Source organism: Lapidilactobacillus gannanensis (assembly GCF_003946675.1).
Classification (GTDB): domain Bacteria; phylum Bacillota; class Bacilli; order Lactobacillales; family Lactobacillaceae; genus Lapidilactobacillus; species Lapidilactobacillus gannanensis.
Genome location: NZ_RHOT01000005.1, coordinates 1 through 96,844, shown reverse-complemented (window position 1 = coordinate 96,844; position 96,844 = coordinate 1). Strand labels below are relative to the sequence as shown.

The following is a 96,844-nucleotide window of genomic DNA, read 5'->3' as shown; positions in this document are numbered from 1 at the left end:
AAGGCCGCTCAATGCGCCAATTGACCTTAACAGGGATTCAAGCAATCCAAAACGCTCTGAACCAAAGACCACGAAAGATTCTCAACTATCAATCGGCAATCGCAGTCCTGCCAGACTTCGATTAACTAGACCAATAACTAAGAATAGGTCGAAAGTGTTGCACTTGATTTGACAATTCGGGAAATAAATTAATTAGAACTATACTGGATTTATTAAAACAATCATAGATTTCAAAATTATTCTGGGGAGAATGATTATATATGAATACGAAAGTTCGGTTTAAGCTTTATAAAGCCGGCAAGCGTTGGATGGTAATGGGGATTGCCACGGCTTCGTTTGTTTTGGTGCAAGGTGGCTTAGTTCAAGCAGCCACCAATGTGACGCCCAATGTAAATTCAACCACCCAAGTTAAGCAAACAGCACCAGTGGCTAGAGCAGCGACAATTTTAGAGTCAGGACAACTAGGTACAGCTAGTGATGCTGCTAAATGGGACATTGACAGTCAAGGCGTTTTGACAATCCATGCCGGCATGTTTTATGCCGAAGGTTCCCGGCCAGCAGCTTGGACCTATTTAGGTTCAATGATTAAAAAATTGTTATTGAACCCAATGTTAAAGTAGCTGCTGGTGCTGGTAATTTAACCCAATATTTTTCATTATTGCCGCATTTAACGACCGTCGTTGGTGGTAATAATCTTGATGTCACGAATGCCACGAGTATGTATCGTTTATTTTGGACTGATCCATCATTACAATCAGTTGATGTGGCAAATTGGGATGTTGGCCAAGTAACGGCAATGCGCAACATGTTTTATGGTGATAGCAAATTAGCAACACTTGATGTAACTAACTGGGATGTGAGCCAGGTAACTACCTTATCGGGTGCATTTGAAAGTACTGGGATTCAAAAATTAAATGTGGCAAATTGGCAAACTAGCAATATGGTTGATTTGGATAATGCTTTTCGTGATATGCCAGTGACGACCCTTGATGTTTCCAAGTGGAATACTAGCAAGGTGACCGATTTTGGCTGGCTGTTTGCAGAAGACTACGAGTTAGCGCAACTGGATGTTAGTCACTTTGATACTAGTAAAGGTACTTATTTCTGGGATATGTTTCGTAATGATGAATCTTTGACAAGCCTTGATTTAAGTAGTTTTGATACTTCAAATGCCACTGATTGGAATAGCGATGCTTTAGCCGGCTTGACTAGTCTTGAAAAAATTACGATTGGGCCTGAAGTGGTTGACTTTTCAACTGCTAGTTTAGGAAATCCGGCAGTCGATACTAGCAATCCTAATAATATGAATACTGGTAAGTGGCAACAAGTTGATCCAATACTTGGTGGCACTGAAACCGATCCTAAGGGTACCACGATGACTGGTGCGCAGATTATTAGTACACAAGTAGCCAAACCAACAATTTATGTGGCACAAAAGAAAGTAGCGGCAACAATTCATTTTGTTGACGCCAATGGTGTGGATCTGTTTCCTGCACAAACAGTCACTGGTGAATCTGGTAATAAATTACCAAATATCACGATTCCGGCTAAGACTAATTACCATGTGGTCAGCGATGGGACAGTCAATGCCCAATTTATTGCTGGTCAAGCAAATAATTATCAGGTTGTTTATGGCGATGATCTCACCACTGCAACCGAAAGTGAGCAAGCAACACGTACGATTGATTATGTTTTGCAAGGTGGGCTTGGCCAAGCTCCCAGTCCTCAAAAACAAGTCGTTAATTTCACTCGTAATAAAACAACCGATTTAGTTACTGGCGCTGTTTCATATGATGATTGGCAAGCTGATGGTACCTTTGCTGCAGTTACTAGCCCGATATTGGCCGATTATCAAGCTGATCAAACCAATATTGGCGCGGTAACACCTGAGGCTACTGATGGTGATCAAACAATTACCGTTACTTATCAATATATTGGTAGCCAAACGACCGCACCAATTGATTCAGAAAATCAAACAACTGATAGTCAGACAACCCAAGAAGGTTTCAGTAGTGATGACCAAATCATGTTACCGAAGACAGGCAGTTCAATGACTGCCGCACCTATTTCGGCAGTCATTACCACCAAGCGGGTCACGACACCAACCGCGGCTGATACTAAGCCAATACTTACCAAATCAACTGCTGGCGTTATGTTGCCAAAGACTAGCGAAAAGAAACAGGGAACGTTCCTAACAATTGCCGGATTAGCATTAGTTGGCTTTTTGGCCATTGGCTTATGGCCCAAGAAGAAACAACTTTAATTTCTAAAGATGCGCTGTTAGATTTAATGAGTTATCTGCTGATTAGCCAAGTCAATAATCATTAGGATAATTAGTCCTGATTTAAGCGTCAATTAAGGACTATCTAAAGTGGCAGTATCAGCATAGTCTTTTACGAAAAATAAAATAATTTTAACTGCTGAAACGTGTGCTCAAAGAGCAACCGATTCCGCTTAACGTAAAACACCGAGCAATCCTGGATTGTTCGGTGTTTTACGTTAAGGCTCACCAACTAACTGCTTGGGTCCCACACTGTTGTTAAAAATGATGCGAGTTAAGAGAATGGGTCCGTTAGAGAAACCACTCTACTTAAGCTCTTAGCAGCGAAGTAGAGAAGTGCTTAGACCTAATGCGCATTACTAGTCGCTGATCAGTAAAATATTGTATTTGCTTGGTCGCTTTGCTAAAATGAGTGAGTGGTTACTCACTAAAGTGAAAGAGGTGAACCTGATTGACAGAGAAGATTGTGACTGACTTGGAGCATTGGTATGATGTTGCTCAAATGCCTTTAAGTCAGCGCAAAGTTTTATCGGCGGCAATTCGATTATTTGCTCGTGACGGCTTCTCACGGACAAGTACCAAAGCCGTTGCCGAAGAGGCAGGGGTGAGTCAGGCCGTGCTGTTTAAATATTTTCATAGTAAGGATGAATTATTGCATCAAATCACATCGCCAATTGCTGAAAACTTAATTCCCAATTATGCCACTGAATTTTTACGTCATTTGGATCAACAGCAGTTTGCAACTGATCAATTGCAACAAACCTTAAATGAGGTTGCTCAGGAAAGATTTCAGTTTATGTATCAGAATAAAGAAGTCATGCTGATTCTTTTTTCAGAATTTTTAGCCGATGTTGAATTTAAACAACAAGTTTTACAAGCCTTTCAATTGCAACAGAACCAATTAGTTAAGCGGGTTTGGCGGCGGCTTAAACCTGAGGCGCAAGGTCGTGCTTGGCGGTTTTTACGAAATGTTGTGCAGTCATTTGTGAGTCAATTACTAGGTTATTTTATTTTAGTGACTAATATTGCGCCGCAGCGACATTATGATTTTAAAGCTGATTTGGCCCAGATTGCTGAAAATGTTTATCGTAGCATTGCCTACCCAACTGAAAAACAGGCTTAAAAATGACAGCTAAAAAAACAGTTTACTATTATCAGACATTTCAAGATGATTTTGTGACTAGTCCCCACCAAGCGGTGCAATTACCTGCTGATTTTGACTATCAACGTGTTCGCTGGGGACCAAAACTTCGTAGTTGGTTATTACGGCCATGGTTGCGACTTTTTTCCTATGGCTATCAACACTTAGTTTTGCATCTTCACGTCGAGAATCGGCAAGTGCTGCGACAAGCCCAACAGCAAGGTATCTATTTATATAGTAATCATACACAGACGATGGGTGACGCTTTTTTGGCTTTTATGGTGTTGGGTCGGCGGCGACCTTGGATTATTGCCAGTCCAGCAAACTGGGGTTTACCAGGATTACGCCGAATTTTGGCGGCTGGTGGGGCAGTTCCGCTGCCTCAGGGTCGGCAACAATTTATTAATTTTCAAAAAGGTTTGGCGGTGGCTATCCAACAGGGGAAAGCCGTCTTGATTTATCCTGAGGCTCATGTTTGGCCATACTACACCAAAATTCGGCCACTGCCAATTGCGGCGTTTCATTATCCGACGACAACCCCAGCGCCCGTCTTCGCGATGACGGTAACTTATCAACAGCGGCATTGGCGACAGAAGCCGAAAAGAACAGTCTATTTAGACGGCCCTTTTAGTGCTGATCAAACGTTAACTCGGGTTGAACAACAGCGGCAATTACGAGATCAGGTGGCACAAGCGATGGTCAAGCGCAGTCAGACTAACAATTATCATTATTATCACTATCAACCGGCGTCAACTGAAAAGGAGGACTGATGATGAATATTCTATATTGTGGCGATGACAAAATGGCTGCTGGGTTAACATTATCAGTCTTATCACTTATGGACCAGACTCAGGAGCCCTTGCATATTTACGTTTTAACGGCCGCGATTACAACCGAACAACAGCAATTTCAACCGTTAGCAGACGCAACCCTTATCAAGTTAAATCAACAATTACAGCGACGAGCCGATACAAGTTCAATTATCAAGATTGATATTAGTGATTTATTTGCTGCGATGCCACCAACAGCCAACTTATTAACGTCTTTTACGCCTAACTGCATGTTACGGCTATATGCTGATCAAGTGGCAGCTCTACCAGCGCGTTTATTATATTTAGATACAGATGTGCTTTGTTGTCGCGATTTTAGTGAATTTTATCATCAGGATTTCGCCGGCAGTGATTTGGTAGGGGTGTTGGATCATTATGGTCGTTGGTTCTTTCATCAAAGCTGGACTCATTTAGATTATTTAAATTCTGGGGTATTGTTATTGAATTTACAACAAATTCGTCAAGATGGTTTGTTTGCAGCTTGTCGGCAACGTTGTGCAAAACAGCGAATGTTTATGCCGGATCAATCAGCTTTGAATAAGTTGACGAAACATAAAAAAATTGCACCTGTGATTTTTAACGAACAACATCAACGTCAGGAAGAAACGGTTTTTCAACATTTTACAACAAGTTTTCGCTTTTTTCCCTGGTTCCATACGGTGACAATTAAGCCTTGGCAGATCACGAAGGTTCAGCAACAGTTAGGGTTGCACGACTATGATGATTTGTTTCAATGTTTTCTGACCTTAACGGCGGCGACTAAGAAATAAAGCTAGATTGGTTTAATCTAGTAAATTAATAGGAGGTATCTGATGAAGCAAGCAGCAGTTATTCCCATTTTTTACGGTATTAATGATCAATATGCCCCTTATTTAGCAGTTTCTTTGCAGTCCTTGATTAAATCAACAAACCCGCAACAACAATATCAAGTGATTGTCTTATATCAAAAACTAACGACTGCCAATCAAAAACGTTTAGGCGCGCTTGCGATTGATAATTGCCCGATTACCTTTTACCAATTAACACCAGATTTATTAACAAAATTTGGTGGTGATGATAACACGTTACGAGCTGACTATTTCACATTGACAATTTATTATCGGTTATTTATTGCGGATTTATTTCCAGAATATGATCAAGGCATTTATTTAGACGCCGATACGATTGTGACCACGGATATTGCCAAATTAGCACAATTTGATTTAGGAACGAATCTAATCGGCGCAGTTCCAGATGCATTTATTTGCAGTGATCCGCGGACACGACGCTATGCTGAACTGGCGGTGGGTGTTGATCCGGACCATTATATTAATTCCGGGGTATTATTATTAAACTTAAAAGCATTGCGGCAGGAAAAATTTAGTCAACATTTCTTGAAATTATTAAATCAGTATCATTTTCAGTTAATTGCTCCTGATCAAGATTATCTGAATGGGATTTGTTATGGTCGGACTGCTTATTTAGCGCCAAAGTGGAATTTGCAAACGGAACATGCATTGCCAATTAGCGGACAACCCGCAATTGTCCATTACAATTTATTTGGCAAGCCTTGGTGCTATGCAGAGGTACCTTATGCTGATTTGTTCTGGCAAGCGGCAGCTGACACAGATTATCAACCTGAACTACAACAGCAGTTAGCACAATATTCAGCAACGCAAACAGCAGCAGATGCAGAACATAAGGCATTATTAATGCAACGAATTATTGCCTTTCCTGATGAAACTTTGACGTTTAAACAAGCAATTGCGCAAGGCGAACAGGTGCAACTATGATTATTGGTGGTAGTAAAAAGGCTGTCGTGGCAAATATTGAGCAGTCAGTGGCAACCAAACAATTTAATGCTAAGGTTGAAGTTGGTGATCCTGAATTATCGCCACGCGAAGAGCAGACTTTATTACAAGACCACTTAGTGGCGACGACGCATTTAAACTATCGTTTTAAAAATGTTTTGGCGCGTAGTTTGATGCGCCTGTCGACTGATTATTTAAATCGACATACGAAAATAGTTGGCGCTGAAAATCTACGGCATTTTAAGGGCGGTGCGATTGTCACCAGTAATCATTTCAATCCCCTAGAGAACACCGCAATTCGAAAAATGGTCCAAAAAGTGCGTCATCGGCGCTTGTACATTGTCAGTCAGCCGACTAATCTTAAAATGACTGGTTTTATTGGGTTCATGATGAATTACGATGATATCTTGCCAATTGGTCATGGCATGAATTACATGGGGAAAACTTTTCCCAATCTACTGGCTAGTAAATTACAACAAGGCAATTTTGTGTTAATTTATCCAGAACAAGAAATGTGGTTTAATTATCGGAAACCCCGACCGCCTAAACGTGGGGCCTATTATTATGCAGCTAAATTGCAGCAACCAATTTTATCTTGCTTTGTGACCATGACCACCGAGCCTAAAATGGATAATGACGAATTTCAACAAGTTCAGTATACCGTTCATATTCTGCCATTAATTTATCCTGACCCAGCTAAAAGTGTGGCTGCAAATAGTGAGGCGATGATGGCCCAGGATTATCGGCAGAAAGTTGCCGCTTATGAGCAAGCTTATGGTGTTAAAATGAATCCCGAGTTTCAACCAGGTGATATTGCTGGTTGGCGTGGCTAGTTGCGTCACCAGAAACAACTAATAAAATATTAGCACTGCTTGAGAAAAGCAGTCTGTTGTAAACTACCAAGTCTGTGTGACAATTTTCTGGTGTTAAACCAGAGTTGATCACATAGGCTATTTTAGTTTCACAATTTGATCTTTAGTATTCAAAAATTAATTGAGCAAAAATGGTGTTGATATTGGCAACACTTTTTTTGAATCCGATTGACTAAATGGCTAATCATTAGCGGATTGTGCTGGAAGTGGTCCTGAATTATCGGCTTAATTATGGTAAAATTAATTGATTATGGAAAGAGGAAAATTATGCGGGTTATTTTTATTGGCGACGTCATGGGTGAAATCGGTCAAACGATGCTCACCACTTATTTACCAAAGTTAAAATCAAAATATCGACCACAATTGACCATTGTTAACGGTGAAAATATTGCTAGTGGTAAAGGCATCACGCGGCCATTATACAAATTGATTTTGCAAGCCGGGGCTGATGTGGTGACCATGGGCAATCACACTTTTGATAAACAGGAAATCTTTGAGTTTATTGATGAAGCTAAGAAATTAGTGCGGCCAGCGAATTATCCGGCGGCAACAACACCAGGTCAGGGCTATACCCTCGTTAAAATTAACCAGGTAGTTGTTGGTGTGATCAATTTACAAGGACGCGTATTCATTAATCCAATTGATGATCCCTTTGCGAAGGCTGACGAATTAGTCAAGCAGCTGCAAGACAAATGCGATTTAATTTTTGTCGATTTTCATGCTGAAACGACTAGCGAGAAATTGGCGATGGCGTGGTATTTGGATGGTAGAGTAGCTGCTGTTATTGGAACGCACACCCATGTTCAAACTAATGATGCTCGGATTTTGCCGAAGGGTACGGCTTATTTAACCGATGCAGGGATGACTGGTCCTTATAATGAAATCTTAGGCATGAATAAAGACCGCGTCATTGAAAAATTCCGCACCAATTTACCGGTGCGCTTTGAGACGCCTAAAAGTGGTCCCGGACAATTAAATGGTTGTTATTTTGAATTAGATGAAAAAACCGGTCGGGCGCGTAAACTACAACCATTTAGTATTAATCCTGATCGGCCGTTTTTAGAATAGTAGGAGAGTTAAATGCCACAGAAAACTAAAGATACACCGATGATGCAACAATATTTAGCGATTAAAAAGGATTATCAAGACACCTTTCTTTTTTATCGGATCGGTGATTTTTATGAACTTTTTTATGACGATGCCATTAAGGGTTCCCAATTATTGGAATTGACTTTAACAGCACGGAATAAAAGTGCAACTGATCCGATTCCAATGTGTGGGGTGCCACACCATGCGGCCCAGAATTACATTGATATTTTAGTGGATAAGGGTTATAAAGTCGCGATTTGCGAACAAATGGAAGATCCTAAATTAGCTCAAGGAATGGTCAAACGAGAAGTGATTCAGTTGATCACACCTGGAACGATGATGGATCAAGATCCGAGTGCGGCCAAACAAAATAATTATTTAACGGCCTTACAAGTGGCTAAGCAGAATTATGCCTTGGCTTATGCAGATTTAACCACTGGTGAAGTTAAGGTGACGTCACTACATTCATTTAGTGAGGTTATGAATGAGTTACTGAATTTAAATACTAAAGAAGTTGTGATTACCAATGATTTAGCTAAGGATCAACAGCAAACACTCATTAAATTAGGGTTAATGTTATCCAAGAATAAACAACTTGAGGAGTCGAGCGAGTTTAGCTTTACTGCCCAACGAATTAAGGATCCCAATCAGCGACAAGCTTTACAAATCTTGATTAGCTATTTACTGGCAACGCAGAAGCGCTCCTTAGGGCATTTGCAATTGGCGGAAGCTTATCAGATTGACCAGTATTTGCGGATGGATCATACCGTTAAGGCAAACTTAGAAATTTTTAATTCGTTACGGACTGGCAAGCGTGATGGCACATTGTTGTGGTTATTGGATAAAACTAAAACCGCGATGGGTGGTCGTTTACTGAAGCAGTGGTTAGACCGACCATTGCTGGATTATGATGAATTGGAACGTCGTCAAGATGTGGTGGCCACATTGATTGCGCATTATTTCGAACGATTAGATTTGCAGAAATCTTTGCAAAAAGTTTATGATTTGGAACGATTAGCAGGTCGAATCGCATTTGGTAGTGCGAATGGCCGTGATCTGATTCAATTACTCAATTCATTAAATCAAGTGCCTTTAATTAAAGCTACCCTAGCCAAAATGAGTGGCAGTGCTTTAGATAGTTTCTATCAGCAGCTTGATGAATTAACCGATGTACGGGCTCTAATTAGTGCAGCTATTTCAGAAGATGCGCCAATTTCAATCACAGAAGGTCATGTCATCAAGCCACATTACAATCAACAGTTAGATCAATATCGTGATGCCATGGAAAATGGTAAGGGTTGGTTAGCCGCCTTGGAAGCTAAGGAAAGAAAGCTTACCGGAATCAGCACGCTCAAAGTTGGTTACACCCGTGTTTTTGGCTATTACATCGAAGTTACCAATGCCAATAAAGCTTTGGTGCCAGAGGATCGATACTCGCGTAAGCAGACCCTGACGAATGCTGAACGTTATATTACGCCGGAACTAAAAGAGCATGAGACCCTCATTCTTCAGGCCCAAGACCGTTCCACTGAATTGGAGTATCAAATTTTCGTTCAAGTTCGTGATCAAGTTAAAGCCGAAACTAAACGGATTCAACAATTGGCTAAAGTTATTTCTGCTTTAGACGTTTTGCAGAGTTTTGCGGTAGTCAGTGAGCAAGAACATTATGTCCGGCCTGAATTAAGTACCACAAGTCAAGATATTAAGATTGTTAAAGGGCGACATCCTGTCGTTGAGCGGGTGCTAGGTGCCAATGAATTTATTCCTAATTCTATCCAAATGGATGAGCACACGAATATTTTATTGATTACCGGGCCGAATATGTCTGGTAAAAGTACTTACATGCGCCAGTTAGGGCTGATTGTGATTCTAGCGCAAATTGGTTGTTTTATTCCGGCTGAGTCAGCTGAATTACCGATTTTTGATCAAATTTTTACGCGAATTGGTGCTGCTGATGATTTGATTTCTGGAGAAAGTACCTTTATGGTGGAAATGAAAGAGGCTAATCAAGCACTAACTCAAGCAACTTCCCGAAGCTTGTTATTGTTTGATGAATTAGGTCGCGGGACAGCTACTTATGATGGGATTGCTTTAGCTGATGCCATCATTGAGTATATTCATGATCATCTTGGTGCCAAAACACTTTTTTCAACGCACTATCATGAGTTAACGCAGTTGTCAGAACGCTTGCCTAAATTACGTAATGTCCACGTTGGCGCTACTGAAGAAAACGGCCATTTGATTTTTCTGCATCAAGTGTTACCTGGTGCTGCTGACAAGTCTTACGGGATTCACGTGGCTCAGTTAGCGGGTTTGCCTAGTCCAGTGATTAAGCGGGCGGGTAAAGTTCTCCGCGTGCTGGAAGCTGAGGGCAATGATTTGGCTGACGGTGATGCTGAAATTTCCGAACAAATTCCATTATTTAATTTGACAACCGAACCTGAACCTTTGCCGACGGTAGCTGAAGATCAGCCTGATCCAGTCTTACAAAACTTAGCCGAGGAAGTTAAGGCAACTGATTTAAATCAAATGACACCGATGCAAGCTTTAAATTTAATTCAACATTGGCAATCGTTATTACAAGATAGTTAGGAGTGACAGACCATGGGCAAGATTCATCAATTATCAACTTTATTAAGTAATCAGATTGCCGCTGGGGAAGTGATTGAACGACCAGCCTCAGTCGTGAAAGAATTGGTGGAGAATGCCGTTGATGCTGGGGCCACTAAGGTTCAAGTTTTCTTAACTGACGCCGGATTGAAACAAGTTCAAGTGATCGATAACGGTTCTGGTTTTGCACCCGATGATTTAGAGATTGCCTTCCTGCGCCATACGACTAGTAAAATTAATTCTCGTGAGGATTTATTTCGCGTTCATTCACTAGGCTTTCGTGGTGAGGCCTTAGCCAGTATTGCTTCAGTGGCAAAAGTTCAATTGAAAACTAGCACTGGTGGTGTGAATACTGGTCGTGAAATGACCATCACGGCCGACGAAACGCCTCAGATTAAATTAGCAAGTCATCCCCAAGGAACCACAATCACAGTTGATGATTTGTTTTATAATACGCCGGCGCGCTTAAAGTATTTGAAATCTCAGACGACGGAACTGCGCCATAGCGCGGATTTTATGAATCGGGTTGTTTTAAGCTACCCTCAAGTGGCGTTTACTTTGATCAATAATGGCCATCAGTTAGTTAATTCAGCGGGCAATGGTAATTTGCAACAAGCAATCGCGGGGATGTATGGTGCCAGTGTGGCCCAAGAATTATTGCCTATTCAGAATGATGATCTTGATTTTAAGGTGAATGGTTTTATTTCACGGCCAGCAGTGACTCGTGCTAGTAACAACTATATTTCGTTTCTGATCAATGGTCGCTATATTAAAAATTATGCTTTAACGAAGGCGCTGATTCAGGGTTATGGCACCAAATTAATGGTCGGCCGTTATCCTGTTGCAATTATTCAGCTCACAATGGATCCATTACTAGTTGATGTGAATGTCCATCCAACTAAGAAAGAGGTTCGACTTAGTAAGGAACCAGAATTAACAGAATTAGTTGAGACGACTGTACGTCAAGCCTTAGCTACTAAAAATTTAATTCCCGATGCCCTAACGAATTTAGCGAGTCATCAATCAAAAGTGGATTTTAACAAATTATCGACCGACTTAGCGCAAGCAAGTCAGCAAGCCCAGAGTTCCACCAAGACGTCGGAAGACACTAATACTGAGCAAACAGCTTCGTCGGAAAAGTCAACCGCAACTGACCAAACAGTTGCTAACTATGTGAAGACTGACCCTGAAGAATCTGTGTCTACAGCAGATCAGATTGCCGAGAACAGTCCAGAGCTTGCTGTAACTGCAAAGCCATCCGAGTTAGCACCACTTAATAATTCGTTAACTGCTTTAACAGAAGCGCCACTAGTTGAAAATCCGTTCGCAGATCCGGCGACGCTCAGTGCTTGGGATAATTGGTTAGCACAAGATAGCAAGCCGCGGCCGTTTAGTCAGCCTAAACCCCAGCAGCAACCAGTTACTGAACCAACCGTAACGCAAAAAGCAGAGCAGACTGGCCTGTTTTCAACGGCAGCGACTCCTGATACTGCACCAGTGCGCTTTCCGGAGTTACGTTATTTAGGTCAAATTCATGGCACTTATTTAATTGCTGAAAGTGATGATGGTTTTTATCTGTTGGACCAGCATGCTGTCCAAGAACGGGTTAAGTACGAACAGTTACGGGTAACAATTGGCCAAGTAACACCAGATCAACAGAATCTTTTAGTACCTTTGATTTTGACTTATTCAGCAAGTGATTATATGGCCATTCAGGCACATCTTTCATTATTAGCCGATGTGGGATTACAGCTAGAAGAGTTTGGTGATAACACGTTTATTTTACACAGTCACCCAACTTGGTTTAAAGCTGGCCAAGAAGAAGCAATGATTCGTGAAATGATTGATTACTTCTTGGCTGATGGTAAAATTTCTGTGGCTAAGTTCCGCGAAAAAACAGCAATTATGGCCGCATGTAAGGGCTCAATTAAAGCTAATCATCATCTAGAACCAGCACAGGCTAAACAGCTCCTTCGTGACTTAGCACAAACGGAAAACCCCTTCAACTGTCCGCATGGTCGCCCAGTTTTAGTGCATTATAGTAATCAAGACCTAGAGCGAATGTTTAAACGAATTCAAGATTCCCATCAATCTTGGCAAGGGGAATCTTATCAATAAAGTAAAGTGAGGCCGCTATGTTTGAATTTTTGACTGGAACCGTAACTGCAATTTATCCTGATTATTTAGTGTTGGCGGTTGGACCAATTGGTTTTCGCTTGCTATTAGGTAATCCCTATCAATATCATGAAGGGGCAACTGCAACCATTTATGTGGAGCAGATTATTCGCGAAACCGAACAAGTTTTATATGGCTTTCGTGATCAGGCAGAGAAGGCGTTGTTTGATCAATTAACAAGTGTTTCTGGAATTGGTCCCAAGAGTGCGCTAGCAATTTTGGCGACTGATGATCATCAAGGTTTATTAACGGCGATTCGCACAGAAGATGTGCGCTTTTTGACCAAGTTTCCTGGTGTTGGTAAAAAAACGGCCCAACAAATTATTCTTGACTTGAAGGATAAGGTAGGGCAAGGTCAGGCCGCTACTTTGTTTACTCCCGAGACAGTTGGACCAGCTTCAGACAACCCAATTCTCGCCGACGGACTGGCTGCCTTAGCCGCTTTAGGGTATAGTCAACGTGAACTTGATAAAATTGAACCGAAATTAGCTGTGTTGGATTTAAGTAGCGCTGACGCATACGTTCGTGCTGGTTTGAAGCAGCTCAGTCATTAATTTCTAAAAATGAATCATGAAGGAAGGTGGCAAGATGGCAACGGATCGTATCATTAATAGTGAATCAGAAAATCAACAAGAAGCTGACAATGAAAAATCATTACGGCCGAAATTTCTCCGTGAATATATTGGTCAGGAGGCATTGAAGCAAGAATTGTCGGTCTATATTAAGGCGGCCAAGCAACGTGAGGAAGCCTTGGATCATGTCTTGCTCTATGGTCCTCCTGGTCTAGGTAAAACGACCTTAGCTTTTGTGATTGCGAATGAATTACAAGTTAATATTCGGACCACCTCAGGACCAGCAATCGAAAAATCTGGGGACTTATTATCTGTTCTAAATGATTTGCAGCCTGGTGATGTGCTGTTTATTGATGAGATTCATCGGTTACCGCGAGCAGTTGAGGAGACCTTATATTCCGCAATGGAAGACTTTTTTGTGGATATCATCGTTGGTCAAGGGCCAACTGCCCACCCTATTCATTTCCCATTACCACCGTTTACTTTGATTGGCGCGACCACTAGAGCCGGGTTATTATCTGCGCCATTGCGGGATCGCTTTGGAATTTTGGCACCATTAAATTACTACCAAAAAAACGATTTACAAGATATTGTGCAACGCTCAGCAACAGTCTTAAATACCAAAGTAACTGAAGCAGCAGCCCAAGAAATTGCCTTACGTTCACGGGGAACACCGCGAGTTGCTAATCGTTTGTTAAAACGGGTCCGTGATTTTGCTGAAGTTGCACAGCAGACCACGATTGATTGTGATTTAGCTAAGCAGGCGCTTGATCAATTGCAAGTCGATCAGGCTGGTCTTGATCAAGTTGATCGACGTCTTTTAACCATGATGATTGATTTATACGAAGGTGGGCCAGTAGGTTTAAAGACAATTGCGGCAAATATCGGTGAAGATGTGGAAACAGTTGAAACAATGTATGAACCATTTCTATTGCAGCAAGGTTTCTTGAAGCGAACGAGTCGCGGACGGATGGTCACCAAAAAAGCTTATCAACATTTACAGCGACCACTACCAGCTGCTGATTAAAGTAGTAAAATATGAATCAGATTTTGAAAAAATATTAGAGGCGAAATTATGTTAACAACTGAAGATTTTGATTATGATTTACCCCATGAATTAATTGCTCAAACACCAATCGAAAAGCGTGATACCTCGCGATTATTAGTACTTGATCATCAAACTGGGGCAATGGCAGATAAGCATTTCTACGATATTATTGATCAATTAAACCCAGGCGATGCGGTTGTCATGAATGATAGTCGGGTAATGCCGGCGCGTTTGTATGGTGTTAAGCCAGAAACTGGTGGTCACGAAGAAGTTTTGTTACTGCGGAATACAACCGGTGATGAGTGGGAAACGCTCATGAAGCCAGCTCGCCGGGCAACTGTCGGAACGAAGGTTGTTTTTGGTGATGGTGAATTAACGGCAACTGTTACTAAAGAATTGGAACATGGTGGCCGGATGATCAAGTTTGATTATGATGGTATTTTCCTAGAAATTTTAGAGAAATTAGGCGAAATGCCTTTACCACCTTATATCAAGGAGAAACTTGAAGATCCTGAACGCTATCAAACAGTTTATGCAAAGGAATTAGGTTCCGCAGCAGCACCAACTGCTGGACTCCATTGGACTAAGGAATTACTGGAAAAGGTCCAAGCTAAAGGTGTCAAGCTAGTTTATATTACGTTGCATGTTGGTTTAGGCACTTTCCGACCTGTTTCAGAAGATAATATTGAAGATCACAAAATGCATAGCGAATTTTACCAATTGTCAGAAGCAGCTGCTGCCACTTTGAATGAAGTAAAAGCTAATGGTGGTCGCATTATTGCCACCGGAACAACCTCAATTCGAACTTTGGAAACAGTCGCAACTAAGTTTAATGGTGAAATCAAGGCCGATAGTGGTTGGACTGATATTTTCATCAAACCAGGATATCAATGGAAAGCCGTTGATGCTTTCATTACTAATTTCCATTTACCTAAGTCAACTTTGGTAATGTTAGTGGCTTCATTTACAGGCCGTGATCTAATCCTGAATGCTTACAAACATGCAGTTGCTGAAAAGTACCGCTTCTTTAGTTTTGGCGATGCCATGTTTATCAAATAACTTAATCAAGCTAATTCTTAAAAAGCACTTAACCGCCGCTGACTGCTGGTTAAGTGCTTTTTTCAAGGCAGGCCATTGTGGCGATTTTTTTTATGCTATATAATGGTAAAGTTGACGTTGATTTATTTGGCGGCATGGATGTTTTTATGAGACTAACCCGTTTTTTGCGGGCAGCTGTTGTTAAAAAAAGGAGTAATTATGACTGCACCGATTCGTTACCATTTAATTAAAAAAGAAAAACATACTGGGGCTCGCTTAGGCGAAATTATTACACCGCATGGCACTTTTCCGACACCAATGTTCATGCCTGTCGGGACTCAGGCTTCCGTTAAATCATTGGCACCAGAGGAGTTAGATGAAATGGGTGCTGGCGTGATTTTAGCCAACACTTATCATTTATGGTTGCGTCCAGGTCGCGAAATTGTTCGCGAGGCTGGTGGATTGCACAAATTTATGAATTGGCACAAGGGTATTCTAACAGATTCTGGCGGTTTCCAAGTGTTCTCGCTCGCCAATATTCGTGACATCACTGAGGAAGGGGTGCATTTTCGCAGTCACCTTAATGGTGAGAAACTGTTTCTTTCTCCAGAAAAAGCGATTGGGATTGAAAATGATTTGGGCCCAGATATTATGATGAGTTTGGATGAGTGTCCACCATTCTACGAGAGCCACGACTATGTTAAAAAGTCAATTGAACGGACAACACGTTGGGCTGAGCGCGGGTTAAAAGCTCATCGTAATCCAGATACTCAAGGCTTGTTTGGGATTGTTCAAGGAGCAGGCTTTAAAGACTTACGCCAACAAAGTGCAGCTGATTTAACTGCAATGGATTTTGCAGGCTATTCCATTGGTGGTTTGTCAGTTGGTGAATCTAAACCAGAAATGAATGAAATGTTGGAATTTACGACACCATTGTTACCCGAGAATAAACCTCGTTATTTAATGGGAGTTGGTTCACCCGATTCCTTAATTGATGGCGTGATTCGTGGGGTTGATATGTTTGATTGTGTCTTGCCCACCAGAATTGCTCGTAATGGGACCTGCATGACATCTCACGGTCGTTTAGTCGTCAAAAATGCTGCCTATGCCCATGATTTCCGGCCAATTGATGAAGAATGTCAATGTTATACTTGCCGTAATTTTACTCGGGCATATGTTCGCCATCTGATTAAAGCAGATGAAACTTTTGGGTTACGACTAACGTCTTATCATAATCTTTACTTCTTGTTACATTTGATGCGGCAAGTTCGGCAAGCCATCCAAGATGATAACTTGCTTGATTTCCGAGCTGAATTATTTGAGAAGTATGGCTTTAATGAAGCGAATGCGCGCAACTTTTAGCATTTGGCTCATACTTGAGACTGAATTAACGTAAATTTTGAATTTTAGTGATGAAAGCGCTGGAACTTATGGAATAGCTTTGGTACAGTATATAGTAGATTTAAAAAAATGAGGTGTAAATTTGAGTAACTTAATTTTAGCAGCACAAACTAACGCAGGTATGGGCGGCAACTTTTCTTTCTTAATCATCATTATCTTGATGTTTGTCGTTATGTACTTTACAATGATTCGTCCAGGTAAGAAACAACAGAATCAACGAAAGACAATGTTAGATGGCATGAAGAAGGGCGATCGCATTGTCACAATTGGCGGTTTACATGGTGTCATCGATTCAATTGATACGGCAGCTGGTACAGTCGTGATTGATGCTGATGGTATTTTCTTAACCTTCAATCGGACAGCTATTCGTGACGTTCATCCTACTGAAGCAGCACCAGTAGCCACTGATGACCAAACAGCAGCACCTAAAGAAGAAACGCATGACGCTTCTTCTGAAACAACTGTTGGTCAAGAACCAACTGCTGATGATAAGAAGTCTGACGATGCTGATGACAAAGCTGATCAAAAATAATTTTTGAGTGCAATAATAGTATTGTTCCGTTTCTGAGGAATGATGCTATTATTTTTTTACAATTATTCGGTGATCGAGCAGCAGTCACTGGGGGACTATTTGAGTTTAGGCACCAAGTATTTAAAAAATGACAGTCTTCCCACTGGTTATTTGCGATGATTATTTAATTATCACAGCAATTTAATTGTTGTGGGATTAAGCAGTTGCTGCACACGTCATGGTAAGCATAAAAATAATTTTGCTAATGGAGGCTAGTAATAATGAATATTGCTGTTGATATTGATGATACACTGACAAATTCTTTCACCTATTTTCAATCTTATGTTGCCGAATTCTTTGGAACGAGTTTACAGGAACTAACGGATAAAAATATCTCCTACAGTAATTTGCCGGCATCATGGCAAGCTGAGGAGTTAGCTTTTTGTCGAAAATATTATGATCGGATTGTGCCGAAAACACCGTTTAAACCAGATGCCGCTTGGGGTATTGCTCAGCTTCGTCAGCGTGGTCATCGAATCATCATTATTACTGGCCGGACGACTGCGTTTTACACTGATCCGGTGGCGACAACTCAGACCGAATTGGCCAATGGTCAAATTCAGTATGACCAATTAATTTGTACTTTAAACAAGGCTCAAGCTTGTCAACAAGAAGAAATTACGATTTTCTTGGATGATCTTGTTAAAAATTGTCAAGCTGTGGCTCAAGTACAGGTTCAGCCAATTTTATTCAATAGCCCAGAGAATACGCAACAAAGTAGTCAGTGGCCGCGGGTAAATGATTGGCATCAGGCAGTCGGGCTGATAGAAAGTATGACTGATTAAACTTAAACTAAGGCAGTTAATCTTGTGTGGTGTTTTCTTAAAAGCGGTTGCTCAGTGGCAACGGCTTTTTTTAGCACTTAATAAAAGCGCTTGCTAGTTAGCTTACTTTGTGTACATATCATCACTAAAACCGCTTTATTTATCTTTGTTCATATGCTAAATAATATTATTTTTAATCTAACAATTGCCTATTTAGCAGGGATATAATTGTGAAGATAAGGCAATTTTAAAATCGGTGAATGGATTCACAGAAAAGTGTTTACATTCGCAGATAAATGCGGTATGATATTTTTGTGAAAGAGATAACGGAATATTGCTAAATAAACTTAGGAGGCATTCCCCATGTTAAAAACAGAAACAAAACCCAATGAAGTAGAAGAAATGGTTACTGGCCTAGTTGATGAAGCCAATAAAGCCCTTAAAATTTTAAAAACCTTTGATCAAGAAAAAATCGATCACATTGTCCACCAAATGGCCATTGCTGGTTTAAATGATCATATGAAATTAGCTAAAATGGCCGTTGAAGAAACTGGCCGTGGTGTTTACGAAGATAAAGCTATCAAGAACATGTACGCAACCGAAGAAATTTGGCATGCGATTCAAAACGATAAAACAGTTGGTATTATTGAACGTGACGAAGAACATTCATTAGTTAAAATTGCCGAACCACTTGGTGTGATTGCTGGTGTGACACCAGTAACTAACCCAACTTCAACAGCCATGTTCAAATCTTTAATTGCGATTAAGACTCGTAACCCAATCGTCTTTGCTTTCCACCCTGGTGCTCAAAAGAGTTCTGCTGCAGCTTTAGATTGTATCAAGAAAGCAGCCGTTGAAGCAGGCTTGCCAGCTGGTGCTTTAAGTTATATTCCTAAGCCAAGTATTGAAGCTACTCAAACCTTAATGAATCATCCTGGTGTTGCTTCTGTTTTAGCAACAGGTGGTCCTGGCATGGTTAAGGCAGCTTACTCAACGGGTAAACCAGCTTTAGGTGTTGGTTCTGGTAATGTGCCTTCATACATTGAAAAGTCAGCTAACATTAAGCAAGCCGTTAACGACGTTTTACTTTCTAAAGCTTTTGATAATGGGATGATTTGTGCTTCTGAACAAGCCATTATTGTTGATAAAGAAATTTACAATGATGTTGTTAAGGAATTGAAAGCACAACATGCTTATGTCGCAACACCTGCAGAAGTCAATCGCTTAAGTGATGTTGTCATCGACAAAGAAAAGCATGCGGTTAATGGTAAAATTGTTGGTCATTCAGCTATCGAAATCGCTGGCTTAGCTAAGATCAAAGTCCCAGATTACACGACAGTTTTGGTTGCCCCAATTGATGGTGTCGGTGATGAATATCCATTATCACGTGAGAAGTTGTCACCAGTCTTGGCCTTATTGAAAGCTAACGACCATGAAAATGGTTTCGCTTTAGCTGAAGCAATGCTTGATTTAGGTGGTAGTGGTCACTCTGCTGCAATTCATACAGCGGATGAAGATTTGGCCGTTGACTACGGTGTTGCAATGGAAGCTTGCCGGATCTTAGTTAACCAACCAACTTCTGTCGGTGGCTTAGGTGACCTTTACAATAATATGATTCCTTCATTGACATTAGGTTGTGGTTCTTACGGTCATAACTCAATTTCTCATAACGTTGGGACTTTCGATTTATTAAATATCAAAACAGTGGCGATGCGCCGGAATAACTTACAATGGGTAAAGTTGCCTCCCAAAATCTATTTTGAAAAAAACTCCATCAACTATCTAGAAAAGATGCAGGGTTTGAAACGGGTTTTTATCGTCGGTGACCAAGGCATGGACAAATTAGGCTACGTTGATATCGTGGCTAATGCCCTTGCTAACCGTCCAGAACCTGTCACTGTTCAACGCTTCGTTGATGTTGAACCAGATCCTTCAACAAACACTGTTTATAAGGGTACTGAAATGATGCGCTCATTCAAGCCTGACACAATCATTGCCGTTGGTGGTGGTTCAGTCATGGATGCTGCTAAAGGGATGTGGTTATTCTACACGGCACCTGATGCTTCATTCTGGGGTGCAAAACAAAAATTCTTGGATATCCGGAAACGGACTTACAAGTTCCCTAACTTAGATAAAGTTAAATTGGTTTGTGTGCCAACAACTTCTGGGACTGGTTCAGAAGTAACACCATTTGCTGTTATTACTGATAGCGAAACAAACATCAAGTACCCATTAGCTGACTATGCTTTAACACCTGATGTGGCAATTGTTGATAGCCAATTTATCGAAAGTGTACCGCAACGAGTTGTTGCTGACTCTGGTCTTGACGTTTTATGCCATGCGCTTGAAAGTTATGTTTCAACGATGGCTTCACACTATACTCGTGGGTTAAGCTTACAAGCTGCTAAATTGGTCTTCGATAACTTAAAGAAGAGCTACGATGGTGATAAACAAGCTCGGGCTAACATGCATGATGCTTCAACAATGGCGGGGATGGCCTTTGCTAATGCCCTGTTAGGAATCAACCATTCAATCGCTCATAAACTTGGTGGCGAATTCCATTTGCCTCACGGACGCGTGATCACTTTGACTATGCCTCATGTGATTCGTTACAACTCTTTAGTACCTACTAAACGAGCACTTTGGGCTAAATACAGCTACTTCCGCGCTGATGAAGACTATGCTGAAGTTGCACGTTATGTTGGTTTGAAAGGGAACACAACTGCAGAATTAGTTGATGCTTTGATCCAAGGCATTATCGACTTAGCTGAAAGTGTTGGTGTGAAGATGTCCTTGAAAGAACAAGGCATTTCTAAGAAACAAGTGACAGATTCAGTTGATCGTTTAGCAGAATTGGCTTACGAAGATAACTGTACCATCACCAACCCTAAGGAACCTTTAATTGCTGATATGAAGCAAATCATCTTAGATGAATATGAAGGACCTAAATCAAGTTTTGATCCTAAGAAAAAATAATTATTAACCTAACTAGTTTTGCTTAACTGCTAGTCCGAAAATATCGCCGAGAGCTTTCAATCTGAAAGTCATCAGGCGATATTTTTTGTGGTGTAAAACAGTGTTATTTTGGCAGCGATTAAGAATAGCCGCTGCAAATCTAAAATGGTTTTTGGCGGGATGGTGGACAACTCCGTTGCGGCCGGCGGGTTGTGGAACGCTGCCGACGCTGATTTGAGCTTATTGCTTTGCAACAATCTCAAATGCAGGTCTTCTTCTAACCGCTAAAGGGGCAAGAAGAATTTGGCGGCTGACAACCCGGCGGCCTCCACTGCGTTTTGAGTTAATTCAATCCACTTTAGGATTGACAGATATTAAGGCAATATAAGTGAAGTTAAATATCATTTGCACAGCAACCAGCAGGGTAAACTAACAAAACTGAACACCACTATTCGGAAAAATGGATTGATGCAAACTACTCGACCTGTTTGGCAAGATTTCTGAATAAAACCAGAGAAGTATCAAACAAGTTTTTGGGGTACTACTGTTCAATTGTGACAACAATCTAAATCAAGGTGATTAATCCCGCTACAATTGCCTTAAGCACTAACAAAGATGAAATGAACTACTTAAACTCCAGACGGAATGGAGGGCGTGGTTGTCAGCCGCCAAATTTGTCTTACTGCTTTAGCGGTTAGACAAAGGCTCGTATTGATGACAATTTGGTCTGTAATTGGCATCAATCGATGCCGGCAGCGTTCCACAACCAGCAAGCCCGCAATGGAGTCAGACACAATTCTGTTTCACCACCTTTATCAAGTTCTTATATTTTTGAACCTTGTATGATAATTGATTCAAATATCCTCTAAATGATTCTGTTACCGCTATCAAATTTTGCCGACTGACCTGGCAATTAAGCAAACTTAGGCGGTTTATTAAGTCGGCGAACCCTTGTTAAATCGTGCTTAACTCGGCACGGGGATAGAGAATAGCCGTTAAGCCATTGTTAAAATAGTACTGGTTTTTTCAGGGGATATGACATTGACACTGTTTTTTGACCGTGATAGGCTTCTGTAAGTAAACGTTACCAGGACGTTAATTCTAGGTAATAGTTTTAATTTAAGAGGAGTTTTAACCAAAATGACAAATAAACGTTTGGATTATCAAATTAATGATCAGACCGTGGTTGTTCGTTATCAGCAAGGATTGCTACAATTAACGGTGCTAACTTCTGAAATTGTGCGTGTATTGAAAAATACGACTGTTGGTGATTATTCTTATGCTATTGAAGGCAACAAACAACAAGCCACTGATTTTTCTGTTGACGAACAAGATCAGCAATTAATCTTGACGACTGCTGCATTACGAATTGAGATTAATGATGACCAGTTGATTGATGTTTTTAATGATGCGGGCCAGCCGCTGGTTTTGGATTATCGTGGTCAGCGAACGCCCTTAGATCGCGACATGGATGAAGCTCAGGCGAAACTTGCTAGCGCTGAAGGTCATGAAACGGATGCCAATGCTAATGCTGGTGTTGGTTATCAGGAAGTTGTCAAGGATTTGGCCGCTGATGAAGTGTTTTATGGTTTAGGTGACAAGAGTGGCTTTATCAATAAGCGTGGCTACGAATATGATAATTGGAATACAGACGATCCTGCGCCACAAATGGAAAATTTCAAGAGTTTGTACAAGTCGGTGCCATTTTTGCTGGGACTAAAAGATGGTGTGCCTTATGGGTTATTCTTTGACAATACTTACCGTAGTCATTTTGACTTAGGTAAAGAGAATCAACATTATTATTTCTATTCTGTTGTTAATGGCTGTTTGGATTATTACATTATTGGTGGCAAAACTTTACGTGAAGTGATTAAGAACTACACTTACCTGACTGGGCGCACACCATTACCACAGAAATGGACGTTAGGTTACCAACAGTCACGTTGGGGTTACAAGAATGCTCAGCAAATTGGTGAGATTGCTGCTAAAATGCGTCAATACCAATTGCCGTGCGACGTGATTCATCTGGATATTGATTACATGGATGATTTCCGGGTCTTCACTTGGGACCAAAAGAAGTATCCGCAAATGAAGCAATTTTTGGCTGACTTAAAAGCCCAAGGAATTAAAATTGTCACGATTATTGATCCTGGGGTTAAACAAGACCCTGGTTATGATATTTATGATGCTGGTGTTCGCAACAACTTCTTCGCGAAGACACCTGAGGATTATAATTATGTTAATCGAGTATGGCCAGGCGATTCGGTTTATCCTGACTTTGGCAAGACGCGGGTTCAAAAATGGTGGGCTGAAAATCATCAAAGTTTGACGGATATTGGCGTTTCCGGAATTTGGAATGATATGAATGAACCCGCATCATTTATTGGTGAAATTCCTGATGAAATTATTTTCTCCGACCATGATCAACCAGCTACTCATGGCAAGATGCATAATGTGTATGGTCACAATATGTCTAAGGCTACTTATACAGGTTTGAAAGACCAACAGCAGCGGCGCCCATTTGTGATTACGCGGGCGGCTTTTGCGGGCACGCAGAAATATTCAACGGTTTGGACTGGTGATAATCATTCTTTATGGGCACACTTACAAATGATGATTCCCCAGTTATGTAACTTAGGTATGAGTGGCTTTGCTTTTGCTGGAACTGATATTGGTGGTTTCGGTTCTGATGCAACTCCAGAATTATTGACGCGCTGGATTGAAGCGGCGATTTTTAGTCCGCTATTACGTAATCATAGTGCCATGGGTACCCGCCATCAGGAACCTTGGTCCTTTGGCGAACCAACTTTAAGCACGTATCGGAAATATTTGCAGTTACGGTATCACTTATTGCCATATTTGTATGACTTGTTTGCTGAAGGTGAGCAGACTGGCTTGCCAATTTTACGGGCAATGGTCCTTGATGATGAACAAGATCCACGCTTGCGCAATCTTAATGACCAGTTTATGGTTGGTGACCGTTTATTGGTGGCGCCAATTGTCACTGTTGGTCAAACGAAGCGCTTAGTTTATTTGCCAGCCGGTGAATGGCTTGATTTTTGGACAGGGGCAACCTATCAAGGTCAACAAGATATTGTGGTAACAGCACCATTAGATTATTTACCATTATTTGTTCGTAAGAATTCGTTGTTACCATGGCATGCTGAAAATCGGACTTCAGTTCAGGCGGCTCCGGAAACAAAAATCACTTTCCGACTGTTTGGTGATCATGGCAGTTACCAACACTATCAAGATAATGGGCTGGATTTTGCTTATCAGCAAGGTGAATACAATCTTTATCAAGTTGAAGTTGATGGTCGGCAACAACGAATTGAATTATTGCAGCACGGTTATCAACCGGTTTATCAGGAAATCACTTTGGAAACGGCAAATGGCCAGCAAGTTTTCAACTTTGATACTGAGTCAGGCCAGTATATTTTGCGTTAGGTGAGCAGTTATGTCATTGAATTGTTAGATAAAAACCCGTGTGATCAGCTCTGATTTATTTGGAAGGCAGAGTAATGGTCAGACGGGTTTTGTCATTGACTAAAATAATGTTGGCCATTGGGGCATCAGTTTGCCAACTGCCTTGATTTAAAGTTTGGCTAAACTATTCTTATAGAATAAAAAAGTGGAAACATTTAAGCTTTAGGTTGACATAGTGTAGAATAGAGTTACTAAGTAATCGATAAAAGAGGTTAGTGGCCAGTTATGAAGGAAGAAAATCCAGTCTTATTTGTTATTTTTGGTGGGTCAGGTGATTTGGCACATCGAAAACTTTATCCGGCACTTTTTCAATTGTTTCAAAAAGGACAGCTAGATCAACACTTTGCAGTTATTGGCACTGCTCGGCGGCCGTGGACTCATGAGTATTTTCGAGAAACTGTTCAGTCTAATTTACATGAAGGTACCGCTGAACAACAGGCAGCATTTGCAGCGCATTTTTATTATCAATCGCATGATGTTCAGGATGCAGCTCATTACGTTATTTTAAAGAAATTAATTGATACGTTAGATCAAAAATACCAACTCCAAGGAAATCGTATTTTTTACATGGCAATGGCGCCAGCTTTGTTTGGCACGATCGCCCAGTATTTGCGGAGTGAAGATTTATTAAGTCACGATGGTTTCAGTCGCTTGATCATTGAAAAGCCATTTGGTCATGACTATGCGTCGGCTAAGGAGTTAAATGACGCCATTGTCAGTACTTTCGATCGTGATCAAGTTTTTCGAATTGACCATTATTTGGGTAAAGAAATGGTGCAAGCTTTACCGTATTTGCGATTTGCTAATCAAATGATCAATGCTAGCTGGAATCACGAATATATTGATAATGTTCAGATTACTTTGGCAGAATCGTTAGGTGTTGAGGAGCGTGGTGGCTATTACGAAACCGCCGGTGCTTTACGGGATATGGTCCAGAACCATATTATGCAAGTGATTGCGATGTTAACTTTTCCTGAGCCAGAAACTTTATGTGATCAAACAATTGAAGCAGCGCGGGAACAAGTCTTTACTCATTTGCATCAATTAAGTGAAGACGAGGTCAAGGCGAAATTTGTTCGTGGACAATATGGTCCTAGTGCTGATGGCCAACAAATCGGTTATCGGCAAGAAGAAAAGATTAACCCACAATCTAACGTGGAAACTTTTGTTGCTGGCGAGTTGGAATTGGATTTGCCACAATGGCAGGGCGTTCCTTTCTATGTTCGAACTGGGAAACGGCTACTTGAGAAGAAAACCCGAATTGATATTGTTTTCAAAAAAGCTACTTCTAATTTGTTTGGTGGCGAGAGTCTAGCGGCACCTGTTTTAACAATTGAAGTAGAGCCGGAATCAGGTTTTATTTTCTCAATCAATGGGAAACAGGTTGGTACTGGTACCCAAGCAGTTTTGCATAGTTTAAAGTATCAATTAACTGACGCTGACCAGCAATTGGTGCCCGATGCCTATGAACGGTTGCTGCTGGAGGTCGTTCGTGGCCACCAAAGTAATTTTGTCCAATGGCAAGATATGGCCGGTGCTTGGCATTTTGTTGATAAAATCCGCCAAGCTTGGGAAGAGTGTGATTGTCCTGACTTTCCTAACTATACTTCTGGTTCAATGGGCCCTAAGGCTGCTGACGATTTGTTGGCTAAGACGGGACGTCATTGGATTTATCAAGGTTAATTTAAGTTGGTAAATTAGCCAGCTGAGCTATCTAGACTTTTAGTTGGATAAATACGTCTGTGACTACATTAAAAGGTGGCCTCAGACGTATTTCATTTATTGCCAGACCAATAATTAGTTGTGATGATCATAACTGATTTTACAGGAGGTGAGATTGTGGCTGGTTGGTTAGAGATTCCATTGCAATATCACGTTCAACGACGCATTATTCATGTGGATATGGATGCTTTTTATGCCTCGGTGGAGATTCATGATCAGCCGCATTTGCGGGATAAGGCAGTGGTTGTTGCGCCTGATCCTCGACAAACTCACGGACATGGTGTTGTCACAACCGCTAATTACGTTGCTCGCAAATATGGGGTCCATTCGGCAATGCCAGCAGCTCAAGCTTTGAAATTAATTCCGGCAAACGAACTTGTTTTTGTGCCGCCACGGTTTAATCGCTACCGAGAAGTTTCTGGCCAAGTGCATCAACTTTTTCATGAATTGACTGATGTGATTGAACCAATTTCTTTAGATGAGGCATTTCTTGATGTGACCGTGAATAAATGGCAAGAGCCCAACACGATTAAAATGGCAAGTTGGTTGCAACAACAAATTTTAATTAAAACAGGATTAACTTGTTCTGTGGGGATTTCCTATAATAAATTTTTGGCTAAAGTTGCCTCAGATCACAACAAACCAATGGGGCGAACGATTGTGCGGCCAGAGATGGCTCAGGCCTTCCTCAGCGGACTCTCAATTGCCAAATTTTTTGGTGTTGGTAAGAAAATGCAAGCTAGTTTGCATGAATTAGGTATTTTTACTGGGGCCGATTTATTGAAAATTTCGCAAGATGAGTTGATTCGTCGTTATAAAAAAATGGGTTATGTGCTTTATCGTCATGCGCGGGGAGTGGATGATAGTCCAGTTTCTGAACAGCGCGATCGTAAATCCATCGGTAAGGAAACGACTTTCAATCAAACAATTACGACTAATGAACGGGTGTGGCGCGAGTTAACGGAATTAAGTGCCAGTGTTGCCCAAGCACTAGCTAAAAAACAAGTTCATGGTAAAGTACTGGTTTTAAAAATGCGCGATCGTGATTTCAAAACCACCACGAAACGACATTCCTTGGATAGTTATTTGGCAACGGCACCAGAAATTTTTGCGGAGGCTTGGCAACTCTGGCAAAAATATGGTCAGTTAGATGATGGCATTCGTCTGTTAGGGATTACGCTGACTGATTTGTATCCGCTAGATTATGAAAATATCACTTTACCGTTACTTTTTTAAAAAGACAATAGCTTTTTTAACGGAGGAATTGTATACTTAGTGTATAATATCTAGAACATATCATTAGAAAAAAGAAATAACTGACATGGACAGCGACCTTGTGACAGTGGAAGACAAGGCATGGCAATTTCTGGCGCACTAATGATTAAAAGTGAACACTTACTAAAAAGTGGCCATCATTGGCAAACAGAGTGGTACCGCGGATTTTCCGTCTCTAATCCTTAGGGGCGGTTTTTCTTTGGTTGAAAATATAGGAGGATTTCAATGAACGCAAAAGAAAATGTGATTGCCAGTTTAGCAGCTGCTTTGGGAACCGAATTACCCGCAGCCCAAATTGCGGAATTACTGGAAGTACCAAAGTCATCAACACTAGGGGACTACGCGTTCCCAACATTTAGTTTGGCTAAAATTCGCCGGCAAGCGCCACCTTTAATTGCTCAAAGCTTAGTTGATGTTATTGATCAAACTGGCTATGAGAAAGTAGTTGCTACTGGTGCTTACGTTAACTTTTTCTTGGATAAGTCGACCTTTGCGCAAGATATTTTGGCAACAATTCTAACTGAAGGCCAGCATTATGGCGACAGTGATTTAGGCGCCGGTGGCAATGTGCCAATTGATATGTCCTCACCTAATATTGCTAAACCTATGTCGATGGGGCATTTACGTTCGACAGTAATTGGTAATTCTTTAGCTAAAATTTACAGTAAAATTGGTTATCATCCTTACAAAATTAATTATCTTGGTGATTGGGGCACTCAGTTTGGTAAGTTAATCGTGGCTTATCATAAGTGGGGTAGCGAAGCCGAAATTAAAGCTGATCCCATCGGTAATTTGCTGAAGTATTATGTTCGTTTCCATAAAGAGGCTGAAACTGATCCAAAATTGGATGATGAAGGTCGCTTGTGGTTCAAAAAGCTAGAAGATGGCGATCCAGAAGCTACCCATTTGTGGGAATGGTTCCGTGGGCTCTCACTTGCTGAGTTCAACAAGATTTATCAGCGATTGGGTGTTGAGTTTGATTCTGATAATGGTGAGGCCTACTACAATGATAAAATGGACCCCGTGGTGCAAGAATTAACAGATAAACATCTTCTCCAAGCTAGTCAAGGTGCTCAAATTGTTGATTTAACTGATGAAGGCCTAACGCCAGCTTTGATCAAGCGCTCCGATGGTGCTACTTTATACATTACCCGTGATTTAGCGGCGGCCATTGATCGTTATCATAAATTTCATTTTGCTAAATCACTTTATGTTGTTGGGAGTGAGCAAACGGAGCACTTCAAACAATTAAAGGCAGTTTTAGAAAAAATGGGTCATACTTGGGCTCAAGACATTGTTCACGTTCCTTTTGGCTTAATTACAAAAGATGGTAAGAAGTTATCAACGCGTAAAGGAAATGTCGTTTTACTTGATCAAGTATTAGACGAGGCGGTTGATTTGGCTAAAGCTCAAATTGCGAGCAAGAATCCTGATTTAAAGAATGCTGATCAGGTGGCCCATCAAGTTGGGGTTGGCGCTGTGATTTTTCACGACCTCAAAAATGATCGCTTAGATAGTTTTGACTTCAGCTTACAAGAAGTTGTTCGTTTTGAGGGTGAAACAGGGCCTTATGTGCAATATACTAATGCGCGGGCGCAAAGTATCCTTCGTAAAGCAGCTACTAATGTGGATTTAACCACTGACAAGTTAGTGTTAACCGATCCAAAAGCTTGGGATGTCTTGAAATATCTAGCCGATTTTCCTAATATGATTACTAGAGCTGCAACTGAGTATGAACCATCAGTCATTGCTAAGTTTGCCTTGCGGTTAGCTAAAGCTTTCAATAAATATTACGCTAATTCCAAAATTTTAGTTGCAGATGATGAGTTAAACGCTCGCTTAGCTTTAGTGAGTGCAGTTAGTCAAGTTTTACAGGCAGCCTTAGATTTATTAGGTGTGCAAGCACCAGCAGAAATGTAGAAGTAGGAGCGAATTTTTGATGAAGAAAAAAGAACGGCAAGCTATTTTACAGAAAATTGTTCACGAACATTTGGTGCATACCCAAGAGGAGTTACAGGATTATTTGCATGAATATGGTGTCCGTACAACTCAGGCAACATTGTCCCGCGATTTACGCGAGTTAAAAGTGACAAAGATGCGTGATGAATATGGTAAGTCACGTTATATTAAGCTAACGACGGAGACCCAGGGAGATGCTGAACAACGGTTGCAATCAGCGCTAAAAACAGTCACTAAATCAGTTGATGTTGTTGACTTTCTAGTTATTATTCATACGAGTCCTAGTTATGGGAATTTCTTAGCAGCGGCGTTAGATGAATTGCGTGACACACCACCAGCCGATATTTTAGGGACGATTGCTGGACATGATACCGTCGTCGCTTTTTGCAAAGATGGTGAACAGGCTCAAGTTGTTTCTGATTATTTATCAACGCATATTTAATGTGTTTGATTTAATGTCATAGAAAGTTGAAGGATACTTATGTTTCAATTATTCCACCATCAATCGACCGCTAAAGTCAACCATCAGATTTATGCACCAGTGGATGGTGAAGTGATCGATTTGATCAAGGTGAAAGATCCAGTTTTTTCCCAACATACGTTAGGCCAGGGCTTCGCGGTGTTGCCGAGTGATGGCATCATTTTCGCACCTGTTAGTGGTCAGGTTACTTTAGTTGCCAGTACGAGGCATGCCATTTATTTGCGGATGGCTAATGGCTTGGATGTGTTACTTCATCTTGGTTTGAACACTGCTGACTTACATGGCCGTCCTTTTAAAATCCATGTCACTGACGGTCAGCAAGTTAAGGGTGGCCAACGGATTGCCAGCATGAATCGCCTGCAAATCAAAGCTGCTGGCATGTCTGATACAGTTGTTGTGGTGATAACGAATTCGGCCGAACGTTTAGCTCAATTGCAAGTTAATTATGGACCAATTTTTGGCGGTCATCGCCTTGGCTGGGCCACAGTCAAAGATTAATCTGATCAGACTTGGACTAGAGCAAAAAAATGGTCGTTGCAGTGATGCTGCTATGGTTGCCATAGTGGCGTCAGGATTGCTGGCGATTAATATTGTGAGCACTTAAATTTTAATTGTGGGCTAAAGACAATCAAAATTGGCTCGTTAAACCAAATAGCCTGAGTAACAATCACGATGACATTGAGATTGTTACTCAGGCTCTGTTGTTAATTCAATTTTATTTCCAAAATGGTGAGCCTCAATACTGGATAATAACATTAAAAAAATAATTTAGCTTCAAGGACAAGAACTGCCTCTGACAAAAACTCGAGCGTGTGCCCAAAGGTGGTCAGCCGATGAGCATTAACGTAAAGTGTCGAACAATTCGTTAGAATTGTTAGGCATTTTTGCGTTAAGCGGAACCAGTTGCCTTTTGAGAACACGTTTCAGCAACGAAAGTTCGTATTATTTTTTGAAAAATAGACTGATGTCCCAGACTCATTACCAAAAAATATTTTTTGTGGTAAAGGACTACTGGTATCGTTACTTTTTTTAGTAGTTTAATCGTTAAAAAAGTTATTGTAGCTCAAATGCTCTCCTTTACATTATAATGATTACAAATTATAATGTAATCGTTGTTACAAAATTAAATTATTGGGAGGTAATATCATGTCATTAGTTGGTAAAGAGATTGGTACTTTTCAAGCAAAAGCTTATCGTCAGGGGAAATTTATTGACGTTTCTGATCAAGATTTAAAAGGTCACTGGAGTGTCGTGATGTTCTATCCAGCCGATTTTTCATTTGTTTGTCCAACGGAATTACAAGATCTACAAGAACAGTATGCAACGTTGCAAACTTTAGGAACGGAAGTATATTCTGTTTCAACAGATACTCATTTTGTTCATAAGGCGTGGCATGATCATTCTGAAGCAGTTGGTACCATCGAATATACAATGATTGGTGATCCATCACAGCAGATTTCACGTTTGTTTGATGTTTTAGATGAAGCCCAGGGTTTAGCACAACGTGGGACCTTTATTATTGATCCCGAAGGTGTCGTCCAATCAATCGAAGTGAATGCCGACGGAATCGGCCGCAATGCGAGTGAATACATTGACCGCATCAAGGCGGGTCAATATGTTGCCGCTCATCCTGGCGAAGTTTGTCCTGCTAAGTGGAAAGAGGGTAGCGCGACGCTTACACCAGGGCTGGATTTAGTTGGCAAAATTTAAGGAGGGTCAGATGGTTCTCAATCAAACTTTGCAGACACAATTGTCGCAGTATTTACAGTTGCTTGAACAGCCAGTTATTTTCACTGCCAGTTTAGGTGGTGATGAAGTTTCAGATCAAGTCCGTGATTTTCTCCAAGAGGTCGTGGCGTTATCAGCTAAATTAAGCCTAGTAACAGCGGCTTTACCACGCACGCCAAGTTTTACCTTGAAGACTGAAAAACAAGCTGAGGGGCGAATTACGTTCGCTGGTGTGCCCCTTGGTCATGAGTTTGAATCTTTTGCGCTTGCTTTGCTACAAGTGTCCGGTCACGCACCAAAAGTTCCGGCGGCAGTTAAACAGCAAATATTGGCGATTGATCAGGATTTACATTTTGAAACCTATGCCAGTTTAACTTGCACTAATTGCCCTGATGTGGTGCAGGCGTTAAATATTATGAGTGTGTTAAATCCTAAAATCACGCATACAATGATTGAAGGAGGCTTGTATCAGAATGAAGTCGCTGCTAAAAATATTTTAGCAGTGCCCACTATATATTTAAACGGTGCCGATTGGGCTAGTGGTCGGATGACGATTACAGAAATCATTCAAAAATTAGCAAGTAAAGACTTAATTTTCCACGTGGCAAAAGCCGATGCAATTAACTATGATGTTTTGGTTGTTGGCGGTGGTCCGGCGGCGGCAACCGCAGCAATTTATGCAGCTAGAAAGGGTTTGACAGTGGGGCTAGTGGCGGAACGATTTGGTGGTCAGCCGTTAGAAACGTTAGGCGTTGAGAATTTCATTGGTACACCATATATTGAAGGTGAGCAACTGATGAAGAATATTCGGGCCCATGTTGAAAAATACCCGATTCATTTAATGACAGGTTTTCGGGCAACGGGATTAAGCAAAGTCGCGGCTAAACAATTTGAGGTGACGCTTAATTCAGGCGACCAATTGCAAAGCCAGAGTGTGATTGTTGCAACGGGGGCTCATTGGCGTGAACTGGGAATTCCTGGTGAGGCAGCGTTGAAAACAAAAGGGGTTGCCTATTGCCCACATTGTGACGGCCCATTATATCGTGGCAAAGATGTGGCCGTAATTGGTGGTGGCAACTCGGGTGTCGAAGCAGCAATTGATTTAGCAGGGACCAGTCGCCAAGTGACCTTGATTGAGTTTATGCCAACTTTAGCCGCTGATCAGGTATTACAAGAAAAACTTGCGTCCCTAAAAAACGTTACCGTCGTGACTAACGCTGCAACTCAGCAAATAATCGGGACTGATCAGGTTACTGGCTTGATTTATCAGAATCGGACTAGTGGTGAAGACCAAACAATTGCGTTGGCGGGTGTGTTCATTCAAGTAGGATTATTACCCAACACTGATTGGCTTGGAGATAAGATTACGTTGACAAATCGCCATGAGATAGAAATTGATTCGCACAATGCGACGAATATTTCGGGGCTTTTTGCCGCTGGGGATTGCACGTCAGTACCCTTCAAGCAAATCGCTATTGCAATTGGTGCTGGTGCGACTGCGAGTTTGAGTGCTTTTGATTATTTGATTCGCCATTAACTGATGCCAGATAGATAATAGCAGATGTGACCACGACCGATTGGCTAGCATCAAACGTTCATTTAATTTGAAGTGTTTTCGTGAAAGTATTTAATAATGACACAAGTGAATAAAAGCAATGAGTTCAAATAGCCTGGGTGGGTAGTCTCTGATTTTATAGAGACCACCATCCGGGCCTTGTTGTTTACTGCGTGCAATAAATAGGGGGTGCTGAATTCAATTCCTTAGGCTAGTGACTGATACGACCAATTAAAGACCAACTAGCAACTTTATTCGGCGGATGATGTTGTATCAGCATGACGATGAAAAGAATGCTAAGTTTATTTGCAAAAGTGTCATGGCGTTCCTTATCTGATAAATTATTTCTAAAATATCCCATATTTAAAGGGCTTTCAGTAAAGTCATGGTGATGCTAAAGATGATTTATTAGTGAAATGAGGTCTTAAGTGGACTAACTTTTAAGTGAAGAGTTTACAATTTAGTAAATCGGCAAGTTTACTTTAAAGAAAAGTTAGTCAAATAATGCCAAGTTAATATCGTAAAAAAGACTGATTCTGAGGCCATCAGATAAGTGTCATTAACAAAGATAAAACGAACTTTCGTTGCTGAAACGTGTTCTCAAAAGGCAACCGGTTCCGCTTAACGCAAAAATGCCGAGCAATTCTAATGAATTGTTCGACATTTTACGTTAATGCTCACCGGCTGACCGCCTTTTGTCACACTCTCTATTTACGATAACGCTCATCGTTTGAGCGCATTTATTACACGTTGAGCTCACTCATCTTTGCTGAACGATTGCTGATTGATTAAGGATTGACCGTTTTTGGTCTGACGTTCAATTATTTATACAATAAGACAGCGTCACAACTGAGGTTAGACGCTGCCAAGTCAAGATTAGACGAATGATGGATAATTGACGGAAAAACCTTGACATCTACTTTATACCACATTTGAGCAAGTTTTTGTTACTTTTTTTTCATTATTTTTAGAATAAAAGTTCGAAATTGTAAACTGCATAAAAGTGATTACACTAGAAAGCGCTTTATAAAATAGCGATTACATTTTTAATAACGAAAAAATTTTTCATTTTTTTTGACGATAGCCTGACAATTGGCTCGCTTTTAGCCTGAAAAACAACCATTAAATCGATTGTCAGTGAAAATTTAATGGTAAGTAAAAAAAACAGCCGCAAATAATGCGACTGTTTTTGCAAGGTTACTTTTACTTAGAGCTTGAGCTTGAAGTGCTAACATAGCTTGAAAGAACGTTCTGTAAATCTTTGTCCTTGATGCTGACGTTGGCCTTCTTGATAACCTTAGCCAAGACTTTTTGCATAACGCTAGAGTCTTGTAACCATGAATCATAAAGTTGTTTCGTTAATTCTTTCTTATGATCAGCCATCTTACGCTTACCAGGGTTCTTGATCATCTTGATGATGTGATAGCCATAAGTTGTCTTAACAGGGGTCTTTGTATATTCGCCTTGCTTTAACTTGAATGCGGCTGTTTTAAAATCTGAATCTAATCTAGTATCAGTATTGTCAAAGGCTGATAATTTACCACCGTTTGATTTAGTAGCAGTATCAGTTGAATACTTCTTAGCTAACTTAGTAAAGTCGCCACCTTCATCCAATTGCTTGATGATATCTTTAGCAGTATCTTCTTTAGCAACTAAGATGTGAGCAACAGTAACTTTAGGTTGGTAGCTCTTCCATTGTGTTTCAAGGTTCTTTTCGGTCACTTTCTTGTTAGCCTTTAAAGCAGCTTCTGTTAAGTAGTTAGTCCGAATATTTTCTTTCAAGTCTGCTTTAGTCATGCCATTGCTTGATAAAACAGATGAGAGAGAGGAACCGTAAGTCTTCTTGAACTTGTTGAATTTCGCATCAACTTTCTTGCTAGAAACTTTGCTACCATATTGGTCTTCAAGGGCCTTAGTGATAATCATTGTTTGCAAGGTTGATTGACCAGAAGTGGTTTTCTTCATCTTCTCGTAATACTCGTTCTCAGTGATTTTGCCACCCTTCATTGAGACAACGGTCTTACTATTGCTACATCCGGCTAGTGCTAGAACAGCGACAACGCTTGCTGCAGCTAAAACCAGCTTCTTAATCGATTTCTTCATAATTCTGAATCCACATCCTATTCAAATTCCGATTTAAAACGCGACACTTCTTGTAATATACCATATTTACCAGACAAATAAAATAAACAGACAAAATTTAACGGAATGTTCATTTCTTGAGAGTTAAAAATTCGCAACTGTCACAGAAAATTCATAAACTAGTGATCTTAATTTTGTGAATCATCGGGTTGTAAGGTATTTAACTTATCTTGTAGTTTGGTAGCATCATCAGTTAGTTGCTCAACGCGAGGTTGCATTTGAAATTGATAATCCTCAATATCTTGTTGTAATGCAGCAATTGTTGGGGCAGCAGTGGTTTTGACCTCATGTTGCAAGTGCCCGAGGGCCTTTTTAAAACGCTGCACACTTTGCGTTAAATGTTGTGTTGAGGTTGTTAGATCGTCAAAATATTGGCGTAAATGATGTTGCCGTTGTAAGCCGGTCTTTTTGGTAGTCAGTAGAATATAAGCTGTGCCAGCAATTGCACCAGTCATTAATCCCTTACGAAAAGAATGTTTCATGAGTTAAGCCTCCTTGATTTGTGCCTTAATTTGTTCAGCAATTTTGGCTAATTTCTCCGGCGTGTATTGATCAGCATTATTGGCCCACTTCATTGAGAAACCATCAGCGGTCGTATAACGTGGGACAAAATGAATGTGAGAATGAAAAACAGATTGATAAGCCAACTCACCATTGTTGTTACAGATATTCAGGCCCTGAGCTTCTGGAAAGGCAGCTTTAATGGCACGGGCAATCTGAGGCACGTGTTGGAAGACGCGAGTTGCTAAGTCAGTGTCGTAGGCGTAAATGTCAGGGACATGTTTTTTAGGAACCAACAGTGTGTGACCAGGTGTTACCTGAGAGATGTCCAGAAAAGCTAGGACATCATCGTCTTCATAAACCTTTACACTTGGAATTTCACCGCGAATAATTTTGCAAAAAATACAATCATCCATTTGTTTCACCTTCAATTAATTTATCGATACTCATTACTAGCTCTTTCATGCTATCATATTAATGATTACCATGACTAGTTGTTCAAGCTCCATTATGACACGAAAGACCAATTGGATGCTAGCCAACTGCAATGATTATTTAGCATTATGTTGATGATTAAAGCTAATTTGAAATTTGAGTTGAGTTGCTTCGAGCCGGAATCGAGGCTGCACTAAGGAAGGAAAAGATTGCAATGTTAACAGTAGAACATCTGAGTGGGGGCTATCAGCACTTACAAATTCTAAAAGATGTCAGTTTTAAAGTAAACGATGGTGAGGTTGTTGGCCTGATTGGCTTAAATGGGGCTGGTAAATCAACAACGATTAAACACATTTTAGGTTTATTGCCAGCTACATCAGGTACGATTAAAATCGATGAGGTGAGTTTAAAGTCTGATTTGCAAGCTTATCGCCAACAGATTGCCTTCGTACCAGAAACACCAATTTTATACCCAGAACTTACTTTACGAGAGCATTTGGAAATGACAATCATGGCCTACCAATTAGATTCGGACGCGACTTGGTCAGTTGCTGAGAAATTGTTGAAGCTATTTCGACTAGATCAAATGCTAGATTGGTTTCCAACTCATTTCTCTAAAGGGATGCAACAAAAAGTGATGATCGTTAATGCTTTCATGACGTCGGCCAATCTATTGGTTATTGATGAACCTTTTACTGGCCTGGATCCTTTAGCGGTTCATAACTTACTTGATCTAATCGCAACTAAAAAAGCTGCGGGCAAGTCAGTTTTGATGACAACGCATATTTTAGCGACGGCCAAAGCACAAGCTGATCGGTTTATTTTGCTTAATCAAGGGACGATTCGCGCCAGTGGGACTGTTACTGAATTAGCAACAGAATTCAACGTTGCGCCTAATCAATTAGATGATATCTACTTACAGATGGCAAAGGAGAATGGTGATGTTTGATTTTCAGACTTTGTGGCGCCACCGTTTAAAACAGCATCTACGCCAACAAAATAAGTATTTACGGTATGTCTTTAATGACCACTTGATTTTGGCGGCGGTTTTTGTAGTCGGGGCTCTGGCGTTCTGGTATAGTAATGCCCTTCAAAAAATCAGCCAGCCTTTATGGTGGGCCCAACCAATAGTAATCATTATTTTGGCGCTTGTTTTGCTAATTGGGCGACTTGCAACGCTTTTGGTGAAAGCTGATCAAATTTTCTTACTACCAAAAGAGGCTCAATTAGGCCGCTACCTTAAGCAAGCCCAGCACTATAGTCTGGCATTACCCGCTTTTGTCATGGTTTTTGCCGGATTAGTGCTAACGCCCTTTGTATTGCGGGCAACCACAATTTCACCGTGGCAGTGGTTGGGACTGATGTTGTCATTGTTTGTGTTCAAAGACTTGGATTTAAGATTACTGATGAGCCAGTTATTACGAGATCAAGCTGATCGGCAACTGCCAATCAAGCGGATTTGGTTGGTTCTTGGTGCCGTGGTCAGTTGGGTACTTGGTTTTTATGTATATGGTGGCTTAGCACTTATTTTAGCTATCTTAGCTAATCTTTGGTGGCGTTGGACACAAACTAAGATTTTACCAACGACGCGGCTTAATTGGCGCTTAGTCATTGAACAAGAGGCCAGTCGGCAATTTCGCATATTGCGTTTTTATAATCTTTTTGTTGATGTACCTGAAGTTGGTGGGCATGTGGTCAGCAATCGCTTGATTGATCGTTGTTTAAAATGGTGGCAACAGCGGCAGCCTGGGACCTTTAGTTATTTATATCAGCGTGCTTTCTTACGACGGACGGACTATTTAAATATTTGGTTGCGATTTTTAGTAATTGGAATGGTTTTACTAGCACTGATTCAGCAGCCTGTGGTCGTGGCACTGTTGTTTTTACTGTTTATTTATTTAGCCGGTTATCAGCTGTTGCCTTTATTCCATCATTTTGACCATAATCCACTGACGCAACTTTATCCCACCACGTTGGCAGAAAGACAACGTGATTTTGAACGGTTGCTACGCATACTGCTCTTGGGACAATGGTTAGGTTATAGCTTAATGCTATTACTGAATGGTCAGCAATTAGGGTGGTTAGTTGTCAGCGGTTTGATTGTTGCCGGATTAGTGCTAATTATTGTATTTTTACGATTTTATTTACCAAGTAGGCTAGCAAAGAAGAGGAGTTAATGATAAATTATGCGTTTACGAAATAAACCTTGGGTGCCAGATCTAATTGCGGCTAATCCTGATTTGATTGTAACTGCGGCCACGGACAAAGATCTAGCAGGTCAATGGCGTGATCGTTTTGCCAATCCTAATTTACCGATTCAGTTAGAAATAGGTTCAGGGAAGGGCCAATTTATTATTGGCATGGCCCAGAAATATCCAGAATTGAATTTTATTGGCATGGAATTACAATCCTCTGCTATTGGCATGATTTTGCAGAAACAATGTGAATTGCGGTTGCCTAATTTACAGCTATTTTTAGGCGATGGTGCTGCTTTAACTGAATTTTTTGCACCAGCCGAAGTTGCTAATATTTATCTGAATTTCTCCGATCCTTGGCCAAAAACGAAACACGCAAAAAGACGATTGACTTACGCGAGTTTCCTTGCCCAATATCAAATCGTCTTAGCAAAAAATGGTCAATTAAAATTAAAAACAGATAATAGCGGATTATTCGAATATTCAATTATGAGTCTCAATCAAGCCGGTTGGTTGTTTGATTTTTTATCAGTCGATTTGCACCAGACTGAACGTCAAGCTGAAAATGTTGAGACAGAATATGAACAAAAATTTGCAGCCCGTGGTCAAGTTATCTATGCACTTGACGCGATGCCACCAGTGACAAAATAAATATCAGCGATATAAAATATCATTACGAAGCTTGGTAAACTAATCTAGTTGCCCAGCTTCTTTTTTTAAATCCAAAAGTTCCCGAGTTCGCGCATCAAACATAAATTGATATTGGGTTAGACCAGCTTGTTCCTCACGCGTAATACCACCAAAATAAACCTGATGACGTTGGTTATGCCAAACAGTTGTCCGTGGTCGTGATTCGATCCAAGCACCAGCAATTGGGCCTTCCTTTAGAAATAGACTTTTAATTTCTGCTAACAGACTATCAGGCAGTTCACGTGCTTGTAACTGCCAGGCCACAGCACCAACTAAACCAGCCATCACACCATTAGCAAAGCCATAGAGTGCGTACTTGAGTAACTTCTTTTCGTCTTCTGTCATTTTGAGCCCCTTCTTCATGACGATAATTAGGTACTATGTCATTAGAATACCCTGTTTCGCTAAGTGGGGCAAGTCCAGACGCTTACTTTAGTGGAAATGAAATTCATTTGTTGTGGTGCGACCGTTTTTATGCCTGGTGAGCGTTGTTAGCAGCGAATATTTTGTAGAAAATAGGGACTCAGTTTTCAGAACAACTTTTTTGTAATTTTGTTCTGAACCAGTATAATATAAAACGATTGTTTGACTGATTAACTGGCACAATTTATTTAAAATAATGACAGATTATTTGCAGCTAGCACTGTCACTAATTAAGAAGGAGTGTTTTAAATGGAAACTTTAACCGAGTATTTTACTTTGTCTGATACAGCCTGCCATGATCAGGCAAGTTTACAAAAACTGCTGACTTTGTTTGCTGATGAGGCAATTGTCACTGACAATCGTGGGTATGTCTATCGCGGGCGAGAACAGGTAGATCAATTTTTTAAAAACTTCTTTACAGAGAATATCAAGTTAAAGCATATTTTTGAGGTCTATAAGCAGGACAATCGGGTTGAAGTAAATTGGGGTGTTGTTGGCCAAAAGGAAAAGAGCCGCAAGATTTTTGCTTTAACTGGAACTGACTTAGCTACGTTAGATGATCGTGGCAAAATAATTAATTTGCGGGTCACGACAAACCATTAAGTGCGGATTTAGCTATAATTAATTTTAGTTGACACTTACTAAAAGATAGCTTATTCTTAGTACAGTACTAAGATGGAGGTTTTTAAATCATGAAAGCTTTAAGTGAAATACCATCAAAAGATTTAAAGTCAATTACGGCTAAGGGGAAGACGATGCTCTTCTTTACGGCAACTTGGTGTGGTGATTGCCGCTTTATCAAGCCAAGCATGCCAGCAATCGATGCCGAATATCCGGATTTGAATTTCGTTGAAGTTGATCGTGATCAATTTATGGATTTAGCCCAAGAATTAGGCATCATGGGAATTCCTAGTTTTGTTGCTTTTGAAGATGGCCAAGAAGTTGGTCGTTTTGTGAGTGCTGACCGCAAAACTCGTGCGGAAATTGAAAATTTCATTAATAATTTAGCTTTTACTAACTAGGACTTTAAAAACAATTAAATCTAGCTTACAATAATAAGCGTGCAATCAGAGCTATTTCTTGCTGCCGACAAAATCGCAGCAAGATAGCTTTTGAGAGCGACACGCTTTTTTTGTACAAATAAAATTTAAAAATTGAGTTGTGCTCAAGAATACTTCGGGGCAACTTTCTGAAAATATCACTATTTTATTTTAAGATAATATAAAAATCCCCATGGGGCACACTTAGAAAAAATATAAAATGATGGGAAGTTTTTCGATTGCTGATTTCAAGCTATAACAAAGACGCTTTAGGCGATGTATTGATTGTCACAACAGGTCAGGCCACGGCAAGCGAACAAGCTGTTACTCAAGCTGGCGATGTGGTCGCAATTTTCCGTCAGGATAATCAAGAATTAGTGGGTGTTAACTTATTCCACGCCCAAGATAATTTGCCGGATTTAACTGGTGCCGGTCAAGTATTTTTAAATGAAAATCAAGTAGATGAATTTAATGGCCTATTACAAAAGGCTGGTGTTAAATCCGAACTTGTGGCTGATTTGACGCCTAAGTTTGTTGTTGGTCAAGTACTGTCGCTGAAAGAACATCCTAATTCAGATCACTTACACATTGCGCAAGTTGACGTTGGCGCGGCAGAACCATTACAAATTGTCTGTGGGGCACCTAATATTGGTGAGAATCAAAAAGTCGTTGTGGCTTTAGTTGGGGCCATGATGCCAGACGGCAAAATTATTTGGCCTGGTGAGTTGCGGGGTATCAAGAGTTTAGGAATGATTTGTAGTGCCCGGGAATTAGGACTAAAAAATGCACCAGCTAAGCGCGGTATTTTGGTTTTAGACCATCAAGCGGAAGTTGGTTCAGCGTTTGATTTCGACTATCAACTATAATTTTTACGAGTAGCAAAAGACTGAATAAGTTAACGAGGATGAATAATGACAACGAAGAAATATTTTTTTATTGGGATTAAGGGTTCAGGAATGAGTGCACTTGCTTTGGTGGTCCATGATTTAGGCTATCAAGTGGCAGGCTCCGATATTGATCAATACACTTTCACTCAGCAAGGTTTGGAAGCAGCTGGGATTCCAATTTATGCATTTGATGCAACTAATGTTCAACCAGATTGGATTTATATTGCTGGTAATGCCTTTACGGATGATCATCCAGAAATTAAGGCAGCTCATGATCAGGGCTATCAGGTTATTCGCTATCATGATTTCTTAGGCCAATTGATGCAAGATTACACAAGTATTGGTGTTGCTGGCACTCACGGCAAAACAAGTACGACTGGTTTATTGGCTCATGTGCTTAGTGGTGTTGCTAAAACGTCCTACTTAATTGGTGACGGTAGTGGTAAAGGCGTTGCCGATGCCAATTTCTTTGTTTTCGAAGCTGATGAATATCGGCGTCATTTTGTGGCTTATCATCCTGATTATGTCATTATGACCAATGTTGATTTTGATCATCCTGATTATTACCATGACCTAGAAGATGTTTTTAGTGCCTTTGAGCAAGAGGCTAAGCAAACGAAAAAGGGTATTTTTGCCTGGGGCGATGATCCTAACTTACGGCGGCTGCAAACTGACACGCCAATTTATTACTATGGTTTAAAAGATACTGATGATTTTCAGGCGGTTAATGTTCAACGGACGGCTACTGGTTCATCCTTTGATGTGTTACATCACGGTGAAAAGCTTGGCCATTTTGTGATTCATTTATTTGGTGAACACAATATTCTGAATAGTTTAGCAGTTATTGGGGTCAGCTATCTTGAAGGCTTGTCCATGAATGAAGTGGCTGCTGAATTATTGACTTTCAACGGGGTTAAACGGCGGTTCAGCGAACAGAAATTTGGCGATTTAACCGTGATCGATGACTATGCTCATCATCCCTCTGAAATCAAGGCGACGATTGATGCAGCACGTCAGAAATATCCCAATCAAGAATTAGTGGTGGTTTTCCAACCACACACATATACGCGAACAAAGGCATTAATGCCGCAATTTGCTGCTGCGCTAGATCGCGCTGATCAAGTTTATTTGACGAACATTTTCGGCTCGGTTCGTGAACAACAAGGCACTGTTTCAAGTGCTGACTTAGGCGCAGAAATTAAACATGGTGGTGAAGTGTTAACTTTAGCTAATATGACACCGTTAACTAAATATCAGCAGGCGGTAGTGATTTTTATGGGCGCTGGTGATATTCAAAAATATGAGAAGGCTTTTGAAGATTTATTGAATAAATAAGGTTAATAATGGCGTACCAATTCGCTTGATTCTGCGGTGACGTCATGATGCTTGTTTTAGTCGCAATACCTAATTGCCAGAGGAATTGTGACAACTTGGTAGTCTAGCAAATTTCGATGGAGGTTTATATGGCAGCAGTTGCAGATGTAAAGCAAGATAAATTACTTTTATTAGATGGCAATAGTTTAGCCTTTCGTGCTTTTTTTGCCTTGCATAATTCGCTTGACCGTTTTACAAACAGTGAAGGTCTGCATACTAATGCGTTGTATACCTTCAGTAATATGCTGGAAACTATTTTGGCGGCGGAACAGCCAACTCATATGTTAGTGGCTTTTGATGCTGGCAAAACAACTTTTCGGACCCAAATGTTTGATGATTACAAGGGTAATCGTTCTAAAACACCGTCTGAGTTATCCGAGCAATTACCATACTTTGGTGAGTATTTAGATGCTTTGGGTATTGCTCATTATCAGTTAGTTGATTATGAGGCCGATGATATTATTGGCACTCTAGCTAAAGAAGCCCAAGGACAGATGCCGGTGACAATCATTACTGGCGATCGAGATCTGACCCAGCTGACAACGGCTAATACAACTGTGAAAGTAACCGTGAAAGGTGTTAATGAGTTAGAGACTTATACACCGGCCCACGTGCAGGAGAAGTTGGGGATTACACCTAAGCAAATCATTGATATGAAGGGATTAATGGGTGACACCTCTGATAACTATCCTGGTGTAACTAAAGTCGGCGAAAAAACGGCCCTCAAGTTAGTTAAAGAATATGGCAGTATTGAAACACTCTATCAACATGTTGCCGAAATGAAAAAAAGCAAGTTGAAAGAGAATCTGGAAAACGATCATGAGCAAGCTGTGCTGTCTAAAAAATTGGCCACCATTAATACGGCGGCTCCTTTAACGATTAGTTTAGCTGATATCAAGCGTCAGGCAGAAAATCAAGAAAAGTTGATTGCTTTTTATGAAGCGATGGACTTTAAATCAAAACTAGCAAAATTACAAATTAGTAAATCAACGACTTCAGCCGATGCTGATGCGGCCCAGAAGATTAATGCTCAAGAATTAGTGGCAGCTGATTTACCCCAAATTTTGAAGTCGCCGCAACCTCAGGCCTTTGAAATTGATATTCTTGGGGATAATTATCATCTGGAAATGCCAATTGGCTTTGCCATTGGTGCTGCTGATCACTGGTATTACAGTCAAGATTTAAGCTTATTAACTACGCCAGAATTTAAGGCTTGGTTAGCTAATCGAGATCATGAAAAATATGTTTTTGATAGTAAAAAAACTGAGGTCCTGTTGACTCGTTTAGGCGCACCAATTGCTGGGATGACTTTTGATTTATTGTTAGTTTCGTACTTGCTTAATACATTTGATAACAGTAATGATCTTGGTGTTTTGGCCCACTTACATGGGTATCAAGCGGTTCAGACTGACTTAGAAGTTTATGGTAAAGGTACTAAACGTGCAGTCCCAATGGATCCAGAAGTTCTAGGTCATCATTTAGCCTGTAAAGCGCAGGCAATTTATCGCTTGAAGACACCGCTATTGACCCAGCTTAAGGATAATGACCAAGATCAGCTTTATGATGAAATAGAAGCGCCTTTAGCTTTAGTCTTAGCACAAATGGAACTAAACGGCATTACTGTTGATAGTCAACGACTGCAAACGATGCGGCTTGATTTTGAAAAACGGTTAAATGATATTCAAGCGTTAATTTATGAAGACGCGGGTCATGAATTTAATATCAACTCACCCAAGCAATTAGGAACGGTCTTATTTGATGAATTGAAATTACCAGTGATCAAGAAGAACAAGACCGGTTATTCAACGTCGGTTGAAGTCCTTGAACAGCTGCAAGGTGATAATCCCATTATTGATCGTATTTTGACTTATCGCCAAATTTCAAAGTTACAGTCAACGTACATTACGGGGTTGTTGAAGGTCATTCATCCTGATCATAAAGTGCATACGCGATATTTACAGACATTGACTCAAACTGGACGACTTTCTTCAGTCGATCCTAATCTTCAAAATATTCCAGTACGTTTGCCAGAAGGTCGTAAGATTCGTCAGGCTTTTGTGCCAAGTCATCCTGATTGGGAAATCTTCTCCAGTGATTACTCACAAGTTGAACTACGAGTCTTAGCCCATGTTTCTGGGGATGCAAATATGCAAGCAGCCTTCAAAAATAAAATTGATATTCATGCGAATACGGCAATGAAAATTTTCCATCTTGCTGATCCTAGTGAGGTTACGCCAGATATGCGTCGCCAGGCGAAAGCAACTAACTTTGGGATTGTTTACGGGATCAGTGATTACGGGTTAGCTCGTAATATTGGTATTTCCCGGACCCAAGCGGCTAATTTTATTGCGGCTTATTTTGAACAATACCCTGATGTTGAAAGGTATGTCAAAGATATTGTTGAAGTGGCTCGCCAGCAAGGTTATGTGGAGACAATCATGCATCGGCGTCGTTATTTGCCAGATATTCATGCTAAAAATTATAATCTGCGTTCCTTTGCTGAACGAACAGCTATGAACACCCCAATTCAAGGCAGTGCCGCCGATATTATTAAAGTGGCAATGATCAATATGCAGCAACGTTTAGCTGAAGAAAACTTACAAGCTAAAATGTTATTGCAGGTTCATGACGAATTGATTTTTGAAGCGCCTGCTACTGAAATTCCTATTTTGGAAAAATTAGTGCCTAGTGTCATGGATTCAGCGGTGAAATTAGATGTGCCATTAGTTGTGGATAGTGCTCATGGTCCAACATGGTATGATGCTAAAGGTTAATAAGTAAAGGGGGGAGACCAATTTGCCTGAATTACCAGAAGTTGAAACCGTTCGTCGTTCCCTGATACCATTGATTACCGGAAAGAAAATTGCCCGAGTCAGTCTCTATTATCCTAAAATTATTAATGGGGATAGCAAACTTTTTCAAGCATTATTAGTTGGGCGGACTTTCGAAACAATCGATCGGCGCGGCAAGTATTTGTTATTTCGGTTTGATGAGCATTTAACGATGATCAGTCACTTGCGCATGGAGGGTAAGTACTACTTAGAGCCTACAGTGCAACCACATAATAAACATGTTCATGTCGTGTTTGAATTAACTGATGGTACTAGTTTGCAGTATCAAGATGTTCGTAAATTTGGCCGGATGCAGCTGGTTGATACAGGTACGGAAGCACAAGTTTCTGGCATTAAATTGTTAGGTCCCGAGCCCTTGAGTTCTGATTTTACAGTTTCCGCATTTCAACAAGGCTTACAGCGTCATCACAAGGCCATCAAGCCAGTGCTATTAGATCAAAAAGTCGTCACTGGTTTAGGTAATATTTACGTTGATGAAGTTTTGTGGCTAAGCCAGATTAATCCGTTGACGCCAGCTAATCAGCTTACCTTAGCGCAAGTAAAGGAACTGCATCAGCAAATTATTGCCGAACTAACTAAAGCAGTGGCTGCTGGTGGCACAACGATTCGTAGTTATGTAGATGCTAGTGGTCACAGTGGCCATTTTCAATTTGACTTAAATGTTTATGGTGAGGAAGGTAAACCTTGTCCCCGTTGTCAAACGACAATTGTTAAAATTAAGGTCGGTGGTCGGGGAACCCATTTTTGTCCTCACTGCCAACCACTGCCACTTGGCTGGCACTTAAATGAAACTGAGGATGCGGTTGTTGGTGGCGCTCATGAATAGAACGCCAGTTTTAGGCTTAACTGGTGGGATTGCTTCAGGCAAGTCTGCAGTGGCTCAGTTATTCAGACAACAAGGTGCCACATTAATTGACGCAGATCAAATTGCGCATCGCTTAATGTTACCTGGACAAGTCGGCGCCCAACGAATAAAAAAAGTTTTTGGCGCAGCTTATTTTCACGCTGATGGTCAGCTTAATCGCCAAAAATTGGGACAGCTAGTTTTCAATGATCAGGCGGCATTAGATAAGCTGAATACGTTATTGCAGATCTTGATTCGCACTGAGATTATTCAGGCTATTGCTGCAGCTCAACTACAAGTTCAGCCGCTTATTGTGATAGAAATTCCTTTGTTATTTGAACAGCACTATCAGCCGCTGTGTGACCGGATTCTGGTGGTAACAATTTCTCCAGAAATACAAGTACAACGATTACAGCAACGTAACCACTTAACTGCAGTTGACGCAAAAGCTAGGATTGCTGCCCAGGTCGCGCCAGAAGTACGACTAGCAGGTGCGGATTTTTTAATTTCTGGTGACCGTGATTTACAATCACTGCAAAAAAGTTTTACACAGTTATGGCAATCGCCATCATTTCAACGTTTTCTAGGGCAGCCTGTTGGCAAATGATTTTCCAAACTTAGTTGGTATCTTAAAAGCAGGTTTCTTGAAGCATAAAAATAACATTTTAAATAATGACAATCATAATATCATGTTGAGTTAGGCTCTGCTAACATGATATTTTTTGTTCTTAAAAAACATTTGAGTAGCTGAATGCTAATTGGAAAGTCGGACAGATTTGTTGGCCTTTTTTCTGAATAGTTTGAGACAGGCAGGTTGGGCTGTGACTATTTAAGCGTAAAATTGTCGCAGGATTGGTTGAGATGGCATTTTGGCCTGCTTGTTGTCGCACCTGAATTTAGGTTATAATATAAACAATTAAAAGTATTATTTGGATAGAAATCTAGGAGACTGAGGTAACAATATGCAATGTCCGCGTTGTCATCATAATTCATTAAAAGTTGTTGATAGTCGACCAGCTGATGAAGGGCGCGCAATTCGCCGTCGTCGTGAATGCGAGAATTGTGGTTATCGTTTTACCACCTTCGAACGGATTGAACAGACACCATTGTTAGTCATCAAAAAAAATGGTACTCGTGAAGAATTTAATCGTGAGAAAATTATGCGTGGTTTAGTTCGGGCCGCAGAAAAACGGCCAATCACGATGGATCAAATGACTGATGTTGTCGATAAAGTTGAACGGGATATTCGCCAAAGTGGTGAAAACGAAATTCAATCAAATGATATCGGTGAATTGGTCATGAAATATTTGGCTAAACTGGATGATGTGGCCTATATTCGGTTTGCCAGTGTTTATCGTCAATTTAAAGATATGAACGTGTTTATGCAAGAAGTGCAAGAGCTGATTGCCAAGGAGAAGAAATCTTATCAAGATGACAGCAAACGAGAACAAGATCACTAGTGCAAATTTAGACCCACAGTTAGGCTATTTTTTAGTGCGGGCTAGTTTGTGGGATGATCAGGACCAAGTTGTTTTGACTAAATTGTATCAGCCATTGTTAAGTACTGCTGCTTATACGATGTATCTAACCTTATGGAGTGAAGTTGATGATCGGCAGTTGATTTCGCAAAGGGCCCATCATTTTCAGTTGTTTGATTTGCTTGATTTAGATGCAAAAATGTTTTTGGCGGCCCGTCAGCAATTAGAGGCGCTTGGTTTATTGCGAACTTATCAGAAACATGACCAGTTAGGCACTTATTTAACTTATCAATTATTTGCACCATTAGCGCCAGATAAATTCTTCCAAGAAGAACTGCTGGCGACTTTTTTATTGGAACAAGTTTCACGGCCGCGCTTTATGGCCTTACAGAAATTTTTTGCGTTACCGCAAGTTGATCTCACTGAGTCGCAGGAGTTAACAGCGGGCTTTTTAGATGTTTTTCATGTGGCGAGCACAAGTTTGTTAGTGCCACCGACAGAAGTTAAGGCTAGTGCTAATTATTTTAAAAATGCGCAGCAACAGCGGGCACTTGGAGAAATTAGTCCAGCTGAGTTAGCCAGCTTTGATTGGGAAACGTTAATTGCACTAGTCGGCCGTCAACAAATTGAGTCGTCGGAAATCAATCAGCATCAAAGTGAGATTTATGGGCTGAAGGCTTTTTATGATTTTACGCTGACGGATATTGCGCGCTTGATTTCTAGAAGTATTGATCGACAAACGAATAAAATCAATTTTAATTTACTTGAGCAAAAGGCCTTAGCAGCGTACCAACAGCTACATCCTAATTCAAGTGAACAACAAGCTAAAACTGCCAGCGCGAACCCAACCACTACAGCGATAAATTCAAGTCGACTAACACCAGAACAACAGCAATTAGTTGACCAGGCACAAAAGCTGATGCCATTGGATTTCCTTCATTGGGAGAAAGAGCGCGTTCACTCTTATGTGGGCGAGCAGGAAATTCGTAATTTGAAGAAGTTGCAACAACGGGGTGTGTTTGATAATCCGACCTTGAACATTTTAATTCATACTATTTTGCAGGATAGCACCACTTTAACAGTAGCACTATTGGATAAAGTCGCTCAGGATTGGCTGAAGCACGGGGTTCATAGTCCGTCAGCAGCTTTGGCATACCTACAGCAGCAACAAGCCAAGCCACAACGCCAATATAATCGTCGCGGAAAAGCAACGACTAACCGGACTAAGGGGCCAGTCCCCAGTTGGCTTAATGATGCCGAAAGTAAAAAGTCTAGTCCGGCCAAGCCGTCAGCGGTTACTTCCAATGATATTCGTAAAAAATTAGCCAGATTAGAGAAAACACGTCAGGAAAGAGATGGTCGCAATGCATAGTATCAATGAATATTTAAAGAAGTATTTAGATAATCGTGGATTAAATGATAATTATCGTCAATTAATTTCGTCAGCTTTGCAGGACAGTGATGTGCGGTCTTTTCTATCGGCTAATCAAGATGAAATCGATAATACAAGTATTGAAAAATCGGCGGCAGCAATCTATGAGTTTTATCAGACTAAGCAAGGCTTGAATCCAAACCAGCCCTTACTGCAGGCGGGTTATGAACCTTATCTGCGGGTGGATAATGGTCTGATTGAGGTTGCTTATCGGTTGAGCCAACAGGGCGTTGCTCTGGCTAAGACGAAAAGTGAAAAAAATAAAATTACAGTTTTAAATCTACCTGATAATTTAAAGGACATCACTTTTGCTGATTATCGTGACATTGATGGTCGTAATGCTGCTTATGGCGCTACAATTGATTTACTGAATCAGTTTATTGCGAAATCCCCTAACCAATACATTCGGGGTTTATATTTAAGTGGGCCTTTTGGCATCGGCAAAACGTACTTGATGGGCGCACTAGCCAATGAGTTAGCACAAAATAATGTGGCTAGCACTTTGGTTCATTTCCCAACATTTGCCGTACAAATGAAACAGGCCATTAATGATCACAAAGTCTGGGACCGCCTGCAAAAAATTGAGAAGACACCGGTCTTGATTCTTGATGATATTGGTGCGGATGCGCTGAGCCCCTGGGTCCGTGATGAAGTGCTTGGGGTGATTTTACAATATCGAATGCAAGAACAGTTGACCACTTGTTTTACATCTAATTTCAATATGGCCGAGCTGGAGCAGTACTTAAGTGAGACCACGCAAGGAACAGAAGTTGTTAAAGCTCAACGAATTATGGAACGGGTTCGGTTCTTAGCCCAAGAATACGAAATGACTGGACCCAATATTCGCCAAGAAGCGTTTAAATAGCTGAATCAGAAAGTGTCTAAAAACATGTTTTGGACAGAATAGCGGACAACGCCGTTGCGGCCGGCCGCGTTTCACAACCAGCAAGCCGCAATGGCGTCAGCGTCATTCTGATTTAACATCTTGATCGAGTTAATGATTTGAAAGCTTGTTTTGTAATTTATCTATCATCACTAAGTTATTTTCATAAATTTTCTAACAATACTTGTATCTTTTTCATTTTTATGTTTTAATAACGCATGAAGATACCACAAATAATTAGTGAACCGTCAGAGAGAAAAAATCATTGTCTGTAAGTTTTTTCCGGTTTCAGTATTTGCGACCACTTCGAATGGACTTGGGTGATTCCAATAAAGATCATTTTGAGCGGAGATAAGTGCACTTATCTCAATTCGGGTGGAACCGCGTTAAATAACGTCCCCAATAATCTTAACGGATTATTGGGGATTTTTTTTGTGGCAGTTCAAGGAGGAAGAATTATGGCAAAAATTTCATTAACATTTCCAGATCAAAGTCAACACGAATTTGATGCTGGGGTAACCACTTTAGCTGTTGCGAAAAGTATTGCTAGTAGCTTAGCCAAAAAGGCAGTTGCCGGTAATTTAAATGGCACTTTAGTTGATTTGGACCAACCTTTAAACCAAGATGGCGATTTGCAAATTATCACTAACGCTGATCCTGAAGGTGTTTTGGTTTTACGTGATACGGCTGCATTTGTTCTCGGTGCTGCCTTAAAGCAATTGCATCCTGATTTACATTTCGGTGAACACAAGGCTGATGACGATGGTTTCTATTTAGATACTGATCGCGCTGATGGCCAAGTTGCTGTTAGCGAATTACCTGATATTAAAAAAGCAATGCAAAAAATCATTTCCGCTAACCAACCAGTTGAACGCAAAGTTGTTGATAAGACCGATTTGTTGAAAGAATTCGCTGACGATCCTTATCAAACTTTATTGTTGAATGCCATGGATGCTGTCCAAGTTCATGTTTATCAATTAGGTGACTACACGAGCTTTGGTAGTCGCGCTTTGTTAAAGAGTTTAGCACCATTAAAGCATCTTGAATTATTATCGGTTGCTGGTGCTTATTGGCAAGGCAAGTCAAGTAATCCAATGCTCCAACGGATTTACGGGACGGCTTTCTTCAAGGCTGATGAATTAGCTGCTGATTTGAAGCGTCGGGCTGAAATCAAAGAACGTGATCATCGGACAATTGGCCGTGACTTGGATATCTTCTTCGTTGATCCTGAAGTTGGTGCCGGCTTACCATACTGGATGCCAAATGGTGCCACGATTCGGCGCGTGATCGAACGTTATATCATTGACAAAGAAGTTGCCGATGGTTACGAACATGTTTACACACCGGTTTTGGCTAACTTGAATTTATACAAAACTTCTGGTCACTGGGCTCATTACCGTGAAGATATGTTCCCACCAATGGATATGGGCGATGGTGAGTTCTTGGAATTACGGCCAATGAACTGCCCATCACATATTCAAATTTATAACCATCACAACCGGTCATATCGTGAATTACCAGTGCGGATTGCCGAATTAGGGATGATGCATCGTTACGAAAAATCTGGTGCCTTGTCAGGTTTACAACGTGTTCGGGAAATGACTTTAAATGATGGTCATACTTTCTTAGCACCAGAACAAATCCAAAGCGAATTCAAACGGGTGTTACGCTTGATGATGGATGTTTATGATGACTTCAATATTACTGACTATACTTTCCGTTTAAGTTATCGTGATCCAGCTAATACTGAAAAGTACTTCGATGATGATGAGATGTGGAACAAGTCGCAAGCAATGTTAAAGGGTGCCATGGATGATCTTGGCCTTGACTACTATGAAGCTGAAGGCGAAGCTGCTTTCTATGGTCCTAAGTTGGATGTTCAGACGAAGACAGCCTTAGGCAATGATGAAACAATGTCAACGATTCAGTTAGATTTCATGATGCCAGAGAAATTCCAGTTAACTTATGTTGGTGCTGATGGTAAGGATCATCGTCCAGTCATGATGCATCGGGGAATTGTTGGTACGATGGAACGTTTCATTGCTTACTTAATGGAAATTTACAAGGGTGCATTCCCAACTTGGTTAGCACCTGTCCAAGTTGAAATCATCCCAGTTAACCTTGATTTGCATACCGAATATGCCCAACAATTGCAAAAGCAATTAGCTAGCCAAGGCATTCGAGTTAAGGTTGATTTACGTAATGAAAAGATGGGTTACAAGATCCGTGAAGCACAAACCCAAAAAGTACCTTATACGTTAGTTGTCGGTGATGAAGAATTACGTGATCAAACTGTTTCTGTTCGTCGTTATGGTGAAAAAGATGCCAATGATGAAGCTATCAAGCTGTTTACTGACATGATTTTGGATGATATCCATAACTACAGTCGGACAGGTTCTGAGAAAGTTAACAGTAACGTCGAAACAAAACTTGACAAGTAATCAGTCAGCCGGTATACTAGAAAAGTTGAATTAAGCAGAAGTTCCCGCTTCTCACCCATGTTTTCAGACCTCTGGGTATAAAACGTTTTGTTTGCCGAAAGAATTATTAATTTCGCTGCGGGTGCTTTTGCATCCCGCAGCTTTTTTGCGTGGGTCTGGCGAGAAGTACTCGTCGACAATTTATTTGGAGGTGACTTCCCATAGCAAAAGATTTATTTATCAATGAAAGTATTCGAGCCCGTGAAGTTCGTTTAATTGCTGGCGATGGTGAGCAGTTAGGTGTGAAATCAAGAATGGATGCCTTAAAGTTGGCCGAACAAGCTAACATGGATTTAGTTCTAGTTTCACCAAATGCAAAACCACCAGTTGCCAAAATTATGGACTACGGCAAGTATCGCTTCGAACTGCAGAAGAAAGATCGTGAAGCACGGAAGAAGCAAAAGATTGTTAATGTCAAGGAAGTACGCTTAAGCCCAGGTATTGGTGAGAACGACTTCAATACAAAGCTTAACAATGCTCGTAAGTTCCTAGGCAAAGGCGACAAAGTTAAAGTGTCAATTCGCTTTAAAGGTCGGGCAATCACTCATAAGGAAGTTGGACGTAAGGTTCTTGAGCAATTAGCTGAACAAGCTGGCGATATTGCGACAGTTGAATCACATCCACGGATGGATGGGCGAAGCATGTTTCTCATGCTAGCACCAAAAGCGGAAAAATAAGTCTTAATCGACATTTTTAAATTACTTTAGGAGGATATTATCATGCCAAAGCAAAAAACACATCGCGCTTCAGCAAAGCGTTTCAAAAAGACCGCTAGTGGTAAATTAAAGCGGGGTCATGCTTATACAAGTCACCGTTTCCACGGTAAGACTAAGAAACAACGCCGTCAATTAAGCAAGCCAGGTTTGGTTTCTAATAGTGATATGCGTCGAATCCGGCAAATGCTTTCTCAAGTTCGTTAATTCTTTAAGCAGAGCCCAGTTCCCAGAAATTTTTAAGTGAAAGTTATTTCTCAAGGAGGAAATTAATATGCCACGTGTAAAAGGCGGTACAGTTACGCGCAAACGTCGTAAGAAAGTTTTAAAATTAGCTAAAGGATATCGCGGTGCTAAGCATTTACTCTTCAAATCAGCAAATACTCAGGTCATGGTTTCTTATCGCTATGCTTTCCGCGATCGTCGTCAAGTTAAACGCGAATTCCGGAAGTTATGGATTGCCCGGATCAACGCAGCAGCTCGTATGAACGACATCAACTACAGTCAATTAATGCACGGTTTGAAGTTATCTAACGTTGACATCAACCGTAAAATGTTAGCTGATCTTGCATACAATGATGCTGATGCATTTAAAGCAATTGCTGACCAAGCAAAAGCTGCTTTGGCTAAGTAATTTTAAAAAAGTCAGATAGAACACAGTCATTTATGGCTGTGTTTTTTTGTTTCCGTTACTTCCTATTCTCGGAACGGCATGGCCCAGCGATTTGACGACCTGATACTAAAATTGTGCCAAGACTTCCCAAATAGGGTTTGGTGGCGGCTGGGCGATTAAGAGGGCGTGGAACGACGTGGCCGTCGATTTGAGCTTTTCTGCGAAAATCTTAAATTCGAGGCTTATTGTAAGTGCTAAAGCACCAACAATAATTTCACATCTGACGCCAATCGCCCAGCCACCACCAGGTGAAACTAACAGAATTGATTACCACTGTTTGGAAAAGCAGATTGAGATGAACTAATAGTCTGATTGACAAGTTTTCTGTAGCTGAAGAAATCAGCGTGCTGCAGAAGTTAAACATTATCAATCAAACTATTTTGGTTTAACTATTCAAAATTTAACTACTGTCTAACAGAGTTGAGTGACTCCGCAATGTTTGCCTTATCCACTAACAACAGTGAAGTGCTCCATCTCAACTCCAGACGCAATTCTGTTTCAAAACTTCACCATGGTTTTAGTGGCATTGATCCAAGAATTGTAAATCAGCGTTTCGTCAACAGAATTTGATAGGACAGTTTCTAAGTATTTAGATCAAAATTGCTGCTATCGCGCAGCTAAAAAATGATTTATGATTAACTAAAAGGAGTGCTGATTAATGGTCGTCTTTCAACTACGTGCTTACCAAAGTAGCGATTTATCAGAAATCGCCCAACTTTTTTATCAAACTGTCCATACGATTAATCGCCAAGATTATAGCCAAGCTGAAGTTGATGCGTGGGCTGATGGGCAACTTGACTTGGCTGCTTGGCAACAATCGCTTCAAGCTCATCAAACAATCATTGCTGTCTTAAACGGTGGGGGAATAGTTGGCTTTGGTGATTTGAGTAAGGCTGGCTATTTTGATCGTCTGTATGTGGCCGCAAATTATGAGCATCAAGGCATTGCGACTGCGATTTGTGATCAGATTGAAGGCCAGTTTGCGGGCCATCAGATCACAACTCAGGCATCAATTACTGCGCGGCCTTTTTTTACCCAACGCGGTTATCAAGTTCTTCAGGAACAGCAGGTGCAACGTCATGGTGTAAGTTTGACTAACTTTGTGATGAGCAAGAATTTATCTGGGAGGTTGACGAATGAAAGTAGTAGCAGCAATTGATTCCTTCAAAGGGAGCGCGACTTCAGCGCAAATGAATCAAGCTTTCTTTCAGAAAATAGCAGCGTCAGAGTTAACCACTGTTTCTGTACCAATTGCTGACGGTGGTGAAGGAACCATGGCGGCAATCCAAGCCGCTTGTGGTGGTTCTTATCAAAAGATTACTACAATTGATTTATTAGGCCGACCACTGACGACTGAATATTTATTAACTAAGATCAACGGCCAGCCGACGGCAATTATTGAGTCAGCTAAAGTCATTGGCTTAAATTTGATTACGCCGAGTAGCACGACAATTCAGCAAGCTTCCAGTTATGGCCTCGGCCTTGTTTTGCGTCAAGTGATTAAAACTGGCTGCCAGCGGATTTATTTGACTTTAGGTGGTAGTGGCACGTCTGACGGTGGTCTAGGTCTGCTGGCAGGGTTGGGCGCTAAACTAACCGGTCAGTCGCTAAATCAGCTCAATCCTTTGAATAATTTTCAGGGAATTGATTTAGCACCAATTAAGGCGCTGTTAGCAACAGTAGATTTAACGGCTTTAGTTGATGTCACGAATCCTTACGCCGGGCCGACTGGTTTTGCTCATGTTTTTGGTATTCAAAAAGGCGGTAATCTGCCAATTTTGAAGCAACAGGACCAGCAAGCTAAAAAAGTTGTGACCGTGGTAAAAAAGCAATATCAACTTGATTTAAATCAGTTAGCAGGTGCAGGTGCTGCCGGGGGATTAGGTGGTGCATTGGCCTTAATTGGGGCCAAGTTAGCACCTGGTTTTGCAACAATTAGTCAATTAGTTCAGTTACCGCGGGCTTGTCAGGATGCAGATCTGCTCATTACTGGTGAAGGTCAGATCGATGCTCAGACTGATGGTGGTAAAGTGCCACTAGGGGTTGCTGAATTGGGCCGAAAAATGAAAATTCCCGTTTTAGCGATTTGTGGCAAACGAAATGCGCAGGTTGGCTGTTTGTCAAAGTTAACGTTAGGCATTTATTGTATTCAGACCGGGCCAGTTAGTTTGTCAGTAGCGCTGGAGCATGAACGGACGCTAAGCAATGTCAGTGAACTAGGTCTAAATTTGCTCCAAACTTTTTTCCACCAGCATTTTTAGCATGTCCGCTAGTTGATAAGTAAATAGCTAAAACAATCATCCGGATGACAGGCGCTGATTTTTTCAGAGAACTTGTCATACGGATGATTAATTTACCGAGATTTTATTACCTAATCGTCTAGTGAATTGATTCTTAGCTCTGAAAATTGCTGAATTGCTCAGAATATGGCATAATAATTTGTAAGCGCTTTTAAATGTTTTTAATGTTTACGAGGAGATGGGCTTGTGCTTGAACTTTCTGTTTTGATCTCAGTTTATAATCGGAATAAGTTATTGGCGGAAACATTAACGTCATTAACACAGCAAACTTTGGCAGCTGATCAATTCGAAGTCGTCATTGGTGATGATGGTTCTAGTAGTGATACTTTAGCAGTTGTTCGGCAGTTTGAAAATCAGCTTAACTTGAAATATTTATATCAACCTGACGTCGGTTTTCGAGCGGGAACCATTCGTAATTTAAGTGCAAAAATTGCGCAGGGCAAGTTTTTAGTGATTTTGGATGCAGGAATTCTTTTAAGTGAAGATGCCTTACAACAACATCTGCACCGGCAAAAAGAAACGCTTCAGCCAACAGCCTTATTAGGCAATATTTATGGTTTTGATCGGCTTAATGAGAATCGACCAGTTTTGGACTCTTTAGAAATTCATGGGCAACACGTGAATCGGGAAATTGGTAAACTTCAAACCTTAGCCATTCATGATGCCCGGCAGCCAATTTTTGAACGATACGGTACTGACTTAACGACTTGGCAAGCGCCTTGGTTGATATTCTGGGTGGGACATTCCTCAATGCCGCGGACAGCGTTTCTTGAATTAGGTGGGTTTGATGAATCATTTAACGGCTGGGGTTATGAGGACATAGATCTAGGCATTCGCTGGTTTAAGGCGGGCTATCTCATTCAGTTTGCTGCAGAAATTGGCAGTATCCATTTACCACATGAAAAATTTAAAGAACAGTTAGCAGTCAACGAACGAATCCATTATAGTTGCCAGCGTAAACAAAAATTGTTGGACAAATATCAACTTGCGGAGATTAAGAACTGGCTGACCATGTCGACGATTGAAATTGATCAGCATCAAAAGAAAAAATAGTCGTAAAATATTTGCGGATAAGACCAAGAAATAACGTAGAAGATCAAAAATAGTTTAGGTGATCAAGCAATTAGTGAGCTGATTGTTTGATTCTTTTATCTAAAGTATCTTTACATTAACGTAATATGATAGAATATTATAAAATGTGAATTATAAATTAAAAATAAGCTCATAAATTAAGTCGGTGATGGTGTGTTACAAGTCAATCATTTAAAAAAGCAATATGGGGATTTTAAAGCCGTTAATGATATTTCGTTTACAATCAATCAGGGCGAAATACTAGCTTTTCTGGGACCAAATGGGGCTGGAACAACAACAACAATAAAAATGATTTTAAATTTGATTGTACCAACTGCAGGAAAAGTTGTTTGGGACAATCAAGTACTGAATAGTCAATATCAAAAGATATTAGCAAACATCGGGGCTGTTTTGGAGGGGAGTCGTAATTTATATTGGCGTTTATCACCGGTTGAAAATTTTGAATATTGGGGTGGCATTCGCGGGATTCGCCGGAAGGTTGCTATTAAACAAGGCCTTGAATATTTAGAAATGTTTGATTTACTGGCAAAAAAAGACACGCCGGTCCGTGAACTTAGTCGCGGGATGCAACAAATTGTCGCAATATGCACCTCATTGATCCACCAGCCTAAATTATTATTACTTGATGAGCCCACCTTAGGTTTGGATGTGGCGGCCAGTGAACGAATTCAAAAAATTGTCCGACAATTAGCGCAGCAGCAAAACATGGCTGTGCTGCTGACGACTCACGAGATGGCGGTGGCCCAAAATTTATCTGATCGGGTCGTGATGATTAATCACGGGAAAATTGTTTTTGAAGATCAAACTAAGATTGCCTTGCAGAGTTTTCAACGCGAAATCTATCAACTAACTTTCAGTCATTCGCTACCCACTGAGTCATTGCAACAATTAGCGCAGTATGGGCAACTTGATCAGCTCGGCGAATCTAGCTATCAACTTATTTTGGCTTCCCCAACCAACTTGCCGGCAATTTTGCGGGTACTGGCCGAGTTGCCATTATTGTCTTTAAAAAAGGTTGATTTGAATTTGGAGACTTTATTTAAATCCGTTATTAATGAATCGAGGGTGGGCCAATGAAATCTGTTTTTAGCGCTGAAATTCGCCGGATTCTGTTAACTTATCGCCGCTATCCAACGGAGACGATTGCTCAAATCTTGATTGCAGCTGGTAGCTTTTTTGCCCTTATATTTGGGAGTCAGTATATTGTCGGGATGCCAATTTTAGGTAATCATCTTAGCGATTTGGTGGTGAGCTATGTGCTGTGGATGCTCATTCTAAATACGGTTGGCGATAATGGTTTTGCGATTGCTGAAGAAGCTGAAAGTGGCACTCTGGAACAATTGTATTTATCACGATATTCACCGGTAAAAATCTTTCTGGTACGCAGTGCGGTCAACATTATTTTTTCCCTATTATTTGTGTTGGTGGTTTTGATTTTATTGTTGCTACTGATTGATTTTCAAATCAAATTAAGTCCGGCAATTATTTTGCGAGTTTTGCTAGCCTTACTTGTGGCCATGGGTGTTGGTTTATTAGTCGTTAGTTTGGCGATTGTCTTTAAACGGGTCAGTCAATTATTAACTATTATTCAATTCGGCTTTCTGTTCTTAATTGTTTATCCATTTGCCAAGCAAGGTATTTTCGGTAAGATTCTCGGCTCGGTTTTACCAATGACGCCGATTTACCATTGGCTGAGTTTGATTGTCCAGGGCCAAAGTTTTTGGATTCAAAATGGACAACTTTTTTTAATTAGCATGCTTAATGCTATTGGGTGGTTTGCAATAGGCATTTTAGTTTATCGGCGAGCGTCAAATCGTGCTCAGGAGCAAGGTACGTCGGGGCATTATTAGCGGTAATAAGATTTATCAAAATGTTAGTTTATTTTTTCCTAACTAAATGTGAGTTAGAACTCTTTTTCTAATTTTAGTTGCAAAAGTAATTTTTGTGTGGTAAATTTGTAAACGTTAACAATATGATTTTATGTGACTAGATAATACTAGGCATGGAAAGACTGCTAAAGTGATGAACTTTAGTAGACTTTTCCATGCCCTTTTTGGTATTATGTAGCAACGCAAATAACACATCTGCAGATGAGGGTTAATAGCATGAAAATCAAAAAAGTTTTAAATCAAAATGCCGTCCTAGTACTTGATGACGATCAGGAAAAGGTGGCAATTGGTAAGGGCATTGGTTTCAATAAAAAGAGAAATGATCGGATTTTTCGGCGTCAAATTGAACGGCTGTTTATTTTAGAGCCAGAAGGTCAGATCAAGTTGCAAGACTTACTGAATCAAATTGATGAAAAGTATCTTTTTGCAGCTGAACATATTATTGATCACGCCGAAACAGTTTTAATGGAACACTTGAATGAACATCTGTTAATTGCTTTAACAGATCACTTGGCTTTCTCAGCAAGCAACATTCAGAACGGGATTTTTATTCGGAATAAGCTTTTACGTGAAATTGAAGTTCTTTATGATGAAGAATTTGCAATTGCACAATGGGCGGTGGATTATTTAAACAAGTCACTGGGTATTCCCTATAGTTATGACGAGGCCGGCTACATTGCTATTCACTTACATAGTGGGCGCAATAATCAGTCAACTCGCAGTCGGAGTATCCGCGAGGTCACGATTGTTTCTGATGTGATTCATTTGATTGAGCAAGAACTGGATATTGATATTCATTCTGACGCGATGGCGTTGAACTATTCACGCTTAGCTAATCATTTACGACAGCTGTTACAGCGCTATCATAATCAGCAATATGCTGTGTTAGATAGCGAAATAGTTGATTTGGTGAAACAGAAGTATCCAGAAAGTTATTTAATCGCGAAGAAAATTCGAGTGCTTTTAACGAAAAGTTATCAAATGTCGACCACCACAGAAGAGTTAGGCTATATTGCGATTCATATTGAACGCTTGCGTATGGCCAAAGAAAGTATGAAAGCGGAGGAAAAGAAATGAAAGCATATATGCAACGAATGGGACGGTCTTTAATGTTACCAGTGGCCGTATTACCCGCTGCATCATTACTAGTTGGGATTGCTAACTGGATTGTCGGGACAGCAGGAGCCAACTCACTGACGACCTTCTTAATGAATGCTGGTTTAGCAATTCTAAATCATTTGGCATTATTATTTGCCGTTGGTTTGGCTTTAGGAATGTCGAAAGATAAAGATGGCGCGGCTGCGTTATCTGGGTTAGTGGCTTATTTAGTGCCAATGACAGTTTTAGCACCGAAATCAGTTCAAGGTTTATTAGGTTTAAAGAAATTAACTGATGTTAACCCAGCTTTTAGTACCATGGGTAATAACGTCTTTGTCGGGATTGTTGCTGGTTTAATTGCCGCAGCAATGTATAATCGTTTCAGCCATGTGCAATTACCAATGGCGTTGTCCTTCTTTAGTGGGAAACGTTTAGTACCAATCATGTCGGCGATTGCCATGTTAGTTGTTTCTGGGGCTTTGCTCTTTATCTGGCCTGGCGTATACTCTGTTTTAGTTGGCTTTGGTAAGATGATTTCTAATTTAGGCTTCATCGGTGCTGGCCTTTACGGGTTCTTTAACCGATTATTGATTCCAACTGGCTTACATCACGCCTTGAACTCAGTATTCTGGTTTGATGTTGCTGGCATTAACGATATTGGTAACTTCTTAGCTGGTCAGAGTGCCATTGACAAGGGCTTAGCAATTGTTGGTAAAACAGGTATGTATCAAGCTGGGTTCTTCCCAATTATGATGTTTGGTTTGCCAGCCGGCGCTTTAGCAATTTATCAAGCAGCCCGGCCTGAAAAACGTAAGGTGACTGCATCCTTGATGCTAGCTGGTGCGTTTGCTTCATTCTTTACCGGTGTTTCAGAACCACTTGAATTCTCCTTCATGTTTGTTGCTTGGCCACTTTATGTTTTACATGCAATCTTCACTGGTTTATCCTTAGCCGTTAGTGCATTCTTCCATTGGACCTCTGGCTTTGCGTTTAGTGCTGGGTTTGTTGATTACATTCTCTCACTTAAGAATCCAGTTGCACATCAGCCATTGATGTTGTTAGTGCAAGGCTTGGCTTTTGCCGCAATTTACTACTTCGGGTTCCGCTTTGCCATTAAGAAGTTCAATTTAATGACACCAGGTCGTGAAAAAGGTGAAGATGAAGCTTCTGAAAGTATCGATCCATTCACCAAGGGTAGTGACAAATATGCTGTTTTAGCAGACGAAATCTACAACGCTTTAGGTGGCGCTGCTAACGTCACTTCAATTGATAACTGTACCACTCGTTTACGTTTACAAGTTGCTGATACTGGTACAGTTGATCAAGCCAAAATCAAGGCGACCGGTGTTCCCGGGGTTAAAGTCATTGATGGTAAAAATATTCAAGTTATCGTTGGGACTGACGTTCAGTTTGTTGCTGATGAAATGACTAAACTGCATCAAGGTGGTCCACGGCCAACCGCGGCTGCAAAAGAAACTGCTGCAACACCAGCAACCGAGACGACGACACCAGTGTCTGAAGAAGCAACCGCTGAAGAACCAGTTGCTAAAACGTCAGAACTTTACGCAGTTGCAACTGGTAAGTTAATTCCAATTACTGAAGTTTCTGATGATGTCTTCTCAACCAAAATGATGGGTGATGGCTTCGCTGTAATTCCAGAAAATGGTGAAATCTTTGCACCAATTGCTGGGACGATCAGCAGTATTTTCCCAACCAAACACGCTTTAGGAATTAAAACTGCTTCTGGCTTGGAAGTTTTGCTGCACATGGGCTTAGATACAGTTAGCCTTAAGGGTGAACCATTTACGATTATGGTGACTGAAGGGCAACAAATTAATCGCGGTCAATTGATTGCTAATGTTGACTTAGCAGCTATTAAAACTGCTGGTTTGAAAACTGATATGATCGTTGCTGTCACAAATGGTGATCACATGTCGTCAATCACAGTTGAACCTAGTCAGGCAGTTAACGTCAATGACGAAATTGGATCAGTTGAAAGTAAATAACTAAATTCCCCCAAATTTAGTGCTGATCAATGAATCGGCTGAACAATTTGTGTTGACTATGCAACAAAATATATCACTGAGTGTTGTCGTTAAAAAGACGAATACTCAGCCACGATGAATATCACATTGACAATTTTTAAAGTCAATGTGATATTTTTTGTTTTTCTAGCAATGGCGCTGATGAAGTGATTAGATATTTTCTGACTGGTACTGGTAACCTTGTGTATTAACGAGTAAGATGATGTTAAAACTGTATAAGGAGCTAGTAACTATGAAACAGGCCGTGATTGTATTTAACAGTGAACCCATCTTAGGAAATTTAATGCCTTCTCAGTTTAGACTTGATGGCAATATTAAACATTATCGTCGAACTCTCCTTCAGGAAATTGGTCGACTAGATTTACCTTGGCAAGTTTCTTTAGACCAAACATTTGGCGATATTGCCTCTTTGATTGCAGCTCATAATCAATTATTAATTTGTGCGCCGGGATTAGAACATCAGCTTTTCTTTGATAAAGCCGACCAGAATAAGTTAATCTTCTTGACGAGTTTGGAATTTCGAGTAAATGATGTTCAACGTGTGATTAAGCAGATGCAGCTTATTTCCGGGAAAAACCTTTAATTTTGATAACAAAACTTTTAAAATAAAATTAACTGGGCTGTGGCATAAGTGATTTTAGGCGTCTTGTTTGAAAGCTAGTCTGACCGCAGTCATTGGTTGTTCTGAACATGTTATTTTAGGAGGTTATTTTGATGACACCAATTTTAAAACAAGTTGTACTAAGCGATCTAACGACCCTTCAACAAATTAGCCGAGAAACTTTCGCGGATACTTTTGCAAATGAGAATTCGGCTGCTGATTTAGCTGAGTATCTTGATCAGGCTTACAGTACTCAGCAATTAACCAGTGAATTAACTAATCAAGAGTCGGCCTTTTATTTTGTTTTATTGGCTGATCAAGTGGCTGGCTATTTGAAAGTTAATTGGGGGCAAGCTCAGTCAGAGGCGTTAGGGGCAACTGGCTTTGAAATCGAACGGATATATATTCGCCCACAATATAAGCGTCAAGGCCTAGGTCGTTTTCTTTATCAGAGCGCTGTTCAACAAGCTGAACAATCAGGTAAGGCATTTATTTGGTTAGGAGTTTGGGAGCGGAATTATCCTGCTCAGGCTTTTTATAAAAAGTTAGGCTTCTATCAAGTAGGTCAACATACTTTCCAGCTAGGAGCGGACCCACAGACGGATCTATTAATGCGGCGTGATTTAACAGCTAAATAACCAGCAAAAAAAGGTTTCCAAGTCAGCAAAATGCCGTGACGTGGAAACCTTTTTTGATGATGGTAGCAATGAAATTTTTATTTCTTTTTAGGGGGAACGGTATTCTTTAGGGTAATTGCCACAATGAACCCAATAACTGCGACGATTAAGAAAGTTACAAAGACAGCATGGTAGCCTGCTAAGTCGGCAGCCGCTCGGCCGAGGGATTGATGCCGTTTGGTGCTCAACGCCAAGACTAAGGTAGCAATGGCCACGCCAGCAGAACCTAAAATCTGCCGCACTGTAGTAATAACTGCAGTACCATGAGCAATTAATTGATCAGGCAATGAATTAGCCCCTAATGTAACTGCCGGCATCATCACAAAGGCATTGCCACCTTCAATTAGCGCCGCAATGATGATCATGGCAGTGAGCGTTTGTTGGCCGGGAATAAAGGCTAATAAAGACCAGCCTGTAACGATCATGGCCATCCCAGTTAGCATCGTTGCCTTAAAACCGATTTTATCGGCTAGCCGACCGGTTACTGGGTTCAAGATGCTTAACACCACTGCCCCAGGAACTAAAGCCATGCCAGAAATAAAGGGAGATAAGCCTAAAATGTTTTGATAATAGAGGGGAAAAATAATCGTGACAACGATTAAGGCAATATATGACACGCCGGTTAATAAAACTGCCAAGTCAAAATTGAAGTTTTGTAAGACGTGCAGGTCTAATAAAGGTTGCGTCAAATGGAATTGGCGCCAGACAAAGTAGCCAATCGCTAAAAGACTAATGATTAGGAGCAATGTCAGAAGTCCCCAGTTGGCCGTTGGCTGACCAATTTGATTCACAACGTATAAAATACCAATAAAGCCTAAACTGCCAAAAACAGATTGATAATCCAGCGGTGATTTCTTTTGAGGCATCACATCTTTGATAGTTTTAAATGATAATAATAGCACCAAAGTGATAATAATCATAAAGACAACAAAGAGTCCTTGCCAAGTTGTGTATTTTAAAACAATGCCAGAAATAATTGGGCCGATTGCCAAAGCTGAACCCATGACTAGCCCTGCAAATCCCATGATGGATCCACGCTTAGCCTCTGGCGTGATGCGCAACATAACTGTTTGATATGACGGGAACATAATACCAACAGCCATCGCTTCAAGTACTCGACCCAACATCATCAACGGAAAGGTCGGCGCAAAAAAGATGATTAAAGTGCCAATATCAAATAAGGCTAACATACTAATGAATAAGGCTGGAAATCGTAAATTATTTAGTAGCCAGGGACTTACTGGCATCATGACCACCATCACCAACATAAAACCAGTGGTTAACCATTGAATGGTTGAAGCGGGAACATGAAAGTAGGCCATCAAAGTGGGGTAGGCGGTTGATAGTGATGACTGACTAATTGACATGGTAAAAGTGCCAGCTACTAGTGTCCAAATAAATGCCATGCGATAATAAGTATTTCCTTGTCGATCTTTTGCTTGACTTGCCATAATCCTTCGACTCCTAGTTAATATTTACTCTAATTATAAAGTGGCTCATTAAAACGCAGAAAATCACGTCTGTTAAAAGTATAGTTCTTAGGAACTCCTAATTCAAATTTTAGCTTTCAAAAATGATGAACCGATTTAGGTGTATTCGCCCGTTCTTTTGGTGAACTAAGACTAGATACTAGCTAATTTGGCCGAGTTTTATACAGGGATCAGGGCAGTTATGCTATACTTATTTTGGATTGGAGTGAGATGAATGACAATCGCTACATTTACAATACGTTCAACAAGTTTAAATAAACAAACGCAGGTCCAGCTACTTTTACCCGCTAAACGAATTGAAAATCAGCCAGTGCTGTTTTTATTGCATGGCTTATCCGATGATGCCTCGGCCTGGTTAACCATGAGTTCCTTAGCACGCTATGCAGAAGAATTACCTTTTGCCATTGTGATGCCTGATGGTGGTCGGAGTTTCTATCATGATTTACCATCTGGGGAACGTTACTGGCAATATTTAACCACAGAATTACCACAATTTTTGCGAACCTGGTTTAATTGGCCCTTGACCCGCAACACGACATTTGCGTCCGGCTTATCAATGGGTGGTTATGGTGCCTTTAAGTTGGCGCTAACTTATCCAGAGCGTTATGGTGCTGCTGTTAGTCTGTCTGGTTGCTTGGATTTAAATCAGTCTTGGCAAGAAGAGGGCCCTTTATTGAATCAAATTTTTGGTAGTCAAACTAAGTTCCAAAATAGCTCGGCTAACTTATTAAATTTATTAGCTAATCAGAAAGTGGCCCATTTGCCGTTGTTACAATTCATTGGCACCAATGATAGTTTATTGACGGATAATCGCACTTTCCATACTTTTGGCCGGCAATATTTAAACAAACTTGATTATCGTGAACAAACAGGTACCCACAATTGGGAATTTTGGGATACTTATTTGCCGGTTAGTCTACAATGGTTAAATGAACGCTATCAGCAATTAAATCAGACTAAATAGGGAAATAAAATTTAGACGAAAATAAAAAGTCTTGAGGCAGCTCTTGTGAGTGTCCAAGACTTTTTATTCAAATCTGTGCAATTACCAAGTGAGGACTTGCTTACCAAAATGATGCTGGGCCAGTGTTGCTTGAGCATCACGAAGATTGGTCAGTGTGGCTGGTCGAACTTGGTCAATAATTATTTGTAGACTTCGTTCAGTTAAATAATTTGTCCAAAATTCAAATGCTGCTTGATCAGTTAAGTCGCGTCGATAAGCAACAGTAATCTTTTCAACGTCAGGTGTTGTTAGCTGAACTGCAGTGTCATTGAGACTGATCAATTGGCTATGTGGTGCTAGTAATTTGTCGGCTAAACCGTGATCGTTGCCACCAAGTAGCGTATTAAAAACAATCGTTTGCTGATGTTGCCATTGAGAAGTTGGCGGTAATTGATCATAAGCTAGGAAATTCTGAATGCCAAACTCACGAGCCACTTTTTCGTGGCGATGGTTGGCAATCCCGGTAATAGGCTGATGAGCAGCAAGGGCAATTTGCGCTAACAATGAACCCACGGCGCCCGTCACGCCTAAAATCGCGACTTGGTCACTAGGTTTAACACTGTCAAAGTGATACCAAGCATTATAGGCAGCAATCCCGGGGGAAGGCAAACTGGCCGCAATCGGCACCGGTAAGGTCAAAGGTCGCAACATAATTTTGTTTGTGCTCGCCGTGACGTATTGACTGTAACCACTTTTGGCGCGACGGTTAATAACCCAATCGCCAACTTGATAGTCGGTGACATTGGCGTCCCGGGCCACAATTTGGCCAACTAAATCAGTTCCTTGATAATAAGGTGTAGTTAGCGGTTGCCCCTGACTGAATTTTCCTTGGCGTAGCGAAATATCATAGGGATTGATTGCAAAAGCGGCCACTTTAATTAAAACTTGATTGGCTTTGGGGGTGGGAATCTCGCGCTCGAATTCTTGGAGTACTTCGGGACCACCATAATTAGTAAAACCAAAACTTTTCACGATAACAACAATCCTTTCTTTGTTTGATCACGATTTATTAACGACGATGTCTTAGCTGTATTATAAGCGACCGGCGCTTAAAAAGCTGATTTGAATACTTCTCGCAGGTTGGCACTAGTTTTGAATTGTGTTCGGGGCAGTAACTTACTAGGCCTCACTTGAATAATGCTTTGATTTGGTTAGTAGCGGCTCAAATCATTTACGCTACGCGAGTTACCCATTGCCCCTCACACTTTGATTGAAACGTGTTCGGGGTGGTAAATGGCTATGCCTAACTTAAATAATGCTTCGATCTGGTTTGTACCAGCTCAAATCATTATTTGAAGTTACGCTACGCCAAAAGACCACCAGCCCTCACACTTTGATTGAAACGTGTTCGGAGCGACAAATGGCTATGCCTAATTTGATAATTTGCTCGGTCACTTGCAGTGCCCAATCAAATTATCGAAATTAGGCTACGCCAAAAGTGCGTCGCTCCTCACACTCTGCTTGTGGTTTGTGGCACTGGGCTTTATAATAAGAAGAGATAAAAATGAGGTGAAATATGGCTTTCTTTAAACCAGATTGGTTGTTGACGAGTATTTATGCGTTACAGCCAATTGACTTAAAACGTCATCAGATTAATACAATTTTAACAGATTTAGATAATACCTTGATTGCTTGGCATGAGCCGCAGTCGTCACAACAGTTGCGACAGTGGCTAGACTTAATGGCGCAAAGTCAAATTCAAGTCATTGTGGTTTCCAATAATAATCAACGTCGCGTTGCTAGAGCAGTTGCGGATTTACAGATTCCTTTTATCCACGGTGCTAAAAAACCTTTGCCGTTTGGGATCAAACAGGCATTGAAGAAATTTCATTTGAATCCTGATCAAACGATTATGGTCGGTGACCAATTATTAACAGACATTCAGGCTGGACATTTAGCTGGAGTGCGGACGGTCATGGTTAAGCCTTTGGTGGAAACTGATAGTCGCATTACTCACTTCAGTCGCTTTATGGAAGGCATTATTATGAAACAATATTATCGTAAAAACCCAAATTTGCAGTGGCAGGAGAAAATGAACTAAATGACGAACACAAATAACGAAGCGCTTTATTGTATTGGCTGTGGGGCTAGGCTACAAAGCGAAGACCCACAGCAAGCTGGTTACATCCCCGCAGCATCATTGAAGAAACAATTGGCTGATGATCAAGCTGCGTTCTACTGTCAACGTTGTTTCCGTTTACGACATTATAATGAAATCGCGGATATTGCGATTGACGATGATGAATTTACGCGTCTGCTTAATGGTTTAGACCATAAGAAGGCCTTGATCGTTAATGTGGTGGATTTATTTGACTTTGACGGTAGTGTGATTCCCGGGCTACATCGTTATGTTGGTGATAACCCAATTCTTTTAGTGGGCAATAAAGCCGATTTATTACCAAAAAGTGTTCATCGCTCAAGAGTTCGTAATTGGCTCGAACAACAAGCAAATCAACAAGGCTTGCATCCAGTGGCAACGATTTTAACGAGTGCCAAGAAAAACTTCCAACTTGATGAGTTGTTAGCCGCGATTGATAAATATCGTCAACATCGCGATGTTTATGTGGTGGGGACGACCAATGTTGGCAAGTCAACGCTGATTAATGCGATTATAAAAAGTACCGTTGGTGCTAGTGATTTAATTACAACGTCACAGTTTCCGGGAACAACTTTAGATCAAATCCAGATTCCCTTGGCTGATGGTCAAAGCATTATTGATACGCCAGGCATTATTAACGGTACTCAAATGGCTCACTTCCTTGGAAAGAACGAGTTACGTTACATTAGTCCGCAAACCGAAATTCGACCTAAGGTTTTTCAGTTGACGCCGCCACAAACACTATTTTTGGGTGCGTTGGCCCGCTTAGATTATCTTTCTGGCAAGCGTAGTAGCTTGGTTGTTTACGTGGAAAATCAGCTATTGGTTCATCGTACTAAGACAGCAACTGCTGATGATTTTTATCAACGGCATGCTGGTGAGTTATTAACACCACCGGCAGATCCGAAAAAATTACCAGAATTTCGACGGCATGAATTCCAAACTCATCAACCACAGGATTTAGTCATATCAGGGTTAGGTTGGATTCGAATTCCGGCGAATAGTCACTATGCCCTTTATTTACCGGCTGGTGTTGGTTATAGTTTACGGGCGCCAATTGTTTAAGGGAGTGGTTAAATGTTATCAAGTAAGCAGAAAAAATATTTAAAGAGTCAAGCCAATCATTTACGACCAATGGCACAAGTAGGCAAAAACGGCGTTAATGACGCTTTTACAGATGATTTAAAGCAAGCATTAGCAACGCGCGAACTAATTAAAGTGGCTTTATTAAAAAACGCTGAGGTCACAGTTTCCGAAGTAGTAACGGCGTTAGCTGCTTTACCTAAAATTGAAGTCATTCAACATCTTGGCCGGGTGATTACAATCTATCGTCCTAATAATAAGGAGAAGTATCAGCGTTTATCAACCGAAGTGAACAAAATCCGATGAAACAGCAGAAGATTTTGACGCCGGAGCCCAAGGTGAAACTTGCGACACAAACGATTAGACGACATGCGGTAGGTATTGTTGGTGGTACCTTTAATCCCATTCATTTGGGACATCTGGTCATGGCCGATCAGGTTATGTGTCAATTGAAATTGGAGCGGGTATTATTTATTCCCGATGCCCAACCACCTCATGTCGATCATAAAGAAACTTTGGCTGCCAAAGATCGGGTGGCGATGTTGGAACTAGCAATTGCCGATCATCCTGGTTTTGAATTGGACTTGTTGGAAATTGTTCGTGGTGGTAAAAGTTATACTTATGACACGATTGTTGAGTTGAAAAAACGTCATCCGCTCAATGATTATTACTTAATTCTTGGCGCCGATATGATTGATTATTTGAAAAAGTGGTATCGGATTGACGAACTAGCTAAATTGGTGACTTTTGTCGGTGTTAAGCGACCTGGTTATCCGACGCACTCGGCTTATCCAGTGATTTGGGTCGATGCGCCAGAATTGGCCATTAGTTCAACCAAGATTCGTCATTTAGTCAAAAATCACTGTTCCATTAAATATTTGGTACCAGATGCGGTCGCCCGGTATATTGATGAGAAGGGACTTTATCATGATTGAATATGCTGAATCAAAAGAATTTCACCAATTAGTGCCAATGTCTCATCAGGAATTAGTTGCAAAATTGCGGGCTCAATTAGGCGATTATCGCTTTAATCATTGTTTACGAGTCGAGCAAACTGCACTAACAATTGCTGCAGATAATCACGCCGATATTGTTCGTGCTGGGATTGCGGGGCTATTACACGATTACGCGAAGGAAAAGTCAGCGCAAGATTTTAAGGAAATGATTGCCCAGCAGCACCTGCCTGCTGAATTATTAGATTATGGTAATGGTATTTGGCATGGCTTAGTGGGACAATATTTTATTAAAGCAGAGTTAGGAATTACCGATCCCGCCATTTTAACGGCAGTAGCTCATCATACGGCTGGAAGTGCCGCCATGTCGACTTTGGATAAAATTATCTTTGTGGCTGATTATGTTGAACCAGGCCGTGATTTTCCTAAGGTCGATCTTGCTCGGCAAGCGTTGGCTACAAGTTTGAATGCGGCAGTTTCAGTTGAGTTACGGCAAGTCATCGATCATCTCATCAGTCAGCAACAGAAGATTTATCCAGTGATGATCGATGCTTATAATGTTTATGGAATTAAACAGGAGGAACGACATTAGTGATCAATAGTGAAGAAATTTTAAAGGCAGTCGTGAAGACTGCTGATGATAAACGAGCAGAAGAAATTGTGGCGCTGGATATGCGTCAAGTAAGTTTATTAGCAGATTATTTTGTAATTATGCACGCTAACTCAGAGCGGCAGGTTGAAGCCATTAAAGAAGCCATCGTTGATCGCGTTAATCAATTAGGTAATATTGAAAATCGTGTTGAGGGTGGCAAGGATTCCCAATGGGTCCTAATTGATTTTAAGGATGTTGTGGTTCATATCTTTGTTCAAGAAACGCGCCACTTCTATAATTTGGAAAAACTGTGGGCTGATGCGCCTGAAGTCAATTTAAGTGAGTGGGTCACTGAAGAAGATTAAACTTAGCTAGTGAGCATTAACGAAAAATGCCGAACAATTCGTTAGAATTGCTTGGCATTTTTGCGTTAAGTGGAATCGGTTGCCCTTTGAGAACGCGTTTCAGCAATGAAAGTTCGTATTGTTTTTTGGAGAATAGGCTGATGTCCCAGACGCTATTTTTGCGTTAAGCGGCACTGATTGTCTTTGGCGAACAGATTTCAGTCAGTGTTTTCTTATTCGCCAGGATTATTGACGACGGCTTGAACAATTAGACTAACTCCATTAAAATAAAAGCACAATAGTAAATCCAACGGCCGGCAAAAGTCTAATCAAGACCGGGTTGTTGGTCGAACGAGGAGATTAAATGTATCAAACATTTGCGTATTATTATGATCAATTAATGGACAAAGACCTTTATCAACAATGGCTTGATTTTACCAAACAAAAATTTGGTTCCTTGAAGCAGCAACGAGTCTTAGATTTGGCCTGTGGTACTGGCGACTTGGCTCTTTTGTATGCGCAACAAGGGGCTGACGTCTACGGTGTAGATTTATCTTTGGAAATGTTAACACTGGCGGCGGATCGTTTGAATAAAGCTGAAACTGATGCCACCTTAATGCAGGGAGATTTTCGACAATTAACAGATTTGGCGTTACCACAATTGGATTTGGTCACTTGTTACGATGACTCGCTCTGCTATTTGACTAATCTTAACGATTTGCAGACGACCTTTAGTCAAGTTCGTCAAGCACTGAAGCCTGGTGGCACATTCTTATTTGATATGCACTCACTTTACCAAGTTAATGAAGTTTTCCCTGGTTATATGTATAATTATCACGAAGAGGATTGGGCATTTATGTGGTCGAGCTTTGCCGACGATCCTAGTAACAGCGTGCTACATGATCTCACTTTCTTTGTTTGGCGGGATGATTTAGGTGGCTACGATGCCTTGAACGAGATCCACCATGAACGAACATATCCAATCATTAAAATTAAACAAGCATTAGCTGCCAGTGGATTTACAGAAGTTGAAACTTTTGGTGGTTTTGCTGGTGAAACAATTACCCCAACAACTGAACGCTGGTTTTTCAAGGCTAAGGTATCGCAAGCATGATGCAAGCTTGTGGCATTGTGGCAGAGTATAATCCTTTCCACCGTGGTCATCAGTATCAACTTAAGCAAGCACGCCAGCAATCCGCGGCTGATTGCTTGATTGTGGTCATGTCTGGTAATTTTGTTCAGCGGGGTGAGCCAGCAATAGTTGATAAATGGCAACGCGCTCAATTGGCATTACAATTTGGTGCCGATTTAGTGATTGAATTGCCTTTTGCTAGTGCTTGTCAGCCAGCTGATTTGTTCGCGCAGGGTGCGTTACAAATTCTATCAATGTTGCAATGTACTACTTTGGCTTTTGGAACTGAAGACGTCACTTTTGACTATCAGAAATTTGGTCAGCAAATGTTGGGCCAAGTTCAACACCAACAATTTACAATTGACTATCAGAAAACTTATGCGACGCAATGGAATGACTTTTTGACTGCGGTGATTGGTCGGCGGGTGACCGCCCCCAATCAACTATTGGGATTAAGTTATGCGCTAGCAAACGCACAATTAACCCAGCCACTTAAACTAATTCCCATTCAACGTCAAGGTGCAGCTCATGATCAAACTGAAGTAGCAACAGCTGCCACTTTTGCCAGTGCTTCAGCCATTCGCCAGTTGTTGCTGGACCAGCAGCCAGCAGGTGCTGTCCAACCGTTGCTTCCTTATCCTCAGGCCAGGTTACAGCCACCATATATTAATGTTGAACAGCTTTGGCCTTTTTTACATTTCCGGTTGAATACAACTTGGCCATCAGAATTAGCCGATATTTATCAAATGTCGGAGGGGTTGGAATATCGGTTTAATGAGCAAAATCGTGAGAGTACAAGTTGGTCCGACTTTTTACAGCGCGTTAAATCCAAACGTTATACTTATGCCCGCTTGCGACGTTTAGCGCTGTACACGACTTTAAATATAACGAATCAAGACTTGAAGCAGGCGCAGTCATGGGGACCACAATTAAGGGTATTGGGTTTTAACCAAATTGGGCAGGCGTATCTTCATCAACAGCGGCCACAATTGCCAACACCATTAATCACTAAAGTTGACGCTAAGACCGGCGCTACTAATGGCCCTTTGGGGTTACAAGTGCGGGTTGATCGCTTTTATCAACAGTTATCTGGACGCGAGCAAAACTTTAAACGGCGCGTTATTATCACAAATAAGGAGTTTAATTAAATGAAATTAGTTTTTCCAGTTGAACAATTGCAGAAATCAAATCGACAAGCAATTAAAATTAATACCACGTTGAATTTGTTAACGGCATTGCAACAACGTGCTAGCGGCATTCTAGATGCTAGCGAGTTTACGATTACGGGAACATTAGGTAGTGGCGATTTAGGTTGGCGCAGTCGCTTGCACGTTGTTGGGACATTAGTTGTTCCTTCAACGCGGAGCTTGTTGCCAGTTGAGTTACCCCTTGATCTAGCAATTGACGAACAGTATGTATTGACCGATCCTGAGCCACGAGACGATGAAGATGACGAAGTGGGTGGCGATGACCTCTTGATTGTAATCGAAAATAACCAAGTCGACTTATTAGATGCAGTTGAGGATCATATTTTGTTAGCAATTCCTACGCAAATCTTTACACCAGAAGAGCTGGCTCAAGATGAGATGCCAGCTGGTCAAGGTTGGGAAGTCATCAGTGAGCAAACATATGCGGCCAACGCGGCTGAACAAGAAGAACAACCAAATCCCGAGTTTGCTAAATTAAAGGCGTTATTACCTGATGATAGTGCCCATTCGGAATCAAAGGAGTAATATTAGGGCTTTAAAAATAACTTTACTTTAAAAAAGTGCTTTTTTTTGCTAGGATAAAGGTATTAATAAATGGAGGCAATGATTCATGGATAAACCACAAATTGGCGTTATCGGCATGGCCGTAATGGGCAAGAACTTAGCCCTAAATATTGAAAGCCGCGGTTATACTGTTGCAATTTACAACCGGACAGGTAGTAAAACAAAGGCAGTTGCCACTGAGCATGCTGACAAGAAATTAGTCCCAAGTTATACGATTGAAGATTTTGTTGCATCATTAGAGAAACCACGGCGGATTTTGATGATGGTCAAAGCCGGTGCTGGTACTGATGCTGTCATTAAAGAGTTATTACCATTGCTTGACAAGGGCGATGTCCTAATTGACGGTGGGAATACTTTCTTCAAAGATACCATGCGGCGTAATGCTGAATTAGATAAATCCGGCATTAACTTTATTGGTATGGGTGTTTCTGGTGGTGAGCTCGGTGCTTTACAAGGGCCATCATTAATGCCAGGTGGTCAAAAAGAAGCTTACGATTTAGTTGCCCCAGTTTTGGAACAAATTGCTGCTAAAGCTGAAGACGGTGCACCATGTGTCACTTATATCGGCGAAAATGGTGCCGGTCATTATGTCAAAATGGTTCATAATGGTATCGAATATGGCGATATGGAATTAATCGCTGAAAGTTACAATATTTTGCGCCAAGTTCTTGGTCTATCAGTTGAAGAAATTGCTGATATTTTAAAGGACTGGGATCAAGGCGAATTGAAGAGTTACTTGATTGAAATTACAGCTGATATTTTGACTCGTAAAGATGATTTGGGTACTGACAAGCCAATTGTTGATGTGATTCTGGACGAAGCTGGCAACAAAGGGACTGGTAAGTGGAGTTCCCAAGATGCCCTTGAAATCGGGATGCCACAATCACTGATCACTGAAGCTGTTTATGCGCGTTACATTTCTGCTTTGAAACCAGAGCGGATGAATGCCAGCAAAGTTTTGAGTGGTCCTAAACCAGTCGAAATTCCTGAAGCTGATCGTAAAGCTATCATTGAAAAAATTCGCCAAGCCTTATACTTCAGTAAGATTATGAGTTATGCGCAAGGATTCGAACAAATGAAGATGGCCGCCGAACAATACAACTGGGAATTAGATTTCAGTAAGATTGCGCCAATCTGGCGGGCTGGCTGTATCATTCGAGCTCAATTCTTACAAGAAATTACAAGTGCTTACGAAAAAGATCCTAAGTTGCAAAACTTATTATTGGACCCATACTTCACTGATATTGCCATGAAGTATCAAGCTGCAGTTCGTGATATTGTTACGCTCGCAGTTAAAAATGGTGTCCCAACGCCAGTTCTAAGTTCTGCAATCAACTATTTTGATTCTTATCGGGCGCAAGTTTTACCTGCCAATATCATTCAAGCACAACGTGACTACTTTGGTGCTCACACTTACAAGCGGAATGACCGTGAAGGCATCTATCACTATACTTGGTACGAGGAACAATAGAAAAACTAAAGTAAACTAATTAAGCTTATCCCACGTTTAGAGCGATTTCTAAACTTCGGGATAAGCTTTTTTTAGTTTAATCTTCAGTAGTTTTCATTCGTTTTACGGTACATTGGACGGTACACGATTTATTGTACCGTATGGAACTGTATCCGTTGGTGTGAACCCCTTTGAGACGTTGAGACTGGCATTCTCTGTTGGACGAGTATAATCGGCCGTCATCTGCACGCTTGAATGGCCTAAATAATGCATGACATCAATTTGAGGAACACCATTGGCAATCGTTTCAGTAGCAAAGTAGTGACGGAACATGTGAGGATGCATATGTATCCCACATTTATTGCTAACAACTTGGCATAAATATCTAAGGTGGAATACACTTACTGGATCACCATCTTCCTTGACCCAAAGCCAGGGAATAGCGTTTGGAGATTTATGGCCTTTCTTTCGTCTTGCTTCAGCAATGTCAATGGCTTCTTGTAAATAATTAGTTGTTTCGTCAGTTACAGCAATTTTTCGGTAGCTGGACTTTGTTTTTAGTTTAGCGCCGTTCGGATTGTTAACACTGCGCTGAAAGTTGATATCAATCATTGCAAATTTTTCGCGGGTTAGTTCGTTTTCTTTGATAGTAACAGCAGTTGTCCTTAGTCCGGTGACTTCGCCACGACGCATACCTGTATTCGCCATTACGACAATCATGGCATAGTCAGCGTTATTTAACACAGCTTCGGCACACTTCATCCATCTGTTAAAGTCAATCGGTTCTATTGATTTGTCTTTTGGGTCTTTTCCAGTATAATCAAGCCCACGAATGCGGTTGCTACCAATTAATTCTGTATTGACGGCATAGTTTATGATTTGAGACAGAGTTCCGTATGCTGAGCGAATCGTATCGTGAGCCAGGTTCTGAGTTGATAAAGAGTCCAACCATTTTTGAACCACTGGTCGCTTTATCTGAGAAAGACTTTTATTGCCAAGTGGATTCTTTATATAAATCAAATAATTGTTAATCTGTGATTCTTCGGTGGAAGGCCGCCACTTGCCAAGACGTTTTTTCTCGTCTTTCATCATTTCCCACGTTTTTTGCAGAGTGACTTTTTCTGAAGCCAGGTTATCGAATTTATTTAGGGCAAGGTCAGATTCAAACTTTTTCAATACTATTTCGGCTTCACGCCAATTCTTAAATCCCGATTTTGTGAACTCGTCTTTCTTTCCTAGCACATTCGTAAAACCTCGACGGACGGCAAATCTTTTTCCTTTGGCGGTTTGATACGTGTAAATATTAGGGTGGTTTTTAAAGGGTGACCATTTACGCATAATTAGCTCCTTTCTAATTTGTGTGTTGCAAATTTATAAAAAACACGCACATATGTTCTTTTGGCTTGTAAAAAAATAAGCCTTACATAGCTTTAGTTTTGAGTCTCATTCAAATTAATTTCAGCAATCGAATCGTCTAATTGTTCTACGACATCATCGTTATCCAATAGTTCTGTCCAAGCTGACTTCTTATCAGAGTTCTTAAGCTGATTTTTGATGTTGTTATATAAATTACCAACTAACTCGGCCCAAAGCTTATCTGCTTGCTGGGCAACAATTGTTTCGTTATATCTTTTGGCTGGTGCTCGCTTCAAATTCTTTGATGTTTGCAATTCTAGCGCCTTGTCTAAGAATGAATCTTTAGCAGTAGTTACTGATTCGAAGTAGTCGAAAAACTCTTTTCCGTTCATTGCTTGACCTCCTTATGATCAAAGCCTCGGTTGAGAATCGCACTCAACTATGCCACTAGGCGAGGGTTGGTAATTTGAAAAGTAAAAAAAAGACAGGTCAATTTGACCTGTCCTACAAACTATGGCGGCTTCATCGTTTAGAATAATCTTAACCTTACCGCCACAACCAAAGCCTACGACGTGGTAGGCAACATAGTTAGTATATTACACTTGTAGGCACTATATGTCAAATAATGTTTTAATTCGTAATTTAATTTTTTTAAAGACACTATCTGGTAGAATTCCAATTTTGTTTTTTGTTCTTGCACTACTTATGGTTCTGATTTGTTCTATTTTCACTAAAGATTTATCAGAAAAAGTATCAGCGCGGTAATTTTCTGAGAAAGCAATATCTTTTTTATAAATAATGAACTCCGTGCTTGTTCTCAGTGTGATATTTTGAGAGTGGCCATGAGTTGTGAGAGGTGCGATGGTACAAGTCCCATTGTTAAAACGCTCTGCTGAGAGTACAAGAGCAGGTCTGAGTTTGTTTATTTCATAACCAACATTTTCACCAAAATCTGTCCAAACGATTGTTCCAGGGCGTAAATGTATGCTTTGAACAGAGGAATCACATAACGCTTTTTTTGCCTCTAGCTTTTTTTTCGTATTCCACTCATCTAAAAGAGTGTTTTTTTCTTGTATTGTCTGCATAATTCTCCTTAATTATTTACGGAAATTTTTTTATTCCCCGCCCATCAATCTTATTAGGATATCCAATTATTTTCGGTTCGATCAAAGAAAATATTTTAGTCTTTTCATTAGTTGCAGCGTATTCGTTAAGATTGTGTGCTGCTATATCTGATAACTCAAACGGCCAATAGGATTTATTTTGATCCTTTGTCCTTTTTTTCTCAAAATAGATGCCTTTAATACATTTTAATTTTTCTGACGAAAAATAACCTGTACCATTCTTTAAATAAGCAACTATCTGCGAGAGAAGTTCGTTGTCCTCTTTCCATCCGCGACATTCAAGCAATAAAATTCCAGTTGAGCTTTTATGTGATAAAAACATAACGATTCTTTCAAGCATAAATTTTAAAGCAAGATCATAAACTGGAGCAGGATGTGAATATTGTTTAACATGTGCCCATTTATCGATTGAGGCCGAACATACGGTAAAATCGATATCAGATATACAGTTTCCAAGTTCATTAATGAATTTACTATATAGGGTATTATCCAGATTGAATGGCCCCTGTTTTCGGCGGATATCCCGTGAGTGTAAGTAAATTCTATGGCCGTGATAGTTGCCGTCTTGCCAAAAATTATTTTTTAAATTCATAATTTTTTCGGCATTGTCATTGATACAATCCTTATTAAAGATGCAGCATGATATTGTAAACCAACGCAATTGTTTTGGAGAGGATTCATTGAGATTCTTTAGAGTTGGAGTTCCTGTTTCATCTATACTAATTAAATAGTCAGTATCGGAAATTGCTTCATTGGTCAATTTGGTTCGGCAAATTTGCCATTGCTGCATATTACTTGCTTCTATAATGTTCACCTCCCTTCAATGCAATATAATCTTTTAAGAATCTATTTATGGGCGAATTCGGTTAATCGTCGGTATGAGGAAATTTTGCTTCTACGTAAGTGTCATTCTCTATCTTTCTAAAACTATTCATAATTTCTTGTGGTGTTAGATTACTCGTGGTAATCATATATTTCGGGTCAACCTTGCTTGCGTCAACTAAAACTGTTATGCTCTCTTTTTTTTGATCACCATACTGATTATTAAAGTCAACCAGCCGAACAATATAAGAGTTGTCAATTTTCTTAATCACTTCAAAAACATGATGATCAATTAGTGTATAACAACTGTCCATCTTATCTCTGCTTAAATTTCGTATCATGGCCCCAAGGGCAGCACATAATAAAATAATCGTTGATACAAACTTGATTTTATTTATCAAGGATAATTTTGGTAGAATAAAAAAAGAAAACACCAGCAACACAAGAACAAGTATCGATACGATGATAGTGTATATCAGATCAATTACATTTGAAATATTATTTGTAGATACTCCTTTACCTGTTTATTTAGCGGTGAAAGCATCTAAATGAATTGAGTTTTTTAAAGCAATTAGAGGAAAAGCTACTATAACGCCGGCAATTGCCTTAAGCAAATCTGTAATATCTGAAATGTTCGTAATTGTTGGCCTTCTTTTAATAATTCATTGAAAGCCCCAGCTGGGAGTCGAACCCAGCTTAAACCGAATAGGGTGTAGAGCATTATTTATTTGTGGGTTTACGTTTCATTAAAAAATTGAAACCAGTTAATGAAGCAAGTGCCAAACCAATAGCCGATAGGAAGCTGCTTTTCTTTTCTCCAGCCTGTGGAAGTGTTTCTTTGTTAGCAGCAACTTTATTTTTCTGGTCATTTGTTTTTTCGACCGTGTTAGTTTTCAGTGCTTGCTGATTAACTTTGTCAACAGGTGTCTTTTTGACATTGGTAATTGTTGTATCTTTTTGGGTTCCTTTATCTTCAGTTGGTTTTTGATCTTCAGGTAAGCCCTCGTCGGGACTTGGAGTTTTCTTTGGGTTAAGAGTTACCGTAACTTCCTTGTCCGCGTTCACATTTTCAAATATTGTCTGATCAGATGTAACAGTAGTGGTTGGAATATCTGTTGAGATATCTAGAGTTTCCCCAGCTTTTACTTCATATCTTTTTGTAGCGTGCTGATTTACAGCTGGTACGTCAAAATGTACTGTAATGTAATAATAAGTGGGCTCAGCTGGTTTCTCAGGCTCGGTAGGGGTCTCAGTGCCTCCAATTACCGGAAGCATAACAGGTAACTCCGCACTAACAAATGCTAGTGGAGGAAATTCAGCAACTGCAGGAATTTCAACTTTGGGAATTCTATAGTTACCAGCATTGTTTCCAATTACTAAAACATATTCAACGTCTGCTTCAGGAGTTGCGGAAAAATGTTCTGGATCAGCGATAGCCTGATTTAAATAAGTCTGGCTCAGATTTCGAGCATCTTCATTTGCCTTCACACTTGGTTCGTATACTTCAGTTTTATATTTTTCCAGGGCTGCGACTCGTCGGGCGGAAGTAGAAAGTGCAACTGTCCACGCACCATTCGTAAACGATAAAGTATCATTACCATCGCCAACGTTGCGGAACCAAGTGTCACCTTCTACCGGATTCGCTACCTCGGTAGTTTTGCCAAAATAAGTTGCTGCACTCACATTGTCGCTATTAGAAACAGCACCAAATGCAAGTAACCCTAAAACAGCAGCACTAAATAAAAGTGCATTTCTTTTCATTACCCATTCCTCCAAATCAGATATTCTGATATAATATATTTGTTCATAATATATTAGGAGAGTCACCGTGCCTGCGGTGGCTTTTTCATTTATCGTTTGGAGTGAATTTACTAAAGGCCTAGAATTTGTTTCTTCTTGGCATCGAATTCTTCTTGAGTTAGAACGCCATCATCGAGGAGTTTTTTAAATTTTGCCAATTCGTCAGCTTCGCTTGTAACCTGAGTTGTTGGATTTGATACTGGTTGTTGACCCATGTGTGATTCAACAATATCTTTAATTTGTTCCATCTCATCATTAAATTTACGAAAAACAACAGCATTTGCCTTGTTGTAGTCGCTGCCTGCACCCATCAATGCACCGAAACCAGGGGTTGAAGCATTTCCTGCGGCGGTGACAAAGTCAATGTGGCCACCCATGATACCTGCAGGACCGGTGGCTTTCTTGAAGTCTACAGAAATGATTGAAGAGTAGGGAATTGTTTGAGTACCGGTCGAACCGCGATTACCTAATGAGCGTAATCCCTTACGATCGATAATTATTCCAGTATCAGTAGTTTCTACTATTACATGTTCCGGAACTTTAATTTCTACTTTCATTTTAAAACTCCTTTTTTATTTTAATTATTTAGATCAACAGTCATTGACTGATAATTTGAATCAAGAATAATTCCGTTGAAGAACGGTGTATAATCGGGATGACAAACAGCATTATTTAATAATTCTTCTAACTCTGGCATTCCCCATAATTCGACATTACTTGCACCAGCTAGCTTTCTTGCTGACGGTGTGAAGTTACTATTAGTTATTACCACACCAAAATCAAGTTTATAGAATATTGTGCCAGCAATTACTTCCTGAACTGCTTCGTTTCCTACATAGTTTGAATAAAGTTTACATTGAATACCGTATGTACCATATTTGTCCTTGGCAGTGACGTCAATTCCTTGATCACCACTATTCTGCGTTCTTACAACATCAAAATAACCCGAGTAGGGCAGCAAGTGGGCTACAAAATGTTCAAATTCAAACCCGTCCATATTTCGCAAATTATTAAGCTCGTTACTAAAAATAATTTGTCGTGCAAATTCGAGCTGCTTTTTCGACCGCTTCAATTCATCCTTAATTTCTTCGAGATTGCTATAAACCTTTTGGCGTGAATCCATTAGTTCTTTTAGACTATTAGAGGAATCTACTAGCTGATCATGCAAAGCGGAAATTTCATCGAGTAATTGACTACTTTTGTTTTCCTTATCAGAAAGCTCATTTGCACTCTCTTTTTTTGCTGAAGCAATATTATCGTTTAGATTTTTAAGTTCCGTAGTTTGAAGGTCTAATTTTGACCGATATTCATCTTGGGCCTTTGCCAGTTCAATTTTTTTAACGTCTTGTTCTTGCTTGAGATTACCGATGTCGGATTTAATATTGGAAATATCAGTGAGGAGCTTTTCTTTCTTATCTTCTATTTGTCCAAGCTCGTACTTTTTCTTTTCAACATCAATTAAGCTGATGTCCGTCTTGTGCTTCTCTATTTCGGCCTGTCGGTCTTGAATATTCCTAAAAATGTTGATTCCATTTAATTGAAAAGACCCAAATAGAAGAATCAGCAAAACAAAATTTGCAATTAAAGAACTGATACTGGCGTTGTCTCCAATTGCGAACAGTACAGCTAACAATTCTGCAATGATATTTAGCGCCAGTAGAGAACGATAAAGTATTTTCTTTACGATTGATCTCATCTCACTTTAGTAGTCAATAATCAAATGCATGTTTATAATCAAGTCCATATGAAAATCCGATTTCATGTAAAAAAGGAACCTGAATCCCTAAATCCTCTGCAATTTCGTAGTCTGTTTCATGATACTTGGTCAGTAATTTTTCGATGTCGCCTTCATTTAAGAGATACTGATATCCCCATTTTCTGGCACGATATTCTTGTTTTTGATTATCTGTTACTGAGTAGTCGCTTATATCTCCAACTGAAGTATAGTAGTGGCCAAGTTCCTCTGTTAACCATTGGTATTGTTCTTCGTAGGAAAGGCATTCATTTATCGTAATTTGATTGCCAATGTTTAATCCACACAATTTGCCGGGCATTGGCTCGAATTCAAATCTAATATCAGGGAATCGTGACATCAAATCCTCAATTTTGTTCAAAAAATCAGTCCTTTTTTTCGGAACGCTTTTTGAATTGAGCTTTCTTGAATTCTATGTAATCCTCAATCTCTTTACGCTCTTCATTAGACAATCCATCCATACCATCCGCAATATGTGCGGCAACCGGTAGATCTCCCAAGTCAGTTCTACGACCCAATAAGTAATCGGTTGTTACGCCAAAAAAGTCTGCTATCTGAACCAAGTCTGCATCTTTAATAGCACGCTGATCAGTTTCCCACATTCCTACCGTGCTGGGACTGACATGTAATATCTTTGATAACTCATTTTGGCTGAGTTTTTTTCTTTTTCTTAGCTCGGCAATCCGTTGTCCCTTAGTCACGTTATCACTCCTTGTAATAATTATTAGTCTATTCCCACTAAGAGTGAAAGTAAACGTTTTATAAGAATTTTCACTATAAGTGTTGACTTTCACTCCTAGTGGGTATATATTATTCACGTAGAGTGAAAGGAGGCGCCAAGATGAGCAGCCTAAGTATCGAACGTAAAAAGATTGGCTTAACGCAGGCAGAGGCGGCTAAACTCATTGGAGTAAGCTACTCAACAATAACCAAACTTGAAACAAATCAAAAAAACGCATCTAAAGAAACAATGGAAAAGTTCTCACAGTTCTATGGAAAATCTGTTGACTATCTTTTTTTTAGCCAAGATAACCACGTAGAGTGAAAATTAGAGAGGTGAACTAAATGAGTAAGGAAGAAAATAAATTCAAAGAAATTAATCTGGACGATCCAGAGTACGTACTTCTTTCACCTGAAAAGACCGAGCAGTTTCTTCGGTCTCAGAATATACGTACCCTACCTTTGGATGCAGCCATTTCGGGGCGAATCGTGAATGGCGCAAACATCCCATCAAACTATGAGGTAACGCGAGTTTCATCAGGACCACGCCATTATCGTCTGGTTTATCTGCGTGAAAAATCAAATCCAGCTGTACAAAGCCGTGTGCTGGTACGGTCCCATAGTTGGCCTGTGGCAATGCTATTGCGAGTAGCGCACTGGATTCGCCATCTTCTGTAAAAGGGATTAGCGCTTCTGGCCTGGTACCCTTCAACTTGTTGTAATAAGTGAATTTAGCAAACGTATAGTAATCGGCTTCGCCTTGGCTTAGTGCTACTCGTAAATCATAAAAGCCAATATCATTCGCCGATGTGTTAATTAACCACATTGTTATGTGCTGCATGCTGTGTTCTTCGTTACGAATTGTCCGGCCATCGTCTAAAAGAATACCAGCAATCGGCTGTGCTACTTTATCGGGTTCTACGAGTAATTTCGAATGATCCTTCTTCCAAATAATGAGGCTAGCAACTGCGGTAACAATTGCAATCCATTGAGTCAAAACCTGATTCACAATCCAATCAATTACTTCTTTCACTTCTCGACCTCGTTGTAGGGTGGAAAATCCAATAATTCTAGTAACGACATGTCTAAGCCTCGAGCAATCTTTCGCAGCGTAACGATCTTAGGACTTGCGCTTGCACCACGAAATATTGCATTCACGGATGACTGGCCCATATCGGATAATGTTGCCACTCGATTTATCGTTAGGTTTCTTTCATCAATGATTTTTAACAGTCGTTCGGCAATGAGTTCAGAATCAGTTTTCATCATATAAGCTCCTAGCAAAGTATTGTTAGATACAGTTTATCAGTAGGAGAAAAAGAAAGTATAAAAGTAGCAAAACTTTGTTGACATTTAGCAAAACTTTGCTATTATATATTTATAGCAGTTAGCAAAGTTTTGCTAACAGTGGAGGTGAATCAATGAATACAGGAGAATCGCTGAAAATGCTTCGTCAGCAGCAAGGAATGTCTCAAACTGAATTGTCTATTAAGAGTGGGGTACTGCAAACCACAATTAGTGCAATTGAGCGAGGAACTGATCCGACAGGTAGAACCTTAGTAAGCCTTGCGAAAGCTTTAAATGTTTCAACTGATAAACTCTTAAAATTCGAAAGCAAGCAAGCAGCAAACCATTAATGGAATTAGGGAGGTGATCAAATGACAGATAAAAACGAATTCAATGAACCCGTTAAAGTTAGTTTTCCTGGTCTACTGACTCGATTGGAAAACACATACAACTTCAACAAAGAAAATGTTTGCCCTAACAAATTAGAAGATATCGTTGCTGATATTAAGAAAATCGAGACCAAATACAATCTTCGGCCTCGACAACTTGAATCAGTAATGAAGTTTACTCGTGTGGAAAGTGAACTTGTTCAGCTACTAGATCGACGCTAAATTGAGGCTCACCACGATCGGAATGATACTTTACAAAATCCATATTAAGGTCTGAAACAGTTCCCCAAGCTTCTTTTACACTTGGAATCATGTCTTCAGCCATTGTCTCTAGACAATATGGACATTGAATTGTAGAAGGCCATGTACTCGTGTTCAGGACGAATTTATGACCGCATTGACCACATGTGATTTGAACTGTAGTTATCTGTCCCATTATTTATCACCTCACTTTCTATAAGAAATTATATCAGTGAAGTGAAGATATATGTTGTTTTCAAAGTGCAAAGTTAGGAGATGAACTAAATGACAAGAGAAGAAATGATTGATGACATGATTCAATGGCGCCCAGATGTACCAAGAAGTCATTGGGAGTCAAAATCAATTCAAGTAGTCGAAGCAAATTGGAAGCTGCTCAACAATTGCGAGAGTAATGAGGCAGACGAAATCAATGCCACTTATTGCTGATAAATGAATTGTACCTTGAATTTCAGTGTGTTTTACATTATGCGAATTAGTTATTGGAGGTGAGTATATATGTATTTAACACAGTCAGAGCAACAAGTCCTGTCTTTGTTTGACCGGCGACTCAAGGCAAACGACATGGTCCGCGGAGATATCGCAGCAGACTTAGGATTTAAACACGCAAGTGCGGTAACGAATTGGTCGTCACGGGGTATTCCTGAAAATCAGCTTTTTAAGGTTATTAAGGCAATGCGAGATGCAAGATTCATGATTGGCGCCTGTTTGCTTGAAAGTGGCATGGTACTACCGAAGATTACCAAGGCCAAAGATGATTCATATGCGTGGTTCTTTTCCCAGAAAAAAGAGGAAAGCGAGCGACGTGCCCTCGATAATCGTTTTACCGAATTAAACAGTAAGCCGGTTGACCAGAGAACCAGTGCTGATCGTGAGGAAATGAAACGTTACTGTGACGAATATCTGCAGGAGGTCACGGCAGAAGTTGAATTAGTTTTACAAATTACTGATGACTGGGGTATTCAGGAGGTGATCAAATGGAAATAACAATTGATAAGGATTCAGCAAAATTGTTAGTTGAAACATTTAAAGATAGTGCCATGGACGAGCTTGTATCAAAAGTAGTTGCTGCCTTAAATACAAAAACCCCTGTTAGTCAAAAGTTGCTATCAACTCCCAAGCTTAGTCAAGTTAAGGGCATGAGCCGTGAAACAATCATAGCTTATGTTGCGGCCGGAATGCCACACACGTCAGTTGGGAAAACAGGGAAGCAATGGCGTTTTGAACTGGACCAGGTTAATTCGTGGCTGGATGAAAATCAGGAAAGGTATTGATTGCATGAGTTTTTTGCAGCAGGTATCAGGAATCTTAATTTTGATTGGGCTTACTACCATCGTTGGAATAGCTTACGAGTGGGGCAAGACTGGAACATTCAAAAAGGCTTTGAAGGCCATATTCGATTGGGAGTGATCAGATGGAATTAAACAGAACGGAGCAGGAAGTTATCAACTTGATGCGAGATGGCGCCTTAGTCAGCTTAACCATGGGCTTTGTAAATACTAATAAAGAAGCACGTGAAAAGCTCAGACCGCTAGCGCAGGCCCTGGACGCCGATATGAGGCATGTCCGCAATAACAGTTGGAACTCATCTTGGAATATTGATGTAGCTTATCCAATTCCAGTAAGTGCTGCAGTTTGGGTCAGAGGTGAATATGATGCAAGCAAACATTGAGGGCATGACCGAAGCCTTGAACTTGATTAGAGGTCAGGCAAAGAACTATCACCGTAAATCAGAATTAAGGGTAATCAGGGAGCTAGAAACAAAACTGGCAACCTTGATTAGCAAGCGGAAAGCAGAACAAAAAAAGCCTCATCCGGCGGCAACCAGACAAGGCAATCATATAAAGGGCATATGAAATTTGAGTAACTTCATTATAGCCGAAATTGGAGGTTTTAACAATGTTAGAAAATGGGATGATTTTAGGCGGAGCTATCACATATGATAGCTTGCCCCATGATCGCGATGAACTGATTGTTGATTGGGATGGCAGATTGATACAGCCCGAGGAACAATATATCGGTGTCTGGGACCAGTACCAAGGCATCACAATTTTAATTTTGGATGAACCAGATCAAATATTGTCATGGCTAGATTCAACCAAGTACGAATATGACAAGCCGGAGTTTATCAAACAATATAGTGAGTTTGATACATCGTCTGTCATTGATGACATGATGACTTGCGGCTGGTTTATCAAAAATGATGAAACTCAATCCGATTTAGATTTTTTTGAAAGATACGTAAATATTCAATTTAGAGAAATTGTGGAGGACTAATTATGACAAATGATATTCAGCAACAATTTCAGCAGCACCAAGTGATGAGCAATACCACAACGGCACAGGGAGCAATGGAAGTTAGTAACGCTAGTCGTGAAATGGAAGAGGTTAAAGGCCAAATTTTTATGGCCAAGCAATTTCCAAGAAACACCTATCAAGCTGAAAACAGAATTATTGATGCTTGCAAACGGCCTTCATTAGCAAACTCAGCAACTTATTCCTATCCAAGGGGCGGCCAAAATGTAACTGGGCCATCTATCAGATTGGCAGAAGTTTTAGCTCAAAACTGGGGCAACATTGCATTTGGATTTAAAGAATTAGATCAAGACGAAGAATCATCAACCGCTATGGCTTATGCATGGGATGTTGAAACAAATACACGCCAAGAACGCATTTTCCAAGTGCCACATCATATTCAAACAAAGCGTGGCGCTAAACATCTGACTGACCCAAGAGATATTTACGAATTAATCGCTAATCAAGCATCACGGCGTGTCCGCGCCTGCATTCTTAGCATTATTCCGGGAGATATTGTCGAAGAAGCAGTTAATGAATGCCAGAAAACTTTGGCGGGTGACAATACTAAACCATTAAAAGATCGATTGGCCAATGCCTTCACAGGATTTAAAGATAAATTTGATGTCACCCAAACACAAATTGAAGTTTACTTTGGCTATCCAACAAGTGAATTCTCAGAAAGCAATTATGCAAAATTAATCTCTATTTTTACCAGCCTAAAAGATGGTGCCTCAAAAGTTGAAGAATGGTTTAAACCAGAGAGCCCCACTAATGAACAGCCAAAACAGAACGAATTAGCTTCTGAATTCGAAAAAGATAAGAAAACTACTAAAACGGCCAAAGCTAAGGTAGGTGCTAATAATGCCGACAAGCAATCTGATTCAGCTGAACAGCCAAAATTACTATGATGCTGACACAGATTGGCAGTATATGTCAGTCAGTCTGTTTAAGGATTTTATGAAATGTGAGGCATCTGCTCTTGATAAGCTCAAGAGCAACAAACTTGCAGACGAGAATGCCACTCCGCTGATTGTCGGCAATTATGTTCATAGCTATTTTGAATCACCGGAATCACACGCTACTTTTATTGAATCTAAAAAAGATTTGATCACGACAAGGAGCGGCTCACTGCGGAGCGAATATAAACTAGCTGATAAGATGATTGAACGGCTAAAGAACAGTGAATTTTTTAATTGGCTTTATCAAGGTAAAAAAGAAGCAATCGTCACCGGCGATTTATTTGGTACAAGATGGAAAGGCAAGATTGATTGCCTAGATGTTGAGAATGGTAGATTTATTGATTTAAAAACTTCCGCCGACCTGAATCGTGTGTTTTGGTCAAAGCGATATGGTGGCAAGGTTCTGTGGCTGCAAGAATACGGATATATCATGCAGATGTCGATCTACAAGCATTTGCTTGAGCAGCAATACAAAAAGAAATTTGACCCAATCATCTTCGCTGTATCAAAGACTGATCCAGTTGGTATACAGGGATACGAGATTTATAAAGATCCAGACCTAATGGAACTTGAGGATGCTTATGTGCAACGGACACTACCGAGAGTTTTAAAAGTAATCCATGGCGAAGTTGCGCCAACTTGGTGTCATAAGTGCGACTGGTGTAAAGAACACCAGCTTGGACAAAACATGATGTCAGTTTCTCAAGCGACAAATATTGCAATCAACAACTAAAAGGTGGCGAAATATTGGACTACTTCAAACAAAGACGGGCGTTCAGAAAGCTGAAACGGGACCAAATAGATATCTCAACAGGCCAAAATAATCTGTATCGCGAGTTATTGGACTACGCGAACGATGAAGGTGTGCTAGATAAACTGTTTACCTTAAAGAATTCTGCACTCATTGATCTTACTGGGTTATCAGAAGCGGGTCTAAAAAAAGCCAGAAATGAATTGGTCCAATTAGACCTCATCGAATACGTACCAGGAAAAAGAAATAAACAGAAACCGAAATACAGAATTATCCAGTTTTACGATACTAGTTGGGCTACTAAAACGTCAAAAAGTAGCTCAACTAGTACGGTAACTAGTAGCTCAACTGGTAGCCCAGAGAGTAGCTCAACTGGTAGCTCCAAAGTACTTACTAATACTGACTCTAACTTGACTATTACTAAACATCATGATGATGAGCAGCAGACGGGTCAAAATGATTCGCCAATCATCCTTTGGCAAAAGAATTACATTTCGATTAATCAGATTCAATTGCAAAAGCTTGAGGAATGGACTAATAAGCTTGGCAATGATTTGATGTGCGAAGCAATCACCCGAGTGGCTACAGCCGGTATCGAGCGTAAAGGTGCCTTCGGATATTTGGCCGGAATCGTTAACAATTGGTCTAACGCTAACGTTAAGTCGTTTGCTGATGTCGCCGCTCTTGATAAAGCGCATGAGAACGAAGTCAAAGCTAAGCAGCGGGATAGATCGGCTGGTCACCAGTTCTATGGGCGCAACCAAGTCAAAGGTGTCGTCCCGAGCTGGATGAAAGAGGCTGGTGACGGTACTGAAAAGCAACCAAGCGAGCAGGCTGTTTCTAGTGAGGAAATACAGGCCAAGCTAGCGAGAGTGGCCAAGACACGGGCAGAGCAGGAGGCTAAATTAAATGGTTCTAAATATAAATATTGACGATTATCAAATCTTTAGTTCGCGCCCTCGAAAGATTATTGTTGGCAAATGAACGAATAGTCAATGCAATAGCGGGGTGAGATAACGTTGGCAACTGAGATATTATACGCAGTGCGTAATGGCTTCAACTCAAGCATGCGCGTTGGAGAAGTAATTGAGTACAAAGGCAAAAAAGCAGTCGTTACTAAAATTATTAATGTGAACTGGAGCATGTATGAATCAGGTCCATCAACCAAGTGTGAATTCATTGCTCAATATGTTGGTACAGATGACCACACCTATAATTTTGAAAAAGAACAGCCGTTTACTAAGTCGTACAGTTATGAGAACGTTAGTAGTTTTGATTCTAAAGAAGAGTTGTTCAAGGCTGGCACAATTCGCATGGCTTCTGATAAAGACCAACCAGGATCGGACTGCTGTATTGTAATTACCGGCATTAAAGAAATTAAATATGATTTTGTCAATCTTGTTGTTACTTACGATGCAGAAATAATTCCTGAGTGGGATGAGAATGAAATTAATCAAGCAGTTTACGCTGATCGACGTAGTAAATTTACGGTGATTAGTAATACAAAGTAAGGAGTTTTCAAAATGAAAGTTAAGACAAGGTTCGCAGCTTTTGTTCCAAATTCGAAACATATTAAGTTGCCAAAAAAGGTTGGCGATGAACTTGACCTGTACTATCCAGAAGCAACTATCATTTTTGTAATTAAGGACATCATGCAAGGTACAGTTTCTGAGGAGATCAGATCATATTATCGTGATTATGGTGATGCTGGCATTGAACGTCTGAAGTATGCCATGAGGGATGGTTGGGAACCAATCGACATCAGCGATGATGATCTACCATTCTAGGAGGCCGCCGAAAGTGTCAAATCTATGGGTAAATCAATGAATCAAATGATTAAAAGAGTTAATTTGTCAAAGGAGGCTAAGAAAGATGATTAGACCATCAATTTTGCCAAGCAGAAGCGCTGCTACTCACGAGCTAAAGATATTGCCCCAATACTTCGATGACGTTTTGCACAACGGCAAGAACTTTGAAATCAGAAAGAACGACCGAAATTATAAGGTCGGAGACATCTTAATCTTAGAAGAATGGGATAACGGCAAATATACTGGTCGCAAGGTTACTCGATCGGTTGGTTATATCACTGATTATGCGCAGAAAGATAATTATGTAGTGATGGGACTGAGAAAATGAAGGCACCAACGGCATTAAACAAAAGAGGAATCAAAGTGAGCTTTGATGGATACAAGTTTGATTCTCAAAAGGAATACTTGTTTTACTCGAAGTTTGTTAAGGATTCAGGTTATAAATTCGACGTTCATCCAGCCTATGAGCTGGTTGCAATGACGCCAATCGAACAAGCAAAGATTGGATCAGCGAGATATACGCCTGACTTCGTGATCTATGATAATGAGGGCAAAATTAAGCACGTTTACGATGTCAAAAACAGTTTGACTGTCTATGGAATCGATGCATCTGCCAAACTAAGATTTCGGTTATTTGCGGCAAGATATGGAATTCCTGTTGAGGCAGTCGTGGTTAGAGCTAACGATTTTAAGACAATTGCCCAGTGTGTCACCAAACCGCTCAACGAGAAACAACCATTGATTAAAAAAGATTTTAACTACAGCTGGCTGGAAGCCACTAACTATTAGGAGGATTGCCTAATGAAATTAAAAGCGCGTGAATGGTTTCCAGCAGAAGGAACGATGGAACCGGTAGTGGCTGATTGGGTAATAAGTACCAAAACCCTGAATTATTGGAGGAATAGACGATGAAATGTAAGTACTGCCAAGATAACTTAGCACTTATGGAAGTATCAAACGGTACATTAAACATTATTGGTGATGAACTGATAAATACTGTTATCTGGGATTACTACAACGATCGTCCTAGTGATTTGTATCAAATACGTGTAATCAACTATTGCCCAATGTGCGGTAGAAAATTGGAGGAAGAAATATGAAACGTGATGAAGTCAATCCACATACCCCATTTCACGTTATTGGTGACAATTCAATCTTACGTGCAACGTTTGACCATAGTGGCAATATTAAATTTGAAATATGGTTTTGCCCTGAGAATTTCTGGGTCGTGTCTCCAGAAAGCACAAATCGACACATAGGTATTGCTGTTGAAAAGCGTGGAATTGCATATTACAAAGATGGCGAATTGTTGGAGCAGATGACTTCAAGGTACGAGAATAATGAATCGTTAAAGCAAGTACGAGTTGAAAGTTATCGTGAATTAGTCAAAAGCTTATCAAGCAATGTGGAACATGGAGAAATTGCGAAACTGGAGGCGGAGAAATGAAACGAATAGAAATAAAGGTTATCCGTATGCCTAGCGGCAAATATCTGTGCAAGCCAGTATGGGGTGGACTGACTCAGACGTCAAAACTTTCGCAGGCCACGACGTGGTATGGGGATAAGGAATAAATTGACAAATACAACAAGGATTTCTGGATTAAGAATATTGACTTAAATGATTACAAAGTTGAGGTACAAGCTGATGAAGACTAAGCTACCTAAAGCAGTTGGTGAAGAGTTAGATTTTTACAAATGCAGCGCATATAGCTTTGATGAATACTACCAAGAAATATGTAATTGGGAAGCCATTATTAGCACAGCTTATTGCAATCGCGATGTTAAGTCTGATCGTGATGCGCAAGTGATAAATTTATTGCACGCTTGGATCAATGGCTGGGAGGAAGAGTAAATGAAAACTAACGAAGAGTTAATTAAAAAATTAAACAATGAACTTGGCGAGTTAAACGACAAATTAAATCGTCTAAATAGTTATTGGATGTCACAAACTGCTATGGAAAAATCTTTTCGTGATTGTAGTCAATTGCAATTAGACTTATTAGCAGCGCAATCTTCATCAATGAGAAGCTATGCTTATATATTACGATCACGTATCAGCGATCTATTAGGTGAATACAATGAAAATTAACATTATAGTCCATGAAAGCGGCCGGCGTTGTACAGAGAAAGCACAGATTATCGGTACGTATCTCGAAGATGGTCAACTGCATACGCGAGAACAAATGAATAGGGTGGCAGACACGCTGGCCAAGACGTTTAATCAATCCGACACAATACCTAATGAAGACGTAATTGTCACTTATTCATACGACGCTAACCAAATTATGAAACCTAATTTTATGTTTGACCGTAAGAATCAGTATCGTCACGTGTTATATCGATTAGACGATAACTATAAACTTGTGGAGGCAGATTAAATGCGTGTTGATAGCGAAAACATAGCAAAACAAATCTATGATTATTATTGGGAATTAGATACAAAGATTTGTAAATTAAAACTGCTGATTGCAGATGACCACATACCTCAACAAATAATTCCTAATCTTATGTTGCAACTGGATAAATATTGCCATCGTGCTGAAAAGCTCAATGAGTGTTATATAAGCATCATCGGTCATAGTGTCTGGTCAGAAAAAATCAAGCGTGGCGATTGGACAGATAAATCAGAAAGTGAGGCAGATTAATGCAAGCAGGCGGCGCAGTAAATAAAAAAACAGGCAAAGTTTGGGCAGAATGTAATGATGGCCACACAACATTGGCTGGGATTAACGTTGATGATCTCGCAGTTAGTGAGATTTGCAAATGGGCTGGTGTTATCCCATGGTGTTCACAAAAGTACGCCGAGGCGGAGAAATGAGCTGGCAAGCGATAGTGTTAACAAAGGATTCGGGGGTGCGGTAAAAAAAGAGCCACCAATGGTAGCTCCTAGGGATGTTCTCAACAAAAACATTATAGCATAGGAGCGTTTAAATTGGGGCTATTACCGGAAATTGATTATGACGAGTGCATGAAGTATTACAACATGAAGTTGGCAGATTTTGCAATAGGCCGATGTTTACATGTTGGTGCCAAAAGAATCTTAAATTTTAGACTAAAGCACGGCCTTGAGGCATGGAGAGATTACTGTCTTCTTGATGGCAAACCGTATCGAAGATTGCAAGAAGTTGACGACGTACTTGGATTGCCGAGGTACTCTACTCGCGACAAAGTCAGAGCTAAAGCCAGAAAACTTGGCATTATGTATGAAGAAGTTCGCACGAACAACATTACGCAGTATCTGGAGGAGCGTAAGAATTATGAAATTTCTTGATTTATTCGCTGGTGTAGGCGGTGAGATAGAACGTGTTTGAGAAGTTAGCAGCATTAATTGCGGTAATAATACTGATCACAACGTTATTTTTCAGAGACTGGTTGCCCCTTGTTGCGCTGGGAATATTGTTAGCGATTGTATTTATTATTATTTGGAAGTTATTGGAGGGCTAAGTTATGAGAGAGATTAAGTTCAGAGCGTGGGATAAGGGGCAAGAGTGTTACTTATATGACGTGCAGGGAGCATATGACACACTGAGTGGCTGGGTTAAGTATGAAAATGGTGAGAATGCTGACTATGACGAAGAGTGCTTTGACGATTTCTTGAATAGTGATCAGTATGTTGTCGAACAATATACCGGCCTGACAGACGTGAATGGCAAAGATATTTATGAAGGCGATTTAGTTAGATTAACTGATGATTTGGAAGACCCCGTATTCAGAGTTATCTTTGACGAAGCTAAATTTGAAATTTCTGGTGATGACCTTTTCTATGATTTGGGTGAAGAATTTATGAACTGTGAAGTTATTGGCAACGTGCACGAGAACCCAGAGCTACTGGAGGCGAAGTCTAATGCAACTGACAATGAATCCCAAGGATAAAAATCAATTCGTTGAGCAGCTTAAAGAATTGAAACATCAAGGTTATGAATGGATTGTCCGTGAAGATGACAGGTATGTCGTGCTTTTTAGCTTGTTGCCTAAGAAATATACACAATCTGATGAGCTATATGGACATTGGTGGGGTTACTCGAGCGAGGATGACCCAAGAGCTTTACCTGCTTACCCGGTTGAGCCGGCTAATAAGTTTGTCATGCAGCTATCACCAAATCACGCAACTAAAATTGAAGATTTATTAGCACAATTAGAAAATGCGCCGTTGATTATGACCGGCGATTAAGGAGTTTTAACATGAAAGATCATAAAGCAACATTTGAATTATTAGTTACGACACAGGGTTCGCGCAAACAAGTATCCGCAAAGATTCGTAATGCATCGGATACAGACATATCTTTCGTAATCGTTACACTGGCTCGGAAGATAGCCGCGAGCAGTCGTACCGAAGACACGTCGGCAGCAGATGTACTATTCGGATTAGCAATATCAGATATGCAAACACCACCGGAAAATGTGAAGTTTGCGGCTTCTGAAAAACTTAGCCAGGAGGCAAACTAATGGAATTTAGACATCCAAAACACATTAAACTGTCTAAAAAAGTCGGCGACGCACTGGACCTTTACTATCCAGAAGATGACATTAACCAGGTCATCAGAGATATCTCAGAAGGCGAGATATGCGAAGAACTTTACGCTTATTACCAGGAATACGGGGATGCAGCTATTTTGAAATTCAGGTATGCCCTTGAAAATGGTTGGGACCCGTTAGAACCAGATGATCATCATGATGAGTGATCTGCTATGGTTCAAGAATAAGTATCATCGAAAAACTTGACCGGATTTATGCTAAGAGCGACTTAAATTAACAGGTTAGAGGAGTGTATGTATTAATGCTTGGAGAAGTAAATTTAGATATGCCGCACAGTGGTTCATCAACCGATAGATTTAGTGCACAACGTATTGCGGGTGGTGATGTGTTGCTAGAAGTCTACGATTCTGCCAGCGTTCATGGTATGGCAAAACAATCATTATTAATTGCAAAGAATAATATTCCGAAGTTCATTGATTGGCTGGAGAAAGATATTTCAAAGCCAACCTATAACAGAAAAGTTCAACTAACCTTTCTGGGTGAGCCAGTTCCTCAAGGGAGACCTCGGACCACAATTGTGAAAGGAAAAATAATTGTTTATGATCCAGTAGATAGCAGAAAGTATAAGCAACTTATCAAATACCAAGCCTACCATCAATACAAAGATAAACCGTTAGAAGGTCAATTGCGGTGTGACGTAAAGGTCTATCGCTCGATTCAAGCAAGTACCAACAATAAGCAGCGACGGTTAAAAGAACAGGGGATTGTGCGTCCTATTGTCAAAGGTGACATTGATAATTATTTTAAAGCGGTAACCGATCCATTGTCCAAGATTGTTTGGAAAGACGACGCACAAATTGTTGAAGGTTTCATCGGTAAATACTATTCAGAGAACCCACGAATCGAAATGACCATTAGTCAAGTATAACGGCACTGGTATAACTAATTAGAATGGAGGAATAACGATGGAAATGATTAGAACGCCCGATCAAACTCAATTGTTTAAGTTCAAAGATAATGTCGTTCGTGCATTAACAAT

110 protein-coding genes and 1 pseudogene are annotated in these 96,844 nt (G+C 40.4%); 92 read left to right on the top strand and 19 right to left on the bottom strand.

The features are described from left to right. The 26 genes and pseudogenes from EKM81_RS11635 to ahpF form a co-directional block, all read left to right on the top strand. Positions 1-125: pseudogene (locus EKM81_RS11635) on the top strand (IS30 family transposase); the annotation flags it as partial. A gap of 135 nt (positions 126-260) precedes the next feature. After that, complete coding sequence (locus EKM81_RS02745; protein ID WP_125648070.1) at positions 261-620, top strand: KxYKxGKxW signal peptide domain-containing protein; 360 nt, start codon at positions 261-263, stop codon at positions 618-620. A gap of 38 nt (positions 621-658) precedes the next feature. Then, positions 659-2,263 carry a BspA family leucine-rich repeat surface protein gene (locus EKM81_RS02740; RefSeq protein WP_125648067.1) on the top strand — a complete coding sequence of 535 codons (1,605 nt, stop codon included), beginning with the start codon at positions 659-661 and terminating at the stop codon, positions 2,261-2,263. Positions 2,264-2,732: 469 nt separating this feature from the next. Then, positions 2,733-3,404, top strand: coding sequence for a TetR/AcrR family transcriptional regulator (locus EKM81_RS02735; protein ID WP_125648064.1), 672 nt, complete (start codon positions 2,733-2,735; stop codon positions 3,402-3,404). Positions 3,405-3,406: 2 nt separating this feature from the next. Continuing rightward, positions 3,407-4,192, top strand: a complete 786-nt coding sequence (locus EKM81_RS02730) for a lysophospholipid acyltransferase family protein (RefSeq protein ID WP_125648061.1) — start codon at positions 3,407-3,409, stop codon at positions 4,190-4,192. Further along, a complete protein-coding gene (locus tag EKM81_RS02725; protein ID WP_164509187.1) occupies positions 4,189-5,022 on the top strand; it encodes a glycosyltransferase in 834 nt (277 codons plus the stop codon). The genes EKM81_RS02730 and EKM81_RS02725 overlap by 4 nt, the downstream gene beginning before the upstream one ends. Positions 5,023-5,064: 42 nt before the next feature. Beyond that, on the top strand, positions 5,065-6,024 hold the full coding sequence (locus EKM81_RS02720) for a glycosyltransferase family 8 protein (protein ID WP_125648058.1): 960 nt from the start codon (positions 5,065-5,067) through the stop codon (positions 6,022-6,024). Then, the gene (locus EKM81_RS02715) at positions 6,021-6,875 is read left to right on the top strand and encodes a lysophospholipid acyltransferase family protein (protein WP_125648055.1); all 855 of its coding nucleotides are present in this window, start codon (positions 6,021-6,023) and stop codon (positions 6,873-6,875) included. The genes EKM81_RS02720 and EKM81_RS02715 overlap by 4 nt, the downstream gene beginning before the upstream one ends. Positions 6,876-7,181: 306 nt before the next feature. Continuing rightward, on the top strand, positions 7,182-7,982 hold the full coding sequence (locus EKM81_RS02710; protein ID WP_125648052.1) for a TIGR00282 family metallophosphoesterase: 801 nt from the start codon (positions 7,182-7,184) through the stop codon (positions 7,980-7,982). Positions 7,983-7,994: 12 nt separating this feature from the next. Beyond that, entirely contained in the window at positions 7,995-10,595 is a 2,601-nt protein-coding gene (mutS, locus tag EKM81_RS02705; protein ID WP_125648049.1) for a DNA mismatch repair protein MutS, read from the top strand. 12 nt (positions 10,596-10,607) lie between these two features. Next, a complete protein-coding gene (mutL, locus tag EKM81_RS02700) occupies positions 10,608-12,731 on the top strand; it encodes a DNA mismatch repair endonuclease MutL (protein ID WP_125648046.1) in 2,124 nt (707 codons plus the stop codon). 17 nt (positions 12,732-12,748) lie between these two features. After that, entirely contained in the window at positions 12,749-13,342 is a 594-nt protein-coding gene (gene ruvA / locus EKM81_RS02695) for a Holliday junction branch migration protein RuvA (protein WP_125648043.1), read from the top strand. 34 nt (positions 13,343-13,376) lie between these two features. Further along, complete coding sequence (gene ruvB, locus EKM81_RS02690; protein WP_125648040.1) at positions 13,377-14,387, top strand: Holliday junction branch migration DNA helicase RuvB; 1,011 nt, start codon at positions 13,377-13,379, stop codon at positions 14,385-14,387. 45 nt (positions 14,388-14,432) lie between these two features. Continuing rightward, a complete protein-coding gene (gene queA, locus EKM81_RS02685) occupies positions 14,433-15,467 on the top strand; it encodes a tRNA preQ1(34) S-adenosylmethionine ribosyltransferase-isomerase QueA (RefSeq protein WP_125648037.1) in 1,035 nt (344 codons plus the stop codon). A gap of 198 nt (positions 15,468-15,665) precedes the next feature. Beyond that, a complete protein-coding gene (tgt, locus tag EKM81_RS02680; protein ID WP_125648034.1) occupies positions 15,666-16,808 on the top strand; it encodes a tRNA guanosine(34) transglycosylase Tgt in 1,143 nt (380 codons plus the stop codon). Positions 16,809-16,929: 121 nt separating this feature from the next. After that, complete coding sequence (yajC, locus tag EKM81_RS02675) at positions 16,930-17,379, top strand: preprotein translocase subunit YajC (RefSeq protein WP_379880378.1); 450 nt, start codon at positions 16,930-16,932, stop codon at positions 17,377-17,379. A 260-nt stretch (positions 17,380-17,639) separates the two neighbouring features. Next, positions 17,640-18,203 (top strand): hypothetical protein, encoded by a 564-nt coding sequence (locus EKM81_RS02670; protein ID WP_125648031.1) that lies wholly within the window; start codon positions 17,640-17,642, stop codon positions 18,201-18,203. A gap of 342 nt (positions 18,204-18,545) precedes the next feature. Next, a complete protein-coding gene (adhE, locus tag EKM81_RS02665) occupies positions 18,546-21,158 on the top strand; it encodes a bifunctional acetaldehyde-CoA/alcohol dehydrogenase (RefSeq protein ID WP_125648029.1) in 2,613 nt (870 codons plus the stop codon). Between the two features lie 1,119 nt (positions 21,159-22,277). Further along, positions 22,278-24,584 (top strand): glycoside hydrolase family 31 protein, encoded by a 2,307-nt coding sequence (locus EKM81_RS02660; protein WP_125648026.1) that lies wholly within the window; start codon positions 22,278-22,280, stop codon positions 24,582-24,584. A gap of 264 nt (positions 24,585-24,848) precedes the next feature. Next, positions 24,849-26,306 (top strand): glucose-6-phosphate dehydrogenase, encoded by a 1,458-nt coding sequence (zwf, locus tag EKM81_RS02655; protein WP_125648022.1) that lies wholly within the window; start codon positions 24,849-24,851, stop codon positions 26,304-26,306. A gap of 156 nt (positions 26,307-26,462) precedes the next feature. Further along, entirely contained in the window at positions 26,463-27,581 is a 1,119-nt protein-coding gene (gene dinB / locus EKM81_RS02650) for a DNA polymerase IV (RefSeq protein ID WP_225420154.1), read from the top strand. Between the two features lie 264 nt (positions 27,582-27,845). Continuing rightward, positions 27,846-29,540 carry an arginine--tRNA ligase gene (gene argS / locus EKM81_RS02645; RefSeq protein ID WP_125648016.1) on the top strand — a complete coding sequence of 565 codons (1,695 nt, stop codon included), beginning with the start codon at positions 27,846-27,848 and terminating at the stop codon, positions 29,538-29,540. Positions 29,541-29,559: 19 nt separating this feature from the next. Next, a complete protein-coding gene (locus tag EKM81_RS02640; RefSeq protein WP_125648013.1) occupies positions 29,560-30,021 on the top strand; it encodes an arginine repressor in 462 nt (153 codons plus the stop codon). A 39-nt stretch (positions 30,022-30,060) separates the two neighbouring features. Continuing rightward, positions 30,061-30,558 carry a PTS sugar transporter subunit IIA gene (locus EKM81_RS02635; RefSeq protein ID WP_125648010.1) on the top strand — a complete coding sequence of 166 codons (498 nt, stop codon included), beginning with the start codon at positions 30,061-30,063 and terminating at the stop codon, positions 30,556-30,558. A gap of 648 nt (positions 30,559-31,206) precedes the next feature. Continuing rightward, positions 31,207-31,770 carry an alkyl hydroperoxide reductase subunit C gene (gene ahpC, locus EKM81_RS02630; protein WP_125648008.1) on the top strand — a complete coding sequence of 188 codons (564 nt, stop codon included), beginning with the start codon at positions 31,207-31,209 and terminating at the stop codon, positions 31,768-31,770. Positions 31,771-31,780: 10 nt separating this feature from the next. Continuing rightward, the gene (gene ahpF, locus EKM81_RS02625; RefSeq protein ID WP_125648005.1) at positions 31,781-33,325 is read left to right on the top strand and encodes an alkyl hydroperoxide reductase subunit F; all 1,545 of its coding nucleotides are present in this window, start codon (positions 31,781-31,783) and stop codon (positions 33,323-33,325) included. A gap of 229 nt (positions 33,326-33,554) precedes the next feature. Here ahpF and EKM81_RS11115 read toward each other — a convergent pair whose 3' ends face one another. The 4 genes from EKM81_RS11115 to EKM81_RS02610 all read right to left on the bottom strand — a co-directional run bounded on the left by EKM81_RS11115 (position 33,555) and on the right by EKM81_RS02610 (position 36,402). Beyond that, a complete protein-coding gene (locus tag EKM81_RS11115; protein WP_164509184.1) occupies positions 33,555-33,704 on the bottom strand; it encodes a hypothetical protein in 150 nt (49 codons plus the stop codon). An 842-nt stretch (positions 33,705-34,546) separates the two neighbouring features. After that, positions 34,547-35,446 (bottom strand): peptidylprolyl isomerase, encoded by a 900-nt coding sequence (locus EKM81_RS02620; RefSeq protein ID WP_125648002.1) that lies wholly within the window; start codon positions 35,444-35,446, stop codon positions 34,547-34,549. A 167-nt stretch (positions 35,447-35,613) separates the two neighbouring features. Beyond that, positions 35,614-35,967 (bottom strand): YtxH domain-containing protein, encoded by a 354-nt coding sequence (locus tag EKM81_RS02615; protein ID WP_125647999.1) that lies wholly within the window; start codon positions 35,965-35,967, stop codon positions 35,614-35,616. A gap of 3 nt (positions 35,968-35,970) precedes the next feature. Continuing rightward, positions 35,971-36,402 carry an HIT family protein gene (locus EKM81_RS02610; protein ID WP_125647996.1) on the bottom strand — a complete coding sequence of 144 codons (432 nt, stop codon included), beginning with the start codon at positions 36,400-36,402 and terminating at the stop codon, positions 35,971-35,973. A 233-nt stretch (positions 36,403-36,635) separates the two neighbouring features. Here EKM81_RS02610 and EKM81_RS02605 point away from each other — a divergent pair, with 233 nt between their 5' ends. From EKM81_RS02605 to trmB, 3 genes are read left to right on the top strand one after another with little or no spacing between them, the layout of a single operon-like run. Beyond that, the gene (locus EKM81_RS02605; RefSeq protein WP_125647993.1) at positions 36,636-37,370 is read left to right on the top strand and encodes an ABC transporter ATP-binding protein; all 735 of its coding nucleotides are present in this window, start codon (positions 36,636-36,638) and stop codon (positions 37,368-37,370) included. Further along, positions 37,363-38,598 carry an ABC transporter permease gene (locus EKM81_RS02600; RefSeq protein ID WP_164509183.1) on the top strand — a complete coding sequence of 412 codons (1,236 nt, stop codon included), beginning with the start codon at positions 37,363-37,365 and terminating at the stop codon, positions 38,596-38,598. Before EKM81_RS02605 ends, EKM81_RS02600 begins: the two co-directional genes overlap by 8 nt. Positions 38,599-38,607: 9 nt before the next feature. Further along, positions 38,608-39,267, top strand: a complete 660-nt coding sequence (trmB, locus tag EKM81_RS02595; protein ID WP_125647987.1) for a tRNA (guanosine(46)-N7)-methyltransferase TrmB — start codon at positions 38,608-38,610, stop codon at positions 39,265-39,267. A gap of 39 nt (positions 39,268-39,306) precedes the next feature. Here the strand turns inward: trmB and EKM81_RS02590 are convergent, their stop codons facing one another. Then, positions 39,307-39,651: a peptidase gene (locus tag EKM81_RS02590; RefSeq protein ID WP_125647984.1), complete on the bottom strand. Its 345-nt coding sequence runs from the start codon at positions 39,649-39,651 to the stop codon at positions 39,307-39,309. Between the two features lie 327 nt (positions 39,652-39,978). On the opposite strand from EKM81_RS02590, the gene EKM81_RS02585 reads away from it, so the two are divergent. The 23 genes from EKM81_RS02585 to EKM81_RS02475 all read left to right on the top strand — a co-directional run bounded on the left by EKM81_RS02585 (position 39,979) and on the right by EKM81_RS02475 (position 64,048). After that, positions 39,979-40,332: a nuclear transport factor 2 family protein gene (locus tag EKM81_RS02585; RefSeq protein WP_125647981.1), complete on the top strand. Its 354-nt coding sequence runs from the start codon at positions 39,979-39,981 to the stop codon at positions 40,330-40,332. Positions 40,333-40,421: 89 nt separating this feature from the next. Beyond that, a complete protein-coding gene (locus EKM81_RS02580) occupies positions 40,422-40,751 on the top strand; it encodes a thioredoxin family protein (protein ID WP_125647978.1) in 330 nt (109 codons plus the stop codon). 257 nt (positions 40,752-41,008) lie between these two features. Then, complete coding sequence (gene ytpR, locus EKM81_RS02575; protein ID WP_125647975.1) at positions 41,009-41,635, top strand: YtpR family tRNA-binding protein; 627 nt, start codon at positions 41,009-41,011, stop codon at positions 41,633-41,635. A 45-nt stretch (positions 41,636-41,680) separates the two neighbouring features. Then, a complete protein-coding gene (murC, locus tag EKM81_RS02570; RefSeq protein ID WP_125647972.1) occupies positions 41,681-42,991 on the top strand; it encodes a UDP-N-acetylmuramate--L-alanine ligase in 1,311 nt (436 codons plus the stop codon). A gap of 128 nt (positions 42,992-43,119) precedes the next feature. Next, a complete protein-coding gene (polA, locus tag EKM81_RS02565) occupies positions 43,120-45,804 on the top strand; it encodes a DNA polymerase I (RefSeq protein WP_125647969.1) in 2,685 nt (894 codons plus the stop codon). A 22-nt stretch (positions 45,805-45,826) separates the two neighbouring features. After that, positions 45,827-46,708, top strand: coding sequence for a DNA-formamidopyrimidine glycosylase (gene mutM / locus EKM81_RS02560; RefSeq protein WP_125647967.1), 882 nt, complete (start codon positions 45,827-45,829; stop codon positions 46,706-46,708). Beyond that, positions 46,701-47,333, top strand: coding sequence for a dephospho-CoA kinase (gene coaE, locus EKM81_RS02555; protein WP_164509182.1), 633 nt, complete (start codon positions 46,701-46,703; stop codon positions 47,331-47,333). Before mutM ends, coaE begins: the two co-directional genes overlap by 8 nt. 355 nt (positions 47,334-47,688) lie before the next feature. Continuing rightward, a complete protein-coding gene (nrdR, locus tag EKM81_RS02550; protein ID WP_125647961.1) occupies positions 47,689-48,186 on the top strand; it encodes a transcriptional regulator NrdR in 498 nt (165 codons plus the stop codon). After that, entirely contained in the window at positions 48,158-49,576 is a 1,419-nt protein-coding gene (locus tag EKM81_RS02545; RefSeq protein WP_125647958.1) for a DnaD domain protein, read from the top strand. Before nrdR ends, EKM81_RS02545 begins: the two co-directional genes overlap by 29 nt. Further along, on the top strand, positions 49,569-50,501 hold the full coding sequence (gene dnaI / locus EKM81_RS02540; protein ID WP_164509181.1) for a primosomal protein DnaI: 933 nt from the start codon (positions 49,569-49,571) through the stop codon (positions 50,499-50,501). Before EKM81_RS02545 ends, dnaI begins: the two co-directional genes overlap by 8 nt. A 476-nt stretch (positions 50,502-50,977) precedes the next feature. Further along, positions 50,978-52,960 (top strand): threonine--tRNA ligase, encoded by a 1,983-nt coding sequence (thrS, locus tag EKM81_RS02535; protein WP_125647951.1) that lies wholly within the window; start codon positions 50,978-50,980, stop codon positions 52,958-52,960. A gap of 200 nt (positions 52,961-53,160) precedes the next feature. Further along, on the top strand, positions 53,161-53,676 hold the full coding sequence (infC, locus tag EKM81_RS02530; RefSeq protein ID WP_125647948.1) for a translation initiation factor IF-3: 516 nt from the start codon (positions 53,161-53,163) through the stop codon (positions 53,674-53,676). A 42-nt stretch (positions 53,677-53,718) separates the two neighbouring features. Continuing rightward, positions 53,719-53,919 carry a 50S ribosomal protein L35 gene (gene rpmI / locus EKM81_RS02525; protein ID WP_125647945.1) on the top strand — a complete coding sequence of 67 codons (201 nt, stop codon included), beginning with the start codon at positions 53,719-53,721 and terminating at the stop codon, positions 53,917-53,919. A gap of 67 nt (positions 53,920-53,986) precedes the next feature. After that, positions 53,987-54,346, top strand: coding sequence for a 50S ribosomal protein L20 (gene rplT / locus EKM81_RS02520; protein ID WP_125647943.1), 360 nt, complete (start codon positions 53,987-53,989; stop codon positions 54,344-54,346). Between the two features lie 697 nt (positions 54,347-55,043). Then, complete coding sequence (locus EKM81_RS02515; protein WP_125647940.1) at positions 55,044-55,544, top strand: GNAT family N-acetyltransferase; 501 nt, start codon at positions 55,044-55,046, stop codon at positions 55,542-55,544. Further along, positions 55,522-56,646 (top strand): glycerate kinase, encoded by a 1,125-nt coding sequence (locus tag EKM81_RS02510; RefSeq protein ID WP_125647937.1) that lies wholly within the window; start codon positions 55,522-55,524, stop codon positions 56,644-56,646. Before EKM81_RS02515 ends, EKM81_RS02510 begins: the two co-directional genes overlap by 23 nt. A gap of 225 nt (positions 56,647-56,871) precedes the next feature. Then, positions 56,872-57,738, top strand: a complete 867-nt coding sequence (locus tag EKM81_RS02505) for a glycosyltransferase (RefSeq protein ID WP_125647934.1) — start codon at positions 56,872-56,874, stop codon at positions 57,736-57,738. A gap of 192 nt (positions 57,739-57,930) precedes the next feature. Continuing rightward, the gene (locus tag EKM81_RS02500; protein WP_125647931.1) at positions 57,931-58,854 is read left to right on the top strand and encodes an ABC transporter ATP-binding protein; all 924 of its coding nucleotides are present in this window, start codon (positions 57,931-57,933) and stop codon (positions 58,852-58,854) included. Further along, a complete protein-coding gene (locus EKM81_RS02495) occupies positions 58,851-59,627 on the top strand; it encodes an ABC transporter permease (protein WP_125647928.1) in 777 nt (258 codons plus the stop codon). The genes EKM81_RS02500 and EKM81_RS02495 overlap by 4 nt, the downstream gene beginning before the upstream one ends. 255 nt (positions 59,628-59,882) lie before the next feature. Next, positions 59,883-60,743: a PRD domain-containing protein gene (locus EKM81_RS02490; protein ID WP_125647925.1), complete on the top strand. Its 861-nt coding sequence runs from the start codon at positions 59,883-59,885 to the stop codon at positions 60,741-60,743. Next, a complete protein-coding gene (nagE, locus tag EKM81_RS02485) occupies positions 60,740-62,770 on the top strand; it encodes an N-acetylglucosamine-specific PTS transporter subunit IIBC (protein ID WP_125647922.1) in 2,031 nt (676 codons plus the stop codon). The genes EKM81_RS02490 and nagE overlap by 4 nt, the downstream gene beginning before the upstream one ends. Before the next feature lie 271 nt (positions 62,771-63,041). Further along, the gene (locus EKM81_RS02480; protein WP_125647919.1) at positions 63,042-63,392 is read left to right on the top strand and encodes a hypothetical protein; all 351 of its coding nucleotides are present in this window, start codon (positions 63,042-63,044) and stop codon (positions 63,390-63,392) included. A gap of 131 nt (positions 63,393-63,523) precedes the next feature. Then, on the top strand, positions 63,524-64,048 hold the full coding sequence (locus EKM81_RS02475; protein WP_125647916.1) for a GNAT family N-acetyltransferase: 525 nt from the start codon (positions 63,524-63,526) through the stop codon (positions 64,046-64,048). Positions 64,049-64,125: 77 nt separating this feature from the next. On the opposite strand, the gene EKM81_RS02470 is transcribed toward EKM81_RS02475, so the two are convergent. After that, complete coding sequence (locus EKM81_RS02470; RefSeq protein ID WP_125647913.1) at positions 64,126-65,538, bottom strand: MFS transporter; 1,413 nt, start codon at positions 65,536-65,538, stop codon at positions 64,126-64,128. A gap of 253 nt (positions 65,539-65,791) precedes the next feature. Here EKM81_RS02470 and EKM81_RS02465 point away from each other — a divergent pair, with 253 nt between their 5' ends. Further along, a complete protein-coding gene (locus EKM81_RS02465) occupies positions 65,792-66,541 on the top strand; it encodes an alpha/beta hydrolase (protein ID WP_125647910.1) in 750 nt (249 codons plus the stop codon). 81 nt (positions 66,542-66,622) lie between these two features. Here EKM81_RS02465 and EKM81_RS02460 read toward each other — a convergent pair whose 3' ends face one another. Beyond that, positions 66,623-67,552 (bottom strand): NADP-dependent oxidoreductase, encoded by a 930-nt coding sequence (locus EKM81_RS02460; protein WP_164509180.1) that lies wholly within the window; start codon positions 67,550-67,552, stop codon positions 66,623-66,625. 544 nt (positions 67,553-68,096) lie between these two features. Here EKM81_RS02460 and EKM81_RS02455 point away from each other — a divergent pair. The 10 genes from EKM81_RS02455 to gndA all read left to right on the top strand — a co-directional run bounded on the left by EKM81_RS02455 (position 68,097) and on the right by gndA (position 76,025). Next, positions 68,097-68,621 (top strand): YqeG family HAD IIIA-type phosphatase, encoded by a 525-nt coding sequence (locus EKM81_RS02455; protein ID WP_125647904.1) that lies wholly within the window; start codon positions 68,097-68,099, stop codon positions 68,619-68,621. Next, on the top strand, positions 68,622-69,743 hold the full coding sequence (yqeH, locus tag EKM81_RS02450) for a ribosome biogenesis GTPase YqeH (RefSeq protein ID WP_125647901.1): 1,122 nt from the start codon (positions 68,622-68,624) through the stop codon (positions 69,741-69,743). Between the two features lie 12 nt (positions 69,744-69,755). Next, the gene (yhbY, locus tag EKM81_RS02445; protein WP_125647898.1) at positions 69,756-70,067 is read left to right on the top strand and encodes a ribosome assembly RNA-binding protein YhbY; all 312 of its coding nucleotides are present in this window, start codon (positions 69,756-69,758) and stop codon (positions 70,065-70,067) included. Then, positions 70,064-70,696, top strand: a complete 633-nt coding sequence (locus tag EKM81_RS02440; protein ID WP_125647895.1) for a nicotinate-nucleotide adenylyltransferase — start codon at positions 70,064-70,066, stop codon at positions 70,694-70,696. Before yhbY ends, EKM81_RS02440 begins: the two co-directional genes overlap by 4 nt. Beyond that, positions 70,689-71,306 carry a bis(5'-nucleosyl)-tetraphosphatase (symmetrical) YqeK gene (gene yqeK, locus EKM81_RS02435; RefSeq protein ID WP_125647893.1) on the top strand — a complete coding sequence of 206 codons (618 nt, stop codon included), beginning with the start codon at positions 70,689-70,691 and terminating at the stop codon, positions 71,304-71,306. Before EKM81_RS02440 ends, yqeK begins: the two co-directional genes overlap by 8 nt. Positions 71,307-71,308: 2 nt before the next feature. Then, positions 71,309-71,671, top strand: coding sequence for a ribosome silencing factor (rsfS, locus tag EKM81_RS02430; protein WP_125648091.1), 363 nt, complete (start codon positions 71,309-71,311; stop codon positions 71,669-71,671). A gap of 343 nt (positions 71,672-72,014) precedes the next feature. After that, positions 72,015-72,764: a class I SAM-dependent DNA methyltransferase gene (locus EKM81_RS02425; protein WP_125647890.1), complete on the top strand. Its 750-nt coding sequence runs from the start codon at positions 72,015-72,017 to the stop codon at positions 72,762-72,764. Next, on the top strand, positions 72,761-73,930 hold the full coding sequence (locus EKM81_RS02420; protein ID WP_225420153.1) for a nucleotidyltransferase: 1,170 nt from the start codon (positions 72,761-72,763) through the stop codon (positions 73,928-73,930). Before EKM81_RS02425 ends, EKM81_RS02420 begins: the two co-directional genes overlap by 4 nt. After that, positions 73,931-74,515, top strand: coding sequence for a DUF177 domain-containing protein (locus tag EKM81_RS02415; protein ID WP_125647887.1), 585 nt, complete (start codon positions 73,931-73,933; stop codon positions 74,513-74,515). It begins immediately after the preceding gene. 85 nt (positions 74,516-74,600) lie between these two features. After that, complete coding sequence (gndA, locus tag EKM81_RS02410; RefSeq protein ID WP_125647884.1) at positions 74,601-76,025, top strand: NADP-dependent phosphogluconate dehydrogenase; 1,425 nt, start codon at positions 74,601-74,603, stop codon at positions 76,023-76,025. A gap of 102 nt (positions 76,026-76,127) precedes the next feature. Here gndA and EKM81_RS02405 read toward each other — a convergent pair whose 3' ends face one another. From EKM81_RS02405 to EKM81_RS02385, 5 genes are all read right to left on the bottom strand, one after another. Continuing rightward, the gene (locus EKM81_RS02405; protein WP_125647880.1) at positions 76,128-77,342 is read right to left on the bottom strand and encodes a tyrosine-type recombinase/integrase; all 1,215 of its coding nucleotides are present in this window, start codon (positions 77,340-77,342) and stop codon (positions 76,128-76,130) included. A 92-nt stretch (positions 77,343-77,434) separates the two neighbouring features. Then, entirely contained in the window at positions 77,435-77,752 is a 318-nt protein-coding gene (locus tag EKM81_RS02400) for a hypothetical protein (protein ID WP_125647876.1), read from the bottom strand. A 219-nt stretch (positions 77,753-77,971) separates the two neighbouring features. After that, positions 77,972-78,445 carry a type II toxin-antitoxin system PemK/MazF family toxin gene (locus tag EKM81_RS02395; protein ID WP_125647874.1) on the bottom strand — a complete coding sequence of 158 codons (474 nt, stop codon included), beginning with the start codon at positions 78,443-78,445 and terminating at the stop codon, positions 77,972-77,974. A 16-nt stretch (positions 78,446-78,461) separates the two neighbouring features. Beyond that, positions 78,462-79,274: a DUF3800 domain-containing protein gene (locus EKM81_RS02390; protein WP_125647871.1), complete on the bottom strand. Its 813-nt coding sequence runs from the start codon at positions 79,272-79,274 to the stop codon at positions 78,462-78,464. 76 nt (positions 79,275-79,350) lie between these two features. Continuing rightward, entirely contained in the window at positions 79,351-79,647 is a 297-nt protein-coding gene (locus EKM81_RS02385) for a hypothetical protein (RefSeq protein WP_164509179.1), read from the bottom strand. Here EKM81_RS02385 and EKM81_RS11110 point away from each other — a divergent pair. Continuing rightward, positions 79,646-79,858 carry a hypothetical protein gene (locus EKM81_RS11110; protein WP_164509178.1) on the top strand — a complete coding sequence of 71 codons (213 nt, stop codon included), beginning with the start codon at positions 79,646-79,648 and terminating at the stop codon, positions 79,856-79,858. The two genes, EKM81_RS02385 and EKM81_RS11110, sit on opposite strands and share 2 nt — an antisense overlap. Positions 79,859-80,026: 168 nt before the next feature. Here the strand turns inward: EKM81_RS11110 and EKM81_RS02380 are convergent, their stop codons facing one another. The 5 genes from EKM81_RS02380 to EKM81_RS02360 form a co-directional block, all read right to left on the bottom strand. Beyond that, the gene (locus EKM81_RS02380) at positions 80,027-81,067 is read right to left on the bottom strand and encodes an LPXTG cell wall anchor domain-containing protein (RefSeq protein WP_125647865.1); all 1,041 of its coding nucleotides are present in this window, start codon (positions 81,065-81,067) and stop codon (positions 80,027-80,029) included. A gap of 110 nt (positions 81,068-81,177) precedes the next feature. Then, positions 81,178-81,663, bottom strand: a complete 486-nt coding sequence (locus EKM81_RS02375; protein ID WP_125647862.1) for an SHOCT domain-containing protein — start codon at positions 81,661-81,663, stop codon at positions 81,178-81,180. Between the two features lie 20 nt (positions 81,664-81,683). Continuing rightward, positions 81,684-82,802: a restriction endonuclease gene (locus tag EKM81_RS02370; RefSeq protein ID WP_125647859.1), complete on the bottom strand. Its 1,119-nt coding sequence runs from the start codon at positions 82,800-82,802 to the stop codon at positions 81,684-81,686. 13 nt (positions 82,803-82,815) lie between these two features. Beyond that, on the bottom strand, positions 82,816-83,220 hold the full coding sequence (locus EKM81_RS02365) for an ImmA/IrrE family metallo-endopeptidase (RefSeq protein ID WP_125647856.1): 405 nt from the start codon (positions 83,218-83,220) through the stop codon (positions 82,816-82,818). A 4-nt stretch (positions 83,221-83,224) separates the two neighbouring features. Continuing rightward, positions 83,225-83,560, bottom strand: a complete 336-nt coding sequence (locus EKM81_RS02360) for a helix-turn-helix domain-containing protein (RefSeq protein WP_125647853.1) — start codon at positions 83,558-83,560, stop codon at positions 83,225-83,227. A 140-nt stretch (positions 83,561-83,700) separates the two neighbouring features. Here EKM81_RS02360 and EKM81_RS02355 point away from each other — a divergent pair, with 140 nt between their 5' ends. After that, entirely contained in the window at positions 83,701-83,904 is a 204-nt protein-coding gene (locus EKM81_RS02355) for a helix-turn-helix transcriptional regulator (RefSeq protein WP_125647850.1), read from the top strand. A 51-nt stretch (positions 83,905-83,955) separates the two neighbouring features. Here the strand turns inward: EKM81_RS02355 and EKM81_RS02350 are convergent, their stop codons facing one another. Beyond that, entirely contained in the window at positions 83,956-84,612 is a 657-nt protein-coding gene (locus EKM81_RS02350) for a hypothetical protein (protein WP_125647847.1), read from the bottom strand. After that, positions 84,609-84,845 (bottom strand): helix-turn-helix domain-containing protein, encoded by a 237-nt coding sequence (locus tag EKM81_RS02345; protein ID WP_125648084.1) that lies wholly within the window; start codon positions 84,843-84,845, stop codon positions 84,609-84,611. Before EKM81_RS02345 ends, EKM81_RS02350 begins: the two co-directional genes overlap by 4 nt. Positions 84,846-85,000: 155 nt before the next feature. Between EKM81_RS02345 and EKM81_RS02340 the strand changes: the two genes are divergently transcribed. The 27 genes from EKM81_RS02340 (at position 85,001) to EKM81_RS02225 (ending at position 96,733) form a co-directional block, all read left to right on the top strand. Beyond that, on the top strand, positions 85,001-85,216 hold the full coding sequence (locus tag EKM81_RS02340) for a helix-turn-helix domain-containing protein (protein ID WP_125647844.1): 216 nt from the start codon (positions 85,001-85,003) through the stop codon (positions 85,214-85,216). A gap of 21 nt (positions 85,217-85,237) precedes the next feature. Continuing rightward, on the top strand, positions 85,238-85,477 hold the full coding sequence (locus EKM81_RS02335; protein ID WP_125647841.1) for a hypothetical protein: 240 nt from the start codon (positions 85,238-85,240) through the stop codon (positions 85,475-85,477). A gap of 303 nt (positions 85,478-85,780) precedes the next feature. Then, on the top strand, positions 85,781-85,942 hold the full coding sequence (locus EKM81_RS11105) for a hypothetical protein (RefSeq protein ID WP_164509177.1): 162 nt from the start codon (positions 85,781-85,783) through the stop codon (positions 85,940-85,942). Between the two features lie 69 nt (positions 85,943-86,011). After that, positions 86,012-86,500 carry a hypothetical protein gene (locus EKM81_RS02330; RefSeq protein ID WP_125647838.1) on the top strand — a complete coding sequence of 163 codons (489 nt, stop codon included), beginning with the start codon at positions 86,012-86,014 and terminating at the stop codon, positions 86,498-86,500. After that, positions 86,491-86,787 (top strand): DNA-binding protein, encoded by a 297-nt coding sequence (locus EKM81_RS02325; RefSeq protein WP_125598131.1) that lies wholly within the window; start codon positions 86,491-86,493, stop codon positions 86,785-86,787. Before EKM81_RS02330 ends, EKM81_RS02325 begins: the two co-directional genes overlap by 10 nt. A 140-nt stretch (positions 86,788-86,927) precedes the next feature. Then, entirely contained in the window at positions 86,928-87,185 is a 258-nt protein-coding gene (locus tag EKM81_RS02320) for a hypothetical protein (protein WP_125647835.1), read from the top strand. Next, positions 87,166-87,369, top strand: a complete 204-nt coding sequence (locus tag EKM81_RS02315) for a hypothetical protein (protein ID WP_125647832.1) — start codon at positions 87,166-87,168, stop codon at positions 87,367-87,369. The genes EKM81_RS02320 and EKM81_RS02315 overlap by 20 nt, the downstream gene beginning before the upstream one ends. A gap of 43 nt (positions 87,370-87,412) precedes the next feature. Then, positions 87,413-87,790 (top strand): hypothetical protein, encoded by a 378-nt coding sequence (locus EKM81_RS02310; protein ID WP_125647829.1) that lies wholly within the window; start codon positions 87,413-87,415, stop codon positions 87,788-87,790. A 101-nt stretch (positions 87,791-87,891) separates the two neighbouring features. Further along, positions 87,892-88,719: a hypothetical protein gene (locus EKM81_RS02305; RefSeq protein WP_225420152.1), complete on the top strand. Its 828-nt coding sequence runs from the start codon at positions 87,892-87,894 to the stop codon at positions 88,717-88,719. Next, entirely contained in the window at positions 88,673-89,503 is an 831-nt protein-coding gene (locus tag EKM81_RS02300; RefSeq protein WP_225420151.1) for a PD-(D/E)XK nuclease-like domain-containing protein, read from the top strand. The genes EKM81_RS02305 and EKM81_RS02300 overlap by 47 nt, the downstream gene beginning before the upstream one ends. A gap of 14 nt (positions 89,504-89,517) precedes the next feature. Then, positions 89,518-90,453 carry a DnaD domain protein gene (locus EKM81_RS02295; protein WP_125647826.1) on the top strand — a complete coding sequence of 312 codons (936 nt, stop codon included), beginning with the start codon at positions 89,518-89,520 and terminating at the stop codon, positions 90,451-90,453. A gap of 87 nt (positions 90,454-90,540) precedes the next feature. Then, the gene (locus tag EKM81_RS02290) at positions 90,541-91,032 is read left to right on the top strand and encodes a hypothetical protein (protein WP_125647823.1); all 492 of its coding nucleotides are present in this window, start codon (positions 90,541-90,543) and stop codon (positions 91,030-91,032) included. Between the two features lie 12 nt (positions 91,033-91,044). Next, complete coding sequence (locus tag EKM81_RS02285; RefSeq protein WP_125647820.1) at positions 91,045-91,308, top strand: hypothetical protein; 264 nt, start codon at positions 91,045-91,047, stop codon at positions 91,306-91,308. A gap of 85 nt (positions 91,309-91,393) precedes the next feature. Then, positions 91,394-91,657, top strand: coding sequence for an ASCH/PUA domain-containing protein (locus tag EKM81_RS02280; RefSeq protein ID WP_125647817.1), 264 nt, complete (start codon positions 91,394-91,396; stop codon positions 91,655-91,657). Next, positions 91,654-92,118 carry a DUF1064 domain-containing protein gene (locus tag EKM81_RS02275; protein ID WP_125647814.1) on the top strand — a complete coding sequence of 155 codons (465 nt, stop codon included), beginning with the start codon at positions 91,654-91,656 and terminating at the stop codon, positions 92,116-92,118. Before EKM81_RS02280 ends, EKM81_RS02275 begins: the two co-directional genes overlap by 4 nt. A 307-nt stretch (positions 92,119-92,425) precedes the next feature. Then, positions 92,426-92,776 (top strand): hypothetical protein, encoded by a 351-nt coding sequence (locus tag EKM81_RS02270; protein WP_125647811.1) that lies wholly within the window; start codon positions 92,426-92,428, stop codon positions 92,774-92,776. A gap of 198 nt (positions 92,777-92,974) precedes the next feature. Further along, a complete protein-coding gene (locus EKM81_RS02265; RefSeq protein WP_125647810.1) occupies positions 92,975-93,181 on the top strand; it encodes a hypothetical protein in 207 nt (68 codons plus the stop codon). Continuing rightward, positions 93,182-93,418 carry a crAss001_48 related protein gene (locus EKM81_RS02260; protein ID WP_125647806.1) on the top strand — a complete coding sequence of 79 codons (237 nt, stop codon included), beginning with the start codon at positions 93,182-93,184 and terminating at the stop codon, positions 93,416-93,418. A 94-nt stretch (positions 93,419-93,512) separates the two neighbouring features. Further along, positions 93,513-93,707, top strand: coding sequence for a hypothetical protein (locus EKM81_RS11100; RefSeq protein ID WP_164509176.1), 195 nt, complete (start codon positions 93,513-93,515; stop codon positions 93,705-93,707). Further along, entirely contained in the window at positions 93,708-93,974 is a 267-nt protein-coding gene (locus tag EKM81_RS02255; RefSeq protein WP_125647803.1) for a hypothetical protein, read from the top strand. Beyond that, a complete protein-coding gene (locus tag EKM81_RS11095; RefSeq protein WP_164509175.1) occupies positions 93,974-94,147 on the top strand; it encodes a hypothetical protein in 174 nt (57 codons plus the stop codon). Before EKM81_RS02255 ends, EKM81_RS11095 begins: the two co-directional genes overlap by 1 nt. A gap of 114 nt (positions 94,148-94,261) precedes the next feature. Beyond that, the gene (locus EKM81_RS02250) at positions 94,262-94,600 is read left to right on the top strand and encodes a hypothetical protein (protein WP_125647800.1); all 339 of its coding nucleotides are present in this window, start codon (positions 94,262-94,264) and stop codon (positions 94,598-94,600) included. A gap of 176 nt (positions 94,601-94,776) precedes the next feature. Further along, positions 94,777-95,202, top strand: coding sequence for a YopX family protein (locus EKM81_RS02245; RefSeq protein ID WP_125647797.1), 426 nt, complete (start codon positions 94,777-94,779; stop codon positions 95,200-95,202). Next, positions 95,174-95,500, top strand: coding sequence for a hypothetical protein (locus EKM81_RS02240; RefSeq protein WP_125647794.1), 327 nt, complete (start codon positions 95,174-95,176; stop codon positions 95,498-95,500). Before EKM81_RS02245 ends, EKM81_RS02240 begins: the two co-directional genes overlap by 29 nt. Before the next feature lie 11 nt (positions 95,501-95,511). After that, the gene (locus EKM81_RS02235) at positions 95,512-95,775 is read left to right on the top strand and encodes a hypothetical protein (protein ID WP_125598153.1); all 264 of its coding nucleotides are present in this window, start codon (positions 95,512-95,514) and stop codon (positions 95,773-95,775) included. Continuing rightward, positions 95,775-96,011 (top strand): hypothetical protein, encoded by a 237-nt coding sequence (locus EKM81_RS02230; protein WP_125598155.1) that lies wholly within the window; start codon positions 95,775-95,777, stop codon positions 96,009-96,011. Before EKM81_RS02235 ends, EKM81_RS02230 begins: the two co-directional genes overlap by 1 nt. A gap of 95 nt (positions 96,012-96,106) precedes the next feature. Further along, on the top strand, positions 96,107-96,733 hold the full coding sequence (locus EKM81_RS02225; RefSeq protein ID WP_225420150.1) for a RusA family crossover junction endodeoxyribonuclease: 627 nt from the start codon (positions 96,107-96,109) through the stop codon (positions 96,731-96,733). Positions 96,734-96,844 lie beyond the last annotated feature (111 nt).

Excerpts from the sequence above, each read along its gene's own strand:
- EKM81_RS02580 (WP_125647978.1), top strand. The coding sequence starts at position 40,422 with ATGAAAGCTTTAAGTGAAATACCATCAAAAGATTTAAAGTCAATTACG.
- EKM81_RS02660 (WP_125648026.1), top strand. The coding sequence starts at position 22,278 with ATGACAAATAAACGTTTGGATTATCAAATTAATGATCAGACCGTGGTT.
- EKM81_RS02260 (WP_125647806.1), top strand. The coding sequence starts at position 93,182 with ATGAAAACTAACGAAGAGTTAATTAAAAAATTAAACAATGAACTTGGC.
- EKM81_RS02245 (WP_125647797.1), top strand. The coding sequence starts at position 94,777 with ATGAGAGAGATTAAGTTCAGAGCGTGGGATAAGGGGCAAGAGTGTTAC.
- EKM81_RS02590 (WP_125647984.1), bottom strand. The coding sequence starts at position 39,651 with ATGACAGAAGACGAAAAGAAGTTACTCAAGTACGCACTCTATGGCTTT.
- thrS (WP_125647951.1), top strand. The coding sequence starts at position 50,978 with ATGGCAAAAATTTCATTAACATTTCCAGATCAAAGTCAACACGAATTT.
- EKM81_RS02310 (WP_125647829.1), top strand. The coding sequence starts at position 87,413 with ATGTTAGAAAATGGGATGATTTTAGGCGGAGCTATCACATATGATAGC.
- EKM81_RS02745 (WP_125648070.1), top strand. The coding sequence starts at position 261 with ATGAATACGAAAGTTCGGTTTAAGCTTTATAAAGCCGGCAAGCGTTGG.
- EKM81_RS11105 (WP_164509177.1), top strand. The coding sequence starts at position 85,781 with ATGACAAGAGAAGAAATGATTGATGACATGATTCAATGGCGCCCAGAT.
- EKM81_RS02620 (WP_125648002.1), bottom strand. The coding sequence starts at position 35,446 with ATGAAGAAATCGATTAAGAAGCTGGTTTTAGCTGCAGCAAGCGTTGTC.
- EKM81_RS11100 (WP_164509176.1), top strand. The coding sequence starts at position 93,513 with ATGAATAGGGTGGCAGACACGCTGGCCAAGACGTTTAATCAATCCGAC.
- yhbY (WP_125647898.1), top strand. The coding sequence starts at position 69,756 with ATGTTATCAAGTAAGCAGAAAAAATATTTAAAGAGTCAAGCCAATCAT.
- EKM81_RS11115 (WP_164509184.1), bottom strand. The coding sequence starts at position 33,704 with ATGGGATATTTTAGAAATAATTTATCAGATAAGGAACGCCATGACACT.
- EKM81_RS02390 (WP_125647871.1), bottom strand. The coding sequence starts at position 79,274 with ATGCAGCAATGGCAAATTTGCCGAACCAAATTGACCAATGAAGCAATT.
- coaE (WP_164509182.1), top strand. The coding sequence starts at position 46,701 with ATGAATAGAACGCCAGTTTTAGGCTTAACTGGTGGGATTGCTTCAGGC.
- EKM81_RS02670 (WP_125648031.1), top strand. The coding sequence starts at position 17,640 with ATGAATATTGCTGTTGATATTGATGATACACTGACAAATTCTTTCACC.
- EKM81_RS02255 (WP_125647803.1), top strand. The coding sequence starts at position 93,708 with ATGCGTGTTGATAGCGAAAACATAGCAAAACAAATCTATGATTATTAT.
- yqeH (WP_125647901.1), top strand. The coding sequence starts at position 68,622 with ATGACGAACACAAATAACGAAGCGCTTTATTGTATTGGCTGTGGGGCT.
- EKM81_RS02710 (WP_125648052.1), top strand. The coding sequence starts at position 7,182 with ATGCGGGTTATTTTTATTGGCGACGTCATGGGTGAAATCGGTCAAACG.
- EKM81_RS02585 (WP_125647981.1), top strand. The coding sequence starts at position 39,979 with ATGGAAACTTTAACCGAGTATTTTACTTTGTCTGATACAGCCTGCCAT.
- EKM81_RS02265 (WP_125647810.1), top strand. The coding sequence starts at position 92,975 with ATGAAGACTAAGCTACCTAAAGCAGTTGGTGAAGAGTTAGATTTTTAC.
- EKM81_RS02610 (WP_125647996.1), bottom strand. The coding sequence starts at position 36,402 with ATGGATGATTGTATTTTTTGCAAAATTATTCGCGGTGAAATTCCAAGT.
- EKM81_RS02475 (WP_125647916.1), top strand. The coding sequence starts at position 63,524 with ATGACACCAATTTTAAAACAAGTTGTACTAAGCGATCTAACGACCCTT.
- dnaI (WP_164509181.1), top strand. The coding sequence starts at position 49,569 with ATGCATAGTATCAATGAATATTTAAAGAAGTATTTAGATAATCGTGGA.
- EKM81_RS02270 (WP_125647811.1), top strand. The coding sequence starts at position 92,426 with ATGAAACGTGATGAAGTCAATCCACATACCCCATTTCACGTTATTGGT.
- ruvB (WP_125648040.1), top strand. The coding sequence starts at position 13,377 with ATGGCAACGGATCGTATCATTAATAGTGAATCAGAAAATCAACAAGAA.
- gndA (WP_125647884.1), top strand. The coding sequence starts at position 74,601 with ATGGATAAACCACAAATTGGCGTTATCGGCATGGCCGTAATGGGCAAG.
- EKM81_RS02515 (WP_125647940.1), top strand. The coding sequence starts at position 55,044 with ATGGTCGTCTTTCAACTACGTGCTTACCAAAGTAGCGATTTATCAGAA.
- EKM81_RS02375 (WP_125647862.1), bottom strand. The coding sequence starts at position 81,663 with ATGAAAGTAGAAATTAAAGTTCCGGAACATGTAATAGTAGAAACTACT.
- EKM81_RS02305 (WP_225420152.1), top strand. The coding sequence starts at position 87,892 with ATGGAAGAGGTTAAAGGCCAAATTTTTATGGCCAAGCAATTTCCAAGA.
- EKM81_RS02380 (WP_125647865.1), bottom strand. The coding sequence starts at position 81,067 with ATGAAAAGAAATGCACTTTTATTTAGTGCTGCTGTTTTAGGGTTACTT.
- EKM81_RS02420 (WP_225420153.1), top strand. The coding sequence starts at position 72,761 with ATGATGCAAGCTTGTGGCATTGTGGCAGAGTATAATCCTTTCCACCGT.
- EKM81_RS02395 (WP_125647874.1), bottom strand. The coding sequence starts at position 78,445 with ATGCAGACAATACAAGAAAAAAACACTCTTTTAGATGAGTGGAATACG.
- EKM81_RS02490 (WP_125647925.1), top strand. The coding sequence starts at position 59,883 with ATGAAAATCAAAAAAGTTTTAAATCAAAATGCCGTCCTAGTACTTGAT.
- EKM81_RS02325 (WP_125598131.1), top strand. The coding sequence starts at position 86,491 with ATGGAAATAACAATTGATAAGGATTCAGCAAAATTGTTAGTTGAAACA.
- EKM81_RS02340 (WP_125647844.1), top strand. The coding sequence starts at position 85,001 with ATGAATACAGGAGAATCGCTGAAAATGCTTCGTCAGCAGCAAGGAATG.
- EKM81_RS02275 (WP_125647814.1), top strand. The coding sequence starts at position 91,654 with ATGAAGGCACCAACGGCATTAAACAAAAGAGGAATCAAAGTGAGCTTT.
- EKM81_RS02615 (WP_125647999.1), bottom strand. The coding sequence starts at position 35,967 with ATGAAACATTCTTTTCGTAAGGGATTAATGACTGGTGCAATTGCTGGC.
- EKM81_RS02400 (WP_125647876.1), bottom strand. The coding sequence starts at position 77,752 with ATGAACGGAAAAGAGTTTTTCGACTACTTCGAATCAGTAACTACTGCT.
- EKM81_RS02730 (WP_125648061.1), top strand. The coding sequence starts at position 3,407 with ATGACAGCTAAAAAAACAGTTTACTATTATCAGACATTTCAAGATGAT.
- EKM81_RS02495 (WP_125647928.1), top strand. The coding sequence starts at position 58,851 with ATGAAATCTGTTTTTAGCGCTGAAATTCGCCGGATTCTGTTAACTTAT.
- zwf (WP_125648022.1), top strand. The coding sequence starts at position 24,849 with ATGAAGGAAGAAAATCCAGTCTTATTTGTTATTTTTGGTGGGTCAGGT.
- nagE (WP_125647922.1), top strand. The coding sequence starts at position 60,740 with ATGAAAGCATATATGCAACGAATGGGACGGTCTTTAATGTTACCAGTG.
- ruvA (WP_125648043.1), top strand. The coding sequence starts at position 12,749 with ATGTTTGAATTTTTGACTGGAACCGTAACTGCAATTTATCCTGATTAT.
- ahpC (WP_125648008.1), top strand. The coding sequence starts at position 31,207 with ATGTCATTAGTTGGTAAAGAGATTGGTACTTTTCAAGCAAAAGCTTAT.
- EKM81_RS02385 (WP_164509179.1), bottom strand. The coding sequence starts at position 79,647 with ATGATACGAAATTTAAGCAGAGATAAGATGGACAGTTGTTATACACTA.
- argS (WP_125648016.1), top strand. The coding sequence starts at position 27,846 with ATGAACGCAAAAGAAAATGTGATTGCCAGTTTAGCAGCTGCTTTGGGA.
- EKM81_RS02405 (WP_125647880.1), bottom strand. The coding sequence starts at position 77,342 with ATGCGTAAATGGTCACCCTTTAAAAACCACCCTAATATTTACACGTAT.
- EKM81_RS02240 (WP_125647794.1), top strand. The coding sequence starts at position 95,174 with ATGCAACTGACAATGAATCCCAAGGATAAAAATCAATTCGTTGAGCAG.
- EKM81_RS02285 (WP_125647820.1), top strand. The coding sequence starts at position 91,045 with ATGAAAGTTAAGACAAGGTTCGCAGCTTTTGTTCCAAATTCGAAACAT.
- trmB (WP_125647987.1), top strand. The coding sequence starts at position 38,608 with ATGCGTTTACGAAATAAACCTTGGGTGCCAGATCTAATTGCGGCTAAT.
- mutL (WP_125648046.1), top strand. The coding sequence starts at position 10,608 with ATGGGCAAGATTCATCAATTATCAACTTTATTAAGTAATCAGATTGCC.
- EKM81_RS02300 (WP_225420151.1), top strand. The coding sequence starts at position 88,673 with ATGCCGACAAGCAATCTGATTCAGCTGAACAGCCAAAATTACTATGAT.
- EKM81_RS02370 (WP_125647859.1), bottom strand. The coding sequence starts at position 82,802 with ATGAGATCAATCGTAAAGAAAATACTTTATCGTTCTCTACTGGCGCTA.
- murC (WP_125647972.1), top strand. The coding sequence starts at position 41,681 with ATGACAACGAAGAAATATTTTTTTATTGGGATTAAGGGTTCAGGAATG.
- EKM81_RS02415 (WP_125647887.1), top strand. The coding sequence starts at position 73,931 with ATGAAATTAGTTTTTCCAGTTGAACAATTGCAGAAATCAAATCGACAA.
- EKM81_RS02345 (WP_125648084.1), bottom strand. The coding sequence starts at position 84,845 with ATGAAAACTGATTCTGAACTCATTGCCGAACGACTGTTAAAAATCATT.
- EKM81_RS02225 (WP_225420150.1), top strand. The coding sequence starts at position 96,107 with ATGCTTGGAGAAGTAAATTTAGATATGCCGCACAGTGGTTCATCAACC.
- tgt (WP_125648034.1), top strand. The coding sequence starts at position 15,666 with ATGACTGCACCGATTCGTTACCATTTAATTAAAAAAGAAAAACATACT.
- yqeK (WP_125647893.1), top strand. The coding sequence starts at position 70,689 with ATGATTGAATATGCTGAATCAAAAGAATTTCACCAATTAGTGCCAATG.
- EKM81_RS02425 (WP_125647890.1), top strand. The coding sequence starts at position 72,015 with ATGTATCAAACATTTGCGTATTATTATGATCAATTAATGGACAAAGAC.
- EKM81_RS11095 (WP_164509175.1), top strand. The coding sequence starts at position 93,974 with ATGCAAGCAGGCGGCGCAGTAAATAAAAAAACAGGCAAAGTTTGGGCA.
- rplT (WP_125647943.1), top strand. The coding sequence starts at position 53,987 with ATGCCACGTGTAAAAGGCGGTACAGTTACGCGCAAACGTCGTAAGAAA.
- rpmI (WP_125647945.1), top strand. The coding sequence starts at position 53,719 with ATGCCAAAGCAAAAAACACATCGCGCTTCAGCAAAGCGTTTCAAAAAG.
- EKM81_RS02330 (WP_125647838.1), top strand. The coding sequence starts at position 86,012 with ATGTATTTAACACAGTCAGAGCAACAAGTCCTGTCTTTGTTTGACCGG.
- EKM81_RS02280 (WP_125647817.1), top strand. The coding sequence starts at position 91,394 with ATGATTAGACCATCAATTTTGCCAAGCAGAAGCGCTGCTACTCACGAG.
- EKM81_RS02605 (WP_125647993.1), top strand. The coding sequence starts at position 36,636 with ATGTTAACAGTAGAACATCTGAGTGGGGGCTATCAGCACTTACAAATT.
- adhE (WP_125648029.1), top strand. The coding sequence starts at position 18,546 with ATGTTAAAAACAGAAACAAAACCCAATGAAGTAGAAGAAATGGTTACT.
- EKM81_RS02335 (WP_125647841.1), top strand. The coding sequence starts at position 85,238 with ATGACAGATAAAAACGAATTCAATGAACCCGTTAAAGTTAGTTTTCCT.
- EKM81_RS02440 (WP_125647895.1), top strand. The coding sequence starts at position 70,064 with ATGAAACAGCAGAAGATTTTGACGCCGGAGCCCAAGGTGAAACTTGCG.
- EKM81_RS02455 (WP_125647904.1), top strand. The coding sequence starts at position 68,097 with ATGGCTTTCTTTAAACCAGATTGGTTGTTGACGAGTATTTATGCGTTA.
- EKM81_RS11110 (WP_164509178.1), top strand. The coding sequence starts at position 79,646 with ATGGCCCCAAGGGCAGCACATAATAAAATAATCGTTGATACAAACTTG.
- polA (WP_125647969.1), top strand. The coding sequence starts at position 43,120 with ATGGCAGCAGTTGCAGATGTAAAGCAAGATAAATTACTTTTATTAGAT.
- EKM81_RS02720 (WP_125648058.1), top strand. The coding sequence starts at position 5,065 with ATGAAGCAAGCAGCAGTTATTCCCATTTTTTACGGTATTAATGATCAA.
- EKM81_RS02640 (WP_125648013.1), top strand. The coding sequence starts at position 29,560 with ATGAAGAAAAAAGAACGGCAAGCTATTTTACAGAAAATTGTTCACGAA.
- ahpF (WP_125648005.1), top strand. The coding sequence starts at position 31,781 with ATGGTTCTCAATCAAACTTTGCAGACACAATTGTCGCAGTATTTACAG.
- EKM81_RS02465 (WP_125647910.1), top strand. The coding sequence starts at position 65,792 with ATGACAATCGCTACATTTACAATACGTTCAACAAGTTTAAATAAACAA.
- EKM81_RS02315 (WP_125647832.1), top strand. The coding sequence starts at position 87,166 with ATGATGCAAGCAAACATTGAGGGCATGACCGAAGCCTTGAACTTGATT.
- EKM81_RS02355 (WP_125647850.1), top strand. The coding sequence starts at position 83,701 with ATGAGCAGCCTAAGTATCGAACGTAAAAAGATTGGCTTAACGCAGGCA.
- EKM81_RS02230 (WP_125598155.1), top strand. The coding sequence starts at position 95,775 with ATGGAATTTAGACATCCAAAACACATTAAACTGTCTAAAAAAGTCGGC.
- EKM81_RS02545 (WP_125647958.1), top strand. The coding sequence starts at position 48,158 with ATGACAGCAAACGAGAACAAGATCACTAGTGCAAATTTAGACCCACAG.
- EKM81_RS02635 (WP_125648010.1), top strand. The coding sequence starts at position 30,061 with ATGTTTCAATTATTCCACCATCAATCGACCGCTAAAGTCAACCATCAG.
- EKM81_RS02510 (WP_125647937.1), top strand. The coding sequence starts at position 55,522 with ATGAAAGTAGTAGCAGCAATTGATTCCTTCAAAGGGAGCGCGACTTCA.
- EKM81_RS02320 (WP_125647835.1), top strand. The coding sequence starts at position 86,928 with ATGGAATTAAACAGAACGGAGCAGGAAGTTATCAACTTGATGCGAGAT.
- EKM81_RS02470 (WP_125647913.1), bottom strand. The coding sequence starts at position 65,538 with ATGGCAAGTCAAGCAAAAGATCGACAAGGAAATACTTATTATCGCATG.
- nrdR (WP_125647961.1), top strand. The coding sequence starts at position 47,689 with ATGCAATGTCCGCGTTGTCATCATAATTCATTAAAAGTTGTTGATAGT.
- EKM81_RS02235 (WP_125598153.1), top strand. The coding sequence starts at position 95,512 with ATGAAAGATCATAAAGCAACATTTGAATTATTAGTTACGACACAGGGT.
- EKM81_RS02600 (WP_164509183.1), top strand. The coding sequence starts at position 37,363 with ATGTTTGATTTTCAGACTTTGTGGCGCCACCGTTTAAAACAGCATCTA.
- EKM81_RS02480 (WP_125647919.1), top strand. The coding sequence starts at position 63,042 with ATGAAACAGGCCGTGATTGTATTTAACAGTGAACCCATCTTAGGAAAT.
- EKM81_RS02715 (WP_125648055.1), top strand. The coding sequence starts at position 6,021 with ATGATTATTGGTGGTAGTAAAAAGGCTGTCGTGGCAAATATTGAGCAG.
- mutS (WP_125648049.1), top strand. The coding sequence starts at position 7,995 with ATGCCACAGAAAACTAAAGATACACCGATGATGCAACAATATTTAGCG.